Here is a 90,316-nt window from a genome sequence, read left to right as displayed (position 1 = left end):
GTCCGAGGTGAAGAGCTGGAACTGGGACCGCTCCAAGGTCACGTCCGGTGACTTCAACGGTGACGGCAAGACCGATATCGGCGTCCTCTACAACAACGGACAGACCGAGGACTCCCGGAACAAGTCCGCGCTGTGGACCTTCACCAGTACGGGTAGCGGCTTCGCCAACCCGCTGCGCAAGTGGGACTCGGGCTCCGGCAGCTGGAACGCCGACGCCAGCAAGCTGACCGCGGGCGACTTCGACGGTGACGGCAGGACCGACATCGGTGTTCTCTACGGCTACGGCCAGGACGCGGACGGAACCAACCGCACGGGCCTGTGGAAGTTCACCAGCACCGGCGCCGGCTTCAACAACCCGGCCCTGGCCTTCGACAGCGATGACTTCACCAGCTGGAACTGGAAGGCCAGCAAGCTCGCCTGACGGTCTTCGACCACCTGCTGGGGCGGCGGCCTCCCGCCGCCCCAGCGGTATTCCACATCCCCAGCCCGTGAAGGATCCTCGATGCCGACCCACCCCGCACGAATTCGCTCGGCCGCCACCGTCGTCCCTCTGGCCCTGCTCGGTGCTTCCGTTCTTCTTCTGCCTGTCACCGCGAACGCCGCTTCGGTGAGCACGTGGGACAAGGTCGCCGAGTGCGAAAGCAGTGGCAACTGGAGCGCCGACACCGGCAATGGCTACTACGGCGGCCTGCAGTTCAGCGCTCAGACCTGGCAGGCCTATGGCGGCACGCAGTACGCCGCCCGTGCCGACCTGGCCACCAAAAAGGAACAAATCCTCATCGCCGAAAAGGTGCTGGCCGGCCAGGGCGAGGGTGCCTGGCCGGTCTGTGGGCCGAGAGCCGGACTGGGGTCCGACCACGTCGATCCCTACCCGTCGCCGACACCGCCCGTCTCCCGGGTCACCGGGCCGGAGGCAGGCGCGGTACTGACCGGAGAGGTCACCCTCACGGCCAATGTCACCGACGAAGTGGGCACGCCGACCCGCACGTCCTTCTACATAGACGGTGACCTGGTCGGTACCGACAGCGGGGCCGGTCCCTCCTACGCCGTCAGGCTGGACACCACCACGCTGCCCGACGGCCCGCACACCCTCACCGTCACGGCCGTGAACGACGCGGGTCAGACCGGGCCCCGCTCGGACGCCAGTAGCTTCTTCACCGCCAATCGAGCGACAGCGTCCCGGACCACGGGTGACTTCAACGGTGACGGCAAGGACGACGTCGGCGTCCTCTACAACAACGGACAGCAGCAGGACGGCACCAACCGCACCGCCCTGTGGACCCTCACCAGTACGGGCACCGGCTTCAACGCGCCCGTCAAGAAGTGGGACAACGTTGACGCTCGCGGCGGCAGCTGGAACTGGGACCGTTCCAAGGTCACCTCCGGTGACTTCAACGGCGACGGCAAGGACGACGTCGGCGTCCTCTACAACAACGGACAGCAGCAGGACGGTGCCAACCGCACCACCCTGTGGACCTTCACCAGCACGGGTAGTGGCTTCGGCAACCCGCTGCGCAGGTGGGACAGCACCGAGACCGATGTGAAGAGTTGGAACTGGGACCGCTCCAAGGTCACGTCCGGTGACTTCAACGGTGACGGCAAGTCCGATGTCGGGGTTCTGTACGACAACGGGCGGCAGGAGGACGGTGCCAGTCGCACCACCCTGTGGACCTTCACCAGTACGGGTAGTGGCTTCGGCAACCCGCTGCGCAGGTGGGACAACACCGAGACCGAGGTGAAGAGTTGGGATTGGAACCGTTCCAAGGTGACCGCCGGTGACTTCAACGGTGACGGCAGGGACGATGTCGGGGTTCTGTACGACAACGGGGGGCAGGAGGACGGTGCCAGTCGCACCACCCTGTGGACCTTCACCAGTACGGGTGGCGGCTTCGGCAACCCGCTGCGTAGGTGGGACAACACCGAGACCGAGGTGAAGAGTTGGGATTGGAACCGTTCCAAGGTGACCGCCGGTGACTTCAACGGCGACGGCAAGACCGATATCGGCGTCCTCTACAACAACGGACAGACCGAGGACTCCCGGAACAAGTCCGCGCTGTGGACCTTCACCAGTACGGGTAGCGGCTTCGCCAACCCGCTGCGCAAGTGGGACTCGGGCTCCGGCAGCTGGAACGCCGACGCCAGCAAGCTGACCGCGGGCGACTTCGACGGTGACGGCAGGACCGACATCGGTGTTCTCTACGGCTACGGCCAGGACGCGGACGGAACCAACCGCACGGGCCTGTGGAAGTTCACCAGCACCGGCACGGGCTTCAAGGCGCCCGTCGTCGCTTGGGACAGCGACGACTCCGGCAGCTGGAACTGGTACCGAAGCGACCTCGTCTGACCTCACGAAGGGAAACCACACAATGCGCGGAACCGGACGGCGCCGACTCGCGTCGGTCGCGGCAATGGCCGCCTCACTGCTGTTCGCCCTGTTGCCGCACGGCACGGCGAACGCGGACACTCCCTCCCCGAGCACCTGGCCCGCGCCGCGGTTCATCAGCTACAACCTCTGCGGTGCCGCGGCCGGCTGTCCCACCAAGCCGGGAAACAACCCCACGAAGAAGAACGCCTGGCGCGACCAGGTCGTGCATGCCATGGACTACTGGGACGCCGACGTGGTCATGTTCCAGGAGGTCTGCTACGGCCAGTACGCACTGTTGCGCGACCACCTCGCCGACCGATCGAGCACCCCGTACACAGCTGTGTGGGGAGCGACGCTCAATGGCATCGGCAACTGCACCCAATGGGGCAGCGACCAGCGTTTCGGCCTGGCGATGTTCGTCAAGGGCGACGCGACTGTCTCGGGCCGCACCATGACCATGCTCTACAACGACCCCGACGTGAACGACGAGCAAAGAGGTTTGCTCTGCGCGGACGCCGAGGTCAGAGGCCGGACCGTCCGCGCCTGCGATACGCACCTCGACTGGCGCGGCGACACTCCGGAAGAGCAGACACACCAGATCTACCGGCAACTGGAACCCCTGACCCGCAAGATGCCCGTCGTCCTCGGTGGCGACTTCAACATGACGCCGACCGCCACACCACTGAGGTGGCTGTACAACGACAATCAGGGCATCGGGCCGTTCCGCGAGGTCGACGAGACCGACAAGGACTACTTCGGCGGCCACTGCGCCGGATACGACAACTGCCGTACCGGAGAGAACACGGTGGACGGCCAGTGCGAGGACACCGCCGCGGCCAAGAAGATCGACTACATCTTCGTCAGCGACCAGCACTTCACCTCCGTGCGCGGTGACGCGGCCGCCTGCTCCAACCCGCCACTCTCCGACCACCGCCTGCTGCGGGGAGCCGCCGCCTGGTCCTGAGGCGCCGGGACCGAGCGGGGCTACGGGCGACCCGGCGGCCGGTGCAGCCCCGACAGGTCCATCCGCGGGGCCGGCGGGAGCGGCCCGGGCGGGGTCGCAGGGGTGGCCTGGAAGGACTGGAAGAGGTAGGTCAGGAGGCGGTGGGCGGCGGGGACGGCGGTTTCGGGGGGCTGGGAGGCCAGGCCGCTCACGGCCAGGAGGAGCAGGGGGATGTCGGCGGGGGAGAAGTCCTCGCGGAGCCGGCCCGCGTCGCGGGCGCGCCGGACCAGGTGGGTCAGGCGCTCCTCGGCGCAGGCGCGTTCCCGGTCGTAGTCCAGGGATGCCGGGAAACCGGCCATGAACACCGTCTCGAAGCCGCGGTCGGTGACCAGCGTGGTGCACACCTTGTGCAGGAGCGTGTACAGGCCGTGTCCCGGGTCGGGGTCGGCCAGGGCCTCGTCGAACGCGGTCGCGCACACGGCGAGCTGGTCGTCGAAGGCCGCGGCGACGAGGGACGAGCGGGTGGGGAAGCGGCGGTAGAGGGTGGCCACGCCGACGCCCGCCCGGCGGGCGACCGCGCTCATCGGGGCGTCGACGCCCTGGGCGGCGAAGACCTCGCGCGCGGCCTCCAGGACGCGTTCGCGGTTGCGGCGGGCGTCGGCCCGCAGCGCGTCCGGCCCAGGGACCGCCTCGGTGGTGTGCTCCGCGGGCTTGTGAGAGGGCTGGTCAGGCATGTTTCTCACTTCCGGGTTAAGTGGAGGGTGTCGTCCACTTAGGTGTCTAACGTGAGGTTAGCAGCGGATGCGGGCCTCGTCTCCGCACTTCCCGAACGCGACGCGGACCCCGAGACATGGGTGCGAGACATGGGTGCGAGATATGGGTGCGAGACATGGGTGAGATGAAGGCGGTTCTCTTCGACCGGTACGGGCCTCCCGAGGTGCTGTACGTCGGACGGCGGCCGGTGCCGGACATCGGACCCGACGAGGTGCTGGTGCGGGTGCGCGCCGCCGGGGTCAACGGCGGCGACCTGCACGACCGGACGGGCAAGGTGCGGCTGGTGACCGGCCGGGCCTTTCCCAAGGGGTGCGGCATCGACTTCGCGGGGGAGGTGGCCGAGGTCGGCGCCTCGGTGCGCGGGGTCCGGGAGGGCCGGCGGGTGTGGGGGCTGCTGGGGCGCCGTACCGGCAGCATGGCCGAGTACGTCGCGGTCAGCCCCCGGCGGATCGCGCCCGCCCCCGACAACCTCACGCCGGAGGAGGCCGTCTCGCTGATCGCGGGCGCGACCACGGCGCTGACCGCGCTGCGCGACAAGGCCGGCCTGCAGCCCGGTGAGCGGCTGCTCGTGCGGGGCGGGAGCGGCGGCGTGGGCAGTGTCGCCGTGCAGGTGGGAAAGGTGCTCGGGGCGCGTGTCGTCGCGCTCGCGGGCGGGCGGAACCTCGACTTCGTGCGGGGGCTGGGCGCCGAGGAGGCGCTGGACCACCGGACGACCGCGCTGTCCGCGATCGGCCGCTTCGACGTCGTCCTCGACACCGTCGGCACCGAGCAGGCCCGGGTGCGGCGGCTGCTGGCGCCGGGCGGGCGCATGGTCGCCGTCGCCCCCGACCTCGACCGGCCGCTCGGATGGCTCGGTACCGTGCTCGGTTCCGTCGTCCACGGGAAGGGGCGCATCCGCTTCTTCAGCGGCAATCCCGACGGCGCGCTGCTCGCCGAGGCCGCCCGGCTCGCCGAGCGCGGTGACATCGTCCCCGTCGTCGACACCGTCCACCCGCTCGACGGGGTCGCCGACGCCCAGCGGGCCCTGGCGGCCGGGGGCGTGCGGGGCAAGCACGTCGTACGGGTGCAGTAGGTCCGGCAACCGGCGGCGGGCGGGCCCGCGTTGACAGGGGGCGGGCCGGTGCGTGTAATGAGGGTGGTGCCGCGTGGCGCCGGTCAAAGAGCAGTGGGCCGACCGGCGACCGGGCGAGCACCCTTCCGTCAAGGGGTACGTGATGCGTTCACACTCCGCGCCCTGATTCCGAGTTCGCGACGCAGCGCTTGCGCACGCTTGCGCACGTCGACCTCGTCCCTCGTTCCTCGCACGCCGCGGCGCATGCCGTTGCCGCGGCCTGCCGTCCTGGAGACACCGAACCCGTATGCCCACATCGTTCCACTCGTTCCACCAGTCCGTCATCGACGAGTTCCGCGCCAACGAGGGGAAGGTCGGCGGTCCTTTCGAGGGCGGGGACCTGCTCCTGCTGACCACCACCGGCGCCAGGTCGGGCGCCGCACGGACCACCCCGCTCGGCTACGTCCGCCACGGGGACTCCCTGATCGTCGTCGGGTCCAACCTCGGAGGGCCGCGACACCCCGGCTGGTACCACAACCTGCTCGCCCACCCCGCGGTCCGGGTGGAGGTGGGCACGTCGAGCTTCGAGGCGCTCGCGGTGCCCGCCGAGGGGGCCCGGCGCGAGGAGCTGTTCGCGCACGTCGTGCGGGCGGCGCCCGGCTACGGCGACTACCAGGCCGGCACCGGCAGGCAGCTGCCGGTCGTGGTGCTGGAGCGGGCCGAGCCCGAGGGGTGGGAGGGGCCCCGAGAGGTCCGTACGCTCGCCGACAAGCTGCTGGAGGTGCACACCTGGCTGCGGGCGCAGCTGCGGCAGGTGCGGGCCGAGGCCGAGGCCCACTTCGCGTCCCCGGGGGCCGTCGGTGCGCCGCCGGGGCTCGGGCTGCAGATCAGGCAGCGCTGCCTGGCGTTCTGCCAGGCGCTGGAGTTCCATCACGAGAGCGAGGACGGGCACCTGTTCCCCGGGATCGCCCGGCACCATCCCCACCTGTCCGGTGTCTTCGACCGGCTCGCCGACGAGCACCGTGCGATCGCCCGCGTCCAGGGCGAGCTGGCGGTGCTGACGGCGGGCATCGCCGTCGCCGAACCGGACCGCTTCCGGGCCGAGGTGGAGGAGATGTCGGCGCGGCTCAACGCGCATCTCGACTACGAGGAGGAGGTGCTGCTGCCGCTCCTCGCCGACGTCCCGTGGCCGCCGGCCGGACCGCCCGACACTCCCTAGGGTCTGTCCGACTCCAGCAGCTCCTTGAGCCGGGTCAGGTCGGCGGCGACCGTGCCGGCGTCGCGTTCGAAGTCGGCGTCGGTCGTCCCCGGCCGGCGGCGGACGGTGAAGACCACCTCGCTCCCGGTGCCGTCGGCGAGCACGCGGACCGGGTTGTGGACGGTCTCGCCGGAGGGGAGCGTGACGTGGTGGTCGACCACGCCCAGGTCGTTGGGAGGGACGAAGGCGATCGTGACCCGGCCCATGGGGGAGGACGGGGCGACCCAGTGGTCCGCGCTCTTCTCGACGCGGGGGCCGAGGCCGTGGGCCCACGCGGGCAGGTTGGCCGGGTCCGAGGCGTAGGCGTAGACGTCGGCCGCGGTGCGGTCGATGTGGATGCCGAGGTGGCGGGACTCCTCGCCGGTGCTGTTCATGGCAGCGACGGTAGCGAGTCGCCTGGGCCGTGCGCTTGAACGAATCGGACGGCCCGAGCCCGGCCCCGGGGGAGAGTCCCCCTTCGGCGGCCGGGCCGGCCCGGGCCCGACTTCCCGTCGGCAAAGGCACGGGCGGGGCGGGCGTAGCGTAGGTGGTATGACGACGTACGGATCCTTTCCCGGCACCCGGCCCCGGCGACTGCGGACCACCCCCGTGATGCGTCGGATGGTCGCCGAGACCCGGCTGCACCCCGCCGACTTCATCCTCCCCGCGTTCGTCCGCGAAGGCGTCGGCGAGCCGGTGCCGATCGCGGCGATGCCCGGTGTCGTGCAGCACACGCGGGACACGCTGAAGAAGGCCGCCGCCGAGGCGGTCGAGGCCGGGGTCTCCGGGATTATGCTCTTCGGGGTGCCGGAGGACGGGAAGAAGGACGCCGCCGGGACGGCGGGGACCGACCCCGACGGGATCCTCCAGGTCGCGCTGCGGGACGTGCGGGCCGAGGTCGGGGACGAGCTGCTCGTGATGTCCGACCTGTGCCTCGACGAGTTCACCGATCACGGACACTGCGGGGTGCTCGACGCCCAGGGGCGCGTCGACAACGACGCCACGCTCGAACGGTACGCCGAGATGGCGCAGGTCCAGGCGGACGCGGGTGCCCATGTCGTCGGGCCCAGCGGGATGATGGACGGGCAGATCGGCGTCGTCCGCGATGCCCTCGACCAGATCGGGCGGGAGGACGTCGCGATCCTCGCGTACACCGCCAAGTACGCCTCCGCCTTCTACGGGCCCTTCCGCGAGGCCGTCGGGTCCTCGCTCAAGGGCGACCGCAAGACCTACCAGCAGGACTCCGCCAACGCGCGGGAGTCGCTGCGGGAGTTGGCGCTGGACCTGGAGGAGGGCGCCGACATGGTGATGGTCAAGCCGGCCGGACCCTACCTCGACATCCTCGCCAAGGTCGCCGAGGCCTCGGACGTGCCCGTCGCCGCCTACCAGATCTCCGGCGAGTACTCGATGATCGAGGCCGCCGCCGAGAAGGGGTGGATCGACCGCGACCGGGCCATCCTGGAGTCCCTCACCGGGATCAAGCGGGCGGGCGCGCGCAACATCCTGACGTACTGGGCGACCGAGGTCGCCCGCACACTGCGCTGAGCGACCGGTGCCGGCCCTTCACACAAGGGGTGCGGGGCGTGCGGGGGTGCGTACCCCTTCAGTACTCGAGCGCGTTCGAAGCGTCGGTCTGCCAGTAGGTGACCGTCAGCGCGGTGTCCACGTACACGCCGCCGGAGGGCAGCTTGACCGTGGCGATGGAGCCGTCCTCGAACGGGATGGTGAGGGTGTTCGCGTCGTAGCCGTTCTCGCCGCTGCCGTCGCCGGACGACAGGCGCACGCCCGCGTAGCCCGACTCGCCCGGGGCCAGCGTCGTCAGCGACTGCGGCTTGCTGGACTCCGCGACCGGCGGCACGGACTGGGCCTCGCCGAAGCGCGCCGCCGGGTACGGCGGCAGCGCGCACGTCGTCGAGCCGGTGTTGGTGGCGGTCAGCAGCAGGTGGTTGATCGGGCGGGGGGCGTTCGCCGCGGTGATCCGTACGTCGGACGCGGAGCACTCGCCGGGGACGTCCGAGTCGGAGTCGTCGGTTCCGGCGTCGGACCCGGAGTCGGAACCGGACCCGGAGCCCGAGGCGTTGTCGTTTCCGTTGGAGCCGGCGGTGCCGGTCGTGCCGGTCGACCCCGTGTCGCCGGTGCCTCCGGCCGGGTGGGGGCTGTTCCCGTCCGCCGGTGCGGAGGTGGCGGACTCGGGCGCCGGGGAGCCCGTGAGCTCGTCGCCCTCGCAGGCCGTGAGGGAGAGCGCGGCCAGCGCGACCGTGGTGGCGGCGAACAGGCGGGTACGGGTGATGCGGCGTGCGGACATGGCAGGTCCCCCTGGGAAAGTGGCAGTTGAGGCGAGCCGCTCGACCGTTCACCGGGAGCGGCTGCTTGGATGACCACAGCTTGCGGCCCTGATCGTCCCGGCCGCCAGCGATGGGGGAGCATGCGGGACGATGGGACGCCAGAAACGCTCTGACCTGCGGGAACAATGTCCCTCTGGGATGCGGTACGGGGATGCGAGGAGAGGGAGGAACGGTGGCGGGGGACGACTTCGCGGGACTGCTTCGGGAGCTGAAGGAGCGGTCCGGACTCAGTTACGGGGCACTCGGCAAGCGGCTGCACATGAGCGGCTCGACCCTGCACCGGTACGTCAGCGGGGAGGTGGTGCCGGTCGAGTTCGCGCCCGTCGAACGCCTCGCCCGCGTGTGCCGGGCGACGCCCGAGGAACTGCTCGAACTCCACCGCCGCTGGATCCGCGCGGACGCGCTGCGCGGGGTGAAGAAGGAGGAGACCGAGGGCGACGCGGGTGGTGCGGGCGTCGCGGGCGATACGGGCGTCGCGATCGATGCGGGCGATGCGGGTAGCGCGGGCGATAAGGGTGGTGCGGTCGGGGAGGGCGCCGAAGGCCCGGTCGCACCGCCGGCCCAGGATGCACAGCCGGCCCCGGAGACACCGTCGGCCCCGTCGGCCCCGAACGCCACACCCGCCCCGGGCGCCACACCCACCCCGAACGCCACACCCGCCCCGGGCCCCGCACCGGCACCGGGTGCCCCGCGTGCCCTCGCTCTCGGTGCGCCGTCCGGCCCGGCCCGCCGTCGGGTCCCGCGCGCCGCGCTCTACGCCGCGTCCGGCGTCGTCGCCGTCAGTGCCGCCGTGGCGCTCGTGGCGAACCTCGTCTCCGGCCCCGACGAGGACGGCGGCCACGGTCCGGCCGGGGCCGTCGCACAGACCTCCGCGTCGGTGTCCGGGACCGCGACCCGGCCGGCGTCCCCGAGCGCGAGTGCCGCCACGTCCTCCCCGTCCGCATCCGCGTCCCCCTCCGGGCCCCCCTCCGCGTCACCTTCCCGCCGGGCCACCGCCACGCCGAGCCGCGAGGCACCCGCCGACGGTCCCCTGTTCACCGTGTCCACCACCCCGTACTACTGGGACGTGCCCTGCGACCACGCCTTCCTGATCGACCGCAGCCCGAAGAACGTGCCCAAGCCGCCGCCCCAGCAGGACGCGGTCGGCTGGGCCACCCCCCTCAACGCGGTCTCCGCGAACCGGCAGACGGTCGTCCTCACCGTGCAGGGCACCGGCCCGGAGACGGTGGTCCTGGAGGACCTGCACGTCAGAGTGAAGAGCAGCGGACCGGCGCTGGACTGGAACCAGTACGTGATGGGCAACGGCTGCGGCGGCCAGGTGCACATCACGGCCTTCGACGTCTCGCTCGACCTCGGCACGCCGACCGCGACGCCGATCGGGGGCCAGCGGGACTTCCCGTACAGCGTCAGCGAGTCCGACCCCGAGGTCTTCCAGGTCAACGCGCACACCAGCGGCCACGACGTCAGCTGGGAGCTGGAACTGGAGTGGTCCAGCGGCGGCCGGCACGGCACGACGCGCATCGACGACAACGGCAAGCCGTTCCGCACCAGCGCCTCCCGGGACGACTCCTACTACGCCTACCCCCTAGGCAGCGACGCCTGGGAGCCGGTCGAGGGCGGCTGACCCGGACGGCTGACCCGGACGGCCTCGGCGGGGCAGCGGCAAGTCCGGCCGGGGGATAGGTTGTTGACCATCAAACCGGTTCGCTTCCTCAGGCGACATCCGAAAGGTGGGACGCCCATGCCCGGTGACGCCCTCAGTCAGGACCCCGCGGAGCTGCGGAGGAGGATCGACAGCAGCAAGGCGCACCCGGCCCGGGTCTACGACGTCTTCCTCGGCGGCAAGGACCACTACCCCGCCGACCTCGCCGCCGCGGCCGCCGGGCTCGCCGCCAACCCGCGCGGCTACCTCGACGTACGGCACAACCGCGACTTCCTGCGGCGCGCGGTGACCGCGCTCGCCCGCGAGGACGGCATCCGGCAGTTCCTCGACATCGGCACCGGCCTGCCCACCGCCGAGAACGTGCACCAGATCGCCCAGCGCATCGCGCCCGAGTCGAGGGTCGTCTACGTCGACAACGACCCGGTCGTGCTGGCCCACGCCCGCGCCCTGCTCACCAGCGGTCCCGAGGGGCGTACGGACTACATCGACGCGGACCTGAAGAGCCCGGCGCGGATCCTCGAACAGGCCGCCGCAACCCTCGACTTCGACCGGCCCGTGGCGCTCTGCCTCGTCGCCATCCTGCACTTCGTCGAGGACGAGGAGGCGTACCCGATCGTCCGCGAGCTGATGGACGCGCTGCCCGCCGGCAGCCGGCTCGTCCTCAGCCACCTCACGGAGGACCTCAACCCGGAGAACATCCGCGCGGTCCAGCGGACGTACACGGAGCGGGGTTTCACCTTCGTGCTGCGCTCGCGCAAGGACGTCGAGCGCTTCTTCACCGAGGCCGGTCTCGAGCCGGCCGAGCCGGGGGTCGTCCCGGTGCACCACTGGCGGCCCGACCACGCGGCACCGGTGCCGGAGCAGCCGGAGGAGTCGTACCTGGCCGACCTGGACGACATCGAGAAGGTCCGCTACCGGGACATCAACGACGTCACGGACGCGGACATCAACGTGTACGGCGGGCTGGGCGCCAAGGGCTGACGGTTCGGCGGCCGCGCGGCCGCCAGTCGTACGGGTGTCCGGATCGCGGAAAGTCGCCTGTAGACGGCACCCATTTCCTTACGCTGCGCACATGACCGTGACTGAGAACGCGCCCGCCGCCACCGCTCCGCTGCCGCCGCTCGCCGCGCGGGCCCGGTCGATCGGCGGTTCGCCCGTACGGGACATCCTCGCCGTCACCGCCCGCCCCGAGGTGATCAACTTCGCGGGCGGGCTGCCGGCCCCCGAGCTCTTCGACGCGGAGGGCATCGCCGCCGCGTACCGGGACGTCCTCGCCGAGACGCCCGCGCGGGCCCTGCAGTACTCCACGACCGAGGGCGAGCCCGCCCTGCGGGCCGCCCTTGCCGCCCGCACCTCGGCGCGCGGACTGGCCACCGGCGCCGACGACATCCTCGTCACCACCGGCTCGCAGCAGGCCCTCTCGCTGCTCGCCACCGCCCTGCTCGAACCCGGCGACACCGTCCTCGTCGAGCGCCCCTGCTACCTGGCCGCGCTCCAGGCCTTCGGCTTCGCGGGCGCCGGGTGGTGTTCATGCCCGGGGACGGGAGCGATCCCCGGGCGCTGAGGAACTGGTGGTGCGGGAGCGTCCATGCTGCCGGTCCCCACCTTCTCCAACCGTTCCTGGAGGCTGATCAGAGGCGAGTCTGCTCAGCCGCACACCCCGAACGGTCTTGGGTGCACTGGTCCCCGGCGTACTCGACCCCTGGGCGGCGACATGCATCGTGTGCGTGGTCCGGTCCAGGGAGGCCAGTTCCCTCACGGCCTGGTCAAGTGGGTACGGACAGAGGGCGACGGAGAGGCCCCAAACCTTCTCTCCGGAGGAGAGGGGGCTCCGCACGCTGGCTCCGTTCCCGGTGTCCCAGATCGCACGGTCACGTTAACCCGATCAGCCCAGCGCCCCGCAAGCCCGCGCCCGAGCTATCACACGATCGAGTTAGCAGGCCGTCGACCTGCACACCCCACCGTCAACCAGCTCGCCGCCGCTCGCTACCTGGCCGACCGGGACCTGGACGCCCACGTCGCCCGCGTCGCCGCCGTCTACCGCGAGCGCCGGGACGCCATGCTCGCGGGCCTCGCGGACGCCCTCCCGGCTGGGTCGGTGTGGACCCGCCCCGAGGGCGGCATGTTCCTGTGGGCGCGGCTGCCGGACGGGTACGACACCACCGCCCTGCTCCCCGAAGTGGTCCGGCACGACGTGGCGTACGTCCCCGGAGCCCCCTTCCACGCCGGCGAGCCCGACCGCGCCACGCTGCGGCTCTGCTTCGTCACCCAGACACCGGACGAGATCGCGGAGGGGCTGCGGAGGCTGGGGGAGGGGCTGGCGGTGGCGCGTCCGGCGACGTAGGCCGCGCCGTAGGACCAACGGCGGAGGGCGCGGCTGCCGTCGCCGCACGTACACGGTGATGCCATGTCTGACAGCGCCCGGACGACGACACCCTTCTCCCTGGACGCCTACCTCGAACGCATCGGCTGGGAGGGCGGACGGCGGCTCCGCGGGAGAGGCTTCCGGCGGGGCCGGGGCGGGCCGCGCGTGCGCAACACCCGCAGCGCCTTCCAAGTGTGCGGGCCGAACATGCCGTCCACGACGAGCCCGTGCCGCTGGAGGGCGGCGCACCGCATGTTCGCGTCCGTGCCGTGTCCCGGAGGTGCTCAGAGTCGCTCGGGCGTCCGGATGCCCAGCAGGGCCATGCCCCGGTGCAGGGTACGGGCCGTGACGTCGCACAGGAAGAGGCGGTTCTCCACCTGCTCCGGCGTCTCGGCCTTCAGCACGGGGCACTTGTCGTAGAACGTCGTGTACAGCGACGCCAGCTGGTACAGGTACGCGGCGAGCTTGTGCGGGGCGTACTCCGCGGCCGCCTCGAAGACGGTGGTGCCGAACGCGTCCAGGTGCAGGCCCAGCGCGCGCTCCGCCCCGTGCAGCTCCAGCTCCGGGTGGGCGGCGGGGCGGACCTCGCCGGCCTTGCGCAGGATGGACCGGATACGGGCGTAGGCGTACTGGAGGTAGACGCTGGTGTCGCCGTTGAGCGAGACCATCTGGTCCAGGTCGAACTTGTAGTCGCGGTTCGGCGACGTCGACAGGTCCGCGTACTTCACGGCGCCGATGCCGACCTGCGCCGCCCGCTCCTGGATCTCGTCCCCGGTGAGGTCCCGCGCCTTCTCCCGGACGACCTCGGCCGCCCGCTGCACGGCCTCGTCCAGCAGGTCCTCGAGCCGCACGGTTTCGCCCGCACGCGTCTTGAAGGGCTTGCCGTCCGCGCCGAGCACCGTGCCGTAGGCCATGTTGTGCGCGGTGACCTCGTCGCCGAGCCAGCCGGCCCGGCGGGCCGCCTCGAAGACCATCCTGAAGTGCAGCGACTGGCGCACGTCGACGACGTACAGCAGCGTGGTGGCGTGCAGGTCGGTGACCCGGTTGCGGATCGCGGTCAGGTCGGAGGCCGCGTAGCCGAAGCCGCCGTCGGCCTTCTGCACGATCAGCGGCACCGGCTGGTCGTCCTTGCCGCGGATCTCGTCGAAGAAGACGACGAGGGCTCCCTCGGAGCGCACCGCTACGCCCGTCTCCTCCAGGATGCGGGCGGTCTCGGGCATGCCGTCGTTGTACGCGGACTCGCCGACGATCTCGTCGTCGCGGATCTCCATGTCGAGCTTCTCGAAGACGGAGTAGAAGTAGACCTTCGACTCGTCCACGAACTGCTGCCACAGCTCGAGCGTCTCCTTGTCGCCGGACTGCAGGGCGACGACCCGCCGCCGGGCCCGCTCCTTGAACTCCTCGTCCGTGTCGAAGACCGCGCGCGAGGCCTTGTACACCCGGTTCAGGTTCGACATGGCCTGCTCGCCGTCGACGTCCCCGGCCGGGGCCAGCTCGCCGGGGTGCTCGAACAGGTACTGGATGAGCATGCCGAACTGGGTGCCCCAGTCGCCGATGTGGTGCCGGCCGATCGTCTTCTCGCCGGTGAAGTCGAGCATGCCGCGCAGGGCGTCGCCGATGACCGCGGAACGCAGGTGGCCGACGTGCATCTCCTTCGCCACGTTCGGCTGGGCGTAGTCGACGACCGTGGTGCCCGCGTCCTGCTTCAGCGGCACGCCGAGGCGCTCGCCGTCCGCGAGCCGCGCGGCCAGGTTCGCGGTGATCGCCCGGTCGGCGACGGTGATGTTGAGGAAGCCGGGTCCCGAGACCTCGACGTCCTTGATCAGCTCGTCACCGGTGGTGATCCGCGCGACGACCTCGGCCGCCAGCTCCCGCGGGTTGGCCTTCGCCTTCTTGGCCAGCGCGAGGATGCCGTTGGCCTGGTAGTCCGCCCGGTCGCTTCGTCGCAGCAGCGGGTCCGCGCCGGCGGCCTCCGGCCGGGTGGCCGTGAGGGCGGACGCGAGGTGCTGCTGGACGGAGTCGCTGAGGGACGTGACCGAGGCCATGGAGTGGCTGCCGTTCTGCTCGGGTTCCTGGAAGTGGTACAGAAACCGAGTATCCCACGCGGTGAAAAGCGGTTTTCGCGGATGCGGGCCGGGCTGGGAGAATGAAGCGGTCAGCCGTGGGACCGTACCGGCTGTCTTCGGAGCGGTTCCGGAGAAGAAATCAGAGAAGTTTCAGGGAAGAGGACGTGCCGATCGTGGCTCAGAGCACAGAGACCACCGACTGGGTCTCCCGTTTCGCGGACGAGGTCATCGCCGAGTCGGAGCGTCGTGCCCCGGGCGCGAAAACATCAGTCGCTACCGCTCCGGGCGGTGTCGTCGTCGCCTCCGGACTCTCCCCCTCCGGCCCCATCCACCTGGGCAACCTGCGCGAGGTCATGACCCCGCACCTGGTCGCCGACGAGGTGCGCCGCCGCGGCCACGAGGTGCGGCACCTGATCTCCTGGGACGACTACGACCGCTACCGCAAGGTCCCGGCCGGCGTCCCCGGCGTGGACGAGACCTGGGCCGAGCACATCGGCAAGCCGCTCACCTCCGTCCCCGCCCCCAAGGGTTCCCCGCACCCCAACTGGGCGGAGCACTTCAAGGCCGCGATGACCGCCTCGCTCGCCGAGATGGGCGTCGAGTTCGACGGGATCAGCCAGACCGCGCAGTACACCTCCGGCGTCTACCGCGAGCAGATCCTGCACGCCATGAAGCACCGGCGGGACATCGACGCCATCCTCGACCAGTACCGGACCAAGCCGAAGACGACCGGCAAGAAGTCGCAGAAGCCCGTCGACGAGGCCGAGCTGGAGGCCGCCGAGGGCTCCGGCGCCGCCGCCGAGGACGACGGCAGCTCCGGCTCCGCCGGGTACTTCCCGTACAAGCCCTACTGCGGCAACTGCGAGAAGGACCTGACCACGGTCACCGCCTACGACGACGACTCGACCGAGCTGACCTACGCCTGCACCGCCTGCGGCTTCTCCGAGACCGTGCGGCTGAGCGAGTTCAACCGCGGCAAGCTGGTCTGGAAGGTCGACTGGCCCATGCGCTGGGCCTACGAGGGCGTCGTCTTCGAGCCCAGCGGTGTCGACCACTCGTCCCCCGGATCCTCCTTCCAGGTGGGCGGGCAGATCGTCGGCATCTTCGGCGGCGAGCAGCCGATCGGCCCGATGTACGCCTTCGTCGGCATCAGCGGCATGGCCAAGATGTCCTCGTCCAAGGGCGGCGTGCCCACCCCGGCCGACGCCCTGAAGATCATGGAGCCGCAGCTGCTGCGCTGGCTGTACGCCCGCCGCCGCCCCAACCAGTCCTTCAAGATCGCCTTCGACCAGGAGATCCAGCGGCTCTACGACGAGTGGGACCGCCTCGACGCCAAGGTCGCCGACGGCAGCGCCCTCCCCGCCGACGCCGCCGCCCACGCGCGCGCCGTCGGCACCGCCGCCGGTGAGCTGCCGAGGACGCCCAGGCCGCTGCCCTACCGCACGCTCGCCTCCGTGGCCGACATCACCGCCGGGCACGAGGACCAGGCGCTGCGCATCCTCGGCGAGCTGGACCCGGCCGACCCGATCGCCTCGCTGGACCAGGCCCGGCCGCGCTACGACAAGGCCGAGGCGTGGATCAACACCCAGGTCCCCGCCGACCAGCGCACCATCGTGCGCCAGGAACCCGACGCCGAGCTGCTCAAGTCCCTCGACGAGCCGAGCCGGCAGTCCCTGCGGCTGCTGCTCGACGGGCTGGCCGACCACTGGTCCCTGGACGGGCTCACCCACCACGTCTACGGCGTCCCCAAGGTCCAGGCGGGCTTCCCGGCCGACGCCACGCCCAAGGAGCTGCCGCCGGAGATCAAGACCGCCCAGCGGACGTTCTTCGCGCTGCTCTACCACCTGCTCGTCGGCCGCGACACCGGCCCGCGCCTGCCCACGCTGCTGCTCGCGGTGGGGCAGGACCGGGTGCGGGCCCTGCTCGGGGAGTAGGACCGGCGGTACTTCACGGCGAAGGGGGGCGCCCGGCGAACACCGGGCGCCCCCCTTCGCCGTACTCGCGCCCCTAGGCGATGTGCTCCTCCTGGAGCTCCCGCATGTGGCGCTCGCTGAACGCCTTCACCATGCGATCGGCCTCACGCGCGGCCAGCGGCACCCCGAAGGTCGCCTCCACGTCGCCCCGGAACTGGGCGACCGTGGGATAGCTGCCGTCGATCGACTTCCGGAAGACCGTGTAGTAGTCCTCCTCGGTCGGTGGCGGCTCGGCCGCGTTGGCACCCTCGCCCAGCTCGCGGGTGCGGCCCGGCACGACCGGTATCGGGAAGCTGCCCGTCTCCTCCGGCGAGGGCTCCTGCAGCGGGGGCTCCTCCTCGTACTGGTCCCGGTACTGGTCGGCCTGCTGCTGCTCCTCGTACCACTGGGCGTACTGCTCGCCCGGGTCGTAGCTGGGGTCGTAACCGCCCTGGTAGGCGACCTGGCGGGTGTTGAACCAGGGGCTCTGCTCCGGGCCGTCCTCCTCCCCGGCACCGTGCGGCGGCGGGTCCTCGGGCCCGGACCGGTCCTGCGGCCCGGACCGGTCCGCGGGCCGGGGCCGGTCCGCCTCGGGGCCCTTGACCAGCTCGGCGCGCTGTTCGCCCGCCGGGGCCTGCGGGTCCGTCTCCTGGAGCTGCCGCGGCACCGGCGGGAGCAGGGCCGGTTCGATGCCCGCCGCCGCCAGCCCGGCGGGGCCGGTCTGCGCGAGCGGGACGCCGTAGCGGGCCAGCCGCAGCGGCATCAGGGACTCCACGGGCGCCTTGCGGCGCCAGGCGCGCCCGAAACGGGACCGCAGCCGGGCCCGGTAGACCAGCCGCTCCTGCTCCAGCTTGATGACCTGCTCGTAGGAGCGCAGCTCCCACAGCTTCATGCGCCGCCACAGCAGGAACGTCGGCACCGGCGAGAGCAGCCAGCGGGTGAGGCGGACACCCTCCATGTGCTTGTCGGCGGTGATGTCGGCGATCCGGCCGATCGCGTGCCGGGCGGCCTCCACCGACACCACGAACAGGATCGGGATCACGCCGTGCATGCCCACGCCCAGCGGGTCGGGCCAGGCCGCGGCGCCGTTGAACGCGATCGTCGCCGCCGTCAGCAGCCACGCCGTCTGCCGCAGCAGCGGGAAGGGGATGCGGATCCAGGTCAGCAGCAGGTCCAGGGCGAGCAGCACACAGATGCCCGCGTCGATGCCGATCGGGAAGACGTACGAGAAGTTCCCGAACCCCTTCTTCAGGGCCAGTTCCCGCACCGCCGCGTACGAACCCGCGAAGCCGATCCCGGCGATGACGACGGCACCGAAGACGACCAGGCCGATGAGGACGCGGTGCGTCCGGGTCAGCTGAAGTGGCGCGGCCACCCGTACTCCCCTCCCATTGCGTGTTGTTGCGCGCAACAGAGTGGCACATGTGTGCGGGGGACGGGTGGCCGGTAGGTCGAAGAGACCGTCAGCTCGACTTCGAGGGGGACTTCGAGGGGGACTTCGAGGACGTCTCGGACGCCGGCTTCGAGGAGGACCCGGAGCCCTGCGGCGTGCCGCTCGGCTTGCCGCCGGCGGAGGTGTCGTTGGCCTTCATCACCGCGGCCACCGCCTCCTTGGCCGCCTTCTGCGCGTCCTTCACCAGGTCGTCGGCGTCCGGGGTCTTGTCGCCCGCCAGGCCCGCGCCGTTGAAGTCGAGGGTGACGACGACGTTCTCGACCCGCGCCACGACCGTCTGCTGCTTGAAGGTGCCTTCCTTCTTCTTCAGGTCGTAGCGCACCACGGAGGCCTCGTTGCCCGTGCGGCTCACCGGCGCGGTCTTGAGGCCCTTCGCGCCCTCCGCGGCCTGCGCGTCCTTCAGCTGCTTCAGGTAGTAGTCGTGCGCCAGCTTCTCGCCCTCACCGCGCGTCACGTCCGACTCGAAGCGCAGCATCGACACGCTCAGCCAGCGGAACTGAGAACCCTTCACGCCGTTGTCGTCGAGACTGTCCCAGGAACAACTGGCCCGCGTCGCCGTGTCGTTGGACGAACCCTCCTTGCCGGAGTCGCCCTTCGGCACCAGGTCATCCAGCGTCTTCTTCGTCACCACCGAGCACGGCTCCGGAAGCTTCCCGTACGCCGCGGCCTTCACCGTCGGGGACGGACTCGCGGACGTGGACGCGGCGGACTCCTCGGCGGCCTTGTCCTTGCCGTCCTCGGAGCCGGAGTCCGAGGAGCAGCCGGCTGCCACCAGCATCACGGGTACGGCGGCCGCGCCGACAAGGACGCGGGTGAGTCGCTTCGCTCGCTTCGCTTGCGGGTCTCGCTGGTCACGCTGGGCTCGTAGCTGCATGGTTCCTTCACTCATGGCACTCGTGGTTCCTGCGTTCGGAACGGGTCCGAGGGGCCACCGTACGCGGTGAGGAAATCGTGCGGTCCCGCTTCGGCGGCGGCGCGCGCGGGCGCGGGGCAGCCCCGGCGGGACTCAGCCGCCCAGTGAATCCGCCAGCTGGGAAGCCAGTTTCCGCGCCATGTCCTGCATTTCCTCGCTGTCCGGGACGACTCCGAGCGTCGCCGACTGCTCCGCGTACTCGATGGTCACCATGACGTTCGACGTGCGGAACGCCACAGTCACGGTGCGCCGCTTCGCCGTCGAGCCGGAGCTGCTGAGCGCGTCGTCCACGAACGCCTCGTCACCCAGGTCGTCCAGCAGCCGGGGCTGGACCTCGGCGGGGGACGCGGTCGACGAGGACGATCCCGATCCCGAGGGGGAGGACGAGGGGGAGGACGAGGGGGCGGACGCCGAGGACGAGGGCGTGCCGCCCGCACCGCCGGCCGGTTCTCCGGACTCGCCGGGCTCCCCGGAGGACGCCGAAGAGCTGCCGGACGGGGAGTCCGAGGTGGCGGACCCGGACTCCGAAACGACCGGCTCGGGCAGGTCGGCCGCCGCCACCTGCCGCGCGAAGAGCTGCTCGGCCTCGCTGTCGTCGCTCACGGCGCCGTCGTACGACACCACCCGCTCGAAGTCCACGAAGAGATGGTCCGTGGCCTCGGCCGACTCCACCTTCCAGCGGCAGCCGACCTTGCGGTCCGTGTCGTACGCGAGCGTCGGCTCGCCCGCGTACGCCCGCTCGCGCTGCTCCTCGTCGGCGATCTCCTCGATGCCGGGCAGGAGGGTGTCCAGCGCCTTGTGGCCGACCGCGCCGCACGGCTCCGGAAGGGTGCGGTACTTGCCGGGCTCGGCCGCCTCGGTCGCGACCCCGGGCTGCCCCGGGTTCGAGTCGTCCGCGGTGGCGCCGCCGCCCGAGCCGCCGGTGCAGCCGGCCAGCAACGCCGCCAGGAGGGCGGCGACGCCCGGTACGTAGGCCTTCCGCTGCACGGTGCGGCTCCTCTCGCCGGTGTGGCTGTGGTCGGTACTCCAGTGTCCCCGCTGGTTATTCGCTTGCCGCGCGGGGGCGTCCCCTGGAGACAATGTGTATCGCACGCGCCGCCGTGAACGCCGGTCAGTCGTCCCTTTGGCTGCCCTTGGCGCCGGTTTTGCGCTTCGAGACTTCTGTTTGTTTTCCGGGGGAATGAGGACGATATGTCGTACGTGGAAATGCCGGGCGCGAAGGTGCCGATCCGGATGTGGACCGACCCGGCGACGGTCGAGGAGGGCGCGCTCCAGCAGCTGCGCAACGTCGCGACCCTGCCGTGGATCAAGGGCCTCGCGGTCATGCCGGACGTGCACTACGGCAAGGGCGCGACGGTCGGCTCCGTGATCGCGATGCAGGGCGCCGTGTGCCCGGCCGCGGTGGGGGTCGACATCGGCTGCGGAATGTCGGCCGTGAAGACGTCCCTGACCGCGAACGACCTCCCGGGCGACCTGTCCCGGCTGCGCTCGAAGATCGAGCAGGCGATTCCCGTGGGGCGGGGGATGCACGACAGTCGCGTTGAGCCGGGGCGCTTCCACGGGCTGGCGACCGGCGGGTGGGACGACTTCTGGGGGCGGTTCGACGGGGTGGCGGAGGCGGTGAAGTTCCGGCGCGAGCGGGCGGGCAAGCAGATGGGCACGCTTGGATCCGGCAACCACTTTGTGGAGGTCTGCGTCGATGCGTCCGATTCTGTCTGGCTCATGCTGCACTCCGGTTCTCGCAACATCGGCAAGGAGCTGGCCGAACATCACATCGGCGTCGCCCAGCAGCTCCCGCAGAACCAGGGTCTGATCGACCGCGACCTCGCGGTCTTCGTCGCGGACACTCCGCAGATGGCCGCGTACCGCAACGACCTGTTCTGGGCGCAGGAGTACGCGAAGTACAACCGCACCCTCATGATGGCGCTCCTGAAGGACGTGGTCCGCAAGGAGTTCAAGAAGGCCAAGCCGGTCTTCGAGCCGGAGATCAGCGCACACCACAACTACGTGGCCGAGGAGCGGTACGACGGGATGGACCTGCTGGTGACCCGCAAGGGCGCGATCCGCGCGGGTTCCGGGGACTACGGGATCATCCCCGGTTCCATGGGCACGGGTTCGTACATCGTCAAGGGTCTCGGGAACGCCAAGTCCTTCAACTCCGCGTCCCACGGAGCCGGTCGGCGGATGAGCCGGAACGCCGCCAAGCGCCGCTTCTCCACGAAGGACCTGGAGGAGCAGACGCGGGGCGTGGAGTGCCGCAAGGACTCGGGCGTCGTGGACGAGATCCCGGGCGCGTACAAGCCGATCGACCAGGTCATCGACCAGCAGCGCGACCTCGTGGAGGTCGTGGCGAAGCTGAAGCAGGTCGTTTGCGTGAAGGGGTAGTCAGGGTGGTGGAGCGATCATTGCGCATCGCTCCACCGTGCTGACTGCGCATCGGAGCGCATATAGGTGCCGATGGCTGTACTACTCGTGCTGAGAAAGATGAAAGGCATGCCTCGCCTTGTGAAGCCCACCGACCCGTCGGCATCGATGAGGCCCCGGAGGCAGTCGCGGCTTGCGAACTCGCCGTGAGGAGGCGAGATGGTCGCCAGTTCAACCGTCGTTCGCGTAATCGGATTTGCTTCACTCCGGTGAGTTACTGAGTTACTCACCGGCGTCAGCCCTCCCGGTGCACCTTCGTGTTCGAGGCCTGGGCGCGGGGGCGGACGACCAGGAGGTCGATGTTGACGTGGGCGGGGCGGGTGACCGCCCAGGTGATGGTGTCGGCGACGTCGTCGGCGGTGAGGGGGGCGGCGACGCCCTGGTAGACCTTGGCCGCCTTGTCCTGGTCGCCGGCGAAGCGGGTCAGGGCGAACTCGTCGGTCTTGACCATGCCGGGCGCGATCTCGACGACGCGGACCGGGCGGCCGACGATCTCCAGGCGCAGGGTCTCGGCCAGGACGTGCTCGCCGTGCTTGGCGGCGACGTAGCCCGCGCCGCCCTCGTAGGTGGACAGGCCCGCGGTGGAGGAGACGACCACGACCGTGCCGTCGCCGCTCGCCTCCAGCTTGGGGAGCAGGGCCTGGGTGAGGTTGAGGGTGCCGATGACGTTCGTCTCGTACATGCGGCGCCAGTCGTCCGGGTCGCCGGTGGCCACCGGGTCGGCGCCGAGCGCGCCGCCCGCGTTGTTGACGAGGACGCCGACCGTCTTGAACGCGGTGGCGAACTCGTCGACCGCCTCGCGGTCCGTGACGTCCAGGGGGTACGCCGTCGCCTGGTGCCCGGCCGCCTGGATCTCCTCGGCGAGCGCCTCGACGCGGTCCTTGCGGCGGGCGGTGAGGACCACGCGGTACCCGGCCGCGGCCAGCTGCCGGGCCGTGGCGGCGCCGATGCCGCTGCTCGCGCCGGTGACGACGGCGATGCGGGAGGCGGCGGACGGGGCGGCTGCTGCGGTGGCCATGGTGCTGCTCCTCGGTCGGTGGTGCGGGTCGCCGACCAGGGTAGTCAGCCGCCGTTGCGCGGGGCCCACATGATCAGGGCCATCCCGGCGAGGCAGACCAGCGCCCCCGCGATGTCCCAGCGGTCCGGGCGGTAGCCGTCGGCGACCACGCCCCACAGGATCGAGCCGGCCACGAAGATCCCGCCGTACGCGGCGAGGATGCGGCCGAAGTGGGCGTCGGGCTGGAAGGTGGCGACGAAGCCGTAGGCGCCGAGGGCGAGGACCCCGCCCGCCGCCCAGAGCCAGCCGCGCTGCTCGCGCACCCCCTGCCAGACCAGCCAGGCGCCGCCGATCTCGAACAGGGCGGCGACGACGAAGAGGGCGGCGGAGCGGAGCACGAGCATGCGGGCAGCTTCGCACGGACCTGCGGAATAACGGGTCGGGGGCCACCGTTGGACGGGTATAGTTGAACCGTCAACAAAGCGGAGGTTGAGCGATCATGCAGTTCGGCATCTTCACCGTCGGCGACGTCACGCCCGACCCGACCACGGGCCGTACGCCGACCGAGCGTGAGCGCATCAAGGCGATGGTCGCCATCGCGCTCAAGGCGGAGGAGGTCGGGCTCGACGTCTTCGCCACCGGCGAGCACCACAACCCGCCCTTCGTGCCCTCGTCGCCGACGACCATGCTCGGCTACGTCGCGGCCCGCACCGAGCGGCTGGTGCTGTCCACCTCCACCACCCTGATCACCACGAACGACCCGGTGAAGATCGCCGAGGACTTCGCGATGCTGCAGCACCTGGCCGACGGCCGGGTGGACCTGATGATGGGGCGCGGCAACACCGGCCCGGTCTACCCCTGGTTCGGCAAGGACATCCGCGAGGGCATCGACCTCGCCGTCGAGAACTACAACCTGCTGCACCGGCTGTGGCGCGAGGACGTGGTGAACTGGGAGGGCAAGTTCCGCACGCCGCTCCAGGGCTTCACGTCCACCCCGCGTCCGCTGGACGGTGTCGCGCCCTTCGTGTGGCACGGGTCGATCCGCTCGCCGGAGATCGCCGAGCAGGCGGCCTACTACGGCGACGGCTTCTTCCACAACAACATCTTCTGGCCCGCCGACCACACCAAGCGCATGATCGAGCTGTACCGGGCCCGCTACGCCCACTACGGGCACGGCACGCCCGAGCAGGCGATCGTCGGCCTCGGCGGCCAGGTGTTCATGCGGAAGAACAGCCAGGACGCGGTCCGCGAGTTCCGGCCGTACTTCGACGAGGCGCCGGTGTACGGGCACGGGCCGTCGCTGGAGGACTTCACCGCGCAGACGCCGCTCACCGTCGGCTCGCCGCAGCAGGTGATCGAGAAGACGCTCGCCTTCCGCGACTACGCCGGTGACTACCAGCGCCAGCTGTTCCTGATGGACCACGCCGGGCTGCCGCTGAAGACCGTCCTGGAGCAGCTCGACCTGCTCGGCGAGGAGGTCGTGCCGGTGCTGCGCGAGGAGTTCGCCAAGGACCGTCCGGCGGGCGTGCCGGACGCGCCGACCCACGCGTCCCTGCTGGCCGCCCGGAAGGACGCCCCGACCGAGGAAGGAGTACGCGCATGAAGCTCGTCGTCGTCTCCGCGGGGCTGAGCGTGCCGTCGTCCACCCGGCTGCTCGCCGACCGGCTGGCCGCGGTCGCCGCCCCGGCGGCCACCGCGCCCGAGCCCGGCCCGGCCGACGTCGGGGTGATCGAGCTGCGCGACCTCGCCGTGGAGATCGCGCATACCTTCACCAACGGCTTCCCGGCACCGGCGCTCGCGGACGCGTTCGCCGAGGTCGCGGCGGCCGACGGACTGATCGTCGTCACGCCGGTGTTCTCGGCGTCGTACAGCGGGCTGTTCAAGTCGTTCTTCGACGCGCTGAGCGTCACCGACGAGGACGCCCTCACCGGGAAGCCGGTCCTGATCGCCGCGACCGGCGGCACCGCCCGGCACTCCCTGGTGCTGGAGCACGCACTGCGGCCGCTCTTCGCCTACCTGAAGGCGGTCGTCGTCCCCACCGGCGTGTACGCCGCCTCCGAGGACTGGGGCGCGCAGGGGCTGGACGCCCGGATCGGGCGGGCCGCGACCGAGCTGGCGGCGCTGATGTCGGGGCTGTCGGGGTCCGCACGGGCGTCCGGGCCGTCGGCGGGGCGCGCGCTGCCCAAGCGGGACTCCTTCGAGGAGGTCACGCCGTTCGCGGAGCGGCTCGCCGCGCTGAGCGTCCCGGGCCCGAGCCCGGCGCCGTAGGGCGGCCGCCTGCGGGGGCCGGGCACCGGCCGTACCACCGCATCGTGTGCTGCCACGGGGTTCCCGCCCGGCCCGGTCGGCGGTTCACTACGGTGCGGCCAGGATGAGCAAGCCCCAGCCAGGACGGTCGTGACGGCCCTCGCGGTGACCGGGCACATGGACCTGAGGGAGGAGAGCGTCCCCACGGTCCGCGCCGCCCTGGACGAACTGCTGCCCCGCTACTGGGACTTGGGCCCGAGGAAAGCGCTGGTCGGGATCTCCTGCATCGCCAAGGGGGCCGACTCGCTGTTCGCCGCAGCACGGTCGAGCCCGACGACGCCCCCTCTTCGACCGCCTCGCCGCAGCAGCCGACGAGATCGTCGTACTGCCCCGCGAAAGGGCCGACCGGCAGGCGTACGAGGCCGCCAACGCCCTGCTGCTCGAATGTGCCGACCGGCTGATGGCCGTGTGGAACGGCGAACCGCCCAGCGGCCTGGGCGGCGGCACCGCCGACCTGGTGCTCGCGGCCCGGGAGGCGGGGATCCCCGTCGACGTCGTGTGGTCGGCCGGGGCCGCGCGCCGGGCGGACTCCCGGTAGGAAGGGCCGCCGACCGGCGCGGACCGGCGCCGGAACCCGGAACCCGGCACGGGAAGCGGTTCGGAAGTGGTGCGCCGCTGGTTGAGGAAGCGGGGTCGCTGATGCCGTAAGGGCATGTCGACGTCACCGGCGGCCGTACGCCCCACCGCTGTCGCCGGCGCCGGCACCGGTGTCATGACTCCCGGTGCCGGTGTTGGGGAGCCGTGTGGTGCGCAGATAGGTGCCGAGTACCGACAGGTCGGTCCGCTCCAGGTCGGCCGGGCGGATCACGACGCGCAGCTCCGGGGCGGTCGCCGGGTCGCGGCGGCAGTGGTCGGCGAAGCTCTCCACGATCATGAGCAGCAGCCGGGTGCGGTCCAGCTCCACGATCCGGGCCAGCCCGGAGCCGATCAGGGGGATCGCGAGCGGCCGGTACATCCCGTACCGGGCGACGGCCGGCCACAGGGTGTCCAGGCTCGCCCGCAGGTCGGCGGGGCCGGAGCGGGCGACGAGGTCGTTGCCGAGCCGGGAGTAGGCCACCGCGAAGACCCGGCGGCCGTCCACCGTCAGCGGGACGGTGGTGCCCAGCGGGTAGCGCACCCGCCGGCCGCGCGGCTTGTCCTGGGGCCGCTCGGTGCGCACCGGCCTAAACGCCCTCAGCCCGGCCTGGATCCGGTCGTCCAGCAGCTTGCGCTCCCCGCCGAACAGCCGCTGAACCAGCTGGCCCTGGACGCTGTCCCGGCTGATCACCAGGTCCTGCTCGGTGGCGGTGTCGAAGGTGTCGGTGAACCCGACGACGAGATTGGCGTCGTCCTGGTCGAACAGGTCGCCCCGCACCACCACGAGGTCGCCGGCACCGGGGAACGGCTGCCGCAGCAGCTCCCGTCCGTGCCGCTCGCGCAGCCGGGCCCGCAGGGCGCCGAGCAGCTCGGCGACGTCCTGGTCGTCCGGCCGCTCCCGGGCCATCCGCTCGGCGACCGGCAGCGCGAGGTCGTGGCGGCCCAGGTCCATCCGGCTGCGGATCAGCTGGCGGCGGGCGGTCTCGTACAGCGCGGTGAGCCGGCGCACCAGCGGCCGGGCGAAGTCCTCGTCGCCCGCCTCGGCCAGGGGACGGCCGCGCACCAGGGCCAGCGCCGCGGCCAGCCGGTCGGCGGCCGACGCGGGCGCCGCGAGCAGCGCGGAGTCGACCAGGTCGGTGAACTCCGCGCAGTCCAGTTCGCCGGGCGCCAGCACCAGCCGGTACGCCGTCTCGGGCGCCGGGCCGGTCAGCAGTTGCTCGGTGCGCAGCACCCGGGCGCCGTCACCGCGCTGCGCGGGGTCGAGGGCGCGGCGCAGTTCGAGGACGCGTTTTTGCACCTCGTTGCGGTGGCGCTGCGCCGCGTGCGGCTGCTCGCCGTCGAGTGCCCACACGTCCCGGTGCAGCCGGCGTACCGGGACGGGCTCGCCGTCCGCCGCCACCAGCCGGACCAGCAGCCGTGTCGTCAACGGGGTCAACCGGGCGGGTACGCCGTCGATTTCGAGCCTGGCCGGACCCAGGACGCTCACACGGATGCGCGCCATACAAGTGGTCTCCACTCGCTTCACACTCTCCCGACCGGTGGTCGCGGGAGAGGTGTCGGCAGCGTATCAATTGTCCGTTTGGGGGAGTTGTGGTTTCGGACGGTTCCTGCGGGGCCGGCCCCCGGGGCACGTACCGCGGTGACGGGACGTGCCCCGGGGGCCGGTTGCGCCGGTCCCCCGAGCGGCGCCGGATCCGCCGGACGACTGCGCCGGCGGTGGCAGGAGGCCTACGGCCGGCGGCGGTAGGCGGACAGGTGGCGGAAGGGGTAGGTCTGGCGCCAGTCGGAGCCGGTGTCGTTGACCGTGCAGCCCGCCAGCTTCAGCCGCTCCACGACCTTGCCGAGCGCCGTCTCGGAGCCGTCGAAGCGGACCACGTTGCGGCCCGCGATGTCGGCGATCGGCCGCACCCCGCCGACCTCGACGATCAGCGTGCGCTCGGGGTAGGCCATCAGCACCATGCCCAGCTCGATCAGGACGTTGGGGCGCGGCTGGCACACCGGCCGGGTCTCGTAGTCCGGTTCGTCGTGGCCGCGCAGGTCCGGGTGGAGGGTGACGACGTCGTCCGGGGTGAGCAGGACCAGCGCCGCCTGGGCCTGGGCCGGGGCTGCCGCGACCACGTCGCCGAGGAAGGGGGAGGCCTGGCCGGTCGCCCGGACCAGGTCCTCCCACTCCTTGGGCCGCAGGTCGAGCCGGCGCAGCAGCTCGTACATCTCGCGCCGCACCTGGTCGTCGCGGCCGTGCACGACGAAGACGCTGCGGGCCCGCTCCGCGTCCTGGGGCACCGCCGCGGCCGGGCGCCGCCATCCGTCGCCGTACGGCTGTGCGGGCGGGGTGGACGGCGCGGGCGGCGCGGCCTGGACGGGGGAGTTGTCGCCGAAGGTCTGGGTGGTGTCGGTGTTGCCGGTGCTCTGGTTGCCGCCGAAGTTGTTGGTGCTGCCCTGGCCGAAGCTGTTGCCGTGGAACTGCTGGCCGCTCATGCCTGCCGTGCCTCCCTGGTGACGCCGGAGTTGTTGCCGAAGGTCTGGGTGGTGTTGGTGTTGCCGACGCTCTGGTTGCCGCCGAAGTTGTTGGTGCTGTTGGCGCCGAAGTTCTGCTGGAGGATGTTGGTCTGGTTCGCCTCGTGCTCCCGGGTGTCGACGTCGTGGTCGCGCAGGAAGTCGCCGACGATCTGCAGCAGATGGCGCTCGATGATCTGGATGTACTTGATCGCGTCCGACTCCTGGAAGAAGTGGTGGAAGTCGTGGTCGGGCGCCAGCTCGCGGACGCTGGTGAGGGCGCCGCAGTCCACCGCGGTCAGGGCGTAGCGGCCGAGCCGGAACTCGCTGGTGTCGGCGGGCTGGCCCACCAGCTTGCGCACGGTGTCGGTGGAGAAGCGGCTGGGCAGCCGTTCGCGCAGCGGGTTGGTGATCAGCCGCAGCAGCTCGCCGGGCGCGCTGCGGGTCACGTCCCAGGCGATGCGGCACATGAGCTTGCCGTCGATCGCGGCCGGCAGCCGGTCGGCGAGGTGGAAGCTCTCCGGCAGGGGGCCGAGCACGTAGGTGTAGAACTCGGTGTGCAGGGTGCTGCCCTTGATGTCGAAGCCGATGAACACCGAGGTGACCAGCTCCTGTTGCCAGGCCCCGATGCGGACGCACAGGTACTCGCGGCGGGCGTCGTAGTCCTCCCGCCAGTGTGCGGCGGTGTGGTCGGGGTGGCCGGGGTCGGGGGTGTCCAGGAGCACGGCGACGGGGTCGCTGCCCTCGGCGGTCCGCACCGCCTTGGTGAACCGGCGCCGGTCGACCGAGAGCAGTTCGACGCGGTGGCTCGGTGCGGGCTTGTCGCGCAGTTCCGCCAGCAGCTCCTCGCAGACCCGGGTGGTGATGTCCTCGACCGTGAAGGGGATGATCGGCTTGCGTTCCGTCCGCCCGCCCCCGCCCGTGCCGTCCGTGCTGCCCGTGCCGTCCGTGCTGCCCGTGGCGTCCGCGCTGCCCGTGCCGTTCGGGCCGTCCGCCGGTCCGTGCTGGGCGGGGACGTGCCCGTTGAGCAGGTTCTGGCCGAGCGCGCCGCCCCGGGACTTCGGGGCGCCGAGCAGCAGTTCCGCGTTGGCCCACCGCTTGACCGAGTGGCCGGCGCCGATGAAGGGCTTGTAGCCGCCGTAGTACACGGTGTCCGAGGCCTGCTCGCGGTTGATCTTGCCGACGAGTTCCGGGGTGAGGCGCGAGGTGATCGGGTGGGAGCCGTCGAACCCGGTGCGGTCGTCCGCCGGGGGTGCGAGGTGCTCGGCGAGGGTCTGCAGGATGGCGAGCCTGCGCAGGAACATCGTGGCCCAGGCGAGCCAGAACGCGAACAGGGCGGCCGTCCAGCCGCCCAGTACGCCCGCGGCCATGAGCAGCGCGATGACGACCGCGCCCGCGGCGAGGGCGATCAGCTGGTTGCGGCGCAGGTTGTGGGCGGCCAGCGCGTGCGCCAGGACGGGCGCGGCGTCGTAGTCGTAGGAGGGGGCCACGACCCGGTAGCGGTGGGTCAGCAGCTCCCGGATGACGGCCTTGCGGTAGTGGGGGTCGAGGTAGGTGCCCGCGCACAGCAGGCGGGTGGCGTTGCTCGTCGTGTCCGGGGGCGGCGGGGCGGCGTGGGTGGTCATGGCTGCTCAGTTCCCTTCCCGCATGTCGGCCGAGGTGATGACGCCGCCGCTGACGGTGTAGGTGCCCTCGAACGTCGTCTGCGTGCCGTCGGTCTCCCAGGCCACGACCGTGACCGAGACGTCGTCGCCGGACGTGCCGGTCACGGTGACGTCGTCCCGCTGCGTCGTCCCGAAGCCGGCGACGAAGGAGTCGTAGTCCTGGTCGAGGTTCTTGCCGCCCAGTTCCCACGCGGTCGCGAAGTCGCGGTTGTTGATGGCGTCGAAGTACGCCGTCACGGTCGCCTCCGGCCCGCTCCCGTCGGCGGTGGTGTCCTCGGTGGCCGTGTCGTCGGTGGCCGTGTCGTCGGTCGTGTCGTCGGTCGTGGTGTCGTCCGTGGGGGTCTCTTCCGTGGTGCCGTCGTCGTACGTGCCGTCGTCGTACGTGCCGTCGCCGTAAGTTCCGTCCTCGTACGTGCCGTCGCCGTAAGTTCCGTCGGTGTCGGTGCCGTCACCCGAGGCGCCGTCCTCCGAGGTGCCGTCGTCGGTCGTGCCGGACCCCCAGTCCGGCAGCGCTCCGCTGCCGTAGAGCCCGTCGGTGGCGGGCGCTCCGTCGTCCGGGCCGGTCGCGGCGAGCACGACGGCCAGCACGACTATGAGGACGAAGGGGACCGCGATCACGGTCAGTGCCTGGTTGCGTACGGGGCCGGGCGTGAGTGCGAGCCCCGGTGCGGGGTAGGAACCCCTGGCGCCGGACGGGACGCGTGTACTGCTCATCTGTCACCTCATTGCCGCCGGTATCCGGCCGGGCGGATACGGCACGCGCCCCGAGTGGGCCGATGTGCCTTGTGCATCGACCGATCCGACCAGTGGCGGCGCTTCCGGAACCAGATTTCCGGGGTTCCGATGCGCTTCCGATCGGCTTCCGGTATGGCCGGCCCGTTGATCGCCCCGTTGATCGCCCCGGGGCGGTTCACCGGCACCCAAGCCCTGGTGAACGCTTCCGGAAACCGGCAATGCGGATAGGCGGCACCGTCACACATCATGGGGCGCACGGGGGAGCACTGCGCGGAGGGGGCGGGACGATGACGACGAAGACGACGCGCAGTCCGTTCGTCCGCCCCCTCCGCCCCCTCCACCGGCTCCGCCCCCGTCCCGACGAACCCGGCCGCGCCCCGCGCGCCGCCGGCGCCGCGGCACACGGCCGCCGCGCCGTCTGAGACCCGCCCTCCGCCTCTGCCGGGGGACCGGCGCGGGCGCGGTCCGTTCGAAGATCCGCCCCCGGAACCACGCCTGTCCGCACGGGCGTCACCACACCAACATCGGCGGCGGCCGGCCGCGCTCGTCCGGCCGCCGCGACAGCCGCCTCATGCCGTAAGGACGTATGCCATGGAAGTCATCGGTGTCCTCGCCGTCGTCTGTCTGCTCGTCGTCGCCGTCGTGCTGTTCGGCGTCTCGCGGCTCTTCCGCAAGGTGGAGCAGGGCAAGGCGCTGATCGTCTCGAAGATGCGCAAGGTGGACGTGACCTTCACGGGTCAGGTGGTGCTGCCGGTGCTGCACCGGGCCGAGGTGATGGACATCTCGGTCAAGACGATCGAGATCACCCGGGCCGGCAAGGAGGGGCTGATCTGCCGGGACAACATCCGGGCGGACATCCGCATCACGTTCTTCGTCAAGGTCAACAAGACCGTCGAGGACGTCGTCAAGGTCGCCCAGGCGGTCGGCACGGCCCGTGCCAGCGACCGGGACACGCTGCAGGAGCTGTTCCACGCGAAGTTCTCCGAGGCGCTGAAGACCGTCGGCAAGCAGCTGGACTTCACCGACCTCTACACCAAGCGCGAGGAGCTGCGGTACCGGATCATCGAGGTCATCGGCGTCGACCTCAGCGGGTACCACCTCGAGGACGCGGCCATCGACTACCTGGAGCAGACGCCGCTGACCCAGCTGGACCCGGCCAACGTCCTGGACGCCCAGGGCATCCGGAAGATCACCGAGCTGACGGCCGTCGAGCACGTGCGCACCAACGAGGCCCGGCGCACCGAGGAGAAGGAGATCACCCGGCAGAACGTCGACGCGCGCGAGGCCGTACTGGAGCTGGAGCGCCGGCAGGCCGACGCCGAGATCAAGCAGAAGCGCGAGATCGACACCACCCGGGCCCGCGAGGAGGCCGAGACGGCACGGGTGGTGGAGGAGGAGCGGCTGCGCGCGCAGGCGGCGTTCCTGCGCACGGAGGAGCAGCTCGGCGTGCAGCGCGAGAACCAGGCCCGGGAGGTCGCGGTCGCCGCGAAGAACCGCGAGCGGGTCATCGCCGTGGAGAACGAGCGCATCGAGAAGGACCGCATGCTGGAGGCCATCGGCCGCGAGCGGGAGACCGAGCTGACCCGGATCGCCGCCGAGAAGGAGGTCGAGGCGGAGAAGCGCAGCATCGCCGAGGTCGTCCGCGAGCGGGTCGCCGTGGACCGCACGGTCGCCGAGCAGGAGGAGTCCATCAAGAAGCTGCGCGCCGTGGAGGAGGCGGAGCGGGACCGGCAGACCGTGATCATCGCCGCCGAGGCCCAGGCGCAGGAGCGGCTGGTCAAGGACATCAAGGCCGCCGAGGCGGCGGAGGCGGCGGCCACCCACCGCGCCGCCGAGGAACTCACCATGGCCGAGGCCCGGTTGAAGAGCGCCGACCTGGAGGCGCAGGCCAAGCTGCGGATGGCCGAGGGAATCCAGGCCGAGGCGGCCGCGGCGGGCCTTGCGGCGGTCCAGGTCCGCGACAAGGAGGCCGACGTCATCGAGAAGGCCGGCCGCGCCGAGGCGGAGGCGACCGGGGCCCGGATGCGCGCCGAGGCCGAGGGCGCGCGGGCCAAGGCCCTCGCCGAGGCGGAGGCGATCGGCAGCAGGCTGAAGGCGGAGGCCGCCGGGCTCACCGAGAAGGCCGCAGCGATGGCCGCCCTGGACGACGCCTCGCGCGGCCACGAGGAGTACCGGCTGCGCCTGGAGGCGGAGAAGGACATCCGGCTGGCCGGCCTGGACGTGCAGCGGCAGGTCGCCGAGGCCCAGGCCACGGTGCTCGCCACCGGTCTGGAGAACGCCGACATTGACATCGTCGGCGGCGACACGGTCTTCTTCGACCGCCTGATGTCCTCGGTCGCGCTCGGCAAGGGCGTCGACGGGTTCGTCAAGCACTCCGAGACGGCACAGGCCCTCGCGGGGCCCTGGCTGGACGGCTCGTCGAGCTTCACCGACGACCTGACCCGCGTGCTCGGCTCGTTCTCCACGGCCGACGTGCAGAACCTGACGGTCTCCGCGCTGCTGATGAAGCTGATGAAGGCGGGCGGCACGGACGCCGGGCAGGTCCAGCGCCTCCTGGACCGGGCGGGCGAGCTGGGCCTCGCCGACACCCCGCTCACCGCCCTGAACGGCACGGCCAGGGTCTGACCGGCCATCACCGACCGGGTGCCGGGACCGCCGTACGGGGGTCGACGGTTCCGGCGCCCCGCTCGCAGGAAGGGACCAACCGCTCATGGCCACCGCTCCGGAGAAGGCTACGACCGGCACGCACGACACCGGCGACACGGGCGACACCGCGGACACCGGCGACACCGCCGACGCCGGTGCGTACGAGGTGCTGCGCGACCGTCTCGCCGCGCAGAGCGCCGACCTCGCCCGCCGCGCCGGACTCCTCAACGCCCGCCGGGTGGCGGAGTTCGGCTCGGCCCGGCTCGAACTGGCCTCCACCGAGCGGCTGCGCACCGAGCACCCGGGGGTGCCGTGCGACCTCGCCGCCGTCGGCGACGCCCTGCTCCTCGGCTCCACCGGCCGCCCGGGGCACCGCACCGTCGTGGCGGCCGTGGCGGCCGTGGCGGACGTGGTGGACGTGGCGGATGTCTTCACGCTGTACGACCGCGACCTGAACCCGCTGCCCGAGCAGGCCGTGCCCGGCCTGCTCGACGACCCCGCCTTCGTACGGGAGTTCGCCGACCTGCACCGCTACTACCGGCAGGCCCGGCTGCTGCGGCTGCGCCCCGTCGGCGGCAGGCTGCTGGCCGTCTTCCGCACCGGCGAGAAGGCCGACGACATCCGCGTCCTGCGCTGGGAACTCACCGAGGACGGGCGGGCGGCCTTCCTGGACGCGCGGGGCGAACGCGACGACGTGTTCCCGCCGTCCCACGACTTCGAGTGGAGGGCCGCGACCCGCGAGGACCACGTTCTGGGCCGCCACCCGCACGTCTCGGTGCGCGGCGAGTTCCACGTCAGCGCCGTCGGCGGCGCCCTCACCGTCAAGCTGGAGGACGACACCGAGACGGCCGGGGGCGTCTACTCCGAGCCGGTCGCCGAACCCCTCCAGTCCCTGGCCGACGCCGACATCGCGCACGCCCGGGTGGGTGCCCTGATCCTGCTGCGGGTCCGGCCCTATAAGGAGGACACCGACCGGCACCTGGTGTTCAACACCCTCACCAAGTCGGTGGTCCGCCTGGACGGCATCGGCCTGGCCTGCCGCCGCCTGCCCGACGACCAGGGCATCGTCTTCCCCGGCGGCTACTGCCTGGCCACCGGAGTGCACAAGACGTACGAACTCGACGCGACCGGGCTGGAGTTCGAACGCGAGGTGCGCTCGCCGAACGGCGAGGACGTGCTGTACGCCTTCCACGCGCGCGGCGAGAGCCGGGGCCTGCTGCTGTCGTACAACACCATCCGCAAGGAGGTCGCCAACCCGCTGCCCTGCCGGGGCTGGGCGCTGGCGGAGGACGGCACCTTCACCGTGCTGCGCGCGGACGGCGACGAACCCGCCCAGGTGCACCCCGTGCAGCTGTGGCACTCGCCGTACGTCTCCGACACGCACGCCGCCGCCGCGCCCGCCGGGAGCGGCCCGCTGGCCCGCGTCGGCAACGCCGACCTGGTGCGCGGCATCTCCGCCTGCCTGTCCGTCGCCGGGGCCGTCGGCGAGGGCATCACCACCGCCGAGGGCTACCGGGCGCTCGCCGCCTCCTGCGTGCGCGCGGCCGACGGCCACCACTGGCTGGGCGAGGCGGACCTGGGCGACCTGGCCGGCGCGCTGGCCGCGGTCCGGGAGACCGCCGAGCAGGTACTGGCCGAGTTCGAGACCGTACGGGACCTGACCCGGCGGGCCGCCGGGGCCCGCGACGAGGCCGCCGAGCGGATCGCGTCGGTGGTGCGGCGGCTGCGCGGCGAGGCGCCCAAGGAGGCCGCCGCCTGGGTACGGGGCCTGACCGAACTGCGGCACGCCCACGGGCACCTGCTGACCGTCAAGGAGATGCGGTACGCCGACGCCCCCGGCATCGACGCCCTCGCCGAGGAGGCCGAGGCGTCCCTCGCCGAGCTGGGCCGGCGGGCCGTGGCCTTCCTCGCCCGCGAGGACGCCTTCGACGCCCAGCGCGCGGACGTCGAAGCGCTCGTCGCCGACGCGGAGGCCATCGCCACCGTCGCCGAGGCCGGACCCGTCGCGGCCCGGCTCGACGAACTCGCCGACGGGCTGCGCACGGTCACCGACGTCGTCGCCGAACTCGACATGGGCGACGCCACCGTCCGCACCGCCCTGCTGGAACGCGTCGCCGCCGTCCTGGGCGGCGTCAACCGCGCCCGCGCCACCCTCGACGCCCGCCGCCGCGCCCTCCTCGACCGCGAGGGCCGCGCCGAGTTCACCGCCGAGACCGCCCTGCTCGGCCAGGCCGTCACCGCCGCGCTCGCCGCCGCCGACACCCCCGAGCGCTGCGACGACCAGCTGGCGCGGCTCCTTGCCCGGCTGGAGGACCTGGAGTCCCGTTTCGCGGAGTTCGACGGCTTCCTGACCGAACTCGCCGACAAACGCACCGAGATCTACGACGCGCTCGCCGCCCGCAAACAGTCCCTCTCCGACACCCGCGCCCGCCGCGCCGAGCAACTCGCCGCCTCCGCCGCCCGGATCATGGAGACGATCACCCGGCGCTGCGCCACCCTCGCCGACGCCGACGCGGTCAGCACGTACTTCGCCTCCGACCCCATGCCGGCCAAGGTCCGCCGCACCGCCGACGAACTGCGCGCCCTCGGCGACAGCGTCCGCGCCGAGGAACTCGACGGGCGCCTCAAGTCCGCCCGCCAGGAGGCCTCCCGCGCCCTGCGCGACCGCACCGACCTGTACGCCGACGACGGCCGCACCCTGCGCCTGGGCGCCCACCGCTTCGCCGTCAACACCCAGCCCCTCGACCTCACCCTCGTCCCCGACGGCGACGGGCTCGCCTTCGCCCTCACCGGCACGGACTACCGCTCACCGGTGACCGACCCGGACTTCGCGGCCACCCGCGCGCACTGGGACCGCACCCTCCCCTCGGAGTCCCCCGGCGTCTACCGCGCCGAACACCTCGCCGCCCGCCTGCTGCGGCAGCACGGCGCGAGCACCCTCGCCGACGCCGACGACCTGCCCGCCCTCGTCCGCGAGGCCGCGCAGGAGGCGTACGACGAGGGCTACGAGCGGGGCGTGCACGACCACGACGCGACGGCCGTCCTGACCGCGCTGCTGCCCCTGTACGACAACGCCGGGACCCTCGTCCACGAGCCGGCCGCCCGCGCCGCCGCCCAGCTCTTCTGGGCGCACGGCACAACACCGCGAGCCCGCGAGACGTGGACCCGGCGCGCCCGCTCCCTGGCCCGCGCCCGCGACACCTTCGGCCTCTCCGGCGCCGTCGCGGCCCTGGAGGAGGAACTGGCGGGAGCCGTCGCCGCGTGGACGCGGACGGGCTCGGTTGCGGGACCGGTTCCGGGACCAGTACTGGTACCGAGCCCGGGGGAGACCGTGGCCGTCCCGGCGGACCCGGAGACCGCGGCCGGCTGGGGCGCCGGTTCACCGGCGGGGGCTTCCGGTTCGGTGACCGGGACGGCCGGGGCGGCTGGCCTGGCGGCCGGGGACGGCTCGCCTGCGGGGGCGGACGGTTCCTTCGCCGCGGGGGCTGTTGGCCGGGCGGCGGGTGTGCCCCGGGGCGGCGGGGGAGTGGCCCGCTCGGCCGGAGGGTTCGCCGGGGCGGCCGAGGACGGTTCGCTGGTGGGGGCGGCCGGTTCCTTCGCCGCGGGGGCTGTTGGCCGGGCGGCGGGTGTGCCCCGGGGCGGCGGGGGAGTGGCCCGCTCGGCCGGAGGGGTCGCCGGGGCGGCCGAGGCCACCGGTATTCCGACCGGCATGACCGGCGCGACCGGCGCGACAGGCACGACCGGCATGACCGGCGCGACCGGCGCGACAGGCACGACCGGCATGACCGGCGCGACCGGCGCGACCGGCGCGACCGGCGCGACCGGCGCGACAGGCACGGCAGGTATGACCGGCACGGTCGGCGCGACAGGCACGGTCGGCATGACCGGCGTGGCCGGCTGGCCCGCGGAGCTGTTGGGCTCCGGTGCGGAGCTTGCCCGCGCGGCCGCCGCGTACCTCTTCCACGAACTGACCACCGACCCCGGGGGCTTCGTCCTCGGCGCCGGTACCCGCACGCTGCTGGAGAAGTTCCGCCGCACGGTGGGCACCCCGGCCTACGACGAGGACCTGGCCGCGCTGGACGACCTGGCGGCCCGCGGGCAGCTCGCCGAGGCGTGGATCTCCTCGTACGCCGCCGCCGGCGGCACCGGCCTCACCCCCGGCGACCTGGCCGAGGCGGTGGCCGCCGAGCTCTGTCCCGACCTGCCCCGCTACGACGGCGACGTTCCGCCGACGGCCACGGCGGAGGGCCTGCTGGGCACCCACCCGCGCATCACCGGAGGCCGGCTGCCGCTGCGCCTCGACGAGTTCCTCGCCCGTACCGCCCGCTTCGCCGCGCACGACGTCCCCGCGTTCCGCGCCTACCAGCGGCGCCGTACCGCCCTCGTGGGCGCCGAGCGGGCCCGCCTGCGCCTGGACGACCACAGGCCGCGCGTCATGTCCGCCTTCGTCCGCAACCGGCTCGTGGACGAGGTCTACCTCCCGCTCGTCGGCGACAGCCTGGCCAAACAGCTCGGCGCCACCGGCGACGGCAAGCGCACCGACACGGGCGGCCTCCTGCTGCTGCTCTCCCCGCCGGGATACGGCAAGACGACCCTGGTCGAGTACGTCGCCGAGCGCCTCGGCCTGATGCTGGTGAAGGTCGGCGGCCCCGCGCTCGGCCACGGCGTCACCTCGCTCGACCCGGCCGACGCCCCGAACGCCACCGCACGCCAGGAGGTGGAGAAGATCAACTTCGCGCTGGCGTCGGCGAACAACACGCTGCTCTACCTGGACGACATCCAGCACACCTCGCCTGAGCTGCTCCAGAAGTTCATCCCGCTGTGCGACGCCACCCGCCGCGTGGACGGCGTGCGGGACGGCGCGCCCCGCACCTACGACCTGCGCGGCAAGCGCTTCGCCGTCTGCATGGCCGGCAACCCCTACACCGAGTCCGGCGCCCGCTTCCAGGTCCCCGACATGCTCGCCAACCGGGCCGACGTCTGGAACCTCGGCGACGTCCTCACCGGCAAGGAGGAGGCCTTCGCGCTCAGCTTCCTGGAGAACGCGCTCACCGCCAACCCGGTCCTGGCCCCGCTCGCCGGCCGCGACCGCGCCGACCTGGAGCTGCTCGTCCGCCTCGCCACCGGCGACCCCACCGCCCGCGCCGACCGCCTCGGCCACGCCTACCCGCCGGCCGAGCTGGAGCGGATCCTGTCCGTCCTGCGCCACCTGGTGGCCGCCCGCGAGACGGTGCTGGCCGTCAACGCCGCCTACATCGCCTCCGCGGCCCGGTCGGAGGAGACCCGTACCGAACCCGCCTTCCGGCTCCAGGGCTCCTACCGCAACATGAACAAGATCGCCCAGCGCGTCCGCCCCGTCATGAACGACGCCGAACGCGCCGCCGTCCTCGACGACCACTACACCGCCGAGGCGCAGACCCTGACCCACGGGGCCGAGGCCAACCTCCTCAAGCTCGCCGAACTGCGCGGCACGCTCACCCCCGAGCAGGCCGACCGCTGGGCCGAGGTGCGCGCCGCCCACGTCCGCGCCCGCACCCTCGGCGGTCCGGACGACGACCCGCTCACCCGTGCCGTCGCCGCGCTGGGCCTGCTCGCCGACCGCGTCGCCGCCGTGGAGTCCGCCATCACCCGCGCCGCCGACCCCCGCCACCTCCTGGCCGACCCGCACGCGCGGCACGCCGCCGGCGGAACAGAGCGGTGAGCGCGGGGCCGGTCACAGCCCCGCTCACAGCCGCTCACAGCCGCTCACAGTCCCGTTCACAGCCGCTCACAGCTCCGCCGTGTCCGTCACGTCGAAGGCGTCCAGCAGGCCGGACGCGTCCGGCGGCCCCGCGTCGAGCCGCTGCTCGGACCAGATGGTCTTGTCGTGCCGGCTGTGCCGGACGCCCCAGTGGGTGCTGAGCCGCATCACGATGAACAGGCCCCTGCCGCCCTCGTCGTTGTCCCGGGCCCGGCGCAGATGGGGGCTGGCGTTGTTGGCGTCCGTGACCTCGGTCAGCAGCCGGCCCCGGTCGCGGATGAGCCGCAGCCGCACCGGGCCCTTGCCGTAGCGGATGGCGTTGGTGACGAGTTCGCTGACGACGAGTTCGGTGGTGAAGACCGACTCGTCCAGGCCCCAGGACGCGAGCTGCCGGTCGACGAGCCGCCGGGCGGTGCCCACCACGGAGGCGTCGGCGGGCAGCGTCCAGTCCGCGACGTGCTCCGACGGCAGCGCTCGGGTGCGCGCGAGCAGCAGGACGGCGTCGTCGTGGCGGGAGGGCGCCATGTGGTAGACGGCGGTGTCGCACAGCTCCTGCAGCGGCCGGGTCGTGGAGGCGAGGATGTGTTCGAGACGGCGCCGGGCGGTGTCCTCCCGATCGCCGTTGCCCCGGGTGAGGCCGTTGGTGTGCAGGGCCAGCAGGGTGCCCGGCGCCAGTTCGAGCACGGCCGGGGTGAAGACGTGTCCGCCGCCGGTCCCGAGCGGCGGCCCCTGCGGGACGTCCACGGCGCGGGGGACTCCGTCCGGGTCGACGACGACGGGGGCGGGGTGCCCCGCGCGGACCATGGCGCAGTGCTGGGTGACGGGGTTGTAGACGGTGACCGCGCAGGTCGCCAACGCGGCGTTGCCGCCCGGACCGGAGGCGTCCGCCAGCTGGGAGGCGACCTCGTCCAGGTGGGTCAGCAGCTCGTCCGTCTCCAGGTCCCGCAGGGCGAGGGTGCGCACGGCGAGGCGCAGCTGCCCCATCGTGGCCGCCGCCTCGATGCCGTGGCCGGTGACGTCGCCGACGACGAGGGCGACGCGCGTGCCGGAGAGGGGGACGACGTCGAACCAGTCGCCGCCGGCGCTCTCGGGCAGGTACACGTGGGCGGTCTCCACCGCCGAGAGCAGCGGGATCGCGCCGGGCTGCAGCCGCCGCTGGAGGGCGGCCGCCACGGTGTGCTCGCGTCGGTAGCTGTGCGCGTTGTCCAGGTGCACGGAAGCGGTGAACGCCGCCTGCCGGGCCACGTCCAGATCGGCCTCCTCGAAGGGGTCGGCCCGGTGCCGGTACAGGGTCAGCAGCCCGAGCACGGTGTCCCGGGCCAGCAGCGGGGCGACGATCATGGAGTGCACGCCCGTCCGGACCAGCGGCTCGAAGCCCTCCGGGTCGGTGGACAGCCAGGGGTCGTCGGAGGAGACGCGGACCAGCCGGGCCCGCATGTCGTTGAGGACCTGCGTGTACGGGGTGGGGAAGGGGAGCGGACGGCTGTCGCCCTCCTTGCGGCTCACCGCGGCGGTCGGCGGGGCGAACGCCACCCTCCGCAGCGGAACCTCCGTCCCCGGGGGACCGGCCGCCCGCTCGGCCGCGACGACACCGTCGTCCAGCAGGTCGACGGTGGCCGCGTCGGCGAAGGCGGGCACCAGGGCCGCCACCAGTTCGTCGCCGGTGGTCCGTACGTCCAGCGTGGAGCCGACGGTCGCGTGCACCTCGCTGAGCACGGCGAGCCGGTCCGCCGCGGCCTGCCGCTCGGTCACGTCCTCGACCACGCCCACCAGACCGGGCCTGCCGTCGCCGAGGTCGTGCAGCGGGAAGAGGGACACCTCGACGGCGAGGGTGCGGTGCGGACCGGACGGCGCCCTGCCCCGGACCAGGCGGCCCCGCAACGCCTCGCCGGTCGACAGGACCTCGTCGATCAGCATCTGGAGTTCGCCCGCTTCGAACCCGGGGGCGAAGTCGGCGATGCCCCGTCCGACGACGTCCTCCTCGGACAGCCCCCGCACTCCCCGGCCGGCGGGGTTGTAGCGGGTGACCCGCTGCTCGGAGTCGAAGACGAACAGGCCCTGGGGCGAGTTGGCGAACAGCGCGTTGAGCACCGCGGCGTCGCCGATGGGATCGCGAGTCACGCATGCTCTCCCTTCGCGGCCTTCCCCTTCACCTTCCTCACCTTCCTCACCTTCTCGCATCGGCCCCGTCCGGCAACTCGGCCGGAGGATGTGCTTGGCTCGACGCGACCGCCGACAGCGGCAACTGGGGGAAGCGGGATCCGGGGGAAGTGGGAACCGGGGGAAGCGGGAACCGGAAGAAGCGGGAACCGGGGAAGGGAGACGGACTGCCGTGCACGTGCTGATCCTCGGCGGCACCACGGAGGCCCGCCGCCTGGCCGAACTGCTGGCGGCCGGGCAGCCGGCGGGGCCACGCGTGACGACCTCCCTGGCAGGACGGGTCTCCGCGCCCAGGAGACCACCCGGCGAGGTACGCGTCGGTGGCTTCGGCGGCGCCGACGGACTGGCCGCCTGGCTCCGCGAGCACGCCGTCGACCTGCTCGTCGACGCCACCCACCCCTTCGCCGGCACCATCACCCGCAACGCGGCACACGCCGCCGCCACCGCCCGGGTCCCGCTGCTCGCGCTGCAACGCCCCGGCTGGCGGCCGGTCGACGGGGACGTCTGGCACGAGGCCGGCTCCCTGCCGGAGGCCGCCGCACTGCTGCCCGCGCTCGGCCGGCGGGTCTTCCTGACCACCGGCCGCACGGGCCTGGCCGTCTTCGCCCCGCTGGCCGACCCGTGGTTCCTCGTCCGGTCCGTCGACGCGCCCGAGGGGCCCCGCCCGCCCCGCACGGAAGTCCTGCTGGACCGCGGCCCCTTCACCCTCGAAGGGGAGCGCGAGCTGCTGCGCCGGCACCGGATCGACGTCCTGGTCACCAAGGACAGCGGGGGAGCGGCCACCGCCCCGAAGCTGACGGCGGCCCGTGAGGCGGGGCTGCCGGTGCTCGTGGTGCGCAGGCCCCCGGTGCCCGAGGGGGTACCGGTCGTGACCGAACCCGGGCAGGCGGCACGGTGGGTCGCGGGGGCCCGCGCGAGGCGCAACCCCTAGGTCACGTGCGGGCCGCCGTACCGCGCGCGGCTCACTCCTCCTCGCCGGCGATCGCGTTGATCGCGGCGGCGGCGAGCGCGCTGCCCCCGCGACGCCCCCGTACGACGAGGTGCTCCACCCCGGACGGGTGGGCGGCCAGCGCCTCCTTGGACTCGGCGGCACCGACGAAGCCGACGGGTACGCCGATGACCGCGGCCGGGCGCGGAGCCCCCTCGCCGATCATCTCCAGCAGCCGGAAGAGCGCGGTGGGCGCGTTGCCGACGGCGACCACGGCACCGTCCAGCCGGTCGCGCCACAGCTCCAGCGCGGCGGCGCTGCGCGTGGTGCCGAGCCGGGCCGCCAGCTCGGGGACGGCGGGGTCGGACAGGGTGCACACGACGTCGTTGTCCGCGGGCAGCCGGGCGCGCGTCACACCGCTCGCCACCATCCGCACGTCGCACAGCACGGGCGCACCGGCGCGCAGGGCCTCGCGGGCGCGGGAGACGACGCCCGGGGACCAGGACAGATCGCGGACCAGGTCGACCATGCCGCAGGCGTGGATCATCCGGACCGCGACCCGGCCGACGTCGGCGGGCAGCCCGGACAGGTCGGCCTCCGCGCGGATGGTGGCGAAGGACTGGCGGTAGATGGCCGCGCCGTCCTTCTCGTACTCGTACTCGTACTCGTTCTTGGAGTCGTACGGGGTCACGGTGCTCTTCTCGCTGTTCTCGGTCGGCGGACGGCCACGGCGGGGAGCATACCGACAGGTGTGCGGCGGCGGTTTGCGGTGCGCCGCACGGTGAAACCCGGCAGGAACCACCCGGACGTACCCGTGAACGGAAGGGAAGCGGCCGCCATGCCCACCACCGTCAACGACCTGCTCCGCACCTACCCGGCCGACCTGGGCGGCGTGGACCGGGAGGCCATGGCCAGGTGTATCGAGGAGTGCCTCAGGTGCGCCCAGGCGTGCACCGCGTGCGCCGACGCCTGCCTGTCGGAGCCCACGGTCGCGGATCTGACCAAGTGCATCCGCACCGACATGGACTGCGCCGACGTCTGCACCGCCACGGCCGCGGTCCTGTCCCGGCACACGGGCTACGACGCCAACGTGACCCGGGCCGTGCTCCAGGCCTGCGCGACCGTCTGCGCGGCGTGCGGCGACGAGTGCGCCCGGCACGCCGGCCTGCACGAGCACTGCCGGGTCTGCGCGGAGGCGTGCCGGAGCTGTGAGCAGGCGTGCCAGGAACTGCTCGCCGGCCTGGGCTGAGGCCGGCGAGCAGTTCGTCGGGGGTCGTCGGGGAACGGTCCGGGTCCGGCCGGTCAGTGGTAGGCGTGGACGACGGCGTGGCCCTTGCCGCGGCCGATCATCCACTTGTTGACCGGCGTGGTGATCACGAACGCCACGGCGAAGCCGCCGAGCAGGGCGTACCAGAACAGCCCGTCCGACAGATGCGCGTCCATCGCGCCCGGTACGAGGGCGATGATGCCGTTGTCGACCAGCTCCATCACCGCGATGGAGACGGTGTCGGCGGCCAGCGCCACCTTGATCGCGGCCTTCATGGACACCCCGGCGCGCACGACCGCGAAGAGGGTGAAGGAGTAGCCGAAGACGAAGGCCAGGGCGATGGCCAGCACCATGGTCGGCACGTTGCCCCACATCAGCGCGGTGCCGATGACCATGCCGAGGATCTCGCCGATGGCGCACCCGGTGAGGCAGTGCAGCGTCGCCTGCATGGCGGTCGCCCAGGTGGTGCCGTGCCCGTGCCCGTGCTCGTGGCGGTGTCCGTGCCCGTCGTCCTCGGGGGCGGAGTGGTGCGTGCTGTGGTCCATGTCGTGGTCCATGACGGAGAAGATATACCCCCGGGGGGTATCCAGTCCAGGAGATGGCCCCGTCACCAGGCCTCCGATTCCTCCGATTCCTCCGATTCCTCCGATTCCTCGGCCCCGTCCGTCGCGGGCGCCGTCCGGCCCGTCCCCCGCACCCGCGCCGCGACCAGCGGGAACACGAGCACGGAGACCATCGCGGCGCCGACCAGCGAAGCCGCCTGGTCCGTGGCGATCAGCTCCTGGTCGACGCCGATGGTCGTGATGGCGACGACCAGCGGCAGGCACGTCGAGGTGAACAGCGCCAGCGCCGCCCGGTCCCGGCGGTCGAGATCCCTGGGCGCGAGGAGGTACACCGGGCCCCCGTGCACCAGCAGGAAGAGCAGCAGGAACCCCGGCACCAGCAGCAGCGCGCCCGGGTCGTGCAGCAGCGCGTCCAGGTCGAACTCGATACCGGTGACCACGTAGAAGAGGGGCACGAGGAAGCCGAAGCCCATGGCCTCCACCTTGCCGAGGACCTCCCCGCTGCTCGCGGGCGCGGCCCGGAGCAGTACCAGCCGGGTCAGGACACCGGCCGCGAACGCGCCCAGCAGGACGTCGAGTCCGAACACCTCGGCGAGGCCCAGCATGCAGGCGAGCAGCAGCATCACGAACCGGACCGCGAACTGGCCGCTCGTGTGCAGGGTCCGCTCGGTCAGCCGGGCGAACCAGGGCGGTCTCGGGCGCAGCGCCCAGAACACGGCGGCGGCCGTGATCGCCCCGAACGCGGCCAGCAGCGCCGCCGACTCGGCCGGCCGCCGTCCGCTGAGCAGCAGCGCCACGGCGATCACGGGCCCGAACTCGCCGACCGCGCCGAACGCCGAGATAACCGTCCCGAACCGGCCGCGCAGCTCGCCGCTGTCCCGCAGCATCGGCAGTACGGTGCCGAGCGTGGTGCTGGTGAGCGCGGTGCCGATGACGAACGCCCCGAAGACGTCCCCGCGGCTGACGAGCAGCGCCAGCGCGATCCCGGCGACGAGGGCGATCGGCCAGGACCACAGGGAACGGCGCAGGGTGTCGCCCCGGACGGCGGCGAAGTCGATCTCGTAGCCGGCCAGGAAGATGAGCATGGACAGGCCGAGGTCGGCCAGCGTGTCCACGACGTCGTCGGGACGCGCCCAGCCGAGTACGTCCGGACCCATCACGATGCCGAGCGCGATCTCGAAGATGACCAGGGGGACCCGGACCCGCCGCCCCGTGGCGTGGACGAGGAGCGGCGCCAGGACCGCGGCGGCCAGGATCAGGACGAGGGTGCCCGGGTGGCTCATGAGGCACCGCCGTGCCGCCCGGCCACGGACTGCCGCGGACGTCGCCGCCCCGCCTTCCGTGCCATCGACGCTCCCTCGCGAACGGCGTGCCGGGACGGGACACCGACGGCGCCCGCCCCTGCCACTGTCGCCCGCCGGACAGACCGGGACTACCGGGCGTACGCCGGACGGAGGAGCGAAGGGAGGAGCGAAGGATGGAGCGAAAGAGGAGCGGCGAATCTCCGTTGCTCCCCCGCATGCGGTGGCCTACCGTCCCGGTCATGCTGCCCCCGGTGGAATCGGACGAAGAGCGGGACGCGGTCGTCCCCGACGAGACGGTGATGCGCCTCGGTGCGGCCGACCTGTGCGCACGCCTGGGCCTCGCGGACGCACCGCTGACCCGCTTCCCGGACGGCTCCCAGCCGGTCTACGCGGTGGGCGACGAGCACGTGCTCAAGCTGTTCCCGGGAGCCGCCGCGCAGGCGGGCATCGCGGAGGGCCGGGTCCTCACCCACCTCCAGGGACGGCTGCCGACACCGACTCCCCGGGTCCGTGACTTCGGCCCCTGCGAGAACGGCTGGCAGTACGTCCTGATGTCCCGCCTCCCCGGCGAGAACCTGGCCCGCGCCTGGGACCGCGTGCCCCGCGACCACCGCGAACGGCTCGTCACCGAGGTCGGGGAAACCCTCGCGGTACTGCACTCCCTCGACCCCGGTCCCCTCGGGGACGTCCTCGGCCCCGGCGACTGGGGCGCCTTCCTGGACCGTCAGCGAGCCGGCGCCGTGCGACAGCAGCGCGCCCACGGGCTGCCGGCCGGCTGGCTGGAGCAGATCCCCGACTTCCTGGCCTCGGTCCCGCTGCCGCGCGACCCGGACCGCTGCCTGCTGCACACCGAGGTGATGCGGCAGCACTTCATGGTCGACCCCGAGGGGCGGCGGCTGACCGGGCTCTTCGACTTCGAACCCGCCATGATCGGTGACCGCGCCTACGACTTCGTGGCCGTCGGCCTGTTCGTCACCGGCGGCGACCCGGACCTGCTGGCCCGCCTGGCCAAGGCGTACGGCCACACCTTCGACCCGTCGGTACTGCTCGCGTACACGCTGCTGCACGTGTACAGCGACCTCCCCTGGTACCTGCGTGAACTGCCCGTACCCGGCGTGGAAACACTCCCGGCGCTCGCGGAGGCGTGGTTCGGCACCACGAGGGTCAGTGGCTGCCGGTGAGTTCGCCGGTGAGCCTGCCGTGGAGGTCGGCGCTCGGGGTGTTCAGGCCGGTGATCTCGACGGTCTTGCCGCGTTGCTCGTACTTCGTCTCGATCGCGTCCAGGGCGGCCACGGAGGAGGCGTCCCAGATGTGGGCGGCGGAGAGGTCGATGACGACCCGGTCCGGGTCGCCCGCGTAGTCGAACTGGCCGACGAGGTCGTTGGAGGAGGCGAAGAACAGCTCCCCGGTGACCCGGTAGACGACCGTGGTGCCGTCGGGGTCCGTGACGGCGGTGACCTGGGCGAGGTGGGCGACGCGCCGGGCGAAGACGACCATGGCGGTGACGGTGCCGACGACGACGCCGATGGCGAGGTTGTCGGTGGCGACCACGACGATCACGGTGATGACCATGACGGCGATCTCCCCGGCGGGCATCCGCCTCAGGGTCCTGGGCGCGACGGAGTGCCAGTCGAAGGTGCCGAAGGCGACCATGACCATGACGGCGACCAGAGCGGCCATGGGGATGTCGGAGACGACCGGGCCGAAGACGATGCACAGCACCATCAGGAACGAGCCCGCGAGGAAGGTGGAGACGCGGGTACGGGCGCCGGACACCTTCACGTTGATCATGGTCTGGCCGATCATCGCGCAGCCGCCCATCCCGCCGAAGAAACCGGTGACGATGTTGGCGACGCCCTGGCCGATGGACTCACGGGTCTTGGAGGAGTGGGTGTCGGTGATGTCGTCGACGAGCCTGGCGGTCATCAGCGACTCCATCAGGCCGACCAGCGCCATGGCGAGGGCGTAGGGCGCGACGGTGGTCAGGGTGTCCAGGGTGAAGGGCACGTCGGGCAGCCCCGGCACCGGCAGCGAGGACGGCAGTTCGCCCTTGTCGCCGACGGTGGGCACCGCGATCCCGGCGGCGACGGTGATCACGGTGAGGATGACGATGGACACCAGCGGGGCCGGGACCACCCTGGTGACCCTCGGGAAGAACACCATCAGCGCCAGGCCGCCGATGATCAGCGGGTAGACCGGCCAGGGCACGTCGTGCATCTCCGGCACCTGCGCCATGAAGATCATGACGGCGAGGGCGTTCACGAAGCCCGTCATCACCGAGCGGGGCACGAACCGCATGAGCTTGGCCACGCCCACCGCGCCCAGGACGATCTGGAAGACACCGGCCAGGATGACGGTCGCGACGAGATGGCCCAGGCCGTGTTCCCTGTTCATCGGCGCGATGACGAGTGCGACCGCGCCGGTGGCTGCGGAGATCATCGCGCGGCGACCGCCGACGACGGAGATCGTCACGGCCATGGTGAAGGAGGCGAACAGGCCGATCGCCGGGTCGACACCGGCGATGATCGAGAAGGAGATGGCCTCCGGGATCAGCGCCAGGGCGACGACGAGACCGGCCAGCACCTCGGTGCGCCAGACCTTCGGATCGTTCAGCCAGTCAGGCTTGAGGGCGCGCAGCCGCGCGGCCGGAGTAGTGGGAGTCACAGCGGCAGAAGACAAGAAGACGCGTACCTGTCGTGCTCGGGCACACCCACGGGCAGGCCGTGCGTGCGGCAAGGGCGCGCAGGGAGCCGGAACGGCACCCCGCGGGCGACCCGCGGAGCGGGCCGGAAGTCTGGGGACGAGAGGCGAGGGACGCGGGGCCGGACCGATACGGACCCGGCCGGGCTGCTCACATCCAGAGGCGAAGGCTCACGGCGGGCACGCGGCGGCGACCGGCTTCAGAGGCTCGCGCACGCACTCTCCCGCGGGAATCGGATCTTCGCCGGGGGCGTCATCGGCCCCGGAACGACAGAGCGGGGTAACCGGGGCCACCCTCGCCGCCCTCAACTCTACCCTAACGTTAGAGTAGAGATCGACGGACCGCCGGGCTGACGGACCGACGCGAAGGGCCAGGAGAACAACGGTGGACGAATTGGACGACGTGGACGACAGGCACATGCAGATCGGTGAGGTCGCCGCGCGGACGGAGCTGTCCCTGCGCACCATCCGGCACTACGAGGAGACCGGCCTGGTCATCCCCTCCGACCGGTCCCAGGGCGGCTTCCGCCTATACACCGAGACCGACGTCGCCCGGCTCATGGTCATCCGCCGGATGAAGCCGCTCGGCTTCACCCTCGAGCAGATGCGCGACCTGCTCGACGCCACCGACCGCCTGGACGGCGACGCCGCCGCCCTCGACACGGCCGAGCGCGACGCCCTGCTGGAACGCGTCCGCACGTACCAGCAGGCCGCCGCCGAACAGGTGGAGAAACTCCGAACCCAACTGTCCCGCGCCGAGGACTTCGCCACCACCCTGACCGCCCGCCTGAACCGAACGGTCCCGCCAGCCGACACGCAGCACGGCGACGGCATCAAGAAGTCGCGTTGAGCGTCGACCTGCCCTTCTTCCGGTATCATCCGGACCCCCTGGCAAGCGGGTCCATCCGCACGTCCGCCGAGCCATGCGCCTGCTGCGGCCGCAGCACGGGCTGGATCTACACAGCCACGTTCTACTCCGTCCACGAGGTCAGCGGACGTTTCTGCCCCTGGTGCATCGCAGACGGGAGCGCGGCTGAACGCTTCGCAGGTGAGTTCACCGACTCCTACGGTCTCGACGGCGTGTTGCACGAGATCACCCGCCGCACACCGGGCTTCCACGCTTGGCAGGATCCGCACTGGCTCGTCCACTGCCACGACGCGGGTGCCTTCGTGGGCGAAGTCGGGTACACCGAGTTGGCGGAGCATCCCGAAGCCCTCGACCAGCTACGTGCCGACCTGCGCCTTGACGGCCACTACGACGAAGGCCGGCTTGAGCGTCTCCTGGCCCACCTGGGCGAGGGGATGACCGCGATGCTCTTCCGGTGCATCGTCTGTGGCGCGCACCTCGCCTACACCGACGCATCCTGAAGACCGTCTGCCGTGGCGAGTCCACGACATGCGCAAACGTGTCCTGGTAGCTGTCTGGTTTGGGAACCCGTCCTCATGTGTGCCGTCCCGTGCCGACTGAAGCAGCAGCCGCGCGAGTTCGAGGAGCGCGGCCCGAGGCCTGCGGCGGCGTGCGTCATGCATTTCGAGGCATATGCCGTTGACTGCATGGCGGAGGGATGGCAGATCGAGATCGAACCCGAAGTGCGGGATTGCCCGAAGCCGCTTCCATTCCGCCTGTACCGGCGGGCCGAGGTCCGCGAGGCAGCAGAAGTTGAGCGCGCACAGTCTGCGAAACCGAAACCGAAACCGAACCCGCCCACGCCCAGCACATCTACGAGCGGCGCAAGGGGAGCTGATGAACCACAGCACATGGAGGACGCGTCGGACTCGCCTGCTTGAGGGCGAGGCGGTGGAGTACGACCAGGAATACGTCGACGCCCGCCTGGCCGGCGACCTCGGGCAGGCGGTGTACGACCGGAGGACCGAGCCGGGGCTCTCCCAGTCGGAGCTGGCAGACCTGGAGCCGGGATGACCCAGCCCCAGGTCTCCCGGACGGAGGGGGCGACACCGTGCCGACGCTCCCGCTGCTGCGACGCCTGGCCAAGGCTTCGGCCGGCACACTGAACCTGACCATTGACAAAGGCGACTCACACGTCCCCCACACGCCGCCTGAACCGACGAAGGGCACCTATGAACGACTGTAGGTGCCCTTTCCGGTGCCCCCGGCAGGACTCGAACCTGCGACACCCGCTTTAGGAGTTCGATCTATGCCCGTCCTACGTGTCGTTGTCGCCTGATCCGGCGGCCGTTCCAGGGTGCTGTTGTGCGTCCCCGCCCGGCCTCGTTGATGTCACCGTTGGATGTCAACGGAACAGGTCCGGAGCTGGGCAGACCTCCAACACATCCTCCGGCCGGTCTGACCATCGCCACCACGTGTGCCGTTCGGAGCACCGCCACACTGCCCGGCAAGTCCGCCGCCCGTCGTCTTCCCGCTTGGCGAGGATCAGCCCGAGCGACCTCAGAGGTTGGCTGCACTCGGGACAGGATGCGGTCTCGCCGCTTATTACGTGCACTTTCATCCTTGCCGCGCTCGCCACGGTTCGACATGGTGGCACCTAGCTCTCTGGGTATATCCGCCGTGGACGCCTGCACTGACTGCACCCCAGAAGGGCTCTGCGTCCCGGAAGTGGCCTCCGCCTGTATGCCACTCAAGGCCCGGGTAGGCGTCGCGAAGAGCGCAAAGGGCTGCTGAGGCGAGGCCGCAGCGCTTGAACCCTTCATAGGCGTAGGGGGATTCCACCCAGCCCATGTCGCAAGTCTTGCAGACCACGTACTCGACCTCGAAGGCCAGTTCGGTACCGAAGTAGGCTGCGCGTATCCGCCAGCCTTGCCGTTCGTAGTGTCCGGCCGGTCTGTCGACCCAGGGTCTGGGTGGCGGTGCTGTGGATGGCTTGTAGTCGTACGACTCGGGGTTAACCCATCGGCGGAAGCGGTCGCGCCACGATGGCTTTTCGGGCCAAGCTCGTACCCAGTGCACGAAGCCGGCCTGCCGGGCCAGGTCGCGGATTGGCGTCTCGGTTGTTCCCACGGAGCCCCCTCGTAAACGCAAAGAGCTGCGCTCAGCTCGACACTGCCCCACCCGCGAAGCCGACTGCAAGGTCTCCCAGTACGTCACAAATGGTGCTGGACCACTGCTTCATGCTGCTCAACTTCGATGCACCAGCCATACGGTTCTCCTCGTCGTTCGTCTTCGAGTCTTGGTCGTCGTCGTTCAACTTCGATGCCAGGACCTTGCAGATGACGGCTGCGGAGAGGGACAGCGCGAGACTCGGCAGTGCCGAGCTGAGCGCAGCTCCGTTGGCATCCTAACCATGCTCGGCAGTCAGCGAGGTGTGAATGAGACGCAACGAGCAGGGGTATGCCAGGGGGCCCTATCGGCTGATTGGGATCTCGTAGACGATCTCGCAGTGAGCCGCAGGGACCACGATGTCCGCTGTCTCCACGGGTCGACCGTCGTCGCTGTAGTACGTCCGTCGGATGTGTGTGACGAGTGCGGCTTTCTGAGTGCCGAGTAGCGAGGCCTCCTCGGCGGTCGCCTGCCTCGGCTCGGGCTGCTCCACGGCGTGGCTGACCGTGATGCCGATCGCGGCCATGCGGTTCACGACGCCCGCTCCAGCGTGCGGCCCGCCCTCAGGAAGAACGACGAGAGTGCCGGCGGTGAGGTCGTACGGCTCCCAACTGGTCGAGAGCTGCACGGGCCTGCCGTCGGCCAGGAACTCGTACGCGGTTCGGACGCACAGCTCGCTCTCGGCGATCCCGAGTCGGGCGGCGATTTCCGCCGGGGCCGGCACCTTGGCGTCGGTCCTGCTCTCCCAGTCGCCCTGCCTGCCGACGGCCTTCATGTCCGCCCGGAAAGGCGACCCTTCGGGCTGCTCGCGCGCCGACGACCGCACCACGCGTACGCGTTGCCGGGGCTCGGCGACGTAGGTGCCCGAACCGGCTCGACCTTCCAGCACGCCTTGGGAGATCAGCAGCTCTTGAGCCCTACGGACGACGTTCTCGCCTACGCCGCACTCCTGGCCGATCTGCGCGCGGGAGGGCAGCCGGTCCCCCGGTTCCCACACATGCTCCGCGATCCGCTGCCGTAGCTCGTCGGCGATGCGGAGATAGGGCGGCTGCTCAGGCATATGGAAAATCTAGTCCACTAGCTCTAATCTAGTTAACTAGCTTTACTCAAAGTGATCGCCGAGTGACGGAGGCTTCCCTGTGCCCGCTTCGCGAGTGAGCGCGGAGGCCATCGCCGCCCGGTTATCGGCGGTCGGGCTCACCACACGCGTGGAGGAGCACGACCGGTGCATGTCGGTCGAGGCGGAGGTGCCGGAATCGCTCTCCGCCGAGTCATGGCGGGAGGTCCTGGAAGTCCTGGCGGAGGCCGATCGATTCGGGCTCCACGCCACCAGCTTGAACGGCCGCACCCTATGGGCGGTCGTACGCAAAGCGGCCCCCACGACGGGCGATGTCGGGGGACCGAGCTATCAGCGATAGGAGCTGAGCAGCGTGCTCAACCGTATCCGCCGTGCCGTCTCGCTCGCCAGAGCGCGGTACTTCCCCAAGGGCAGGCACCGCCGAGCCTTAACGCCGTCCCGGACGGCTGTAGCGACGCCTCCCCCGCTCGCCGCAGAGCCACCGGCCGTCCCGGAATGGATGCCGGACTCCGCCGACCGCCTTCACCTCCTCCTGGGCGAGGACAACGCGCTCGTCCGCCCGTACGTGCTGGCCTGGGAGCGGCAGCGCGCACGCCAACGCTCGATGGTCGTGGCGCCGCGACTGTCGGCCGAGGCGTTCTCGGCCCTGGCAGGTGCTCGCTGATGCCCCCTCGTCAACGCCTCCACATTTCGGAAACCGCGGCGGCTGCCTACCGGTCGACCGCATGCCGGGTCGGCACCCACACAGCCTGTGCGGAAGCGTCGCCATCCCTTGCGCCGGTCGACCTGCCGGTGATCTACGAGACGTGCGCCTGCCCCTGCCACCCCGCGCCGGACCACTCCACGCGATCGGCGGTGAACCGGTGAGCAACTGGGCGCCCGGGGGTGCGCTGGCATCCAACGTCGAGATCACGGCAGCCACCGTTCTGCGGGGCGACATCATCCAAGTCGGCGGTCGAGCCTGCCGGGTGAGCGACCTCTTCCAGTTGCCCCAGGGCGCGAAGCAACTCCTGTTCGAGTCGGGAGAGCTGCTGACCATAAACGGGCGAACCCGACTCGTCGCCGTGCGGATGACGAGAAGGCGGTGACACAGTCCATGACGTCACGCCGCCTCGTCGTCGCTGACGACCTGAGACGCCAGATCACGACCGGCCGAATCGGACCCGGTGAACGGCTCCCGTCTGAGTCCGCCCTGGCCGACCGGTACAAGGTCAGCACGGCCACACTGCGAAGCGCCCTCGCCGTACTCCAGGGAGAAGGCCTCGTCGAGAAGATCCACGGCAAGGGCAACTTCGTCCGCCGCCCGCTGCGAAAGATCACGTACGTCGGTGGATGGGGCACGCTGGATCCTCGGACTGCCGCAGACGTGGACCTGCGCGTGACAGTCCGCACTACGGCACTGCCCGCGCGGGGCCACCTCACAGCGCTGCTGAAGGTGGACGACGGAAGCCCACTGACCGAATTCCTCCGACTCAGCTACGAGGGAGAGTCCCCGCACAGCCTGGCCCGCGTCTACGTACCACGAGACCTGACACCGACCACGGCGCTCAGCAACCGGTCCTCAAGGACGTGGGCGGAAGCCAGTTTCTCTGTGCCGGACCCGCCGCCGGCCGAGGTGCACGAGATGGTGTCCGCACGTCTCCCAACGCCGGATGAGGCGTCGACCCTGCGGATCAACACAGCCTTGGCCGTCCTCGCGATCACCCGCGTTGCGGCAGACAACACCGGGCGAGTCATTGAGGCGGCATTACTGGTGTTCCCTGGGGATCGTGTCGACGCCGTCTTCAGCACCCACCACGTGATCGAAGAAAGGCAGGCGCACAGGTGACGCCGCAGAACGAACTACGACTCCTCCCGTGGTCGGGCCCGGATGGCAAGCCCTGCTACCTCAGCACCGATGACAGCGGCGGCTACATGTCCCGCCTGGCGGACAACATCGAAGCGGTACAGCTCGGGATGGCAACCGATCTTCTGGAGCGGGCCGCCGGAGTCCTCGGCGACCAGGACGCCGGCCGCGATGACCTGCGGCTCATGCTTATCGAAGTGACCCGAGCCCTACGAGACGCGGTCCGCGTGGCAACCAGCCGCGGTCACCTCCTGGCGGTGAGCGAACTCCAGTCCTAAAGGGCACGGTCAAGGCGGCGAAGCCCGCCTACTGATCGCCGCTCCCGCTGACCAGCGGTCCTGGCGAAGCCCACGGCTCTGACCAGCCCAGATGCCGTGGGCTTCTGTGTTGTCGGTCGGCGTTGGGCGCCCTTGGACGGCCCAGAGACGGCCCCAGACTCCGGGTCCTACGGACTGGAGCTGACCCGTTGGCACGGCTCTTCGTCACTCCAGGTGGATGGAAGCGACCGGCAGTTGTTCCTTGTAGCGCCACGTGAAGGTGCGGTCAGGTTCGAGGTGGGCCTCTCCCCAGTAGATGGCATGAATGCCGTTCTCGGCGTCGGCCGTGAAGAACACACAGACAAGCCTCGTTGAGGCTCCCAGCTCCTCGAAGGCCTCTTGAAGCCCCAGGTACTCCTCAGTCGCCACGGTGCCGTCGACGTCAAACAGAGCGTCTGGACCCTCCGGCCCGTGAGCCCGAAAGAGGCGACGGCGAGTGGGTGAGACGTTGGCGGGCAGTCGGGCCCGGTCCAGGGGCTTCGGCTTGTCGCCGTATCGGAACGGGAAGAGTGCGTGATCGTGAATCACCGCATACTCGTACCCACGCACGTCCCTTACCGACTCTCCCAGCTTCCGCGCCGTCTCCGCCAGGTTCTCGCGGACCACCCCGGCGAGGGTGACGCCGTAGGGACTCCGCTTCTTCAACCCTGCCGCGCGGTGTGCGGCATGAGCCTTGGCGTGGGCCTCGGCCAATTGCACCGGGACAGCCGCGGAGACTGCGCCGGCATGCTGCCCGAACCGCTCGACAGCCCAGGCCGAAGGTCCCAACGCACAGTCACCCGACATACACACACTACCTCTACGCGACCACCCCGCTTCGAACTGTGTGACACGTCCAACAGGGGATACAAGGTGGTGATTCGGCCACGGGTGTCCGCTTCGCAACACAGCCACAACTGATCACGCGCGGCCGTGACCTGCGGCCGCCTTACCGATCAACGCCCTGACCTGCTGCTGAGCTGTCGGTAGCTGTCGACGTTGGCGCCCTTCTACGGCCCTAGGACGGCCCGGGAGGGCGTTCGTATGTGTAAGTACCGCATCTGGGTTTCCCTCCTGTTAGCGCCCTGTGACCGTGCACCCCTTCATGGCGAGGATTGGACTGCATCGTCGCTGGTTCCGGACGTGAACATTCCACATCAGCGGCCTCAATCGAAGAGTGATCACGCTACGCGCAGGAAAACCCACTCCCTGTAGCTTGCGAGCATCGGTCATAGCCGATACTCTCGGAACAGTCAACAAAACCCTTCCATGGAGGTAACCCACAGCTACACTTCCCTTACGCAGCCATGAGATGGGCGCTCGAAGTGCGCGCAGCCTCTCCCGTGGTGGTGGGTCGCGTCCACGGGGAGGGGGCAGTCTGACCAGTCGACGATGGCGGTTCTATAGGACCCGTAACGACAAAGATGTTGTTAGAGAGGATCTTAAGAGCCTTGGGGTGGGGGCCCGTGCGGCTGTTCTCGACGCCATGAAGCGCGTCGTGAAGCAGGAACACATGCCTTATGAACAAGAGTCGGTCGGCAATGGGATATTTGCTGTCCGAGTTTTCTTTTCCGGCTGCACTTATCGGCTTCTCTACTCGCCAGTAGGGAGTCACGATCAAGTGTTTCTTGCGCTTCACGTCATCAACAAGAAAGACAGGAAGCTTCCCAAGGCGGCTAAAGATCTAGCGATCGAAAGACTGAAGGACTGGACATCACGCGATTAGCTCAAGGAGTGTCATGAGCCGAGACGAGCTGGATGACCTCGATGTTTTCATTGAGGAAGAGCTGGCAAATCCCGAGTTTGAGGCTGCCTTCGAAGATGCGCGTAGTCGTAGTTCGTTGCTTCGTCGCATGGTTACCCGTAGGAAGGCGCGGAGGATCAGCCAGGCTACGGTCGCTGAGCGGATGGAGACCACACAGTCCGCAGTATCCGAACTTGAATCGGGGAGCACTGATCCGCGTCTTTCGACAATGCAGCGTTACGCTAGGGCGATAGGCTGTCGTCTAGACGTACGACTCAGGGACGATGGCGGAGATTGGCGCTTCAGCAATGCTTATGCCGTCGGCGCTGTACATCGCGAGGGTAATCGCGCAAATGCAGCTTGGGTTACGGAGGAAGCGAACGCTACCTTCAGCGGTAGCAATGTCTGGTCCTCTTCGGTTTACGCGCTGCGACGTGAGGGCGTGAATCGCTGATATGGAATCTCCCGCTGAATATGCGGAATCATTGCGGCTTGCCTCGACGCTACATGAATCCGCTAATCTCCGTGGAATCCGACTGAACTCGCTTGAAGCGAAGGTAACGGATCGGAAGCCTGACCCGCCTTACAATGTGGTCACCGAGTTGAGTCCGAGTGTCTCAGTTGCGGAGAAGTCGATCACCTTTGAGGTCCAATATGAGGTGACGGTCTCAGCGGAAGACCAGGAGGTCTTCCGGATCTCATGTGCTTTTCAAGCGGGCTATGAGCATGAGCTCGATGACGTAACGCTCGATATGGCCTCCACCTACGGCGACGTAATTGTTCTCGCTACGTTGCACCCCTATGTTCGCGAACTCGTGCACAGGGTCAGTTCGGATCTTGGTTTTCCTGGTCTCTTCCTGGATAACTTGGACAGTAAAGATCTGTTCCGATTGTTGAGTGAGGAAGAGATCAAGAAGGGTGACAAGGGCGACTAAGTCCAGAGTGAGCGACTAGCGCCGCACAATGTGATCAACGTGAGGTCCCTAGACGAGAAGCCTACGGCGTCTGACGAGTTCAGATGCCGTGGGCTTTCTGCGTTATCGGCCAGCGGTGTAAGGCCTCACTCGTCCGTAGGGGTTGCCCGTGCCGGCAATGTCAGGTGTCGAGGAAGTCCCAGTCTTCCCCGAGGACCCATCGGAGCGCTGAGAGCTTGCCGTGGACGAATCCCCAACCCCAGTCATCCCACGGACCGACATTGTCCTTGCCATAACGCTGCTCGATGTCACGCATGGCAGCGTCCATGTTGCCTTGTAGTCCCGGTTTTAGTGGTTCATGATCTCCGCCCTTGATCTTTTCCAATAGGATTAGTTTACGTACGTACCAAATTTTTTCGAAGTATTCATTCTCCGCCCTCAGGATCTCGGTAAGTGGTCTGGTTTCGGTGCGCACTAGATCTACTTCCTCGGTCAGCTCCGTAAACTCCTTTCTGAAATGGCTCAACATTATGGAGTTCAGCCCTTCTACCCCATGTGCATACCGTGAGCGCACTTGATCGAATATGTCGGCCAAATCGGGATGAGGTTGTCGCCGGTCACCCTTGGGGGTTGAGAAATCCTCATGATTCGAGGTCGCAAAGCAGGTTACGGTGCCGGGTTCTTGCTCGGTGTTAACGGCTGTTCTGTACAGCTCGATGAGCAAGGCGTCTGCCACGCTGTTCTTGTTGAGGTGGAGGGGTGCCTTCTTCTCCAGTCCGCGCTTGACTGCGGCTTCGTGCTCGACAGATCCGGGCGCAATCCTCTTGCCTCGTTGCAGGAGTTCGGATATTTCAGAGAAATTCTGAAGGGAACTTTCCGCGACGTATGGGATCTGGTGGGTAATCTCAGATATCCAGCGCTGCGCCTCGTCGTCTCCGTACTCCTGTAGGTCCTGCTTTAGAAGGCGGAAGCGCTCACGAACGCTTTGGGTTGCTGCGCTCTCTGCCCGCGGGCGGTTTCGCTCGAATTCATCGATGATGAGCGAAGGAACCAATATTTCTAGTTTCCCTTGATACTTGAGAGCTCTTATGGCGACGATTGTTTGTTGTCCATCCCGCCGCCGAGCCATGTCAAGCCATACAGATGTATCGATGAGAAGTCTCAGCACGGGCCACAGGTTACGGCAGTCTGCGTCGCAGGAGTGGCGAAAAGGTCGGCGGAGCGGCTTTGGGCTGGAGCTGCTTTGGGGCGAGTGATCTTGGCCCCGTAAGCTGATGGCGAGTCGGGCAGTCTGTGGACCTGCCCGTTAAAGCACGACGTTGGGGCCAAGATCTTAGAGGCTCGCCCCAAAGTGGCTGCCTAAAGCCGTGGAGCCGACCGCCCCAGCCACAGAGGGTGTCTCCCCACTTCATGCCCGCAGCCGCCGAGCGCGCCGCCGGGCGCGGTCAGCCGGGGCGAAGACAGGAGGCGGGCCGCGCCGTAGAGGCGGCGCGCGCCCGCGCCGTGCGCGGGCCTTGATGAAGTAGGGAAAGTCTTATCCCGCTGGGATGAGGTGCTTGCCGTCGTGGCTTCGTACGTGGGGGCCGTTGCCGTCCAGGGCGTCCAGGAGTCTGATCGCGTAGACCTCGGCCATGCGTTCGCTGACCTCGGCGGGTGTTAGCCAGGAGACGGCTGTGGACTCGCTTGAGGTGCGTTCGGTGCCGCCGGAGGGCTTGCAGCGGAATACCAGGGCGACGATGCCTCGGGTGGTGTTCTTGTAGACGCCGGTGAGTTCGTCGACCTCGACGTGGATGCCGGTCTCTTCCCAGACTTCGCGGGCTACGCCGGCCTCTGGGGTCTCGTTGAGTTCGAGTACGCCGCCGGGGAGTTCCCAGGTGCCGCTGTCGGCTCGGCTATGGGAACTGCGGTAGAGGGGGGGCAGGTCCGGGCCTCGGTACGTGCAGATCGCGGACGAGATCGTGCAGCAGATCCGGGCGGGTGTGCTCAAGCCCGGTGACATGGTGCCGAGTGAATCGGAGCTGGTGGACCGCTACGGCGTGTCCGGGGGCACGATCCGCAAGGCCATGGTCGAGGTGCGGGCGAGTGGGCTCGTCGAGACACGGCACGGCAAGGGCTCGATCGTGAAGGACCGGCCGCCGGTGCGGCACCGTTCCTCCGATCGCTTCCGGCGTTCGCTCCGTCAGGGCGGCAAGGCTGCGTACCTCGCGGAGTCCGCGCAGTTCGGCGCTACGGCCAAGCCGAGACCTGGACCGCCTCTACCCGGACCGGCGCCTCTGGGCCTGGGCGCACATGCTCGGCTTCCGCGGCCACTTCTCCTCCAAGTCCCGCCGCTACTCCACCACCCTCGGTGCACTCGCCAGACCCGCGCCGACTACCGCGCCGCCCAGGAACACGCCGCCCTCCCAGGACAACCGCGAGCCGGACACCGTCCTCGTCCTCACCGACTGGCAGTACGCCGGCCACGGCCACAGCCCTGGCGAGTCCGCTCTCGCTGCCACCATCGCCCGGGATCTCCAACTCAACCGAGAAACCGCACGCGAAGCACTGCAAGACCAACTGGCCCTGGAAGGAGCCGCAGCATGACCACTGTCACTGTCACCGCCGAGCTGCTGACCGTGCCGGAAGTCATGGCGCGTCTCAAGGTCGGGCGCTCGAAGGTCTATGACCTGATCCGCTCGCGTCGACTCGTCTCGATCAAGATCGATGGGGCGCGTCGTATCCCCGCTGCCGCTGTTCGGGACTTCGTCCTCGGCCAGATCGAGGAGGCTGCCTGATGGCTGGTCCGCGCAAGCGCAATCCGAACGGCGCCGGCACCATCACCAAGCGCAAGGACGGCCGGTACCAGTGCGCTGTCTACGTCCTCCAGCCGGACGGCACCCGCGCTCGCAAGTTCGCCTACGGCAAGACCTGGGCCGAGTGCGACGTCAAGCGCCGGGAGCTGCTCGCCAAGGTGGACCAGGGCGTGCCCGTGCCGACCAAGTCGGCCAAGCTCTCGGAGTGGTTGCCTTACTGGCTGGACAGCGTCATCAAGCCTCGGCGGAAGCTCAGCACGTACGACAAGTACGAGGCGCACGTCCGGCTCTACCTCGTGCCGTTGCTCGGCGCCAAGCGGCTCGAATCCCTCGGCGTCGCCGACGTACGCCGCTTCCTCGTCCGCCTGGAGAAGGAGACAACTGCGGCGACCGCCAAGGAATCCCACCGCGTCCTGCGTTCGGCGCTTTCCTCCGCCTGTCGCGAGGAGCTGATCACGCGCAACGTCGCCAAGCTGGTCGAGCCGCCCCGCACCGACAACCGCGAACTGAAGCCCTGGACCCTCGACGAGACTCTGGACTTTCTCGCGGCATCCCGTAAGGACCCGCTGTACGCGGCCTTCGTGCTTGCCATCGCCATGGGGCTCCGCCGGGGAGAGATCATCGGCCTGCGCTGGTCGGACCTCGACCTCGGCATCCGTGTTCTACGTCCGCCAGCAGACGCAGCGGCGTCGGGGCGTCCTCTACGACGACGATCCGAAGAACCGCCGTCGCCGGGCCGTCCCGCTGCCCGCCCTCTGCATCGCGCCCCTGCGCTGGCACCGGATGCGGCAGGCGGCTGCTCGGGTCAAGGCGGGGGAGCAGTGGCAGGAGTCCGGCTATGTCTTCACCACCCGGACCGGCCGCCAGGTCGAGCCGCGGAACGTCTACCGCTCCTTCACTCGCGTCGCCGAGTCCGCCGGCCTCCGCGTGATCCGGCTGCATGACGCCCGGCATGGCACCGCCACGCTCCTCACGGCGGCCGGAGTCGCGCTCCGTGTCGTGATGGAGATCCTCGGGCACTCGCAGATCAGCATCACCATGGATGTCTACACGCACGTCGTGCAGGACACGCAGCGCGAGGCCATGAGTCACATGGACCGGCTGCTCAGGAAGCGGCGTCCTGATCGTGGGTGATCGCCCGCGTTGATGTCAGAAGTGGATGTCAAAGGCCACCTAGGAACGTTCCTAGGTGGCCTTTTCCCTGGTGCCCCCGGCAGGATTCGAACCTGCGACACCCGCTTTAGGAGAGCGGTGCTCTATCCCCTGAGCTACGGAGGCGGGGCTGACTCGCGACAGTGTAGCGGGTGAGCCCCGGCGGGCGCTGGGGACGCCGTGCGTGAGGGGGAGGGGGCGCAGGGGGACGGTTGGGGGCGACGGCGGTGTTGCGGTGGGCTGTTTCGTGTGGGTGTGGCCGGGTGTGTTTGCACCCAGGTCGTGCGTCGGACTGTGCGGGGCGCGGCGCACCATGTCGTCCGTACTGTCGGAACCGGGAGGGGCGTGGCCCCGTCGAGCGTCCGCCCCACCAGGTCCACCGGCGCATCCTCGAAGCGAGGCCCTCGGCCGGCTCGAGCGTTGCCCACAGACGCAGGAGAGGTACGGCGTCATCTGGACGCCGATGCGCCACTTCCGCCTGGACGACGCGGCTGGCCCGCATCGGCAAGGACCGGGCAGCGTCTAGCGGTTGAGGTCGCCGTCGTTCACCAGTCCCGCCTCGTACGCGATGATCGCCGCCTGCACCCGGTTGCGGACCTCCAACTGGGTGAAGATGGCGCTGACATACGTCTTGATCGTGCCCTCGACCAGGTGCAGCCGCTGGGCGATCTCCGCGTTCGACAGTCCGGCCCCCAGCATGCCGAGGACCTCCTGCTCCCGCTTGGTCAGCAGCGTCGTGCGCTCACCCGACACCTCCGAGCGCGGTGAGGGGGCCCGGCGCAGCTCGGTCATCAGCCGCCGCGCCACCAGCGGGGAGAGGCAGGAGCCGCCGGACGCCACGGCCCGTACGCCGGAGATCAGGTCCCGCGGGTCGGACGCCTTGAGCAGGAACCCGGCCACCCCCTGGTCCAGGGCCCGTTCGATGTACCGGTCCTCGCCGAAGGTGGTGAGGACGACCACCGCGGTGTCCGGGTTGGTGGTCCGCATCTCACCCGCGGCCGTCAGGCCGTCCATCTCCGGCATCCGGATGTCGAGCAGGGCCACGTCGGGCCGGTGCTTGCGGGCCAGTTCGACCGCCTCCCGGCCGTCGGACGCTTCGGCGACCACCTCGATGCCCGGTTCGGTCGTCAGGATGGCGCGAACCCCGGCCCTGATGATGGTCTCGTCGTCGGCGAGCAGTACGCGAATCATCCGATGCCTCCCTGGTGGTCAGAGCGTGTCTGGTCAGAGCGTGTCCTTGGCCATGAGGACATCATCCTTGAAGCACAGCCGGTACATGGCGCCGCCGAAGTCGAGCAGACCGCTGCTCGCCCGGTAGTACTCGCAGGTCGTGCCGGCCGGGACGGACGGCTCGGAGGTGACCGGCGGCGGCTTCCTGATCCGGCGCTCCGGCAGCGCGGGCGCCAGATCGGCGCGGGTCTCGCCCACCCGGATCCGGGCGTAGTCCTCGGGGGCGAGGGACGTGGTCGCCGAGGTGAAGACGTAGAGCCCGCCGAGGAAGGCCACGATGGCGGCGCCGAGTACCGCCGGGATCAGCGCGGCCCGCCGGGCGTCCCGCCTGATCCGGGCCCGGGTGCGCAGCAGCGCGGCCCGGGAGGCGCTGCGCCACGGCCCGGAGGGGGCGGGCAGCTCCGCCGCGTCGGCCGCGGCCCGCCCCTCGTTCCCGGCCGTCGCGGCCCCGGGCACCGTGCCGTCGCTGCCCGTGCCACCGGCTGCCGTGCCGTCCTCCCCGTCGGCCGGGCCCGGCGAACCCGGCCCCGGCGGTTCGGTGGACCGCGACGGTGGGGAGGCGCCGTGCGGCAGTCGCGCGTACACCTCGAAACCGCCCGCGCGCGGGCCGCCCTCGCGCGGGCCCGTGCGCAGTGTGCCGCCCGCGAGCCGGACGCGTTCGTCGAGGCCGATCAGCCCCGCCCCGCTCCCGGCCGCCGGAGCGCTTCCGCCCTGCTCCGGCCGCTCGTTGACGACCGACACCACCGTCTCGTCCGCGGTGTGCGTCACCCGTACGGCGATGGGCGCGCCCGGCGCGTGCTTGGCCGCGTTGGTCAGCGCCTCCTGCACCACCCGGTAGGCCGCGAGGTCGGACAGCGGCGGCGGGCCGGGCCGCTCCCGGGCCCCGTCCTCCTGGAATCCGACCGGCGTACCGGACCGCTGGAAGCGGCGCACGAGCTGGGCGACGGACTCGTCGGCGGGGGTCAGCGACGGATCGGGGTCCTCCCGCAGCAGCCCGATCACCTCGTGCAGCCGCTCGGTGGCCGTCGTGCACCGCTCCCGCAACTGGCCCACCGACTCCCGGTGCCGGTCCGACAGCCCGGGGGCCAGCTCCAGGCCGCCGGCCAGCAGGGCCATCACGCTCAGCTCGTGGCCCAGGGAGTCGTGGATGTCCTGCGCGATCCTGGCCCGCTCCTTCATCCTGGCCTGGTCGGCGATGTAGCGCTGGCGCCACTCCAGTTGCTCGGCGTGCTCCCAGCCGGCGTGGGTCAGCGCGGTGCGCCGGCTCCACCAGTTGCCCGCCCACCAGGGCAGCACACAGGCGACGAACCCGGTCATCAGCAGGCTCAGCCGGTCCTTGCCCTGGCCGACGGTGCCCACCAGCGGGAGCCCGGCCACGGCGACACCGAGGAACACCAGGTGCGCGGGCCACAGCCGGGTCAGTCTGCGGCCCGCGAGGCAGCTCAGCACCACCGTCGCCATGGCCGGCCACAGGTTCGTCCCGAACCACGGACAGCACAGCGTGAGCAGCGCCGCGAGCAGCAGGGACAGCAGCGGCGCGGTGCGCTGCACCACGACCGCGGCCGCGATGAGCAGACAGGCGGTCAGCCAGGCGACCGGCGCGGTCCCGAGCGTCCCGGTGGCGAACGCGGAGGGCACGAGCAGCACGAGCAGCAGCACGAGATCGGCGCGCCGGGTGAACGGGCGCTCGGAGCCGAGGACCCGTACAAGCGATTCGATTCGTCGTCGCACGGCCTGCCATCGGTGCATTCCAGCACGCTACAAGAGCGGCCCCGGCCGCCGGATCTGCCGAAAGTCGACTGCGGTCGTTGCCGATCGCCAGATGTTTCGGCCCCTCGCCTCTCCCTAGCGTTGAGGACGTGCCTTTGGAAGGAGCCACCAGGCGATGATCACTTTGGACCGACTGACCAAGCGGTACGGCGACAAGACGGCCGTCTCGGACCTGTCGTTCGAGATCAGTCCGGGAAAGGTCACCGGATTCCTCGGCCCGAACGGCGCGGGAAAGTCGACGACGATGCGCATGATCGTCGGTCTGGACGCGCCCACCTCGGGGCGGGCCCTGGTGAGCGGCAAGCGCTACGAGGAGCTGCGGCACCCGTTGCGGGAGGTCGGTGCGCTGCTCGACGCCCGCGCGGGCCACCCCGGCCGTTCGGCCCGGCACCACCTGCTCGGGCTGGCCCGCAGCAACGGCATCCCGGCGTCCCGGGTCGGCGAGGTCCTTGAGACCGTGGGCCTGTCCGAGGTGGCGAACAAGCGCATCGGCTCCTTCTCCCTCGGCATGGGCCAGCGGCTCGGCATCGCCACCGCCCTGCTGGGCGACCCCGAGGTGCTGCTCTTCGACGAGCCGGTCAACGGACTGGACCCGGACGGTGTGCGCTGGGTCCGCGAGCTGATGCGTTCCCTCGCGGCGGAGGGCAGGACGATCTTCGTGTCCAGTCACCTGATGAGCGAGATGCAGGAGACCGCCGACCACCTCCTGGTCATCGGCCGCGGAAGGATCATCGCCGACGCGCCGATCGAGGACGTCATCGCGGGCAGCTCGCTGACCGCCGTACGGGTGCGGACCCCGCGGCCCGACGTGCTCAGGCGGGAGCTGCTGGAGTCCGGGCTGCGCGTCGAGCCGAACGCGGACGCCGCGCCCGACGAACTCCTCGTCGTCGGCGGAACCCTGGAGGAGATCGGCGACCTCGCCTTCCACCACCGCGTTCCGATCCACGAACTCAGCATGCGCAAGGCCAGCCTGGAACAGGCGTACATGGAACTCACCGCCGCGAGCGTGGAGTACGGCTCTCCCGCGCTCTCCCGGGTCACCGAAGTCCCGGACCACCAGCCGGACCACCAGAAGGCGTAACTGGATATGACTACTGCAACCGTCCCCAAGCTCGTGGGTCCCGTGAAGGGCGGCGGCTTCAAGGGTGCCGTCGCCTTCGAGTGGACCAAGTTCCGGAGTGTGCGGGCCACCTGGTGGAACCTGGCCGTCGGCCTGCTGCTCACCGTGGCCTTCGCCGCCATGGTCGGCGCCTCCGCCGACGCCAGCGCGAAGAAGGGCGTCGACGTCACGATGCCCGCCCCGCACCACGCCTCGCAGGCCTTCCTCATCTCCCAGCTGACCATCGTGGTGCTCGCCACCCTCGCCCTCACCAGCGAGTACTCCAGCGGCTCGATCCGCACCACGCTGCAGAGCGTGCCCGCGCGCGGCCGGATGCTGCGCTCCAAGACCCTGGTCGTCGCCGCCGTCGTTCTCGCGTCGGGCTTCGTCTTCAGCCTGCTGGGCACCCTGGTGGCCGCGCCCCTGATGGGCGACTACGGCGACTACAGCGGCGGCCAGCTGTTCGGCACCGCGCTCGGCGCCGGGGTCTACCTCGCCCTCCTCGCCGTCATGGCCATCGGGCTCGGCACCGTCCTGCGCAGCGCCGCGGGCACCATCACGACCCTCATCATGGTCCTGCTCGCGCTGCCCCAGCTGATGGGCGTCCTTGGCGCCAAGTGGCTGGAGACCGCCTCGGACTACATGCCGAGCGTCGCCGGTACCGTCCTGCTGACCCAGGACAGCGACCCCTACGGCGCCGGCACCGCGCTGCCGGTCCTCCTGCTGTGGGCCCTGGCCGCCTACGCCGCCGGCACCGCGGTGCTGCGCCGCCGCGACGCCTGACCCGCCACTCGTCCGGGCTCCCCCGCAGGGGGCAAGGGGCCGTGCTCCGGCTGCCGGAGCACGGCCCCTTCGGTGTGCCCGGCTCGCCCGACGGGTGTGATACCGGTGCAACAAGAGGCCCAAAGCGGGGCCCGCCAAGGTGGCGGAGGCCCATAGCGGGGCCCGCCAAGGTGGTGGAGGCCCATAGCGGGGCCCGCCAAGGTGGTGGAGGCCCATAGCGGGGCCCGCCAAGGTGGTGGAGCCGTATCCGTCCCCCACCTTGGAGGCCGCCCGTGCGCACCACCATCAGGACCCGGACCACGCTCGCCGCCGTCGGTGCGGCGCTCGCCCTCGGCGTCGCCGCCGCGCCCGCCCAGGCGGCCCCCGCGCACAAGCCGCAGCTACTCTCCTCCTTCACCCGGACCAGCGCGTCCAGCCTCCAGCCAGAACGCCTGGCTCGCGGCCAACCAGGGGCGGCGGGTCCGCGGATCCGGACCCGCCGCCCCCGGGCCGCTGTCCGTTCCCCCCCACGGTGGGTCAGACGGCCGCCACGCGGCAGAAGCGCCCCGCCACCCGCAGCTCGGTCTCGACCAGGTCCGCCGTGTGCCGCAGCTCCGGCAGGAGCTGCGCCACGCAGTCGTCCGCCGTGCGGCGGGCCGCGTGCAGCGCGACGTTCAGGGCCGCCACCACCCGCCCCGTACGGTCCCGCACCGGGACCGCGATGGCGCGCAGCCCGGCCTCCAGCTCCTCGTCGACCAGGGCGTAGCCCTGTGCCCGGGCCTCGGGCAGGGCCAGCAGGACACGGCCCAGCGCCGTCGCACGGGCCGGCAGCCGGGTGCCGACCGTGACCCGGGCGCTCAGGACCCGGGCCGCGGACGCCCGGGCCGTGTACTGGATCTCCTCGCCCGAGTCCGACAGGACGGCGAGGGACGCCGACTCGTGGACCCGCTCGGCCAGGGCGGTCAGGTGGGGCTGGGCGATCTCGGGGAGGGAGGTGCGGGACAGCGGCGGGAAGCCGAGGGACAGCACCCGGGGGGTGAGGGTGAAGGTGTGGTCGGCGGCGGGCGCCACCAGACCCGCCCGCGCGTGGGTGATCAGCGCCCGGCGGGCGGTCGCGCGGGCCAGGCCCGTCGCCTCGGCGACCTGGGTCAGGGTCAGCGCGGAGCGGCCCTCGCCGAAGGCGGTCAGTACGGTCAGGCCGCGGGCCAGGGACTCGACGAACTCCCGGCCCAGTTCCTGCTTGGAGGCGCCCGTCCACAGGGCCAGGCCGGCGGGCGGCGGTCCCGGTTGTGGGGCCGGTGCGGCGCGCAGGTCGTCCTCCATCGCCGCGACCGCCGCCCGCAGCCGGGGGAGCAGGGCGGCCCGCAGGTCCGGTGCCGGGTGGCGGCTGGTGTGGCTCACCACGCTGGCCACGCACGCCACCCGGCCGGTGCCGGGGTCCCGTACCGGGACCGAGACCGCGACCAGGCCCGGTTCGATCAGCTGGTCGTCCAGCGCCCAGCCGTCGGCCGCCGCCTTCGCCGCCCGCCGGGCGAAGTCCTCGTCGGGGGCGCCGTGTTCGCGTGGCGGCACGGCGGGGAAGGAGTGGTCTCCCGGGTCCGCGGCCCGGCGCTCCCGCCACCGGTGCCAGTCCGGTGCGGTCCATTCCGCGGCGAACAGGGGCCCCGGCGCGGTGCGTTCGGCCGGCAGCAGGTCGCCGATGCGGAAGCTCAGGGACATGGCGCGGCGGCGGGTGGCCTGGTGGATGAAGCGGATGCCGTCCCGGTCGCCGACGGCCAGTGACACGGACTCGTCCAGTTCGTCGGCCAGGGCGTCGGCGCGGGCGGAGAGCAGGGCGGGGAGGCGGAGCGCGGCGAGATAGGCGTTGCCCAGCTCCATCAGACGGGGGGCCAGGGTCACGTCCCGGCCGTCCAGCCGGACGTACCCCATGCGGGCGAGGGTCGCCGTGAGGCGGTCGACCGTGGAGCGGGCCAGGCCGGTGGCCCGCTCCAGGGCACTGAGGCTGAGGGTGCCGTCGTCCGCCCCGGTCAGCCGGCCGAGTACGGCGATGCCGCGCAGCAGCGGCGCGACCGCCTCGTCCCGGGCGGCGTCGTGAGTGGTGTGGGCGGGCATCGGCTCTCCGGTACGGCGATCACGGCAGGCCGCCTACGGTAGCCCCGATCGCCCGGCCGTCACCTCCGCGTCACCCGCACCCGGACGTCTCCCTCGCCGTCCTTCTCCGACACCTTGATCGTGACGCCCTTGCGCGGGTCCTTGAAGGTCTCGCCGGGGGTGAAGGTGGCGTCCGAGAGTTCGGCGTGGACGTTGGGGCTGCGGGTGCAGCCGCCGCTGTCGCGCCGGGAGTCGTACACCCGCACCGGGCCCATGCCGGTGTCGACGTCCGCGTCGACCTTGTAGATCAGTACGCCGGGCCGGCACACCGTCTCGTCGTTGCCCTCGCGGGTGCGCACTTCGACGGCGTAGCCGGAGGTGCCGCTCAGCGGCAGGACGACCAGCTTGTCGCCGCCCTTGCGGGCCAGCGGGGTCAGCGTGTACTCCGTGGTCCCGGGCGTGGAGGCGCAGTGCACCTGGTCCGGGTCGAGCCAGCCCAGCTTCCACTTGTGCCAGCCCAGGAGGTCGTTGTTGGCGCCCCAGTCCTCGCTCATGATGTCCCAGTGGCCGACCGCCCCGCCGCCCTCCTGGGTGTAGAGGTCCGGGAGGCCGAAGACGTGGCCGTTCTCGTGCGGGAGCACGCGGTAGCCGGTCTCGTCGTAGGAGCCGGAGCCGTCGTCCTGGCGGGAGTAGACGAAGGAGGCGTTGGCCACCGGCACGCCGTCGGCGACCGGGGCCTCCTGGTTCCCGGCGAAGGTCACGGACAGGACCGTGTCCAGGGCGGAGGGCCCCGCGTTCGGGGTGACCAGGACGTTCAGGAGGTCGTACGAGCGGAAGTCGACCTTGGAGTCGGCCGCCGCGACCAGGTCCTGGACCAGTTTGCGGTAGCCGGGTTCGAAGGGGGCGCCGCGCTCTATGCCGTACTCGGCGAAGGACTTGGGCATCCGCAGCCAGTCCCGGACCGGGGTCTCGGGGCGGTAGTCGAGGCGGCCGTAGCTGCTGGTGCGGAACCACTCCTCGGTCTGCGGGAAGAACTCCGCGTACCGGTCGAGCGCCTTGCCCTCGCCGGGCGCGTCCGAGAAGTCGATCATCAGGTTGAGGGCGCGGACGGTGCCGGTCGAGCGGGCGTAGCCGGTGGAGGTGGGCACGCCCTCGGACATCTGGATCTCGGCGCCGCCCTCGATCATGCAGGGGCCGTGCGCGGAGGAGCGGGAGAGGGCGGCGGGGCCGGGGCCCGCGGTCGAGGTGCCGGGCGCGAGCCGGCCGGTGCCGGCCGAGGTGCTGAGCGCGAGGGTCAGGACGGCGACGGTCCCGGCGGCGGCCAGTCGGCGCGGGCGTATGCGGCGGCTCGGCGGCTGCGCCTGCGGCGGCTGCATGCGGACCTCCCCGGCCACGGCAGCCGCCCGACACCGGCTGCACCCTTGCGCTCACCCTGTGCCGAGGGGTGGGCGGGCGCGCGCTGGAGAGGCCGATCGTGGGTTTCTCACCGGTAGCCGCCGACCGGGGGACGGGCCGGGGGCCCGCTGTGACTCAGGTCACCGGAAAGTTCTTCGGATGCGGGAAATAACCGGGGATCGTTTCCCCGTTTAGACCTGTGTCCGAGCGAAACGGGGATTCCCTCCCCGGATCGTGAACCCAGTCGTCACACCCGTGACCGACACCCTCACAGACACCACAGACACCACAGACACGAAGGAGTACGCCGTGCAGACCGCGATTCCCGATCAGCGCAAGGTGGCCCGGCCCCGCGCCGATGCTCTGCGCAACCGGGAGCGGATCGTCCTCGCCGCCCGGGAGATGTTCGTCGAGCACGGGCCGGACGTGCCGCTCGACGACGTCGCCCGCCGGGCCGGCGTGGGCAACGCCACGGTGTACCGCAACTTCCCCGACCGCGACGCCCTCGTCCGCGAGGTCGTCTGTTCGGTCATGGACCGTACGGCACGGGCGGCCGAGCTGGCCCTCGCGGAGACCGGTGACGCGTTCGAGGCGCTGGAGCGCTTCGTGCACGCCTCCGCCGACGAGCGGATCAGCGCCCTGTGCCCCATGGTGGCCAACACCTTCGACCAGCACCACCCCGACCTGGAGGCGGCCCGCGGACGGGTCGAGCGCCTGGTCGCCGAGGTCATGGACCGGGCGAAGGCGGCCGGTCAGCTCCGCGGCGACGTGGGCGTCGGCGATCTGATGATCGCCGCGGCCCAGCTCAGCCGGCCCCCGGCCGGTACGGGGTGTGTGAGCGCCGACCGGTTCGTCCATCGCCATCTTCAGCTGTTCCTGGACGGGCTGCGGGCTCCGGCCCGCTCCGCCCTCCCGGGTGCGGCCGTGACTCTGGAGGACCTGCGCCGGCCCTGCGACCAGTAGTACCGCCAGTACCGCCAGTACCCCCAGTAGCGCCAGTAGCGCTACTACCGCCACCGACGCCGGGTTCTCGGCTCCGCCGCTGACCGCGGGCCGTCGGTGCGGGTTCACTCGTCCCTTTTCTCGTCTTTTTCCGTCACGAAGTCCGAAGTGGGTATCCCCATGTCTCAATCAGCCGTCAAGGCCTCCGGCGTCACCGACGCCCCGGACGCCCCGGACGCCGGACGCTGGAAAGCGCTCGTCTTCATCGCGCTCGCCCAGCTCATGGTCGTCCTCGACGCCACCATCGTGAACATCGCCCTCCCCTCCGCACAGCAGGACCTCGGCATCTCCGACGGCAACCGGCAGTGGGTCGTCACGGCCTACGCCCTCGCCTTCGGCGGTCTGCTGCTGTTCGGCGGCCGGATAGCCGACCTGTGGGGCCGCAAGCGCACCTTCGTCCTCGGTCTGGCCGGCTTCGCCGTCGCCTCCGCGCTGGGCGGCGCGGCCACCAACGAGGCGATGATGTTCGGCTCCCGCGCCCTCCAGGGCGTCTTCGGCGCCCTGCTCGCGCCCGCCGCGCTCTCCCTGCTCGCCGTGATGTTCACGGACGCCAAGGAGCGTGCCAAGGCGTTCGGCATCTACGGTGCGATCGCCGGTGGCGGTGGCGCCGTGGGCCTGATCCTCGGCGGCTTCCTCACCGAGTACCTGAACTGGCGCTGGACGTTCTTCGTCAACATCCCGTTCGCGATCGTCGCCGCGGCCGGCGCGTACCTGGTCATCCGTGAGCCCAAGGGCGGCCGCAACCGCTCGCCGCTCGACATCCCCGGCGTCGTCCTGTCCACCCTCGGACTGGTCGCGCTGGTCTACGGCTTCACCCGCGCCGAGTCCAACGGCTGGAGCGACGCCGTGACGGTCGGCATGTTCGTCGGCTCGGCGGTGCTGCTGCTGGCCTTCGTGCTCGTCGAGTCCCGGGTCAAGGCCCCGCTGCTGCCGCTGCGCGTGATCACCGAGCGCAACCGGGGCGGGATCTACCTCTCGCTGGGCCTGGCCATCATCGCGATGTTCGGCCTGTTCCTCTTCCTGACCTACTACCTGCAGATCGTGAAGGGCTACACGCCGGTGAAGACCGGCTTCGCCTTCCTGCCGATGATCGCGGGCATGATCACGGGCTCCACGCAGATCGGTGCCCGCCTGATGACCCGGGTCGCGCCCCGGCTGCTGATGGGCCCCGGCTTCCTGGTCGCCGCCGTCGGCATGCTGTTCCTGACCCAGCTGGAGGTCGACACCTCCTACGCCGGTGTGCTGCTGCCCGGCATGCTGCTGCTCGGCCTCGGCATGGGTACGGCGTTCATGCCGGCCATGTCCATGGCCACCATGGGCGTGGAGGCCCGGGACGCCGGTGTCGCCTCCGCGATGGTCAACACCTCGCAGCAGGTGGGCGGCGCGATCGGTACGGCGCTGCTGAACACGATCGCCGCCTCCGCCACCACGTCCTACATCGCCGACCACATGGGCGGCGCGGCCTCCCGGTCCCAGCAGCAGCTGGTCCAGCTGGAGGGCCAGGTGCAGGGCTACACCAGCGCGATCTGGTTCGCCGTCGGCATCCTGGTCGTCGCGGCCGCGATCGCCCTGACCCTCATCAACGCCGGGCGTCCGGGCGGCGGCGCCGTCACCGGTTCCGGTGCGGGCGACGAGGCCGAGGACGAGCTGCGGGTGCCGGTCGTCGCCCACTGACGACGCCGGACCCGGTGTCAGCACCCGCTCGGGCTCCTGTTCCACCCGTGCGGGCGGGGAGGGGACGCCCCGCCCGCACGGTTCCCCCGGACCTGCCCCGGCCGCGCGCTCAGCGCAGCCAGGGCAGGTCCGCACCCGCTTCGCTCGGCTGAAGTCCCTCGGCGACGATCCGCATGATCTCGCCGAGGGACTTCTGCTGTTCGGGGGTGAGCCGGTCGAAGACCGCCTGGCGTACGGCGTTCACATGGCCCGGTGCGGTCCGGCGCAGCACCTCGTACCCCTCGTCCGTGAGGATGGCGAACTGGCCGCGCTTGTCGGAGGGGCAGTCCTCGCGGCGGACCCAGCCGTTCTTCTCCAGGCGGGCCACCGCGTGCGAGAGCCGGGACCGGGTGATCTTCGCGTACTTGGCCAGCTCGGTCATCCGCAGCCGCCGGCGCGGTGACTCGGCCAGCTTGACCAGCAGGCCGTAATAGACGTGCGGCATGCCCGCGTCGCGCTGGAGCTGCCGGTCGAGGTGGTCCTCGAGGAGGGTGGCGGCCTCGATGTAGGAGCGCCAGACCAGCTGCTCCTCGGCGGTGAGCCAACGGGGTTCGTCGTTCATGTGTCCCACTGTACGAGACTGTTCCTTGAACATTAAACAAAATCGGCGTAGATTGTCGGCAAGTAAAGATTGAGAGTTCAAGTACTGGAGTAGCCATGGCCGCCGCCGTCCGGGAGCGCATGCCCGCCCTCTACCTCAGTCACGGCGCCCCGCCGCTCGCCGACGACCCCGTCTGGCCCGGCGAGCTGGCCGCCTGGGCCGCGGACCTGCCGCGCCCCAAGGCGATCCTCGTCGTCTCCGCCCACTGGGAGGAGGCCCCGCTCGCCCTCGGCGCCACCCGGACCGTCCCCCTCGTCCACGACTTCTGGGGCTTCCCGGAGCACTACTACCGGGTGCGCTACGGAGCGCCCGGCGCGCCCGCGCTCGCCGAGTCCGTACGCAAGCTGCTGCGCGCCCCCGGTACGCCCGTGCAGGACGTCCCCGACCGCGGCCTCGACCACGGTGCCTACGTGCCGCTGGTGGAGATGTACCCCGGCGCCGACGTCCCGGTCCTCCAGGTCTCCATGCCGACCCTCGACCCGGCGCGGCTCATGGAGACCGGCCGCAGGCTCGCGCCGCTGCGCGACGAGGGCGTGCTGATCATCGGCTCCGGCTTCTTCACCCACAACCTGGCCGCGCTGCGCCAGGGCGGCATCCCCTCCTGGTCCGCGGAGTTCGACGACTGGGGCCGGCGCGCGCTGGAGGGCGGGGACGTGGACGGACTGATCGACTTCGCCCGCAAGTCCCCGGCGGGACGGCTCGCCCACCCGCGCACCGAGCACTTCGCGCCCCTGTTCGTGACCATGGGCGCGGCGGACGCGGCAGGCGAGCTGGACCTGCGGCGGTCGGTGATCGACGGGTTCTGGATGGGCCTGGCCAAGCGCTCGGTGCAGTTCGGCTGAGCGCCCGGACCCGGCCGCGGGGGAGTGGCGACAGGGCCTACAGCGGCCTACAGCGGCCTACAGCGGCCTCTCGTACCAGGCCACGTCCCAGTACCGGCCGAACTTGCGGCCCACCTCGCGGTACGTGCCCACGTGCCGGAAGCCGAAGCGGGCGTGCAGCCGGGCGGAGGCCTCGTTGGGCTGGGCGACGGCGGCGTAGGCGCGGTGCAGGTCCTCGGCGGCCAGCGCGTCGAAGAGGGCCGTGTAGAGGAGTGAGCCGATGCCGCGGCCGCCGGCCCCCGGCGCAACGTAGACGGTGGTCTCCACCGAGGTCGCGTAGGCGGGCTTCGCGCGGTAGGGGCTGGAGGTGGCGTACCCCAGAATCTCCTGTGACTCCGCGTCCGTGGCAACCCTCAGGCGGTACGGGCCGTCTTCAGGGTGGGAGAGCAGCCAGGGGCGGCGCTCTTCCGGGGTGAACGGCTCGGTGTCGAACGTGATGGGCGTCTCACGTACGTAGTGGTTGTAGAGGTCGGTGAGTGGCTTGAGATCCTCCTCGACTCCCGGTCTGACCTGGACCTCGGCAGTTCCCGACATGGTCGCCCCTCCCTCTGTGGCGGCACAGGGTACTGCATGATCAGAAAAATCGAGGGGCGGGTTGGGAATTCTGTCCGGATTCCAGTCGTTGTTTCCATCGGATGCAGGGCACCCGAGGAGAGTCCCGAGAGGGGCTCCCGAGAGGGGCTGGAGACACGGAGACAACCCCGCAAGGCGCCCGAGCGTCCACCGGACCACCCGCTGAACCACCATCGCAAGGGAGCACGCATGGCAACCCGTGCCGTCGCCCGTCGTAAGTCCGCCACCGGCGAGACCTCCGGCGCGGCAACCAGCGTCCGCGCCAACGGCGGAGAGCTCGCCGACCGCGATCTGGTCGGCATGTACCTCGACGAGATCGCCCGGACCCCGCTGCTCGACGCCGCCAAGGAGGTCGAGCTGTCCCAGACCATCGAGGCCGGTGTGTTCGCGCGGCAGGTCCTCGAAGGCTGCGAGGAGACCGGGGCGGACGCCACCCGCGAGGAGCTCCAGGCCCTGATCGACGAGAGCGAGCGGGCCAAGGACGTCTTCATCCGCTCCAACCTCCGCCTGGTCGTCGCGGTCGCCCGCCGCTACCCGCGCAGCGGCCTGCCGCTGCTCGACCTGATCCAGGAGGGCAACGCCGGCCTGGTCCGCGCGGTCGAGAAGTTCGACTACCGCAAGGGCTTCAAGTTCTCCACGTACGCGACCTGGTGGATCCGTCAGGCCATCACGCGCTCCATCGCCGACCAGTCCCGCACCATCCGGCTGCCCGTCCACCTGGTGGAGGAGCTGGGCCGGATCCGGCGCGTGCAGCGCGAGTTCAACCGGGAGCACGGCCGTGAGCCGGAGCCCGCCGAGATCGCGGCCGAGCTGGGCTCGACGCCGGAGCGCGTGACCGACGTGCTCGACTGGGCCCGCGACCCGGTCTCGCTCAACATGTCGGTGGACGACGAGGGCGAGACCCAGTTCGGCGACCTGCTGGAGGACACCTCCGCCGTGTCGCCCGAGCAGTCGGTGCTGACCCTGCTGCGCAGCGAGGAGCTGGACGACCTCATCGGCCGCCTGGACCCGCGCACGGCCTCCATCATCAAGATGCGGTACGGCATCGACGACGGCCGCGAGCGCACGCTGACCGAGGTCGGCAAGGAGCACGGCCTGACCCGCGAGCGCATCCGGCAGATCGAGAAGCACGCCCTGCTGGAGCTGAAGAAGCTGGCCCGCGACACCGGCTTCGAGGCGGCGGCCTGACCCGGCCGCAGGGCGACGCCGGCCGTACGGCCCGGATGCCGCGTGACGTGGGGGCGTGACGGGGCGGATGGGGCGTACGCCGGGTGTCGGACCCGGCGCAAACATGGCCGTACAACGCTGCTTCAATCCGCGGTGGCCGGGAAAAAGACGTTCGAGCCGGTACCTCGGCACCACTGAAGACCACGTCCCGACGCACTCCCCCCGGCGCCGGGACTTCCCGAGCCGGGCTCGGCCGCCCCTCCCCCCCTGGGGCGCCGCAGCCCGGCTCCTTCCGTGTCACGGGGGACCGGACGGCCGCGAGCCGGAGCGGAGCGGCGGGCGGGGCGGCAGGCGGGGCAGGGCGGGGAGGCGGGGCACCCCGAACCTGAACCCCGGGGTGGCCCGCCGAATGGCAGATTCTGCCACAGCGGCATAGCCTGCCGAAGTGAGCAGCACCATTCCAGCACTTCCCGGCCCCGGCCCCGGACCCGAACCGGCCGGACCCGTCTCCCTGACCGAGCGGCGCAAGGCCGAGACCCGGATGGAGATCGCCCGGGCGGCGGCCCGCCTCTTCGTCGGCCAGGGCCTGCGGGCCACCCGGGCCGAGGACATCGCCCGGGCGGCGGGTGTCGCCCCGCGCACTTTCTACCGCTACTTCGCCACCAAGGAAGAGGCCATCGCCCCGCTCTACGCCCTGGGCGCCGAGCGCTGGGTGCGGGCGGTGCGCGAGGCCCCGGCCGAACTGTCGCCGCCCGAGGCACTGGAACGCGCCGTGCGGCACACGCTGACCCCGGGCGCCGGTGTGTCGGCGCCCTCCTGGGAGTGGGCCCGCACCCTCATCCGCCTGGCCGGGAGCAGTCCGGCGCTGCGCAAGGTGTGGGCGGAGGTCTGCCACGCCACGGAGCGCGGGCTGGTCCAGGCGCTGGCCGCGCGGATGGCCGGGGGCGACGACAACGTTGCCGCACGCCTGGCCGCCTCGCCCCGGCTGCACTTCGCGGCCGCGGTGGCGGGGGCGTCCGTGCGCGTCGCGGCGGAGCACTGGGCGTCGTCCTCCCCGCAAGGAGCACGCAGCCCCCTGGAACAGGCGCTGCTGAACCTGGAGGTGCTGCGGGGGTTCAACTGGGAGGCCGGGCCCGCGGAAGAGGAGTGAGCCCCCGGGCGGGCGCCGCCGCCGGTCGGTCCCCCCCCCGGGCGGGCGCCGCCGCCGGTCGGTCCCTCGGTCGCTCCGCCGGTGCCCCGCCGGTCAGCCGCCCCCTGCCGATCAGCTGGCCCCCCCCGCCGGGTCAGCCGGCCCCCCTGCCGGTCAGCCCCCCTGCCGGTCAGCCGCCCCTCCGCCGGTCAGCCCCCCGCCGGTCAGCCGCCCCCCTGCCGTTCATCCGGCCGCTGCCGGTCAGCCACCCGCCGGTCAGCCGCCCCCGCCGGGTCAGCCAGCCCCCCCTGCCGGTCAGCCCCCTGCCGGTCAGCCGCCCCCCTGCCGGTCAGCCGCCCCCCGGTCAGCCAGCCTCCCTGCCGGTCAGCCCCCTGCCGGTCAGCCGCCCGCCGGTCAGCCCCCTGCCGGTCAGCCGCCCGCCGGTCAGCCGCCCCCCCCGCCGGGTCAGCCAGCCCCCCTGCCGGTCAGCTGGCCCCTGGCGGTCAGCCGGCCCCCTGCCGGTCAGTCGCCCCCCCCCCCGCCAGTCAGCTGCCCCCGCCAGTCAGCCGCCCCCCGCCGCGCGTCCCAGCCGGGCCCCCAGCTCCCGTACGCACTCCACCAGTTCCGCCGGTTCCCGGACCCGGAACTCCAGTCCGGTCGTCGCCAGTCGGGCCGCGGTCCACTCCACCGGGCCGGACACGGTCGCCCGCACCACGCAGGACGCGCAGCCGTCCACCGGCTCGGGTGTCCCCATCCAGTGCGGCAGCAGGGGCGCGACGGCCTCGGCCGGTGCGTGGAAGACGACCGTGATCTCGTAGGAGTCGTGCCGTCGCTGCATCGAGCGCCGCAGGTACTCGGCCGCGTCGCCGGTCGGCAGCTCCCGGGGAGTGAACCGCGCCCCCGTCGCGAAGGGCTCGCTCACCCGGTCCACCCGGAAGGTCCGCCAGTCGTCCCGGTCGAGGTCGTAGGCGACCAGGTACCAGCGCCGCCCCGTGGAGACCAGCCGGTACGGCTCCGTCGAGCGCCGCGTCCCGGTGCCGTCCGCCGCGCGGTAGGCGAACCGCAGCCGCTCGTGCCCGGCCACCGTCGAGGCCATCACGGTCAGCGTCTCGGGCGCGATGCTCGGCCCGTCCCCACTGGTCAGCGGCGTGGTCGCGGACTGGAGCGTGGTGACCCGGTGCCGCAGCCGCGAGGGCAGCACCTGCTCCAGCTTGGCCAGGGCCCGCACCGACGCCTCGTCCAGGCCCTCGACCGCGTGCCCCGCGCCGGCCCGCAGCCCGACCGCGATGGCCACCGCCTCCTCGTCGTCGAGGACCAGCGGCGGCATCGCCTTGCCCGCCACCAGCCGGTAGCCCCCGTCGGTGCCCATCGTCGCCTGCACCGGATAGCCCAGTTCGCGCAGGCGGTCGATGTCCCGCCGGACCGTGCGCCGGGACACCCCGAGCCGGTCGGCCAGCTCGCCGCCGGGCCATTCGCGGGGCGTCTGGAGGAGGGAGAGGAGGGTCAGCAGCCGGGCCGGAGTGTCCGTCGTCATACGTGCGAGGATGCCGCACATCTAGGACACGATCCGACCTAGTGCCCTCCTAAGTTCCTGCCATGACCTCCAAGCACACCCCGCAACCGGCTCCCCTCCCGCCCGCCGCAGGCGACCGGCGTCGCTGGTTCGCCCTCGCGATCGTGATGACCGCGGCATTCATGGACCTGGTGGACGTCACCATCGTCAACATCGCCATCCCCTCGATCCAGCGGGACGAGGGCGCCACCTTCAGCCAGATCCAGTGGATCACCGCTGGTTACGCCCTCGCCTTCGCGGCCGGTCTGATCACCGGCGGGCGGCTCGGCGACATCCACGGCCGCAAGCGGGTCTTCCTCGTCGGCATCGGCGGCTTCACCCTCGCCTCGGCGCTGTGCGGCCTGGCGGCCAACCCGGAGATGCTGGTGGCCTCCCGCATCCTCCAGGGCGGCATGGCGGCGCTCATGGTGCCGCAGGTGCTGTCGATCGTGCACGCCACCTTCCCGGCGCACGAACGCGGCAAGGTCTTCGGGCTGTTCGGCGCGATCGTGGGTCTGGGTGCCGTCTCGGGCCCGCTGCTGGGCGCCCTGCTCACCGAGTGGAACCTCTTCGGCCTCGAATGGCGGCCGATCTTCCTCATCAACCTGCCGGTCGGCATTGCGGGCCTCGTCCTCGGCAGCCGCTTCATCACCGAGTCCAAGGCGCCCCGCGCCCTCCGGCTGGACCTGGTCGGGGTCGCGCTGGTCACCCTCGGCCTGCTGATGCTGATCTACCCGCTCACCCGGGGCGAGGAACTGGGCTGGCCGCTGTGGGGGTACCTGTCGATGGCCGGCTCGCTGGTGGTCCTCGCGGTCCTGGTCGCCTACGAGCGGCGCAAGAGCGCGCGGGACGGTTCGCCGCTGGTGGAGCTGTCGCTGTTCAGGGTGAAGAGCTTCGCGGCCGGGATCGCCGTGCAGACCGTCTTCGGGGTCGCGCTCGGCGTCTTCTTCCTGGTGTGGACGCTGTACATGCAGTTCGGGCTCGGCTGGAGCCCGCTGCGGGCCGGCCTGACCGGCGTACCGTTCTCGATCGCCGTGTCCACGGCCGCCGGGATCTCGGTGCAGAAGCTGGTCCCGCGCTTCGGGCGCAAGGTGCTCCAGGCCGGCGCGCTGGTGATGGCGGCCGGAGTGCTCCTCTACATGTGGGAGTCCGGGCGCTACGGGCTCGCCATCACCTCCTGGCAGATGGCGCTGACGCTGGTCGTGATGGGCCTCGGCATGGGCCTGATCGTCGCGCCGCTGACCGACGCGGTCCTCTCCCAGGTGCCGCGCGAGCACGCCGGAGCGGCGTCGGGTCTCATCAACACCGTGCAGCAGATGGGCAACGCGCTCGGGCTCGGGCTGGTGTCGGTGGTCTTCTTCGGCACGATGAGCGACCGCCTCACCCCCGACCGCATCGGCCCCGCCTACGTGGACGCCTTCCAGAACGCGCTGGGGTGGGTGGCCGCGGTGCTGGCCGTCATCTTCCTGCTGATGTTCGCGCTGCCCCGGCGGCCGGCCCAGCACGTGGAGGGCGGCCCGGCCGCGGACCGCGCGGAGGAGAAGGAGCCCGCGCTGGTCTGAGACCGCGGACGCGCGACGGGACGGTGGAAAGGGGCGGGCCCGGCACGAAGGTGCCGGGGCCCGCCCCCGTCACGTCGATGCCCGTTTACGCCTGCTTGTGTCCGAGTGTTTCTGCTTCCTGTTTACATTCCGGACAACCCGGCGTAGCCTCCAAGCAAAACCACAGGTTCGGGCACGGGTCGGAGGTGAACGGTCATGTACGCACCGGAGCGGCAGCAGGAGATCCTCCGGCTCGCCCGGGACGGCGGCCGGGTGGACGTGGTGTCGCTGGCCGAGGAGTTCCAGGTGACGGCGGAGACCATCCGCCGCGACCTCAAGGCGCTCGACCGCGCGGGGCTGCTCCGCCGGGTGCACGGCGGCGCGATCCCGGCCGGCCGGCTCGACTTCGAACCCGACCTCGCCGAGCGCGAGTCCACGGCCGCCGACGAGAAGGACCGCATCGCCAGGGCGGCCCTCGCGGAACTGCCGGCCGAGGGCACGCTGATCCTCGACGCCGGTTCCACGGTGGCCCGCATGGCCGCGGCGATCCCGCCGGACGCCTCGCTGACCGTGGTCACCCACAGCCTGCCCATCGCGGCCCGCCTCGCCGACCACCCGGGCATCCAGCTGCACATCGTCGGGGGGCGCGTGCGCCACCGTACGCGCGCCGCCGTGGACGCCTGGGCGCTGCGCGCGTACGGCGAGATCCGCGCCGACATGGCCGTGGTGGCGGCCAACGGGTTCTCCGTGGAGCACGGACTGACCACCCCCGACCTCGCCGAGGCCGCCGTCAAGCGGGCCGCCCTGACCGCCGCCCGGCGCGTGGTGCTGCTCGCCGACTCCTCCAAGTACGCCCAGGAGCACTTCGCCCGCTTCGGCGCCCTCGGCGACGTGGACCTGCTGATCACCGACAAGGGACTCACCCCCGAGGACGCGGGCGACATCGAGCGCGCCGGCACGGAAGTAGTACGCGCATGATCCTGACCGTCACCCCCAACCCGTCGCTGGACCGCACCTACGAGGTGCCCTCCCTCGACCGCGGCGAGGTCGTCCGCGCCACCGGCGAGCGGGTCGACCCCGGCGGCAAGGGCGTGAACGTCTCGCGCGCGGTGACCGCCGCCGGACGGCGCACCGTCGCGGTGCTGCCGCTGGGCGGAGCACCGGGCGCCCTCGTCGCCGACCTGCTCGACGCACAGGGCATCGAGGTCGCGCCGGTGCCGATCACCGGACCCACCCGCTCCAACATCGCGCTCGCCGAGGCCGACGGCGTCCTGACGAAGATCAACGCGCCGGGTCCCGAACTCACCCCGGCCGAACGGGAACTGCTCCTGGAGACCGTGCGCCGCCAGTCGCCCGGCGCGGACTGGATCGCCTGCTGCGGCAGCCTGCCCCGCGGCCTGGCCCCCTCCTGGTACGCCGACCTGGTCGCCCGCGCGCACGCCGCCGGGGTCCGCATCGCCCTGGACACCTCCGGACCGGCCCTGCTGCGGGCGCTGCGCGAGCGGCCCGACGTGGTCAAGCCGAACGCCGAGGAGCTCGCCGAGGCCGTCGGGCGACCCCTGGCCACCGTCGGCGACGCGGTGAAGGCCGCCGAGGAGCTGCGGGAGCTGGGCGCCCGTTCGGTGCTGGCCAGCCTGGGCGCCGACGGGCAGCTGCTCGTGGACGACGCGGGCACCTGGTTCGGCACCGCCCGCGTGGATGCCGTACGCAGCAACGTCGGCGCCGGGGACTCCTCCCTCGCCGGTTTCCTCGTCGCCGGCGGGACCGGGCCCGGCGCCCTCGCCGCCGCCGTCGCGCACGGCGCCGCCGCCGTCCGGCTGCCCGGCAGCGTGATGCCGACGCCGTACGACCTGGACCCGGCCGACGTGACGGTCACGGCCGAGGTGCCCGTCGACCGCGTACTGGGGGAGCCGGCGCCATGACTCCCCGCCTCGCCCACCGCTCCCTCCCCGCGGCCGCACCCGGCCCCCACCGCTGTGCCCCCGGCCCCCACCGCTGTGCCCCCGTCCCCCTCCCCGCCCCCGCCCCTCACCCCACGTTCCGGGCGATACGCGAGCTAAGGAGCCCGCGATGAGCGACATGATCACCGCGGACCTGGTCGACCTCGACCTGTCCGCCGACACCAAGCAAGCGGCGGCGCGCGCCCTCGCGGAGCGGATGGTGGCCCTGGGCCGGGTGACCGACCTGGAGGGCTTCCTCGCCGACGTGGCCGCCCGTGAGGCGCAGATGCCGACCGGCCTCGACGGCGGGATCGGCATCCCGCACTGCCGCAGCGCGCACGTCACCGAGCCGACGCTCGCGTTCGGACGCAGCACGGCCGGGGTCGACTTCGGGGCGGCGGACGGACCGGCCGACCTGATCTTCCTCATCGCCGCTCCGGCGGGCGCCGACGACGCCCACCTGACGATCCTCTCCTCGCTGGCCCGGCAGCTGATGAACGCCGGGTTCACCGCCGCGCTGCGCTCGGTGGGCGACGCGGCGGCCGCCGCCGCGCTCATCCGCGGGGAGGAGCCGACACCGGCCGCGGACACCGGGGCGGTCTCGGCGGCGGCCTCCGCCGAGGCCGCCCCGGGCAGCACCGGTGAGGATTCCGGCGGGCCCGGGCGCCCCTTCCGTATCGTCGCCGTCACCTCCTGCCCCACCGGCATCGCGCACACCTACATGGCCGCCGAGTCGCTGGAGAACGCGGGCCGCGAGGAGGGCGTCGAGGTCGTCGTCGAGACGCAGGGCTCGGCCGGCTTCACCCGGCTCGACCCGGCGGTGATCGCGGCGGCGGACGGCGTGATCCTCGCCCACGACGTCGCCGTGCGCGAGAAGGACCGCTTCGCCGGGAAGCCCACCGTCGACACCGGCGTCAAGGCCGCCATCAACCGGCCGGGCGAGCTGATCGGCGAGGTCCGCGACAAGGCGGCCCGCGGCGAGGCCACCTCCGCCTCCCCGGGCGCGACCCCCGTCGAGCGCGGCGGCGAGTCCGGCGAGGGCTACGGCACCAAGCTCCGCAAGTGGCTGATGTCCGGCGTCAGTTACATGGTCCCGTTCGTCGCCGCGGGCGGTCTGCTGATCGCCCTGGGCTTCGCGATCGGCGGCTACGAGATCAACAAGGCGCCCTCCGTGATGGACCACTTCGTGTGGACCCAGGCGGACAGTTGGGCGGCGCTGCTCTTCCAGATCGGCGGCGTGGCCTTCGCCTTCCTCGTCCCGGTGCTGGCCGGCTACATCGCCTACGGCATGGCCGACCGGCCCGGCCTGGTCCCCGGCTTCGTCGGCGGCTCGATCGCCCTGACCATCAACGCCGGCTTCCTCGGCGGTCTGGCGGCCGGTCTGATCTCCGGCGCGGTGGTGCTGGCGATCCAGCGGGTACCGATACCGAAGGCGCTGCGCGGCATCATGCCGGTGGTGGTGATCCCGCTCGTCTCGGCGGCGGTCGTCGGGTTCCTGATGTTCGTCGTGATCGGCAAGCCCATCGCGTCCGCGCAGGAAGGGATGACCGACTGGCTCAACGGTCTGTCCGGCGCCAACGCGGTCCTGCTCGGCGCGCTGCTCGGCCTGATGATGTGCTTCGACCTCGGCGGCCCGGTCAACAAGGTCGCCTACACCTTCGCCACCGCGGGCATCGCGGTCGCCAGTCCCAGCGACTCGGCGATGAAGATCATGGCGGCGGTGATGGCGGCCGGCATGGTCCCGCCGCTGGCGATGGCCCTGGCCACCACCGTGCGCGGCCGGCTCTTCAACGCCGCCGAGCGCGAGAACGGCAAGGCCGCCTGGGTCCTGGGCGCCTCCTTCATCTCCGAGGGCGCGATCCCGTTCGCCGCGGCCGACCCGCTGCGCGTCATCCCGGCCTCGATGGCGGGCGGCGCGGTCACCGGCGCCCTGTCGATGGCCTTCGGTGCGACGCTGCGCGCCCCGCACGGCGGCATCTTCGTGGTCCCGCTGATCGGCAACCCGCTGCTCTACCTGGTCGCCGTCGCGGCCGGGGTCTGTGTCACCGCGGTCCTGGTGATCGTCCTCAAGGGGCTGCGCAAGGCGGTGCCGGGAGCGGCGGCCCAGGGAGCCGGCGGGGGCGCGGACCCCTCGTCCCCGACGCCGGGCGCGAAGCAGACGGTGGCCGCGTAGGGCGCGAAGCAGACGGTGGCCGCGTAGGGCAGGACACGACGGGCCGGCGGAGCGGGGCGCGCTACGGGGAGACCTGGGCCGCGCGCCGCTCCATCGCCCGGCGGGCCGTGTCCTCGCTGTCGTAGACCTCGCACATGTGGCGCCCGTCCGGGGTGGCCGTGTGCTCGACCTCCCACAGGGAGACCTCCACGCCGTCGCGCAGCAGGAACGCGTGCTCGTAGAGCGAGAAGCCGGCCCGGGCCCGGCCCGCGCGCCCGGGACCGCCGAAGGCCTGGGTGATCTGGTGCCCGCACGCCGTCGACAGCCGGGCGGCGAGGTCGGCGTCCGGACGGTCCGCGTTCTCCGCGCGGCGCAGCAGCCTGCGGGCGTGGTCCGCGGAGGCGTCCGGGACGTAGGCGTGGCGCGGGGCCGGAACCGGCGACAACTGCACCTGCACCGGCAGCTCGAACTCGGGGGCCTCGGGCGGCAGGGCCAGCCGGGAACCCGCGGCGCGCAACTCCTCCTCGTCCAGGTAGACCTCGTGCCGCGGCTCGCTGCCCGGGGCGGTGTTGTGGACCAGCTCCCACAGCGTGAGCGCCGAACCGTCGGCGAGCAGCCAGGTGTGCCGGTACGTCTCGCGGTGCAGCCCCGCGCTGTGGTGCGCGGAGTGCAGGGAACCGTCGTGCGCCAGCGCGCAGTCCAGCCGCCGTATCGTCTCGTCGGGCAGCTCGAAGGAGTTCAGGGCGCGACCCAGCAGCCGCATGAGGTGCTCCTCCGGAGACTCGGGCGACTCGGGTGGTTCGTACGCTGCCGTCTCGTACGGAACGCTCAAGGTTTCTCCCGGCGTTGCTGCATGTCACCTTGTGGGTGCATACCGTAGCCCCTCGGTCGGACATCATGTCCGGGAACCGAGAAAACGTACGCACGAAAAACGCGGGGGCCGCGCGAAAAGTTTCCGCGCGGCCCGACGAACCGTCAAAATTCCCTGGTCACAAGCCGATCAGGCCGCGCTTTGAGCGGTCCACTCGCTCCAGGGCATGTTCCAGCCGTTGAGTCCGTTGTCCGGCGCGATCGTGTCGTCCGGGGAGTTCTTGACGATGACGACGTCCCCGACGAGCGAGTTGTCGAAGAACCACTTGCCCGGGGTGTCGCCCTGCGCGCCCTGCGCGTCCGCCAGTCCGACGCAGCCGTGGCTGGTGCCCTGGGCGCCGAAGGGCGGGTTGCCGCGGTTGTACCAGTAGTTGCCGTGGATGAAGGTGCCCGACTGGCTCAGCCGCATCGCGTGCGGCACGTCCGGGATGTCGTACTCGCCGCCGAACCCGACCGTCGACCCGTTCATGCGCGTCTGCTCGGACTTCTCCGAGATCACCATCTGCCCGTTGTACGTCGGGTTCGCGGCGCTGCCCGCGGAGATCGGCACCGACTTGAGCGTCTTGCCGTCGCGGACCACCGTCATGGTCTGCGTGTTCGCGTCCACCGTGGAGACCTGCGCGCGGCCCACGGTGAAGGTCACGGTCTTCTTCTGCACGCCGTAGAGGCCGTTCGCGCCCTCCACCCCGTCCAGGTCGATCTTCATCGTGACCTTGGAACCGGCCTTCCAGTACTCCTCGGGACGGAAGTCGAGCCGCTGCCCGCCGAACCAGTGCCCGACCACCTCCTGCCCGCTGCTGGAGGTGACCGAGATGTGCGACTGCACGCTCTTCCGGTCGGTGATCGCCTTGTCGAACGTGAACGACACCGGCATCCCCACCCCGACCGTGCTGCCGCCGTCCGGGGTGTACGTGCCGACGAAGCTGTTGTCCGAGGAGACGGTCGTGAAGACCGAGTCGGCGGCGGCGGTGCGGCCGTCGGCGTCCTTCGCCCGTGCCGTGATCCGGTACTTCGTGCCCCGCTCCAGCTGCTCCTTCGGCTGCCAGCTGCCGCCGTCGCCGGAGACCGCGCCGGGTACGGCGGCACCGCTCTCCGCCACGGTCATCTTCACGTCGGTGAGCTTGCCGTCGCTGACCTTCACCCCGGTCGAGTTGATCGAGGCGCCGGTCGAACCGTCCTTCGCCGAGATCACGAGCTTGGCGACCGACGTGTCGGCGGACCCGGCGCCGCCCCTGCCGTCCCGCTTGTCGTCGGCACTGGCGCTCCCGCCGCAGGCGGTGAGGGTGAGGGCGCCGACCACCAGGGCGGCACAGGCCCCCAGTACGCGCCGCTTGGCTATGTCCGGCGTTGTCACGGGCTGCTCCAGGTTCGGGTGTTGTGCGATGTCCGCTTCAGCCGGGTAGAGGCCCCCGGCGGCCCGTGGGGTTCCCACCGGCCGCCGGAAACGCCGTCACGTGACAAAACCCGGACAATCGCAACACGCACGGGTCAACCGGCCGCACACGACGGCCCGTTCAGACCTCCCCGCCTTCCGGTCCGCCGTACAGCCCGCCGTACGACGGCCACGCCCCGCCCGGGCCGTCCACCGGCTCGGCGGCCCGGACCGCGCGCACGATCGCCCGCGTCACCATGTCCGCGCCCGCCGCCAGCACCTCGTTCAGCGCGAGCGGCTGCCCGGCGTCGAGCGGACGTACCCCGGTCGCCAGGGCGAACACCGTGTCCCCGTCGCTGAGCAGATGCACCGGCCGCACCGCACGCGCGATCCCGTCGTGCGCGGTGCCGGCCAGCTTCTGCGCCTGCGCCTTGGACAGCCCGGCGTCGGTGGCGACCACGGCGAGCGTGGTGTTCAGCGGCGGCGGCGCGTTCCTCGCCGCGACCTCGGCCAGCCGCCGCCCCGCGGCCTCGTGGACCTCCGGCGCCGGGTACTCGACCCGCCCGCCGCGGAACAACTCCCCGTACAGCACCCCCGTTTCCGGATCCGTCACCGACCCCGCCGCGTTGGCCACCACCAGCGCCGCCACCGTGATCCCCGAGTCCAGCACGGTGCTCGCGGTGCCCACCCCGCCCTTCAGCGCGCCGACCACGGCACCCGTGCCCGCCCCGACACACCCCTCGGCCACCGCGGTGCCCGGCGCGCTCGCGTGCGCCGCCTCCACCGCCGCGTATCCGGTGGCCGCGTCCGGCCTGGCCCGGAAGTCGCCCCCGCGGCCCAGGTCGAAGACGCAGGCCGCGGGCACCACCGGCACCACGGGGGCCGGATCGGGCCCGACCCGCACGCCTCGCCCGCGCTCTTCCAGCCAGGCCATCACGCCCGAGGCCGCGTCCAGTCCGTAGGCGCTGCCGCCGGTCAGCACCACCGCCTGGACCTGCTGCACCAGGTTGCGCGGATCGAGGGCGTCGGTCTCCTTGGTGCCGGGGCCGCCGCCGCGCACGTCCACACCGGCGACCGCCCCGCCCTCCGGCGCGAGCACCACCGTCGTCCCCGTGAGCCACCCGTCCCCGGCGCGGGTCGCGTGCCCCACCAGCAGACCGGCGACGTCCGTCAATGCGTCAACTGTCATACGGCCAGTCTCGTCCAGCCACCGGCGACGGCGACGGTACGGGCCCGACGGCGACCGAGGTGGCGGGCGGCGGCGAAACGGCGGCGCGGCAGGGGTCGACAGCGTGGCAGCGGTCGGCGGCGTGCTCGGGCGCGGGCGCGGGCCGTGGCGGTACGGAGCCGTAGCGGGTATGGGGCCGTGGCAGGCAGGTACGGAGCCGTGGCGGGTACGGAGCGTGGTGGGCGTGGAGCCCTGGCGGGTACGGAGCGTGGTGGGCGTGGAGCCGTGGCTCAGGCGGCCGGTGCCGCCGTCCGGCGCCGCTCCCGTTCGGTCCGTTGCGCGGTCAGCGTCACCCCGGCGGACACGGCCAGCGCAAGCACGATCCCCGCCACGAGCACCGCCTCGCCGCCCAGGAAGGTGCAGGCGAGTACCAGCAGCGCGGCCGTCGGCAGCACGAGCTGCTCGGCGAGGCCCACCTTGAAGTGCCGGGCGTGCAGCGCCCACACCGTGAGCAGGAAGACCGCCGTCGGCAGGGTCACCGCGAAGGACGCCACGAGCGTCGAGACGTGCGCCTTGCCGACGGCCTGCTCCACCGCCACCTCCAGTCCCGCCCCGATCGCCGCCGCCGAGGCGAACACCAGGTAGTGGCCGTAGCCCCAGAGGAAGGACTGCCTGTTGGACCGCAGGTGACTGTGGACGGGGACCACGAAGTAGATCCACCAGGCCGAGAAGACGATCAGCAGCCCGCCCGCGGCGATCGGCAGCACCTCGCCCAGCGCGTCGTTCTCCTCGATGCCCGACTTCACCGCGACCGTGGCCGCGGCGATGGTCTCGCCGAGGACGATGATCGTGAGCAGTCCGTACCGCTCGGAGATGTGGTGCGGATGCCAGGCCGACGGATGCTTGCGCTCGGCGAACGCGGGCACGCAGAGCTCCAGTACCACCATGGCCAGGAACAGCCAGCCCTGGCCGCCGTCCGGCACGAACAGCAGCCCTAGCCAGCCGACCTGGCAGAGCAGCACACCACCGGCGTACCGCAGCGCCATCGCCCGTTCCGCCCCGCCGGCCGAACGCGCCGCCCGCAGCCACTGCGCGGACATGGCGACCCGCATGATCGCGTAGCCGATGATCACGGCCACCCAGTCGTGGTCCTCGAAGGCCCGGGAGACCCCGGCCGCGAGGACCAACACCCCGGCGATCTGCACCAGAGTGACGACCCGGTAGAGCACGTCGTCGTTGTCGTAGGCCGAGGCGAACCACGCGAAGTTCATCCACGCCCACCAAATGGCGAAGAAGACCATCGCGTAGTTGAGGACGCCCTGACCGGCGTGGCCCTCGGCGACCGAGTGCACCAGCTGGACGCCGGCCTGGGCGATGGCGACGACGAAGCACAGGTCGAAGAAGAGCTCCAGCGGCGTGGCGGTGCGGTGCGCCTCGTGCCGGTGGCGGGCCTTCAGCCGGCGCACCGGAGGGTGGCCGTCGGGCGGCGGTGCGGAGGGCTCGGTCGCGGAGGAGGGTCTGGACGTCATGGCTCCCAGCACAGCAGAGACAACGCGGATGTGCTTGTGGGCACACCCGCCCGCCGGACGGACCCTGCGGGTGGGACGGGCCCTGCGGGCGGGACGCCTCGTCGTGGCCGGCCGGACGGACGGGTCCGGGTCCACGGCGCGAGCCGTACCCTGGAGCCATGAGCACGACCCCCGAATCCGAGCAGCCCGCGCCCCGGCCCGCGCTGGTCTTCGACGACCCGCTGGACCGGCAGAGCTCGGACGACACCGACCGCGGCTGGGGCGAGCGGCCCGAGGGCGACAGTGCGGCCGACCTGAAGCGCTTCCTCGACGAGAAGCCGCCCCACCACCTGTGAGCCGCCCGGGTCCGGACCGCCGGCGCTAGGAGCGGTCGTGCCCCGAACCGCGCTGTGCGATCAGGGCGTCGCGGATCTCCTTGAGGACCTCCAGCTCGGAGACCTCGATGACCTCCTCGGCGCTCTCCTTCGCCTTGCGGCGGGCCTCCTGCCGGGCCAGGTACTTCGCCATGGGCAGCACCATCAGGAAGTACACGACGGCCGCCGTGATCAGGAACGTGAGAGTGGCGCCCAGCACCGAGCCCCAGAGGATCCGCACGCCCGTGGCGCTGTCGCCGGTCCCGGTGCACGGGCCCTTCAGGCAGGAGCTGTAGCTGTCCAGGCTCTGCGTGCCGAACGCCCCGACCAAGGGGTTGATGACCCCGTCCACCACCGAGTTGACGATCTTGGTGAAGGCGGCGCCGATGACGACCGCCACCGCCAGGTCGATGACGTTTCCGCGCATCAGGAAGGCCTTGAAGCCCTGCCAGACGCTCGGCTCGTTCTTCTCGCTCACGGTGGGAGCACTCCTCGCTTGAACAGGTGTAGGAACCAATCGCTCCGCAACCTACGACAGCGTTGGGCCGTCCTGTCCAATTCGATCCCACGAACGAGGGACTTGACGGGCTCAGCACAGGGTCACCGCCAACCGCTCCGTGGTACCCGCGCCGACCAACCGGTGGGCGGTGGCGCGCGGCACCGAGACGACGACCAGCGCCCCGCCCGCCGCCGCATCCGCCACGGGCTCCGGCACCTTCGTCACCCGCACACCGCGTGCGATCACCGAGGCGTCGTCCGCACCGCCGTCCCCGGCCGCCACGACGTCGACCCGGTCGCCCGGCCTGAGCAGCCGCACCGTGGCCGCGTCGGCGATGCGCACCGGCGCCGCCACGAACCGGGTCGCGGGCCGCTCACTCACCGGATCGGCCACCGGATGTCCGCGTGCCCGCCGCTGGTCCGGCCCGCCGGCCCCCGGATGCGGGCCCGCCGCCACCAGCGCGGCGGCGGTGACCACGAGCCCGGCGGCCAGGGCACGCCGCCGGTGCCGTACGAGCCGGTGCAGCCGACGACGTCCGCCGCCCACCCGCACGGGGGCGAACTGCGGCACCTCGCAGGTGGGCGGCGCATCGGTGCCGGGCGGAGGGGAGAACGGGAACGAGTAAGCGGAAGGGGAAGGGGAAGCGGAGGGCAGGGCGGGACGGGACACGGGGACCACCACCTGTGACGAGGGACCGGCTTGCGCTCCCACGATGAGGCTTTTCGCCGCGTCCCGCCGAAGCCCGTGGACCACGGACCGGTTGTGGACAACTCCCTCACCGGAACGTGGCGTTCCCCGGGCTCCGGGCTTCGGGCTTCGGGCTTCGGGCTTGCGGCCCTCCGCACCCCTACGGCAGCGCGATCCCCGGATCCATCCCGCCCAGCGCCGCCCCGCACGGGCAGTCCCGCTCCCCGGACGCCGGCAGCGCGGCCACCGCGTCGAACAGGACGCCCCGCAGCCGGTCCACGTTCGCCGCGAACACCCGCAGCACCTCCTCGTGCGAGACGCCCTCGCCGCTCTCCGCGCCGGCGTCGAGATCGGTCACCAGGGTCAGCGAGGTGTAGCAGAGCTCCAGCTCACGGGCGAGCGCCGCCTCCGGGTGGCCGGTCATCCCCACCACCGACCAGCCCTGCGCCCGGTGCCACAGCGACTCCGCGCGGGTCCCGAAACGGGGCCCCTCGACGACGACCAGGGTGCCGCCGTCCACCGGTTCCCACTCCCGCCCCCGAGCCGCCTTCAGCGCGGCGGCGCGTCCGGTGGGGCAGTACGGGTCGGCCAGCGAGACGTGCACCACGTTGGGCACCGTGCCGTCGGGCAGCGGCAGCCCGTCGAAGTAGGTCGACGGGCGGGACTTGGTGCGGTCGACGAACTGGTCCGGCACCAGCAGCGTGCCCGGCCCGTACTCGGGGCGCAGGCCGCCGACCGCACACGGGCCGAAGACCTGGCGTGCGCCGA

At 71.5% G+C, this 90,316-nt stretch carries 77 protein-coding genes, 1 tRNA gene and 6 pseudogenes (1 of these 84 cut by a window edge); 47 read left to right on the top strand and 37 right to left on the bottom strand.

Translation table 11 applies throughout. The features are described from left to right. The 3 genes from ACFV9J_RS25875 to ACFV9J_RS25865 form a co-directional block, all read left to right on the top strand. On the top strand, nt 1-421 hold a 421-nt coding region (locus ACFV9J_RS25875), incomplete at its 5' end, for an FG-GAP repeat domain-containing protein (RefSeq protein WP_385357566.1). Nucleotides 422-607: 186 nt separating this feature from the next. Further along, nucleotides 608-2,344: a transglycosylase family protein gene (locus ACFV9J_RS25870; protein ID WP_385357564.1), complete on the top strand. Its 1,737-nt coding sequence runs from the start codon at nt 608-610 to the stop codon at nt 2,342-2,344. Nucleotides 2,345-2,366: 22 nt separating this feature from the next. Continuing rightward, nucleotides 2,367-3,329, top strand: a complete 963-nt coding sequence (locus tag ACFV9J_RS25865; RefSeq protein ID WP_385357562.1) for an endonuclease/exonuclease/phosphatase family protein — start codon at nt 2,367-2,369, stop codon at nt 3,327-3,329. 20 nt (nt 3,330-3,349) lie between these two features. Here the strand turns inward: ACFV9J_RS25865 and ACFV9J_RS25860 are convergent, their stop codons facing one another. Beyond that, nucleotides 3,350-4,042: a TetR/AcrR family transcriptional regulator gene (locus ACFV9J_RS25860; protein ID WP_385357560.1), complete on the bottom strand. Its 693-nt coding sequence runs from the start codon at nt 4,040-4,042 to the stop codon at nt 3,350-3,352. Nucleotides 4,043-4,197: 155 nt separating this feature from the next. On the opposite strand from ACFV9J_RS25860, the gene ACFV9J_RS25855 reads away from it, so the two are divergent. After that, on the top strand, nt 4,198-5,154 hold the full coding sequence (locus tag ACFV9J_RS25855; protein WP_385357558.1) for an NAD(P)-dependent alcohol dehydrogenase: 957 nt from the start codon (nt 4,198-4,200) through the stop codon (nt 5,152-5,154). Between the two features lie 286 nt (nt 5,155-5,440). Continuing rightward, a complete protein-coding gene (locus ACFV9J_RS25850) occupies nt 5,441-6,352 on the top strand; it encodes a nitroreductase/quinone reductase family protein (RefSeq protein WP_385357556.1) in 912 nt (303 codons plus the stop codon). Here ACFV9J_RS25850 and ACFV9J_RS25845 read toward each other — a convergent pair. Then, nucleotides 6,349-6,765, bottom strand: coding sequence for an SRPBCC family protein (locus tag ACFV9J_RS25845; protein WP_385357554.1), 417 nt, complete (start codon nt 6,763-6,765; stop codon nt 6,349-6,351). The two genes, ACFV9J_RS25850 and ACFV9J_RS25845, sit on opposite strands and share 4 nt — an antisense overlap. Nucleotides 6,766-6,922: 157 nt before the next feature. Here ACFV9J_RS25845 and hemB point away from each other — a divergent pair, with 157 nt between their 5' ends. Next, on the top strand, nt 6,923-7,915 hold the full coding sequence (hemB, locus tag ACFV9J_RS25840; RefSeq protein WP_385357552.1) for a porphobilinogen synthase: 993 nt from the start codon (nt 6,923-6,925) through the stop codon (nt 7,913-7,915). A 58-nt stretch (nt 7,916-7,973) separates the two neighbouring features. On the opposite strand, the gene ACFV9J_RS25835 is transcribed toward hemB, so the two are convergent. After that, complete coding sequence (locus ACFV9J_RS25835; RefSeq protein ID WP_385357551.1) at nt 7,974-8,675, bottom strand: DUF4232 domain-containing protein; 702 nt, start codon at nt 8,673-8,675, stop codon at nt 7,974-7,976. A gap of 212 nt (nt 8,676-8,887) precedes the next feature. On the opposite strand from ACFV9J_RS25835, the gene ACFV9J_RS25830 reads away from it, so the two are divergent. From ACFV9J_RS25830 to ACFV9J_RS25820, 3 genes and pseudogenes are all read left to right on the top strand, one after another. Then, entirely contained in the window at nt 8,888-10,339 is a 1,452-nt protein-coding gene (locus ACFV9J_RS25830; protein WP_385357549.1) for a helix-turn-helix domain-containing protein, read from the top strand. Nucleotides 10,340-10,456: 117 nt separating this feature from the next. After that, complete coding sequence (locus tag ACFV9J_RS25825) at nt 10,457-11,359, top strand: SAM-dependent methyltransferase (protein WP_385357547.1); 903 nt, start codon at nt 10,457-10,459, stop codon at nt 11,357-11,359. A 91-nt stretch (nt 11,360-11,450) separates the two neighbouring features. After that, nucleotides 11,451-12,722 (top strand): annotated as a pseudogene (locus tag ACFV9J_RS25820) (aminotransferase class I/II-fold pyridoxal phosphate-dependent enzyme). 305 nt (nt 12,723-13,027) lie between these two features. Here the strand turns inward: ACFV9J_RS25820 and argS are convergent. Then, nucleotides 13,028-14,788 (bottom strand): arginine--tRNA ligase, encoded by a 1,761-nt coding sequence (gene argS, locus ACFV9J_RS25815; protein WP_385357545.1) that lies wholly within the window; start codon nt 14,786-14,788, stop codon nt 13,028-13,030. 185 nt (nt 14,789-14,973) lie between these two features. Between argS and lysS the strand changes: the two genes are divergently transcribed. Further along, nucleotides 14,974-16,743 carry a lysine--tRNA ligase gene (gene lysS, locus ACFV9J_RS25810; protein ID WP_385357543.1) on the top strand — a complete coding sequence of 590 codons (1,770 nt, stop codon included), beginning with the start codon at nt 14,974-14,976 and terminating at the stop codon, nt 16,741-16,743. 73 nt (nt 16,744-16,816) lie between these two features. On the opposite strand, the gene ACFV9J_RS25805 is transcribed toward lysS, so the two are convergent. The 3 genes from ACFV9J_RS25805 to ACFV9J_RS25795 all read right to left on the bottom strand — a co-directional run bounded on the left by ACFV9J_RS25805 (nt 16,817) and on the right by ACFV9J_RS25795 (nt 20,114). Further along, the gene (locus ACFV9J_RS25805; RefSeq protein ID WP_385357541.1) at nt 16,817-18,136 is read right to left on the bottom strand and encodes a DUF2637 domain-containing protein; all 1,320 of its coding nucleotides are present in this window, start codon (nt 18,134-18,136) and stop codon (nt 16,817-16,819) included. A gap of 88 nt (nt 18,137-18,224) precedes the next feature. Further along, nucleotides 18,225-19,103 carry a DUF3558 family protein gene (locus ACFV9J_RS25800; RefSeq protein WP_385357538.1) on the bottom strand — a complete coding sequence of 293 codons (879 nt, stop codon included), beginning with the start codon at nt 19,101-19,103 and terminating at the stop codon, nt 18,225-18,227. Between the two features lie 117 nt (nt 19,104-19,220). Beyond that, nucleotides 19,221-20,114 carry a DUF3558 domain-containing protein gene (locus ACFV9J_RS25795; RefSeq protein WP_385357536.1) on the bottom strand — a complete coding sequence of 298 codons (894 nt, stop codon included), beginning with the start codon at nt 20,112-20,114 and terminating at the stop codon, nt 19,221-19,223. Nucleotides 20,115-20,318: 204 nt separating this feature from the next. Between ACFV9J_RS25795 and ACFV9J_RS25790 the strand changes: the two genes are divergently transcribed. Continuing rightward, on the top strand, nt 20,319-21,512 hold the full coding sequence (locus tag ACFV9J_RS25790; protein ID WP_385357534.1) for an RtcB family protein: 1,194 nt from the start codon (nt 20,319-20,321) through the stop codon (nt 21,510-21,512). 274 nt (nt 21,513-21,786) lie between these two features. Here the strand turns inward: ACFV9J_RS25790 and ACFV9J_RS25785 are convergent, their stop codons facing one another. Then, nucleotides 21,787-22,569, bottom strand: coding sequence for an SDR family NAD(P)-dependent oxidoreductase (locus ACFV9J_RS25785; protein ID WP_385357532.1), 783 nt, complete (start codon nt 22,567-22,569; stop codon nt 21,787-21,789). Between the two features lie 44 nt (nt 22,570-22,613). After that, complete coding sequence (locus tag ACFV9J_RS25780; RefSeq protein ID WP_030145264.1) at nt 22,614-22,952, bottom strand: YnfA family protein; 339 nt, start codon at nt 22,950-22,952, stop codon at nt 22,614-22,616. Between the two features lie 95 nt (nt 22,953-23,047). Between ACFV9J_RS25780 and ACFV9J_RS25775 the strand changes: the two genes are divergently transcribed. From ACFV9J_RS25775 to ACFV9J_RS25765, 3 genes and pseudogenes are all read left to right on the top strand, one after another. After that, nucleotides 23,048-24,151 carry an LLM class flavin-dependent oxidoreductase gene (locus ACFV9J_RS25775; RefSeq protein WP_385357531.1) on the top strand — a complete coding sequence of 368 codons (1,104 nt, stop codon included), beginning with the start codon at nt 23,048-23,050 and terminating at the stop codon, nt 24,149-24,151. Then, complete coding sequence (locus ACFV9J_RS25770; protein WP_385357528.1) at nt 24,148-24,816, top strand: CE1759 family FMN reductase; 669 nt, start codon at nt 24,148-24,150, stop codon at nt 24,814-24,816. The genes ACFV9J_RS25775 and ACFV9J_RS25770 overlap by 4 nt, the downstream gene beginning before the upstream one ends. Nucleotides 24,817-24,945: 129 nt before the next feature. Beyond that, nucleotides 24,946-25,393: pseudogene (locus ACFV9J_RS25765) on the top strand (hypothetical protein). Nucleotides 25,394-25,516: 123 nt separating this feature from the next. Here ACFV9J_RS25765 and ACFV9J_RS25760 read toward each other — a convergent pair. From ACFV9J_RS25760 to ACFV9J_RS25745, 4 genes are all read right to left on the bottom strand, one after another. Beyond that, nucleotides 25,517-26,932 carry a macro domain-containing protein gene (locus ACFV9J_RS25760; RefSeq protein ID WP_385357525.1) on the bottom strand — a complete coding sequence of 472 codons (1,416 nt, stop codon included), beginning with the start codon at nt 26,930-26,932 and terminating at the stop codon, nt 25,517-25,519. Between the two features lie 227 nt (nt 26,933-27,159). Continuing rightward, the gene (locus ACFV9J_RS25755) at nt 27,160-27,909 is read right to left on the bottom strand and encodes a TIR domain-containing protein (RefSeq protein ID WP_385357522.1); all 750 of its coding nucleotides are present in this window, start codon (nt 27,907-27,909) and stop codon (nt 27,160-27,162) included. Continuing rightward, the gene (locus ACFV9J_RS25750; protein ID WP_385357520.1) at nt 27,906-29,552 is read right to left on the bottom strand and encodes a hypothetical protein; all 1,647 of its coding nucleotides are present in this window, start codon (nt 29,550-29,552) and stop codon (nt 27,906-27,908) included. The genes ACFV9J_RS25755 and ACFV9J_RS25750 overlap by 4 nt, the downstream gene beginning before the upstream one ends. 6 nt (nt 29,553-29,558) lie before the next feature. Further along, the gene (locus ACFV9J_RS25745; protein WP_385357518.1) at nt 29,559-30,305 is read right to left on the bottom strand and encodes a hypothetical protein; all 747 of its coding nucleotides are present in this window, start codon (nt 30,303-30,305) and stop codon (nt 29,559-29,561) included. A 612-nt stretch (nt 30,306-30,917) separates the two neighbouring features. Here ACFV9J_RS25745 and ACFV9J_RS25740 point away from each other — a divergent pair. Further along, complete coding sequence (locus tag ACFV9J_RS25740) at nt 30,918-32,951, top strand: flotillin family protein (RefSeq protein WP_385357515.1); 2,034 nt, start codon at nt 30,918-30,920, stop codon at nt 32,949-32,951. A gap of 85 nt (nt 32,952-33,036) precedes the next feature. Then, nucleotides 33,037-38,673, top strand: coding sequence for a DNA repair ATPase (locus ACFV9J_RS25735; RefSeq protein ID WP_385357513.1), 5,637 nt, complete (start codon nt 33,037-33,039; stop codon nt 38,671-38,673). A 66-nt stretch (nt 38,674-38,739) separates the two neighbouring features. Here the strand turns inward: ACFV9J_RS25735 and ACFV9J_RS25730 are convergent, their stop codons facing one another. Continuing rightward, entirely contained in the window at nt 38,740-40,833 is a 2,094-nt protein-coding gene (locus ACFV9J_RS25730) for a SpoIIE family protein phosphatase (protein ID WP_385357510.1), read from the bottom strand. A gap of 211 nt (nt 40,834-41,044) precedes the next feature. Between ACFV9J_RS25730 and ACFV9J_RS25725 the strand changes: the two genes are divergently transcribed. Next, a complete protein-coding gene (locus ACFV9J_RS25725; RefSeq protein WP_385357507.1) occupies nt 41,045-41,803 on the top strand; it encodes a cobalt-precorrin-6A reductase in 759 nt (252 codons plus the stop codon). Between the two features lie 31 nt (nt 41,804-41,834). Here the strand turns inward: ACFV9J_RS25725 and ACFV9J_RS25720 are convergent, their stop codons facing one another. Further along, nucleotides 41,835-42,491, bottom strand: a complete 657-nt coding sequence (locus ACFV9J_RS25720) for a precorrin-8X methylmutase (protein ID WP_385357506.1) — start codon at nt 42,489-42,491, stop codon at nt 41,835-41,837. A 147-nt stretch (nt 42,492-42,638) separates the two neighbouring features. On the opposite strand from ACFV9J_RS25720, the gene ACFV9J_RS25715 reads away from it, so the two are divergent. Next, nucleotides 42,639-43,049 (top strand): four-helix bundle copper-binding protein, encoded by a 411-nt coding sequence (locus ACFV9J_RS25715; protein WP_385357503.1) that lies wholly within the window; start codon nt 42,639-42,641, stop codon nt 43,047-43,049. 53 nt (nt 43,050-43,102) lie between these two features. Here the strand turns inward: ACFV9J_RS25715 and ACFV9J_RS25710 are convergent, their stop codons facing one another. Both ACFV9J_RS25710 and ACFV9J_RS25705 read right to left on the bottom strand, forming a co-directional pair. Continuing rightward, nucleotides 43,103-43,612: a DUF4396 domain-containing protein gene (locus ACFV9J_RS25710; protein ID WP_385357624.1), complete on the bottom strand. Its 510-nt coding sequence runs from the start codon at nt 43,610-43,612 to the stop codon at nt 43,103-43,105. A 62-nt stretch (nt 43,613-43,674) separates the two neighbouring features. Further along, a complete protein-coding gene (locus ACFV9J_RS25705) occupies nt 43,675-44,913 on the bottom strand; it encodes a cation:proton antiporter (RefSeq protein WP_385357501.1) in 1,239 nt (412 codons plus the stop codon). A gap of 260 nt (nt 44,914-45,173) precedes the next feature. On the opposite strand from ACFV9J_RS25705, the gene ACFV9J_RS25700 reads away from it, so the two are divergent. Next, nucleotides 45,174-46,115 (top strand): phosphotransferase, encoded by a 942-nt coding sequence (locus ACFV9J_RS25700; RefSeq protein WP_385357499.1) that lies wholly within the window; start codon nt 45,174-45,176, stop codon nt 46,113-46,115. Here ACFV9J_RS25700 and ACFV9J_RS25695 read toward each other — a convergent pair. After that, the gene (locus ACFV9J_RS25695) at nt 46,099-47,598 is read right to left on the bottom strand and encodes a SulP family inorganic anion transporter (RefSeq protein WP_385357496.1); all 1,500 of its coding nucleotides are present in this window, start codon (nt 47,596-47,598) and stop codon (nt 46,099-46,101) included. The genes ACFV9J_RS25700 and ACFV9J_RS25695 overlap by 17 nt on opposite strands. Nucleotides 47,599-48,019: 421 nt before the next feature. On the opposite strand from ACFV9J_RS25695, the gene ACFV9J_RS25690 reads away from it, so the two are divergent. The 3 genes and pseudogenes from ACFV9J_RS25690 to ACFV9J_RS25680 all read left to right on the top strand — a co-directional run bounded on the left by ACFV9J_RS25690 (nt 48,020) and on the right by ACFV9J_RS25680 (nt 49,727). Beyond that, nucleotides 48,020-48,484, top strand: coding sequence for a MerR family transcriptional regulator (locus tag ACFV9J_RS25690; RefSeq protein ID WP_385357494.1), 465 nt, complete (start codon nt 48,020-48,022; stop codon nt 48,482-48,484). Next, on the top strand, nt 48,481-49,002 hold the full coding sequence (locus ACFV9J_RS25685; protein WP_385357492.1) for a CbrC family protein: 522 nt from the start codon (nt 48,481-48,483) through the stop codon (nt 49,000-49,002). The genes ACFV9J_RS25690 and ACFV9J_RS25685 overlap by 4 nt, the downstream gene beginning before the upstream one ends. A 376-nt stretch (nt 49,003-49,378) precedes the next feature. After that, nucleotides 49,379-49,727, top strand: a pseudogene (locus tag ACFV9J_RS25680) (helix-turn-helix domain-containing protein). A 1,227-nt stretch (nt 49,728-50,954) separates the two neighbouring features. On the opposite strand, the gene ACFV9J_RS25675 reads toward ACFV9J_RS25680, so the two are convergent. Beyond that, the gene (locus ACFV9J_RS25675; protein WP_385357489.1) at nt 50,955-51,710 is read right to left on the bottom strand and encodes a GntR family transcriptional regulator; all 756 of its coding nucleotides are present in this window, start codon (nt 51,708-51,710) and stop codon (nt 50,955-50,957) included. A gap of 79 nt (nt 51,711-51,789) precedes the next feature. Here ACFV9J_RS25675 and ACFV9J_RS25670 point away from each other — a divergent pair, with 79 nt between their 5' ends. The 5 genes from ACFV9J_RS25670 to ACFV9J_RS25650 all read left to right on the top strand — a co-directional run bounded on the left by ACFV9J_RS25670 (nt 51,790) and on the right by ACFV9J_RS25650 (nt 53,852). Beyond that, the gene (locus ACFV9J_RS25670) at nt 51,790-52,068 is read left to right on the top strand and encodes a hypothetical protein (protein ID WP_385357487.1); all 279 of its coding nucleotides are present in this window, start codon (nt 51,790-51,792) and stop codon (nt 52,066-52,068) included. A gap of 12 nt (nt 52,069-52,080) precedes the next feature. Further along, complete coding sequence (locus tag ACFV9J_RS25665; RefSeq protein ID WP_385357485.1) at nt 52,081-52,392, top strand: hypothetical protein; 312 nt, start codon at nt 52,081-52,083, stop codon at nt 52,390-52,392. Between the two features lie 199 nt (nt 52,393-52,591). Next, the gene (locus ACFV9J_RS25660) at nt 52,592-52,816 is read left to right on the top strand and encodes a hypothetical protein (RefSeq protein ID WP_053637609.1); all 225 of its coding nucleotides are present in this window, start codon (nt 52,592-52,594) and stop codon (nt 52,814-52,816) included. A gap of 8 nt (nt 52,817-52,824) precedes the next feature. Further along, entirely contained in the window at nt 52,825-53,556 is a 732-nt protein-coding gene (locus ACFV9J_RS25655; protein WP_385357483.1) for a GntR family transcriptional regulator, read from the top strand. Beyond that, nucleotides 53,553-53,852, top strand: coding sequence for a hypothetical protein (locus ACFV9J_RS25650; RefSeq protein ID WP_385357481.1), 300 nt, complete (start codon nt 53,553-53,555; stop codon nt 53,850-53,852). Before ACFV9J_RS25655 ends, ACFV9J_RS25650 begins: the two co-directional genes overlap by 4 nt. 204 nt (nt 53,853-54,056) lie before the next feature. Here the strand turns inward: ACFV9J_RS25650 and ACFV9J_RS25645 are convergent, their stop codons facing one another. Continuing rightward, a complete protein-coding gene (locus tag ACFV9J_RS25645) occupies nt 54,057-54,497 on the bottom strand; it encodes a hypothetical protein (protein WP_385357479.1) in 441 nt (146 codons plus the stop codon). Nucleotides 54,498-55,182: 685 nt separating this feature from the next. Between ACFV9J_RS25645 and ACFV9J_RS25640 the strand changes: the two genes are divergently transcribed. The 3 genes from ACFV9J_RS25640 to ACFV9J_RS25630 are packed head-to-tail and all read left to right on the top strand — an operon-like array spanning nt 55,183 to nt 56,549. Further along, nucleotides 55,183-55,596: a type II toxin-antitoxin system RelE/ParE family toxin gene (locus ACFV9J_RS25640; RefSeq protein ID WP_385357477.1), complete on the top strand. Its 414-nt coding sequence runs from the start codon at nt 55,183-55,185 to the stop codon at nt 55,594-55,596. Nucleotides 55,597-55,609: 13 nt separating this feature from the next. Then, nucleotides 55,610-56,068 carry a helix-turn-helix domain-containing protein gene (locus ACFV9J_RS25635; RefSeq protein WP_385357475.1) on the top strand — a complete coding sequence of 153 codons (459 nt, stop codon included), beginning with the start codon at nt 55,610-55,612 and terminating at the stop codon, nt 56,066-56,068. A gap of 1 nt (nt 56,069) precedes the next feature. Further along, nucleotides 56,070-56,549: a protein-export chaperone SecB gene (locus ACFV9J_RS25630; RefSeq protein ID WP_385357474.1), complete on the top strand. Its 480-nt coding sequence runs from the start codon at nt 56,070-56,072 to the stop codon at nt 56,547-56,549. Between the two features lie 160 nt (nt 56,550-56,709). On the opposite strand, the gene ACFV9J_RS25625 is transcribed toward ACFV9J_RS25630, so the two are convergent. Continuing rightward, nucleotides 56,710-57,696 (bottom strand): PIN domain-containing protein, encoded by a 987-nt coding sequence (locus ACFV9J_RS25625; RefSeq protein ID WP_385357471.1) that lies wholly within the window; start codon nt 57,694-57,696, stop codon nt 56,710-56,712. A 366-nt stretch (nt 57,697-58,062) separates the two neighbouring features. Further along, on the bottom strand, nt 58,063-58,449 hold the full coding sequence (locus ACFV9J_RS25620; protein WP_385357622.1) for an NUDIX domain-containing protein: 387 nt from the start codon (nt 58,447-58,449) through the stop codon (nt 58,063-58,065). 16 nt (nt 58,450-58,465) lie between these two features. Here ACFV9J_RS25620 and ACFV9J_RS25615 point away from each other — a divergent pair. The 4 genes and pseudogenes from ACFV9J_RS25615 to ACFV9J_RS25600 form a co-directional block, all read left to right on the top strand. Continuing rightward, nucleotides 58,466-58,765, top strand: a pseudogene (locus ACFV9J_RS25615) (GntR family transcriptional regulator); the annotation flags it as partial. Further along, on the top strand, nt 58,686-59,111 hold the full coding sequence (locus ACFV9J_RS25610; protein WP_385357619.1) for a replication initiator: 426 nt from the start codon (nt 58,686-58,688) through the stop codon (nt 59,109-59,111). The pseudogene ACFV9J_RS25615 and the gene ACFV9J_RS25610, both read left to right, overlap by 80 nt. Then, entirely contained in the window at nt 59,108-59,302 is a 195-nt protein-coding gene (locus ACFV9J_RS25605; RefSeq protein WP_385357616.1) for a helix-turn-helix domain-containing protein, read from the top strand. The genes ACFV9J_RS25610 and ACFV9J_RS25605 overlap by 4 nt, the downstream gene beginning before the upstream one ends. Beyond that, a pseudogene (locus tag ACFV9J_RS25600) lies at nt 59,302-60,454 on the top strand (tyrosine-type recombinase/integrase). The gene ACFV9J_RS25605 and the pseudogene ACFV9J_RS25600 overlap by 1 nt, the downstream one beginning before the upstream one ends. A 68-nt stretch (nt 60,455-60,522) precedes the next feature. Here the strand turns inward: ACFV9J_RS25600 and ACFV9J_RS25595 are convergent. From ACFV9J_RS25595 to ACFV9J_RS25585, 3 genes are all read right to left on the bottom strand, one after another. Next, nucleotides 60,523-60,598, bottom strand: a tRNA-Arg gene (locus tag ACFV9J_RS25595). A gap of 396 nt (nt 60,599-60,994) precedes the next feature. Next, a complete protein-coding gene (absA2, locus tag ACFV9J_RS25590; RefSeq protein ID WP_385357469.1) occupies nt 60,995-61,663 on the bottom strand; it encodes a two component system response regulator in 669 nt (222 codons plus the stop codon). A 33-nt stretch (nt 61,664-61,696) separates the two neighbouring features. Next, complete coding sequence (locus ACFV9J_RS25585; protein WP_385357466.1) at nt 61,697-63,451, bottom strand: sensor histidine kinase; 1,755 nt, start codon at nt 63,449-63,451, stop codon at nt 61,697-61,699. A 136-nt stretch (nt 63,452-63,587) separates the two neighbouring features. Between ACFV9J_RS25585 and ACFV9J_RS25580 the strand changes: the two genes are divergently transcribed. From ACFV9J_RS25580 to ACFV9J_RS25570, 3 genes and pseudogenes are all read left to right on the top strand, one after another. After that, entirely contained in the window at nt 63,588-64,553 is a 966-nt protein-coding gene (locus ACFV9J_RS25580) for an ABC transporter ATP-binding protein (protein ID WP_385357464.1), read from the top strand. 6 nt (nt 64,554-64,559) lie between these two features. Beyond that, nucleotides 64,560-65,354 (top strand): ABC transporter permease subunit, encoded by a 795-nt coding sequence (locus tag ACFV9J_RS25575; protein ID WP_385357462.1) that lies wholly within the window; start codon nt 64,560-64,562, stop codon nt 65,352-65,354. Nucleotides 65,355-65,626: 272 nt separating this feature from the next. Continuing rightward, nucleotides 65,627-65,810, top strand: a pseudogene (locus tag ACFV9J_RS25570) (hypothetical protein); the annotation flags it as partial. Nucleotides 65,811-65,870: 60 nt separating this feature from the next. On the opposite strand, the gene ACFV9J_RS25565 reads toward ACFV9J_RS25570, so the two are convergent. Beyond that, nucleotides 65,871-67,445: an IclR family transcriptional regulator C-terminal domain-containing protein gene (locus ACFV9J_RS25565; RefSeq protein ID WP_385357460.1), complete on the bottom strand. Its 1,575-nt coding sequence runs from the start codon at nt 67,443-67,445 to the stop codon at nt 65,871-65,873. A gap of 59 nt (nt 67,446-67,504) precedes the next feature. Then, nucleotides 67,505-68,800, bottom strand: a complete 1,296-nt coding sequence (locus tag ACFV9J_RS25560) for a M6 family metalloprotease domain-containing protein (RefSeq protein ID WP_385357458.1) — start codon at nt 68,798-68,800, stop codon at nt 67,505-67,507. 328 nt (nt 68,801-69,128) lie between these two features. Between ACFV9J_RS25560 and ACFV9J_RS25555 the strand changes: the two genes are divergently transcribed. Both ACFV9J_RS25555 and ACFV9J_RS25550 read left to right on the top strand, forming a co-directional pair. Next, nucleotides 69,129-69,782 carry a TetR/AcrR family transcriptional regulator gene (locus tag ACFV9J_RS25555; protein ID WP_385357456.1) on the top strand — a complete coding sequence of 218 codons (654 nt, stop codon included), beginning with the start codon at nt 69,129-69,131 and terminating at the stop codon, nt 69,780-69,782. Between the two features lie 159 nt (nt 69,783-69,941). Then, on the top strand, nt 69,942-71,495 hold the full coding sequence (locus ACFV9J_RS25550) for an MFS transporter (RefSeq protein WP_385357454.1): 1,554 nt from the start codon (nt 69,942-69,944) through the stop codon (nt 71,493-71,495). A gap of 109 nt (nt 71,496-71,604) precedes the next feature. On the opposite strand, the gene ACFV9J_RS25545 is transcribed toward ACFV9J_RS25550, so the two are convergent. Next, nucleotides 71,605-72,096, bottom strand: coding sequence for a MarR family winged helix-turn-helix transcriptional regulator (locus tag ACFV9J_RS25545; protein ID WP_007388762.1), 492 nt, complete (start codon nt 72,094-72,096; stop codon nt 71,605-71,607). 119 nt (nt 72,097-72,215) lie between these two features. On the opposite strand from ACFV9J_RS25545, the gene ACFV9J_RS25540 reads away from it, so the two are divergent. Then, nucleotides 72,216-72,977, top strand: a complete 762-nt coding sequence (locus tag ACFV9J_RS25540; RefSeq protein WP_385357614.1) for a dioxygenase — start codon at nt 72,216-72,218, stop codon at nt 72,975-72,977. Nucleotides 72,978-73,034: 57 nt separating this feature from the next. Here the strand turns inward: ACFV9J_RS25540 and ACFV9J_RS25535 are convergent, their stop codons facing one another. Further along, nucleotides 73,035-73,550 (bottom strand): GNAT family N-acetyltransferase, encoded by a 516-nt coding sequence (locus tag ACFV9J_RS25535; RefSeq protein WP_385357452.1) that lies wholly within the window; start codon nt 73,548-73,550, stop codon nt 73,035-73,037. Between the two features lie 228 nt (nt 73,551-73,778). Between ACFV9J_RS25535 and ACFV9J_RS25530 the strand changes: the two genes are divergently transcribed. After that, complete coding sequence (locus ACFV9J_RS25530; RefSeq protein ID WP_385357450.1) at nt 73,779-74,777, top strand: RNA polymerase sigma factor RpoD/SigA; 999 nt, start codon at nt 73,779-73,781, stop codon at nt 74,775-74,777. A gap of 424 nt (nt 74,778-75,201) precedes the next feature. Beyond that, nucleotides 75,202-75,906 (top strand): TetR/AcrR family transcriptional regulator, encoded by a 705-nt coding sequence (locus ACFV9J_RS25525; protein ID WP_385357447.1) that lies wholly within the window; start codon nt 75,202-75,204, stop codon nt 75,904-75,906. Nucleotides 75,907-76,447: 541 nt separating this feature from the next. On the opposite strand, the gene ACFV9J_RS25520 is transcribed toward ACFV9J_RS25525, so the two are convergent. After that, nucleotides 76,448-77,419, bottom strand: a complete 972-nt coding sequence (locus ACFV9J_RS25520; protein ID WP_385357445.1) for a helix-turn-helix transcriptional regulator — start codon at nt 77,417-77,419, stop codon at nt 76,448-76,450. Between the two features lie 62 nt (nt 77,420-77,481). Between ACFV9J_RS25520 and ACFV9J_RS25515 the strand changes: the two genes are divergently transcribed. The 4 genes from ACFV9J_RS25515 (at nt 77,482) to ACFV9J_RS25500 (ending at nt 83,091) form a co-directional block, all read left to right on the top strand. Next, nucleotides 77,482-78,999 carry an MFS transporter gene (locus tag ACFV9J_RS25515; RefSeq protein WP_385357443.1) on the top strand — a complete coding sequence of 506 codons (1,518 nt, stop codon included), beginning with the start codon at nt 77,482-77,484 and terminating at the stop codon, nt 78,997-78,999. A 195-nt stretch (nt 79,000-79,194) separates the two neighbouring features. After that, nucleotides 79,195-79,956, top strand: coding sequence for a DeoR/GlpR family DNA-binding transcription regulator (locus tag ACFV9J_RS25510; RefSeq protein WP_385357441.1), 762 nt, complete (start codon nt 79,195-79,197; stop codon nt 79,954-79,956). Continuing rightward, nucleotides 79,953-80,900, top strand: a complete 948-nt coding sequence (gene pfkB / locus ACFV9J_RS25505; protein ID WP_385357439.1) for a 1-phosphofructokinase — start codon at nt 79,953-79,955, stop codon at nt 80,898-80,900. The genes ACFV9J_RS25510 and pfkB overlap by 4 nt, the downstream gene beginning before the upstream one ends. A 148-nt stretch (nt 80,901-81,048) precedes the next feature. Next, a complete protein-coding gene (locus ACFV9J_RS25500) occupies nt 81,049-83,091 on the top strand; it encodes a fructose-specific PTS transporter subunit EIIC (protein ID WP_385357438.1) in 2,043 nt (680 codons plus the stop codon). 61 nt (nt 83,092-83,152) lie between these two features. Here the strand turns inward: ACFV9J_RS25500 and ACFV9J_RS25495 are convergent, their stop codons facing one another. From ACFV9J_RS25495 to ACFV9J_RS25480, 4 genes are all read right to left on the bottom strand, one after another. Then, nucleotides 83,153-83,902 (bottom strand): DUF6227 family protein, encoded by a 750-nt coding sequence (locus ACFV9J_RS25495; RefSeq protein ID WP_385357436.1) that lies wholly within the window; start codon nt 83,900-83,902, stop codon nt 83,153-83,155. A 168-nt stretch (nt 83,903-84,070) separates the two neighbouring features. Next, nucleotides 84,071-85,294 (bottom strand): Ig-like domain-containing protein, encoded by a 1,224-nt coding sequence (locus ACFV9J_RS25490; RefSeq protein ID WP_385357433.1) that lies wholly within the window; start codon nt 85,292-85,294, stop codon nt 84,071-84,073. A gap of 160 nt (nt 85,295-85,454) precedes the next feature. Next, entirely contained in the window at nt 85,455-86,501 is a 1,047-nt protein-coding gene (locus tag ACFV9J_RS25485; RefSeq protein ID WP_385357431.1) for a P1 family peptidase, read from the bottom strand. A gap of 269 nt (nt 86,502-86,770) precedes the next feature. Continuing rightward, nucleotides 86,771-88,009 carry a low temperature requirement protein A gene (locus tag ACFV9J_RS25480; RefSeq protein WP_385357429.1) on the bottom strand — a complete coding sequence of 413 codons (1,239 nt, stop codon included), beginning with the start codon at nt 88,007-88,009 and terminating at the stop codon, nt 86,771-86,773. 158 nt (nt 88,010-88,167) lie between these two features. Between ACFV9J_RS25480 and ACFV9J_RS25475 the strand changes: the two genes are divergently transcribed. Beyond that, on the top strand, nt 88,168-88,344 hold the full coding sequence (locus tag ACFV9J_RS25475) for a hypothetical protein (RefSeq protein WP_385357427.1): 177 nt from the start codon (nt 88,168-88,170) through the stop codon (nt 88,342-88,344). Between the two features lie 25 nt (nt 88,345-88,369). Here ACFV9J_RS25475 and mscL read toward each other — a convergent pair whose 3' ends face one another. The 3 genes from mscL to ACFV9J_RS25460 all read right to left on the bottom strand — a co-directional run. Beyond that, the gene (gene mscL / locus ACFV9J_RS25470; protein WP_385357426.1) at nt 88,370-88,840 is read right to left on the bottom strand and encodes a large conductance mechanosensitive channel protein MscL; all 471 of its coding nucleotides are present in this window, start codon (nt 88,838-88,840) and stop codon (nt 88,370-88,372) included. Nucleotides 88,841-88,951: 111 nt separating this feature from the next. Beyond that, on the bottom strand, nt 88,952-89,530 hold the full coding sequence (locus ACFV9J_RS25465) for a hypothetical protein (protein WP_385357425.1): 579 nt from the start codon (nt 89,528-89,530) through the stop codon (nt 88,952-88,954). Nucleotides 89,531-89,708: 178 nt separating this feature from the next. Next, nucleotides 89,709-90,316, bottom strand: the 3' portion of a protein-coding gene (locus ACFV9J_RS25460) for an S-methyl-5'-thioadenosine phosphorylase (RefSeq protein ID WP_385357423.1). The gene runs 235 nt beyond the window's last position; the window shows 608 of its 843 coding nt (coding positions 236-843); its start codon lies beyond the right edge, outside the window; the stop codon is at nt 89,709-89,711.

Source organism: Streptomyces sp. NPDC059906, assembly GCF_042730645.1.
GTDB classification, from domain to species: domain Bacteria; phylum Actinomycetota; class Actinomycetes; order Streptomycetales; family Streptomycetaceae; genus Streptomyces; species Streptomyces rubrogriseus.
The sequence above is the reverse complement of the archived record's forward strand: the minus strand, read 5'-3'. Positions and strand labels throughout refer to the sequence as shown.

What these genes read in the sequence shown, in the direction of transcription:
- ACFV9J_RS25865 (WP_385357562.1), top strand. Translation starts at nt 2,367, where the DNA reads ATGCGCGGAACCGGACGGCGCCGACTCGCGTCGGTCGCGGCAATGGCC.
- ACFV9J_RS25860 (WP_385357560.1), bottom strand. Translation starts at nt 4,042, where the DNA reads ATGCCTGACCAGCCCTCTCACAAGCCCGCGGAGCACACCACCGAGGCG.
- ACFV9J_RS25855 (WP_385357558.1), top strand. Translation starts at nt 4,198, where the DNA reads ATGGGTGAGATGAAGGCGGTTCTCTTCGACCGGTACGGGCCTCCCGAG.
- ACFV9J_RS25850 (WP_385357556.1), top strand. Translation starts at nt 5,441, where the DNA reads ATGCCCACATCGTTCCACTCGTTCCACCAGTCCGTCATCGACGAGTTC.
- ACFV9J_RS25845 (WP_385357554.1), bottom strand. Translation starts at nt 6,765, where the DNA reads ATGAACAGCACCGGCGAGGAGTCCCGCCACCTCGGCATCCACATCGAC.
- hemB (WP_385357552.1), top strand. Translation starts at nt 6,923, where the DNA reads ATGACGACGTACGGATCCTTTCCCGGCACCCGGCCCCGGCGACTGCGG.
- ACFV9J_RS25835 (WP_385357551.1), bottom strand. Translation starts at nt 8,675, where the DNA reads ATGTCCGCACGCCGCATCACCCGTACCCGCCTGTTCGCCGCCACCACG.
- ACFV9J_RS25825 (WP_385357547.1), top strand. Translation starts at nt 10,457, where the DNA reads ATGCCCGGTGACGCCCTCAGTCAGGACCCCGCGGAGCTGCGGAGGAGG.
- argS (WP_385357545.1), bottom strand. Translation starts at nt 14,788, where the DNA reads ATGGCCTCGGTCACGTCCCTCAGCGACTCCGTCCAGCAGCACCTCGCG.
- ACFV9J_RS25800 (WP_385357538.1), bottom strand. Translation starts at nt 19,103, where the DNA reads ATGAGTGAAGGAACCATGCAGCTACGAGCCCAGCGTGACCAGCGAGAC.
- ACFV9J_RS25790 (WP_385357534.1), top strand. Translation starts at nt 20,319, where the DNA reads ATGTCGTACGTGGAAATGCCGGGCGCGAAGGTGCCGATCCGGATGTGG.
- ACFV9J_RS25785 (WP_385357532.1), bottom strand. Translation starts at nt 22,569, where the DNA reads ATGGCCACCGCAGCAGCCGCCCCGTCCGCCGCCTCCCGCATCGCCGTC.
- ACFV9J_RS25780 (WP_030145264.1), bottom strand. Translation starts at nt 22,952, where the DNA reads ATGCTCGTGCTCCGCTCCGCCGCCCTCTTCGTCGTCGCCGCCCTGTTC.
- ACFV9J_RS25775 (WP_385357531.1), top strand. Translation starts at nt 23,048, where the DNA reads ATGCAGTTCGGCATCTTCACCGTCGGCGACGTCACGCCCGACCCGACC.
- ACFV9J_RS25770 (WP_385357528.1), top strand. Translation starts at nt 24,148, where the DNA reads ATGAAGCTCGTCGTCGTCTCCGCGGGGCTGAGCGTGCCGTCGTCCACC.
- ACFV9J_RS25760 (WP_385357525.1), bottom strand. Translation starts at nt 26,932, where the DNA reads ATGGCGCGCATCCGTGTGAGCGTCCTGGGTCCGGCCAGGCTCGAAATC.
- ACFV9J_RS25755 (WP_385357522.1), bottom strand. Translation starts at nt 27,909, where the DNA reads ATGAGCGGCCAGCAGTTCCACGGCAACAGCTTCGGCCAGGGCAGCACC.
- ACFV9J_RS25750 (WP_385357520.1), bottom strand. Translation starts at nt 29,552, where the DNA reads ATGACCACCCACGCCGCCCCGCCGCCCCCGGACACGACGAGCAACGCC.
- ACFV9J_RS25745 (WP_385357518.1), bottom strand. Translation starts at nt 30,305, where the DNA reads ATGAGCAGTACACGCGTCCCGTCCGGCGCCAGGGGTTCCTACCCCGCA.
- ACFV9J_RS25740 (WP_385357515.1), top strand. Translation starts at nt 30,918, where the DNA reads ATGGAAGTCATCGGTGTCCTCGCCGTCGTCTGTCTGCTCGTCGTCGCC.
- ACFV9J_RS25735 (WP_385357513.1), top strand. Translation starts at nt 33,037, where the DNA reads ATGGCCACCGCTCCGGAGAAGGCTACGACCGGCACGCACGACACCGGC.
- ACFV9J_RS25715 (WP_385357503.1), top strand. Translation starts at nt 42,639, where the DNA reads ATGCCCACCACCGTCAACGACCTGCTCCGCACCTACCCGGCCGACCTG.
- ACFV9J_RS25710 (WP_385357624.1), bottom strand. Translation starts at nt 43,612, where the DNA reads ATGGACCACAGCACGCACCACTCCGCCCCCGAGGACGACGGGCACGGA.
- ACFV9J_RS25705 (WP_385357501.1), bottom strand. Translation starts at nt 44,913, where the DNA reads ATGAGCCACCCGGGCACCCTCGTCCTGATCCTGGCCGCCGCGGTCCTG.
- ACFV9J_RS25700 (WP_385357499.1), top strand. Translation starts at nt 45,174, where the DNA reads ATGCTGCCCCCGGTGGAATCGGACGAAGAGCGGGACGCGGTCGTCCCC.
- ACFV9J_RS25675 (WP_385357489.1), bottom strand. Translation starts at nt 51,710, where the DNA reads ATGCCTGAGCAGCCGCCCTATCTCCGCATCGCCGACGAGCTACGGCAG.
- ACFV9J_RS25655 (WP_385357483.1), top strand. Translation starts at nt 52,825, where the DNA reads ATGACGTCACGCCGCCTCGTCGTCGCTGACGACCTGAGACGCCAGATC.
- ACFV9J_RS25640 (WP_385357477.1), top strand. Translation starts at nt 55,183, where the DNA reads ATGGGCGCTCGAAGTGCGCGCAGCCTCTCCCGTGGTGGTGGGTCGCGT.
- ACFV9J_RS25635 (WP_385357475.1), top strand. Translation starts at nt 55,610, where the DNA reads ATGAGCCGAGACGAGCTGGATGACCTCGATGTTTTCATTGAGGAAGAG.
- ACFV9J_RS25630 (WP_385357474.1), top strand. Translation starts at nt 56,070, where the DNA reads ATGGAATCTCCCGCTGAATATGCGGAATCATTGCGGCTTGCCTCGACG.
- ACFV9J_RS25605 (WP_385357616.1), top strand. Translation starts at nt 59,108, where the DNA reads ATGACCACTGTCACTGTCACCGCCGAGCTGCTGACCGTGCCGGAAGTC.
- absA2 (WP_385357469.1), bottom strand. Translation starts at nt 61,663, where the DNA reads ATGATTCGCGTACTGCTCGCCGACGACGAGACCATCATCAGGGCCGGG.
- ACFV9J_RS25585 (WP_385357466.1), bottom strand. Translation starts at nt 63,451, where the DNA reads ATGCACCGATGGCAGGCCGTGCGACGACGAATCGAATCGCTTGTACGG.
- ACFV9J_RS25580 (WP_385357464.1), top strand. Translation starts at nt 63,588, where the DNA reads ATGATCACTTTGGACCGACTGACCAAGCGGTACGGCGACAAGACGGCC.
- ACFV9J_RS25575 (WP_385357462.1), top strand. Translation starts at nt 64,560, where the DNA reads ATGACTACTGCAACCGTCCCCAAGCTCGTGGGTCCCGTGAAGGGCGGC.
- ACFV9J_RS25565 (WP_385357460.1), bottom strand. Translation starts at nt 67,445, where the DNA reads ATGCCCGCCCACACCACTCACGACGCCGCCCGGGACGAGGCGGTCGCG.
- ACFV9J_RS25560 (WP_385357458.1), bottom strand. Translation starts at nt 68,800, where the DNA reads ATGCAGCCGCCGCAGGCGCAGCCGCCGAGCCGCCGCATACGCCCGCGC.
- ACFV9J_RS25550 (WP_385357454.1), top strand. Translation starts at nt 69,942, where the DNA reads ATGTCTCAATCAGCCGTCAAGGCCTCCGGCGTCACCGACGCCCCGGAC.
- ACFV9J_RS25545 (WP_007388762.1), bottom strand. Translation starts at nt 72,096, where the DNA reads ATGAACGACGAACCCCGTTGGCTCACCGCCGAGGAGCAGCTGGTCTGG.
- ACFV9J_RS25540 (WP_385357614.1), top strand. Translation starts at nt 72,216, where the DNA reads ATGCCCGCCCTCTACCTCAGTCACGGCGCCCCGCCGCTCGCCGACGAC.
- ACFV9J_RS25535 (WP_385357452.1), bottom strand. Translation starts at nt 73,550, where the DNA reads ATGTCGGGAACTGCCGAGGTCCAGGTCAGACCGGGAGTCGAGGAGGAT.
- ACFV9J_RS25530 (WP_385357450.1), top strand. Translation starts at nt 73,779, where the DNA reads ATGGCAACCCGTGCCGTCGCCCGTCGTAAGTCCGCCACCGGCGAGACC.
- ACFV9J_RS25520 (WP_385357445.1), bottom strand. Translation starts at nt 77,419, where the DNA reads ATGACGACGGACACTCCGGCCCGGCTGCTGACCCTCCTCTCCCTCCTC.
- ACFV9J_RS25515 (WP_385357443.1), top strand. Translation starts at nt 77,482, where the DNA reads ATGACCTCCAAGCACACCCCGCAACCGGCTCCCCTCCCGCCCGCCGCA.
- ACFV9J_RS25510 (WP_385357441.1), top strand. Translation starts at nt 79,195, where the DNA reads ATGTACGCACCGGAGCGGCAGCAGGAGATCCTCCGGCTCGCCCGGGAC.
- pfkB (WP_385357439.1), top strand. Translation starts at nt 79,953, where the DNA reads ATGATCCTGACCGTCACCCCCAACCCGTCGCTGGACCGCACCTACGAG.
- ACFV9J_RS25500 (WP_385357438.1), top strand. Translation starts at nt 81,049, where the DNA reads ATGAGCGACATGATCACCGCGGACCTGGTCGACCTCGACCTGTCCGCC.
- ACFV9J_RS25485 (WP_385357431.1), bottom strand. Translation starts at nt 86,501, where the DNA reads ATGACAGTTGACGCATTGACGGACGTCGCCGGTCTGCTGGTGGGGCAC.
- ACFV9J_RS25480 (WP_385357429.1), bottom strand. Translation starts at nt 88,009, where the DNA reads ATGACGTCCAGACCCTCCTCCGCGACCGAGCCCTCCGCACCGCCGCCC.
- ACFV9J_RS25475 (WP_385357427.1), top strand. Translation starts at nt 88,168, where the DNA reads ATGAGCACGACCCCCGAATCCGAGCAGCCCGCGCCCCGGCCCGCGCTG.